Source organism: Pseudomonas sp. P65(2024), assembly GCF_057480955.1.
In genome coordinates this window covers 455,577-562,507 of the sequence record NZ_JBLIYX010000002.1, presented here as the reverse complement: position 1 = coordinate 562,507, position 106,931 = coordinate 455,577, and the positions used below count along the sequence as shown (strand labels likewise).

Genomic DNA, 106,931 nt, shown 5'->3' with positions numbered 1-106,931 from the left:
GGGCCATCGCCGGTCAAAACCGTCTTGCCACTCTTGCCGTTACGCTGGTTGGTTTCATCCTCTGGGCGCTGCGCGCCCGGCGGATAACCCAGGTGGTGGCCAAGTTCGGCGTGCAGAGCGCGTTCGATCAAGGCCTTCTTGAACGCCGCAGAGGCATCCTCGATAGCCTCTGCGGTCATCAGGCCCTCACCGAACTGCTCCAGCAGCTCTTTGGGGATTTTGGGCAGGTCACGCAAGGGTTTCTTTTTGGTTGGCATACATGCACCTCTTACTCATGTTATGCCCGAACACAAAATTTCTGACACCCTCGTTGGGGCCGCTTTGCGGCCCTTTCGCGACGCAAGGCCGCTCCCACAGGAGGGCAGTTCCCTGCGCGACAGCGCAGTCCCAAAGGGCTGCACAGCAGCCCCTTACGGCTACAACTCGCTATCACAGGCAATCAACTGCCTCACCAAACCCTGCGCCAGCGCCGACAACCCATACCCCACCCGGCTCACCACCCCATAGCGGGTATAGAACGCCTCCTCCTGCTCCGGCGCCAGATCCACCAGCTTGAGGGCCACCAGGCCGTCATAGGGCCGCAGGTTCGCGCTGCAGGCGATACCGATGGTGTCCGAATGCAGCACGACATTGAGCAGCGCATAACCATGCTCGCATTCCACGCTGGGCAGAAAGTCCTGCCGCCCGCTCAAGTCACTGAGGATCTTGCGGATGTTCGGCGGGCGAAAGGTGGTGGCCAGCGGGTAATCGAACAGGTCCCGCGCCCGCACTTCGGCCAGCTCGGTCAATGGATGTTCCCGGCGACAGCAGAAGTGCCAGCGCTGTGGCCTGAGCTTGTGCACCTGGTAGTCCGGGTCGGCCTCGAACTGGCGGGTGTCGGCGACGAAGAACTCGATCTCCTCGGCGATCAGCCGCCGGTTCAGCGCCTGCCAGTTGTCCACCTGGAAGCAGGTGCGGGCCGCTGGGTACTCGGCGACGAACCGCGCCACCGCCCTTGGCACCAGCCCGCCGGCGGGGGCCGGCCCCGAGCCGAAGCGCACCACGCCGGTGGTGGCGCCGTTGAACTGGTTGATCTCGTTGACCAGGTTGTGCGCCCCGTGCACCAGCCGCCGTGAATGCTCCAGCACCAGCAGGCCCTGGCGGGTCGGCGCCAGTTCCTTGCTGGCGCGATCGACCAGGCGGCAGCCGACGTTGTGTTCCAGCGTCTGGATGCTGCGGCTGAAGGCCGATTGCGAGAGGTTCACCGCCGCCGCCGCGGCGACAAAGCTGCGGTGCTCGACAAGGGCGATGAAGTGGCGGAGCTGGCGCAGGTCGATATGCATTTTCTACATGGAAACTTTCGGTGGAATGCAATTGCTGGGAAGGGTTGGGAACCTTATAAAGGGAGTCACTTATTCCACAAAATATGAAATACAAATATTTATATCTCTTAAAAGAATAAAGCCCGTCTGATCGCGATTCGGTTCCGCCAACGGAAATGCTCGCCAGGGCCTGTGCCTCCAAGGAGCATCTGCATGTCCCGACTTTCCCGTTGGCCGGCGCGCGCGTCGGTATTCGCCCTGCAACCCTTGGCCGCTGGCGTGCTGCTGGCCGCCGCCGGCAACAGCTTCGCCGAAGAGCCGCGCTCGGCTGCGCCAGCTGTCGAGCAGGAGGCCAAGCTCGGCACCGTCACTGTCAATGCCCGGCGCCGTGAGGAGACCGCCCAGAGCGTGCCCACGCCGATCAGCGTGCTGGGCAGCGAAACCCTGGAGACCCAGCGCATCTATCGCGTGCAGGATCTGCAACAGCTGGTGCCGAGCACCAACGTCGCCTATGTGCACGCCCGCCAGTCGAGCATTTCCATTCGCGGCCTGGGCAACAACCCGGCCAGTGATGGCCTGGAAGGCAGCGTCGGCGTGTATCTGGACAACGTCTACCTGGGGCGCCCGGGCATGGCGGTGTTCGACCTGCTCGATGTCGAGCAGCTGGAGGTGCTGCGGGGGCCGCAAGGCACGCTGTTCGGCAAGAACACCACTGCCGGGGTGCTCAACATCACCACCCGCAAGCCGACCTTCCACCAGGAAGGCAGCGTGCAGTCGTCGTTGGGCGAGGATGGCTACTGGCAGACCCAGGGCAGCTTCTCCGGCCCCCTGACCGACACCCTCGCCGGGCGCATCAGCGCCTACCACACCGAGGACGACGGCTATGTGAAGAACATCTACAACGGCCACGACCTCAATGGCGGCAAGCGCCAGGGCTTTCGTACCCAGTTGCTGTTCAAGCCCAGCGAAACCTTCAACCTGCGCTGGATCGGCGAGTACAACGAAGAAGACTCCGACAACGGCATCCTCAGCCTCTACAGCACCGGCCCGACCATCAATGGCGTGAACCGCTACGAAAGCCTGGCCGCCCAGGCTGGCGCCACCCTGGTGTCGGGCAAGGACCGCAAGGTCAACTTCGATGCCGACCAGATGGTCAAGGTGTTCCAGGGCGGCACTTCGGTAGAGGCCAACTGGACCCTGCCCAACGACTTCACCCTCACCTCGATCAGCGCCTACCGCTGGTGGGACTTCACCCCGCGCAACGACGACGGCCTCAACGTGCCGGTGTTCTACAGTGCCGGGGTTTCGGTGCGGGACAAGCAGTACTCGCAGGAGCTTCGGCTGGCCTCACCCACCGGCGGCTTCTTCGACTACGTACTGGGCGCGTACTACTTCAAGCAGGACCTGGACAATAAATCGTTCACTTACTACGGGCCGCAGGCCGATATCTGGAACCTGACCCCCGCCGGCGCCCTGGCCAACGTGAACACCATCGGCAATGGCCACATCGACACCGACAGCTACGCCCTGTTCGCCCAGGGCACCTGGCACCTGACCGAGCGCCTGGACTTCACCGCCGGGGTACGCGGCACCTACGAGGAGAAAAGCGCCTGGGTGACCCGCGATGCGCCGTCCGGCGGCGCGGCCGTCACCGGTGCGGCCGCGGCCGCCCGCCAGGGCCGGGTGGGCGCGTACGACTCAGGTGACCTTAACCAATACAGCTTCGCCCCCTCCGGGCTGCTCAGCCTGAGCTACCGATTCACCGATGACCTGTTGGGTTATGCCAGCCTGTCCCACGGCGAGAAGTCCGGGGGTGTCAACCTGACTGTCGGTGCCGCCCCACGCTTGGGCACCGATTCGCTGTTGGTGGGTACCGAGCGGGCCAACAACGCCGAACTCGGGCTCAAGAGCACCCTGTTCGACAACCGCCTGCAGCTGAACACCAACCTGTTCTGGACTGAAGTGCACGGCTACCAGGCCAACGTCTACGACGAAGCCAACCGTGTGCAGTACCTGGCCAACGCCGGCAGCGTGCGTTCTCGCGGCCTGGAGTTCGAAGCCACGGCCCTGCCGATCCGAGGCCTGACGCTGAACTTCAACGGCTCATGGAACGACGTGCGCTACACCGACTACAAGGACGCGCCGTGCCCGCCCGAGGTAAGCCTGGCCAACCCCGCCGCCACCTGCGACCTGTCCGGCCACCAGGTGGTCGGCGCCTCCAAGTACATCGCCAACCTCAACGGCCAGTACAAGTGGCAGCTCAGCGAACGCATCGAGCCCTACGTCACCGCCAGCTACGCGTTCCGCTCCAAGGCCGTCGGCACCATCGACGATTCCGACTACGGCCAGATCCCCAGCTACGCCATCGTCAACCTGTCCACCGGCGTGCGCCTGGACCAGGGCGACGGCGTGCTCGACCTGTCGCTGTGGGTGAAGAACGCCGGCGACAAGACCTACTTCACCAGCCTGTGGAACTCCGCCAACGGCGGCTATGCCGGCGTGCTGGGCACCCCGCGCACCGTGGGCGCCACCGCCCGTTACGACTTCTGAGCACAAGGAGCTTTGCCATGAATGCCAAGACCCAACCGCATGACCTGCCCGAAGGCGCCTGCCTCACCGCCAAGGTGCCCGACCGCGACCAAGCCCTGCTCGGCGACGTGGTGGTCAACCCGTACCGGCTGGCGCCGCTGACCGCGATCATCCGTGATGGCGGGCGTACCCTGAGTGCCGCCCATGTGCGGGTGCTGGGCCGCGGCGAGCGCGGTGTCGATATCGTCTACGACGTGTCCGACCGCTCGCTGTGGACCTACGGCGGCATCCCGGTGTTCGGCCTGTACCCCGACCACGTCAACCAGGTCGAGGTGAGTTACAAGCTTGATGGCGAACGCATCCGCGAACGTTACGAAATCTACGCCCCGGCGGTGCGCCTGCCGGTGGTGGCCAAGCAGACTGCCGCGCTGCCCGAGGTAGAGCCGGTCAAGGTCGCCCCCGGTTTCGAAAAGCGCCTGTACCTGTTCAATCACCTGCTGGCCGAGATCCCGGGTGGGCGCGCCTTCAAGTGGAACGGCCTGGGCGGCGCCGCCGAGTGGGACTCGGTGGGCAACAACTGGATCGCCGACAGCAACGGTGACGTGCGCTGGTACCTGGATATCGAGCAGATCCATGATTCCAACCATCGCGACGGCCTGGGCGGCACCATGGGCTTCCACCAGACCCGCGACGGCAAGCTGATCTGGGGCCAGGGCCAGACCTACTCCAAGTACGACCTGCTGGGGCGCAAGGTGTGGCAGCGCAACCTGCCGGACAAGTTCGCCGACTTCTCCCACGAGATCCGCGAGACGGTGAACGGCAGCTACCTGCTGCGGGTCGGCACCAGCGACTACCGTCGCCCGGACGGCAAGCGCGTGCGCTCGATCCGCGACCATATCATCGAGGTCAACGAGGCTGGCGACGTGCTGGATTTCTGGGACCTGAACCAGATCCTCGATCCGTACCGCGGCGAGCTGCTGGAAACCCTGGGCAAGGCCGCGATCCAGCTGCCGGACGGTGTGCAGAAACAGGATGAGCGGCTGGCCAACGAATTGGCTGAAGGCGACCTGCCGTTCGGCGACGTTCCCGGTGTCGGTACCGGGCGCAACTGGGCCCATGTCAATGCCATCGACTACGACGCCGATGACGACAGTATCATCGTTTCAGCACGGCACCAGGGCGTGGTGAAGATCGGCCGCGACAAGCAGGTGAAGTGGATCCTCGCCGCGCCGCAAGGTTGGCCGGCACGTTTGCAGGACAAAGTGCTCAAACCGGTGGGCGAGGGCTTCGAGTGGTCCTGGACCCAGCACACCGCCTGGCTGACCGGGCACGGCACGCTGACTGTGTTCGACAACGGCTGGGGCCGCGACTTCGGCCCGACTAGGCTGACTGGCAACTACAGCCGGGCGGTGGAGTACCGCATCGACGAGGCCAAGGGCACGGTCGAGCAGGTGTGGCAGTACGGCAAGGAGCGCGGTGACGAGTGGTACAGCCCGATCACCTCGGTGGTGGCGTACCAGGCGCAGACCGATACCCAGTTCATCTACTCGGCTTCGGTGAGTTTCCTGACGCCGGAGAAGCTGACGACCAGCGTGCTCAATGAAGTGCGTCGCGGCACCCAGGAGGTGGTGGTGGAGCTGAAAGTGCACAGTCGCCAGCCGGGCAGCGTGGGCTACCGGGCGCTGGTGATCGATCTCGACAAGGCGTTCTGACCCTTCCTTCTGACCGATGGTCTAACCTCTTACGGCCCAATCGCGGGGCAAGCCCGCTCCCACAGGAACCCTGCGCTCCTTGTGGGAGCGGGCTTGCCCCGCGATTGGGCCGTTTGCCAGGGGGGTGTTCAACCATTCGTTCTTTTTTTCGAACAGCCTATTGTCCAACACCCCAACCCCCGCTTAGCATTCCGTTTGAGATTTCAAACGCTCGGCACCCAGGCGTCGAACACCCTGGTGCACGAATTTGTGACGGCCGCCCCCTTCTCGGGGGCGCCTTTTCAACAATCAATAATTCGCAGTAAAGGGAAGCCGACATGCAGCTCAAAGACGCTCAGTTGTTCCGCCAGCAAGCCTTCATCAACGGTGAATGGCTGGATGCGGACAGCGGTCAGACCATCAAGGTGACCAACCCGGCCACCGGTGAGGTGATCGGTACCGTGCCGAAGATGGGCGCCGCCGAGACCCGCCGCGCCATCGAGGCCGCCGACAAGGCCCTGCCGGCCTGGCGCGCACTGACTGCCAAAGAGCGTGCCGGCAAGCTGCGTCGCTGGTTCGAGCTGATGATCGAGCACCAGGACGACCTGGCCCGCCTGATGACCACCGAGCAGGGCAAGCCACTGGCCGAGGCCAAGGGCGAGATCGCCTATGCCGCCTCGTTCATCGAGTGGTTCGCCGAGGAAGCCAAGCGCGTGTACGGCGACGTCATCCCAGGCCACCAGCCGGACAAACGCCTGATCGTCATCAAGCAGCCGATCGGTGTCACCGCCGCCATCACTCCGTGGAACTTCCCGGCCGCGATGATCACCCGCAAAGCCGGCCCGGCCCTGGCCGCCGGTTGCACCATGGTGCTCAAGCCCGCTTCGCAGACCCCGTACTCCGCCCTGGCCCTGGTCGAGCTGGCCACCCGTGCCGGCATCCCGGCTGGCGTGCTGAGCGTGATCACCGGCAGCGCCGGCGAGGTTGGCTCCGAGCTGACCGGCAACTCGCTGGTGCGCAAGCTGTCCTTCACCGGCTCGACCGAGATCGGTCGCCAGCTGATGGAAGAATGCGCCAAGGACATCAAGAAGGTTTCCCTGGAACTGGGCGGCAACGCGCCTTTCATCGTGTTCGACGACGCCGACCTGGACAAGGCGGTCGAGGGCGCGATCATCTCCAAGTACCGTAACAATGGCCAAACCTGCGTCTGTGCCAACCGTATCTACGTGCAGGACGGCGTCTACGACGCCTTCGCCGAGAAGCTCAAAGCCGCCGTGGCCAAGCTGAAGATCGGCAACGGCCTGGAAGAAGGCACCACCACTGGCCCGCTGATCGACGGCAAGGCTGTCGCCAAGGTCCAGGAGCACATCGAGGACGCCGTCGCCAAGGGCGCCAAGGTACTGTCCGGCGGCAAGATCATCGAAGGCAACTTCTTCGAGCCGACCATCCTGGTCGACGTACCGAAGACCGCTGCCGTCGCCAAGGAAGAGACATTCGGCCCGCTGGCGCCGCTGTTCCGCTTCAAGGACGAGGCCGAAGTCATCGCCATGTCCAACGACACCGAGTTCGGCCTGGCCTCGTACTTCTACGCCCGCGACATGAGCCGCGTGTTCCGCGTCGCCGAGGCCCTGGAATACGGCATGGTGGGTATCAACACCGGCCTGATCTCCAACGAAGTGGCGCCGTTCGGCGGCATCAAGGCTTCGGGCCTGGGCCGTGAAGGTTCCAAGTACGGTATCGAGGACTACCTCGAGATCAAATACCTGTGCATCAGCGTCTGATCGCCAGGTAAACGCTTTTACCTCTGCCAGCGGGGCGCGAGAGCGACGTCTCGCTGGCCTTTTTGACATAGCGGTACCTGGTGGCCAGGGCATGTGTGGCAGTCGATCAACGAATACTGTGCACGCCTGCATCCAGCCACCCCCGAATAAAAGCGCCGCAGAACCGGCGCAATTGAGGGCACTATGAGCAAGACCAACGAATCCCTGATGCAACGCCGTGTCGCCGCCGTCCCACGTGGCGTTGGCCAGATTCACCCGATCTTCGTCGATACCGCGAAGAACTCGACGGTGATCGACGTCGAAGGCCGCGAACTGATCGACTTCGCCGGCGGCATCGCGGTATTGAACACCGGCCACCTGCATCCGAAAGTGGTCGCGGCCGTGCAAGAGCAGCTGACCAAGGTCAGCCACACCTGCTTCCAGGTGCTGGCCTACGAGCCCTACGTCGAGCTGTGCGAGAAGATCAACAAGCTGGTCCCAGGCAACTTCGACAAGAAGACCCTGCTGGTCACCACCGGCTCCGAAGCCGTTGAAAACGCCGTGAAGATCGCCCGTGCCGCCACCGGCCGTGCCGGCGTGATCGCCTTCACCGGCGGCTACCACGGCCGCACCATGATGACCCTGGGCCTGACCGGCAAGGTCGTGCCGTACTCCGCTGGCATGGGCCTGATGCCAGGCGGCATCTTCCGCGCCCTGTTCCCGAGCGAACTGCACGGCATCAGCGTCGATGACGCCATTGCCTCGGTCGAGCGCATCTTCAAGAACGACGCCGAGCCACGCGATATCGCCGCGATCATCCTCGAGCCGGTACAAGGCGAAGGCGGTTTCCTGCCGGCGCCGAAAGAGCTGATGAAGCGCCTGCGCGCCCTGTGCGACCAGCACGGCATCCTGCTGATCGCCGACGAAGTACAGACCGGCGCTGGCCGCACCGGCACTTTCTTCGCCATGGAGCAGATGGGCGTCGCGCCTGACCTGACCACCTTCGCCAAGTCGATCGCCGGCGGCTTCCCGCTGGCCGGTGTGTGCGGCAAGGCCGAGTACATGGACGCCATCGCCCCGGGCGGCCTGGGCGGCACCTATGCCGGCTCGCCGATCGCCTGCGCCGCGGCCCTGGCCGTAATCGAAGTGTTCGAGGAAGAGAAACTGCTGGATCGCAGCAAGGCTGTCGGCGAGCGCCTGACCGCCGGCCTGCGTGAAATCCAGAAGAAGCACCCGATCATCGGCGATATCCGTGGTCTGGGCTCGATGATCGCGGTGGAAGTCTTTGAGAAAGGCACCCACACCCCGAACGCCGCCGCTGTTGCCCAGGTGGTCGCCAAGGCGCGCGACAAAGGCCTGATCCTGCTGTCCTGCGGCACTTACGGCAACGTCCTGCGGATTCTGGTTCCGCTGACCGCCGAAGACGCGCTGCTGGACAAAGGCCTGGCCATCATCGAAGAGTGCTTCGCCGAACTGGCCTGAAGAATGTGACATGCTTTAGAAAAAAACCCGCCTCGGCGGGTTTTTTTTGTGCCGTTCGCCGGTATCAGGCGCTAAGGTTGTACGAGGATTCCGTGGAAGCTGCGATGGATCGCGCGTCATAGCCTGGAGAATAGCCCATGAGCGCTGTCGACCCCGTCCCCCCCTGCGTGCTGATTGCCGAAGGCGATCCCTGGGTGCGCGACATGCTCAGCGAAATGCTGCTTAGCGTGCGCTGCGATGCCCGCCTGCAGGTTTGTGCCGATGGTTCCGAGGCGCTGAGTGCGCTGGCGGCCAAACCCGACCTGATCATCGCTGCCCGTGAACTCTCAGGGTTCGACGGCCTCGATCTGCTGCGCAAGGTGCGCGCCAAGGGCGACAAGCCCGGTTTGCCGTTCATCCTCATGAGTGACCGCACCGACAGCGCCAGTGTGCGCGAGGCGCTGCCGTTGCACCCGACCGCCTACCTGAGCAAGCCGCTTGACCTGGACAACCTGCGCAAGCGCCTGGAGAACCTGCTGCTGGCAGTAGGTGAGCAGATCGCCTGCCCGGTACCGCCGTTGCAGCCCGGCGCGCGACTGCCGGCCTACCTGGAACAGCGCCGGGCCACCGCCGACGGCGGCCCGCTGTTTGCCGATGTGCAGGTGGCGGTCAAGCGAGCCCTCAACCCCCATGGCCTCAACCTCAAGGTGCTCGAGGAAGAGGTGCGCAACGACCCACAGATCACCGGCGTGCTCATCGCCGCCGCCAACAGTGCCGCCCTGCACCGTGAAGCGCCGGTACAGACCCTGCTGCAGGCGCTGAACAAGCTCGGCAGCACCCAGAGCATGAACCTCATCCTCGGCCTCACGCTCAAGCGCAGCGCCCGTTTGACCGATCCGCTGCTGGAGCGGCACGCCACCCATTACTGGAACCTGTCGCTGCACACCGCCGAGTACGGCCGCACATTGGCGCGCATGCTCGAGGTGGACGAAGCGCGTTGTTACTGCGCGGGGCTGCTGCACTGCCTGGGTGACCTGGCGGTGCTGCGCACCTTGCAGGAGTGGCGCCTGGCCGGTGGCGAGCTGGACGAGGACCAGGTGGAGCTGTCGCTCAACGAGTTCGGCGCGCCGTTCGGCTCGGCACTGCGCACCCGCTGGCGTCTGCCGTTGGACCTGCGCGAGCTGATCGCCGCGGTGTACCAGCTGGGCGGCGGCGTCTACTCCCGGGAGATCCTGGCGATGAACCTGGCCGGGCAGCTGTCGCGGCTCAAGCCCAGCGAAGGGCTGGAGAAGGTCGCCAGCAGCAAGACGGCGCGCCTGCTAAAACTTGGATTGCCGGAGCTGTCGCGGCTGCGCAAGGTGGACCCGGAGGCGCTGGCGCGGGAGGAGGCCGAGCGTCTGGCGGCGGAAGCGGCCGAGAGCAAGCTGCAGGTTGCTCCCATCGCTGCCCTGACTATTGATGCTGATCCCGCGGGGGGTGAGGAGCAGGCCTGAGACGTAGCGGGCTGATCGATTACGAGTGGAGTGCCGCAGCCGCGAAGTGATCCGCTTCAGCCTTTAACGATCTGGTTCTTGCCCTGGCGCTTGGCACGGTACATGGCGGCGTCCGCCCGGGCGAACAGGCTGTCGAGCGTTTCATCCTCATCCTGCAACCCGGTCAGCCCTTGGCTTACGGTAACACCGTAGGTGTGCTCGCCATGGCTGAAGCTCAACCGCTGGATCTCCCGCTGCAGACGCTCGGCAATCTGCTCGGCCACTTGTGCGGTGCAGCCGGGGAACACGGCCGCAAACTCCTCGCCACCGATTCGTCCGAACTGATCGCCACGGCGCAGCACGGCCTTGCCGCTGTCGGCGATGCGCTGTAGCACCTGGTCGCCTTCCTGGTGGCCGTAGGTGTCGTTGATATGCTTGAAATCGTCGATGTCCAGCAGCAGGAAGGCCATCGGCGCGCCGTCCTCGCGTGCGCTGTCGAAGGCCTGCTGGGCGCACTCGAAGAAGTGCCGGCGGTTGCTGCTCTGGGTCAGCACATCGGTGGTGGCCAGGCGTTGCAGCTCGCCTTCGAGCTGTTTTTTTTCGGTGATGTCCTCGGCGATGCCGACGATGATCACCCGCTGGTCGCCCTCGCGCTGCTGGTTGATGTAGCACTTGTCGCTGAGCCAGCGCACCTCGCCGGCGGCATTGAGGATGCGGTATTCGCGGTCCTCGACGGTGCCCTTGACCAGCACCTGGGCAAGGCTGCGTTCGGCGTACTCCAGGTCGTCCGGGTAGATGGCGTCGCGCCATTCGTTGTAGTCGGCCAGTACCAGGCTGGCCGGGCGGCCAAAGATGCGCTCGTAGGCGGGGCTGACGTAGAGCACCTGACGGGTTTCCCAGTCGAAGGCCCAGAGCACGGCGTTGACGCTGTCGAGCAGCGAGCTGTACAGCTGCTCGCGTTCGCTTAGGCGAGCCACTTCGCCTTGGGCATGGAGCAGGGCCAGCAGGGTCTGGGCGGCTTCTGGGCGGGGAGTGCCGGCAGGTGTGGGTGGGAGGTCTTTGGCCATGAGCACGGAACGTTTCTCGACGATGGGCGTGCGGCCACGGTCCGGCCCGCCACGCGGGCGATATGCCGGATTTGAGTCGATTTGCGGGGGGGAAGTTCCGGTCGGCACGCCCCGTTGCGGGGCATGCCGATCAACGGTGCTCAGGCGCCATTGGGGCGCAGCGAGTAGGTCTTGAGCTGGGCGGCGAAGTCACGCAGCGAGTGGATGCCACTGGCCTCGGCCTCGTGTACCCAATCCTTCATCGCGGCGAGCATATCGTGGCCGTTGGCGCTGGTGCGCGCCCAGATCTGCTGCAGCGCCAGGCGCTTTTCGTAGATGGTCTTGAGAGCCTGGCTGTGGGCCAGCATCGACTCGATGCGCACGTGGTGGCGGTCCTGCAGCAGGCTGGTTTCCCGCGAGAGCAGGCGCTTGGCACGGCGGAAACGGTGGCGCAGCGAGGCGTCGACCTTGTCCAGCTCTTGCTTGACCAGCGGGCCGATCACCAGCTTGCGGTACTGGGCCATGATCTGGAAGCGGTTGTTGAGGATGGCCATGGCGGTGTCCATGTCCAGCGACGCCTTGCCCTCCACGCGATGGGCGATGGGCGCGACACGCTGGACCTTGGCCAGGCGCAGCAGGCTCAGCAGACGGATCCACATCCAGCCCATGTCGAATTCCCAGCGCCGCACCGACAGCTTCGCCGAGTTGGGGTAGGTGTGGTGGTTGTTGTGCAGCTCCTCCCCACCAATGATGATGCCCCACGGCACCAGGTTGGTGGCGGCGTCGCGGCACTCGAAGTTGCGGTAGCCCACGGCATGGCCCAGGCCGTTGACCACGCCGGCGGCCCAGAACGGGATCCACATCATCTGGATCGCCCAGATGGTGATGCCGATGGTGCCGAACAGCAGCAGGTCGATGACCGCCATCAGGGCGATGCCGCCGAGCTTGAAGCGGGTGTAGAGGTTGCGCTCGATCCAGTCGTCCGGGCAGTTCTTGCCGTAGATGCGCAGCGTTTCCTCGTTACGCGCCTCTTCACGGTACAGCTCGGCACCCTTGCGCAGCACGGTGCCCAGGCCCTTGTGCACGGGGCTGTGCGGGTCGTCCGGGGTTTCGCACTTGGCGTGGTGCTTGCGGTGGATGGCGGTCCATTCGCGGGTGTTCTGCGCGGTGGTGAGCCACAGCCAGAAACGGAAGAAATGCTTGAGCCCCGCGTTCAGCTCCAGGGCGCGGTGCGCCGAGTAGCGGTGCAGGTAGATGGTGACGCTGACGATGGTCAGGTGGGTCATCAGCAGGGTGACGGCGACCAGTTGCCAGGCCGACAAGTCGAGTAGACCGTAGTACCACATAACGGGAAAGACCCTCGAAAACTCAGGGGAACAGCGCTCGCATTATCCCTGGGCGGGGAAATAAAACCAGTCACCCTTTTAGATAGGAGGTCACAGGGTGTTTCAGCCCTTATAATGCCCCTTCCTTTTTCATGGGCTCATCCACCCGACATGTCTGTTTCCGTTCGCGACGCCTTGCGCATGGCCGGGCTCTACGTGGTGCTTTCGATCCTCTGGCTGGTGCTGTCCGAGCTGGTCCTGCAGGGCATGACCGACGACCCGCTGGCGCTGACCGTGGGCCGGCAGATCAACGTGGTGGTCTGGGTGCTGCTCAGTGCCTTGCTGATCTTTGTCTCCCGTGCCCGCCTGCTGAACTTCATCGGCATCGGCGCCCGCTTGCGCAGTGAAGACCGCGAGCGCCTGCGCATGGCCGCGGCGGTGTTCGACAGCACCCTGGAGGGTGTGCTGGTGACCGACCGCAATGGCCTGATCGTGCACGTCAACCGGGCCTTCATGCGCATCACCGGCTACCAGCAGGACGAAGTCATCGGCCAGCGCCCGAGCAAGTTCAAGTCCGGTCGGCATGGCGCGCCGTTCTACCAACAGATCTACGCCGCCCTGGCGGAGCAGGGCGAGTGGAGCGGGGAGATCTGGAACCGCCGTAAAAGCGGGGAGATCTACCCGCAATGGCAGACGATCTGCGCCATTCGCGATGACAGTGGCGCGCTCAGCCATTACGTCGCGGTCTTCAGCGACATCAGCGCGATCAAGCACACCGAGGAAGAACTGGCCTATCTCGTCCATCACGACCCGCTGACCGGCCTGCCCAACCGTCTGCTATTCAACGACCGCGCCATGCAGGCCATGGCCGCGGCCCAGGCCAACAAGCGCGGCTGTGCCCTGCTGCTGCTCGACCTCGACCATTTCCAGAGCATCAACGACGGCCTCGGCCACACCATCGGCGACCAGCTGCTCAAGCTGGTCGGCGAGCGCCTGCGCGAGGTGCTGGGCAGCGGCGTGACCCTGGCCCGGCTGGGCGGCGACGAGTTCGGCGTGCTGGCCGAGAACTGCCAGCAGGTCGGCCAGGCCGGCAAGCTGGCGCAATCGATCATCGAGCGATTGAAGGAACCGTTCTGCTTCGAAGGCAATCGCCTGTTCATCAGTGTCAGCATCGGCATCAGCCTGTTCCCCAGCGACGCGCTGAGTGCCGAGCAGTTGTTGCGCAACGCCGACTCGGCGCTGTTCAAGGCCAAGAGCAACGGCCGAGCCTGCTATGCGCTGTACACCGAGGAGCTCACCGCCCATGCCCAGCAGCGGGTCGAAACCGCCGGCGAGTTGCGCCGAGCGCTGGAGCAGCAGGAGCTGCGGGTGTTCTTCCAACCGGTGCATGACCTGTTCACCGCGCGGATGATAGGCGTCGAGGCACTGGTGCGCTGGCAGCATCCGCAGCGTGGTCTGGTCCCACCCGGTGAGTTCATCCCTATCGCCGAACGCACCGGGCTGATCGCCGAGATCGACGCCTGGATGTTGCACCAGGCCTGCCGGCAGATGGTGCAGTGGCAGACCGAGGGACGGCAGTTGGCATTCGTTGCGGTGAACATTTCCAGCCGCCTGTTCAGCCAACGCGACCTGTACCGGCAGGTGGCCGATGCATTGCACGACACCGGGCTGGACCCAGCGCTGCTCGAGCTCGAAGTGACCGAGAGCGCGGTGATGGAAGACCCCGAGGTTGCCCTGGAGCAGCTTTACCGCCTGCGCGAGCTGGGCGTGACACTGGCCATCGACGACTTCGGCACGGGGTACTCGTCATTGCTGCGGCTCAAGCGAATGCCCGTGCAGAAGCTCAAGATCGACCAGGGCTTCGTCGCGGGCCTGCCCCATGACGAGGACGACATCGCCATCGTGCGGGTGATCATCGCCCTGGCGCGGAGCATGGGCATGCAGGTGCACGCCGAGGGGGTAGAGCAGGCGGAGCAGGCGCGGTTCCTGCTGGAGCAGCAATGCCAGCTGGGGCAGGGGTACTGGTTCGGGCGGCCGGTGCCGGCGGCGGAGCTGCACTGGGGCTGAGCCATGTGCATACCGTTGTAGGAGCGGCCTTGTGTCGCGAAAGGGCCGCAATGCGGCCCCGGCGATCTTTGCATCAACGCTGAAATCCTGGGGCCGCTTCGCGGCCCTTTCGCGACACAAGGCCGCTCCTACACCAATAATATTTCAACGTTTGTTCAACCCTTTGGACAGACGGTCCCCGCCCAGCTGGATCAGCGCCACCAATGCCACAAGCATCACGATCACGGTCAGCATGATCTGGCTGTCGAAGCGTTGGTATCCATACCTGTAGGCAATATCCCCCAGGCCACCGGCGCCGATCGCTCCGGCCATGGCCGACGAGTTGATCAGCGTCACCAGGGTGATGGTGAAGCCGCCGACGATGCCCGGCAGGGCCTCGGGCAACAGCACGTGCCAGACGATGTGCCAGCGCCGGCAGCCCATGGCCTGGGCGGCTTCGATCAGGCCGTGGTCGACCTCGCGCAGGCTGACCTCGGCGATCCGCGCGAAGAACGGCGTGGCGGCGATGGTCAGCGGCACCACGGCCGCCCACACGCCATAGGTGGTGCCGACCACCAGGCGGGTGAAGGGGATCAGCGCGACCATCAGGATCAGGAACGGAATCGAGCGGAACAGGTTGACGATGGCGCCCAGCACCCGGTTCAGCGCCGGGGCCTCGAAGATCCCGCCCTTGTCGCTGGTGACCAGCAGCACCGCCATCGGCACCCCGACCAGCAGCGCGACCAGCGAGGACACGCCGACCATCAGCAGGGTGTCGAACAGGCCTTGCAGCAGGCGATCAATCCACATGGCCGAGTACCTCCACATTCGCGGCCCAGCGGCGGGCGCGTTCGAGCAATTGATGGGTGTCCAGCGGCGAGCCGCGCACGGACAGGATCAACTGCCCCAGGGCCTGCTCGCCGATGGTCTCGACGCCGCCCTGGAGCAGCCGCACGCGTCCGCCCAGGTCGTTGAACAGGGCGCTCAGTTCCGGCTCGCCGAGCAGGTCGAGCTTGAGCACCACGGCCGCGTCGCGGCTGACCGGCTGGGCGCGCAGGCTGGCCTGCAAGGCTGCCGGCAGCTTGGTCTGCAGCGGTGCGAGCAGGGTGCGGGTGACGTCGTGGCGTGGCGCGCCGAACACCTGCCAGACCTCGCCCTGCTCGACGATCTCACCCCGTTCGAGCACCACCACGTGCTGGCAGATGTCGCGGATCACCGCCATCTCGTGGGTGATCAGCACCACGGTCAGGCCCAGGCGCCGGTTGATGTCGCGCAGCAGTTGGAGGATCGAGGCGGTGGTTTCCGGGTCCAGCGCCGAGGTGGCCTCGTCGCACAGCAGGATCTCGGGGTCATGCACCAGCGCCCGGGCGATGCCGACGCGCTGCTTCTGCCCGCCGGACAATTGCGCCGGATAGACATGATGCTTTTCCTCCAGGCCGACCAGTGCCAGCAGCTCGCGCACCTTGCGCTGGCGCTCGGCCTTGTCCACCCCGGCCACCTTCAGCGGCAGCTCGACGTTCTGCCATACGGTCTTGGCCGACATCAGGTTGAAGTGCTGGAAGATCATGCCGATGCGCCGGCGCAGCGCCACCAGACGGTCCTCGTCGAACGGCGCGATATCCACCTGGTCGATCAGCACCCGGCCCTGGCTGGGCTGTTCAAGGCGATTGATGGTGCGCAGCAGCGAGGACTTGCCGGCGCCACTGCGGCCGATGATGCCGAAGATCTCGCCCCGGCGAATGTTCAGGTCGATGCCTTGCAGCGCCGGCTGGCCCTGGCCCGGATAGGTCTTGCCCAGGCCGATGAAGCGGATGTGCGCCTGGTTCACCTCCGGGCGCAGGGCGGTTTCCTCGGCCTTGAACGGTTCGGCGGGCGGGACGGGCGCCCTGAGGGCGCTGGCCTGGGCCATGTCAGCCTTCCCAGCCGGCCTGGTAGAGCTTGCCATGGGCCTTGTCCAGGGCGGCGCGCACGACCGGCGAGTGTTGGTAGATATCGACGAACTTGGCCAGGCGCGGGTCGTTCTTCTCCTGCGGGCGGATGACGAACTGGATCACGTACTCCTTGTTCTCCAGGCCGTCGAACAGCAGCGCCGAGGTGGCGTCGAAGCTGTTGGCCAGGCGGATGTAGGCCGGGTAGCCCTGGACCAGGTCGGCGTCGTCATAGGCGCGTACCAGTTGCACGGCTTCGACCTGGAGAATCCGGATCTTCTTCGGGTTGGCGACGATGTCGTCCTCGGTGGCCTTGTAGCCCACGCCCGGCTTGAGGGTGATCAGCCCGGCCTTGGCCAGCAATTGCAGGCCACGGCCACTGTTGATCGGGTCGTTGGCGATGGCCACGCTGGCGCCTTCGGGCAGCTCGGTGAAGCTTTTGTACTTTTTCGAGTACAGGCCAACGTTGTTGATGATCCCCGGCGCGTACGGGACCAGGTCGAAGCCGGCGGCGGCCTTGGCGTTTTCCAGGAACGGGATGTGCTGGAAGTAGTTCACGTCGATATCGCCGCTGTTGAGGCTGACATTGGGCGCGATCCAGTCGCTGAACTCGATCAGCTTCACTTCCAGGCCCTGTTTCTGGGCCTCTTCCACCGCTGCCTCCAGGGGGATGGCGAAGGCGGCGGTGGTGCCGATCTTCAGCGGTTCGGCGGCCAAGGCGGCGGCGGACAGGCCGAGGCCCAGGGCAATGGCCGCGATGGGCCGGAACAGTTTCTCAAGCATGGTGCAGGGCTCCAGTCGGGGCAGGGTCGGGGGTGTTGCGGTAGCGGGCGCCGGGGTGTCCGGCGGGCAGATGCGGCTCGCTGCTGGCGAACAGCTTCTCGCGCAGGGTGCCCTCGGCGTAGGCGGTCTTGTAGCGACCGCGGTGTTGCAGGGCGGGGACCACCAGTTCGATGAAGTCCTCGTAGCTTTCCGGGGTGACGGTGCGGGTCAGGTTGAAACCGTCCAGGCCGGTCTCGTCGATCCAGGCGATCAGTTGCTCGGCCACCTGCTCGGCGTCGCCGACCAGGGTCACGTAGCGACCGCCCAGGGCGTGCTGCTCGAGCAGGCGGCGGCGGGTCCAGGCGCTTTCCTGCAACTGGCGGGTGGCGGACTGGATGGCGTTGCCCTTGGCGAAGCCGATGGGCTCGTCCAGTTCGTAGCGCGAGAAGTCGATACCGGTGGAACTGGCAAAGTGCGCGACCCCGGCCTCGGCGCTGGCGTAGCGCAGGTACTCGGCGTGCTTGGCCTGCGCCTGCGCCTCGGTCGGCGCGACGATCACGGTGATGCCCATGAACACCTTGACCGCCTGCGGATCGCGCCCGGCCGCCTTGGCCGCGGCGCGCATCTTGTCGACCTGGGCGCGGGTGGCGGCCTTGTCCTGGCCGCTGATGAACACGCACTCGGCATGGTTGCCGGCGAAGGCCAGCCCGCGCGGCGAGCTGCCGGCCTGGAACAGCACCGGCGTGCGCTGCGGCGAGGGTTCGCACAGGTGGTAGCCCTCGACCTTGTAGAACTCGCCGTGGTGCTCGACCTTGCGCACCCTGTCAGGGCGGGCATAGACCCGCTGCTCGCGGTCGGCGACCACGGCATCGTCGGCCCAGCTGCCTTCGAGCAGCTTGTACAGCACCTGCAGGTACTCGTCGGCCTGATCGTAGCGGCGGTCGTGCTCGGGTTGCTGCTCCAGGCCCATGGCCCGGGCGGCGCTGTCGAGGTAGCCGGTGACGATGTTCCAGCCGACCCGGCCATTGCTCAGGTGGTCGAGGGTGGAAAGGCGTCGGGCGAACAGGTAGGGCGCCTCGTAGGTCAGGTTGGCGGTGAGGCCGAAGCCCAGGTGCCTGGTCACCGCCGCCATGGCCGAGACCAGCAGCAGCGGGTCGTTGACCGGCAGCTGGATCGACTCCTTGAGCGTCACGTCCAGCGACTGGCCATAGACATCGTAGGTGCCGACGATATCGGCAATGAACAGCCCGTCGAACAGTCCCCGCTCCAGCAGGCGAGCCAGGTCGGTCCAGTAGTCGAGGGTCTTGTACTGGGTCGAAGTGTCCCGTGGGTGGGTCCACAAACCGTGGTTGATGTGCCCGATGCAGTTCATGTTGAAGGCATTGAGCAGGATCTGCTTCGCCATCAGATGGTCCCCCGGCGCGGCGGCTTCTCGTCGTTGAGGTAGTAGTTGCCGATGGCGTGGTACTTCCAGCGCACCGGGTCATGCAGGGTGTGCACCCGGGCGTTGCGCCAGTGGCGGTCGAGGTTGTGCTCGGCCAGGGTGGCCTGGCTGCCGGCCAGCTCGAACAGCGTGGTGCCGGCGGCCAGGGAGATCTCGGTGCTGATCGCCCGGGCCTCGGCCACGGCGATGGAGGCGGCGGCCAGGGTCTCGGCGTTGCTGTCGGCCTGGGCGATGTCGAGGATTTCGCCGGCGCGCTCGAGCAGCGCCTCGGTGGCGTGAAGGCGGATCGCCAGGTGGCCGAAGCTCTTCAGGGTCAGCGGGTCGTCGCTGGCCTTGTCGAGGCCGGAGTCGATCCATGGTCGGCTGCGGGTGCGCACGAAGTGCAGGGCATCCTCGTAGGCGGCGCGGGCGATGCCGGTGTCGATGGCGGCATGGAGGATCTGCGCCAGCGGGCCGACCGTGGTCGGGCGTTCGAAGGCGCTCTGGAACGGCACCACGTCCTCGGCGCGGACCGCCACGTGGTTGAACACCACCGAGCCGCTGCCGGTGGTGCGCTGGCCGAAGCCGCTCCAGTCGTCGATCACCTCGATGCCCTGGCTGTCGGCGGGCACGAAGGCCAGGTGCGACACATCCTGGTCGTCGATCACCAGGGTCGGGATGCGCTGGGCGTAGATCGCGCCGGTGCAGTAGAACTTGCGGCCGTCGATACGGAAATGGTCGCCATCGCGGCTCAGGCGGGTGGTGCGCTCGTGGGCGTTCTTGGTGCCGAGCTCGGCCAGGGCGTTGCCGAAACGGCGGCCGGCGAGCACTTCGGCGTAGAGACGTCGCTGTTGTTCGGGGCTGCCATTCACCCGCAGCACTTCCAGGGCGTAGAAGTGGTTCTGCGGGATCTGCCCGAGCGAGGCGTCGGCCTGGGCGATGCGGGCGATGACCTTGGCCAGGGTGACATTGGACACCCCGGCGCCGCCGAAGGCCTTGGGCACGCTGATGCCCCAAAGGCCGGACTGCACGAAACGTTCGAGTTCGGCATGGGGCAAGCGGCGCTCGCGGTCGCGCAGGGCGCTGTCCTGGTGCAGGTGTTGGGCGAGTTCGTCGGCGACGGCCAGGGCCTGGGCGTCGGTGGTGATGATGGATGCAGTCATTTTGCTCTCCGGGCACTTGGAGCCGCCGTGCGGCTCTTTCGCCGGCAAGCCGGCTCCCACAGTGAGCGTTCACTGACGTCCTTGTGGGAGCCGGCTTGCCGGCGAAAGGGCTGCACCGCAGCCCCTGGGCCTTGAATCAGATCCAGGAATGGCGGGCAGGCAGGGTGCCGTTGAGGTGGTAGGCGCCGACGGCGTGGTACTTCCAGCGCACCGGGTCGTGCAGGGTGTGGACCCGGGCGTTGCGCCAATGCCGGTCGAGGTTGAACTCGGCCAGGCTGGCGCGGCTGCCGGCCAGCTCGAACAGCTTCTCGCTGGCCTGCAGCGAGATCTCGGTGGTGAGCACCTTTGCTTCGGCCACGGCAATCGAGGCACGGGCCGCGGCGGCGGCATCGATCACGCCGGCGTTCACTTCGTCGAGCACCTTGGCGGCCTTGCGCAGCAGGGCCTCGGCGGCGTGCAGCTCGAGCTTCAGGCGACCGATGTCGGCGATCACATAGGGGTCGTCGCTGTTGCGTTCGACCTTGGCTTCGATCCACGGCCGGGACTTCTCCCGAACGAACTGGATCGTGTCCTCGATGGCCGCTTCGGCGATGCCGGCGTCGATGGCTGCCTGGATCAGCTGCGAGGCGGCGCCCTGGATGCTGGGCTCCTCACGCAGGCGCCAGTTGTCCACCACCAGGTCGGCGTCCACCGGTACCTGGTCGAGCAGCACGGTACCGCTGGCTGTGGTGCGCTGGCCGAAGCCGGACCAGTCGTCGACGATACGCAGCCCCGGACTGCCGCGACGGACGAACGCCAGGCGCTGGCGACCATCGTCGTCCAGCGCCTTGACCGCCACCCAATGGGCGTACAAGGCACCGGTGGAATAGAACTTCTCGCCGCTGATGCGATAGCCGTCGCCGTCACGGGTGAGGCGCGCCTTGAGCGTCAGGGTGTCCTTGGTCCCGCGCTCGGGGCCGGCATTGCCGATACGCCAGCCGTCGAGCACCGAGCGGAAGATCACTGCCTGCTGGGCCTGGGTGGCGGTCAGGCGGACCAGTTGCAGGATGCCGAACTGGTTCTGCGGAATCTGCCCCAGCGCCGGGTCGGCGGCACTGATCAGGCGGAACACTTCGGCGATGGTGGCGAAGGACACCTCGGGGCCGCCGAAGGCCTTGGGCACGCTGATGCTGCCCAGGCCGCTGCGGGTGAACTGTTCGATCTCGGCCCAAGGCAGCTTGCGCTGCTGGTCACGCTTGGCGGCCTGCTGGCGGGCCTCCTCGGCCAGCTCACGGGCAGCCTGCAGGGCCTCTTCGTCGTTGCGCAACACCGTGGCCGGCAGCAGCAGCGGCGAGCTGTCGAGATCGCTGTGGAATCGGGTAGTTGGTTGGCTGGACATCAGTACCGCTCCTTGGCTGCACTCAATGCCCTGGCGTTATGCACTGGGGTGATTGTGATCCTGACCATTCCTAACCTCACAAAGTTGAAAGCGTCGCCTCAGCTGTTGGCGACAGACGTTTGCTGGTCCGGTGGTCCGGTCGATATACCCTATTCGTTTAGAAAAAGTTTATGAACTACCGTTTAGGAATATGAATAGAAGAACTGCAGGGTCGGCCCTGTCGCCGGCAAGCCGGCTCCCATGACCGCGGCGTAAAACTGTGGGAGCCGGCTTGCAGGCGATGAGACCTGAGCGGTCAGCGCGGGATCATCACCACCAGCTTGCCCACCGCCTGGCGCTGCGCCAGGCGTTCGATCGCCGCGCCACCCTCGGCCAGTGCAAAGGTCTGCGACACCAGCGGCTTCAACTTGCCTTCGGCGTGCCAGGCGAACAGCTGGCGGAAGTTGGCCGCGTTGTCTTCCGGCTGGCGCTGGGCGAAGGCGCCCCAGAACACACCGAGCACCGCCGCGCCCTTGAGCAGGGCCAGGTTTACCGGCAGTTGCGGGATCGTGCCGCTGGCAAAGCCCACCACCAGCAATCGCCCGTTCCACGCCAGCCCGCGTACGGCCTGGTCGAACAGCGCGCCGCCGACCGGGTCGTAGATCACATCCACGCCCTGGCCGCCGGTCAGGCGCTTGATCTCGTCCTTGAGGCTGGCCTGGCTGTAGTCGATCAGTTCGTCGGCCCCGGCGGCCTGGGCGATCGCCAGTTTCTCGGCGCTGCTGGCCGCGGCGATCACCCGCGCGCCCAGGGCCTTGCCGATCTCCACCGCCGCCAGCCCCACGCCGCCCGAGGCGCCGAGCACCAGCAGGGTTTCGCCGGCCTTGAGCTGGCCGCGTTGGGTCAGCGCGTGCATCGAGGTACCGTAGGTCATGCCGAACGCGGCGGCGGTGGTGAAGTCCATGCCCGCCGGGATCGGCAGCACGTTGTAGAACGGCACCGCCACCTGCTCGGCGAAGGCGCCCCAGCCGGTCAGGGCCATGACCCGGTCGCCGACCTTGAACGCGCCGGCCTTCTCGCCGACCGCGGCCACCACGCCGGCCGCCTCGCCACCCGGGGCGAACGGCAGCGGCGGCTGGAACTGGTACTTGCCCTCGATGATCAGGGTGTCGGGGAAGTTGACCCCTGCGGCGTGCACGTCGAGGAGGATCTCGTTCTTCTTGGGCGTGGGGCTGGCGACCTCTTCCAGGACCAGGTCCCGCGCCGGGCCCAGGGCTTTGCACAACAAGGCTTTCATCAGGGCTATTCCTTTGCGTGTGGTGGCCGATAAGTGTAGGAGGGCCGTCCCGAGGGTCAACGAGCATGGCCGGCCCTGATGAGCCGGCATAAGCCCGGGCTTGGGTTTGGCCGGCGCGCTGGGTAAGCTGGCGCCAACTGTATTGAGGAGCGAATTCGTGAAAGCGTGGATCTTGATGGTGCTGGCCTTGATGCTGCCAGTGGCGGCGATGGCCGAGGAAAAGGAAGGCGAGCCCAAGGTCGCCTACATCAGCCTCAGCCCGCCCTTCGTCGGCAACTACGCCCTCGACGGCGGCCCCAAGCTGCGCGTGTACAAGGCCGATGTCGCCCTGCGCGTGACCGGCGATGCCGCCGCCGCTGCGGTCAAGCACCACGAGCCACTGATCCGCAACCAGCTGGTGGCGCTGTTCACCCAGCAGGGCGTGGACAACATGAGCAACGTCGAGGCCAAGGAAAAACTGCGCCAGGAAGCCCTGAAGCAGGTGCAGCAGGTGATGGAATCCGAAGAGGGCAAGCCGATCGTCGAGGACCTGCTGTTCAACAACCTGATCGTGCAGTGATCAAGCGGCGAGGCTGCGGCGAAAGCGCGCCAAAGCCACGCCAAAGAATACCAGGCCGATCGCGGCCAGGGCCGCCACATCCGGCCACACCACGCTCAGCCCGGCGTCGCGGAACAGGATCGCCGCGCCGAGGCTGACGAAGTGGGTCGAGGGCGAGCCCTGCATGACCCACTGCAGCCACTGCGGCATGCTGTCCAGCGGCGTGCTGCCCCCCGACAGCAGCAGCATCGGGATGATCACCGGAATCGCCAGCAGGCCGAACTGCGGCGTCGAGCGCGCCAGGGTGGCGAGGAAGATGCCCAGTGCCGTGCTGGCGAACAGGTACAGCGCGGTCACCCCCAAAAACAGCCCCATCGAGCCCGCCAGCGGCACGCCCAGGGCGCCCTTGACCACCACTTCCAGCGAAATCCAGGTACAGGCCACCACCACCAGGGCGTTGCTGGCGATCTTCGCCAGCATGATTTCCAGCGCCGTCAGCGGCAGCACCAGCAGGTGGTCGAGGGTGCCGTGCTCGCGTTCGCGCAGCAACGCGGTGCCGGTGAGGATGATGGCCAGGATGGTAATGTTGTTGACGATCTGGATCACCGCCAGGAACCAGCCGCCTTCGAGGTTGGGGTTGAACAGTGCCTTCGGGTTGAGCAGGGCCGGGCTGCTGGTGCTGCGCCCTGCGTATTCAAGCAGCTCGCGTTCGAAGATCCGGCCGATGTAGCCGGCCCCCATGAAGGCCTGGCTCATGGCCGTGGCATCGACGTTGACCTGCAGCTCTGGTGAGCGCCCGGCCAGCAGGTCGGCCTGGAAGTTCACCGGCACATTGATCACGAAGGTGTATTGCCCGCTGTCCATGGCCTGGTCCAGCCGATTTGCCGGTAGTGCTACGGCGGGCTGGAATTCGGGCGGCTGCAGCGACTCGGCGAGCTTGCGCGAGACGGCGCTGTGATCTTCATCGACCACCGCGACACTGGCGTTGTGCACGCCGATCACGGAGCCGGCGGCGGGCATGTAGATCGCCACGCTGAAGGCGTACAGCAGGAACAGCAGCAACACGCTGTCGTGGCGCAGGCTGGTGAGTTCCTTCAGGCCCAGGCGCAGGGTGTGGGAGAGGCGGCTCATCTCAGGCCTCCTGTTTTTTCAGCATGGCCAGGCTCAGCCCGGTGAAGGCGGCGAAGAAGCCCAGCAGTGCCAGGCACTGCGGCCACAGCTCGCGCAGGCCCAAGGCCTTGGTGAAGGTGCCGACGGCGATGTCGAGGAAGTAGCCGGCCGGGAACAACTGGCCCATCAGCGCCGCCGCGCCGTCCAGCGACGAGCGTGGCACGATCAGGCCGGAGAACTGGATGGTAGGCAGGCTGGTGATGATCATGGTGCCGAGGATCGCCGCGATCTGCGTGCGGGTGAATGCCGAGATCAGCAGGCCCAGGCTGGTGGTCGCCAGCAGGTAGGCCAGGCCGCCGCAGGCCAGGGCCAGCGGGCTGCCCTTGAGCGGCACGCCGAACAGCCAGCGGTTCATCGCCACCAGCAGCGCCAGGTTGACCAGGCTCACCGCAAGGTAGGGCGCCTGCTTGCCGAGCAGGAACTCCAGGCGGGTCAGCGGGGTGGCGTAGAAGTTGGTGATCGAGCCCAGTTCCTTTTCCCGCACGATGCCCAGCGCGGTGAGCATGGCCGGGATGAAGGCCAGGATCAGCGCCATGACGCCGGGGCCGATGGCGTTCACGCTGACCACGTCCTGGTTGTAGCGAAAGCGTGTCTCCAGGCGTACCGGCTGCTGGCGCGCCACCGGGTGCGGGCCGAGGGCGGCCAGCTGCTCCAGGTTGGCCTGGTGCACGGCCTCGACGTAGTTGCGGCTGGTCTCGGCGCGGAACGGCATGCCGCCATCGAGCCACGCGGCCACCACCGGCTGGCGCCCGGCATGCAGGTCGCGACCAAAGCCCGGCGGGATCTCCAGGGCCAGCTTGATCTCCGAGCGTTGCAGGCGCTGGTGCAACTGGCGGGCATCGCGGATCGGCGCCTGTTCGGCGAAATAGCGCGAGCCCCGGAAGGCCTCGAGGTAGGCGCGGCTCTGCGGGCTCTGGTCCTGGTCGTACACGGCGAAGGCGAGGTTCTCCACATCCAGCGAAATGCCATAGCCGAAGATCACCATCATGAACAACGCCCCTGCCAGGGCGAAGGCCAGACGCACCTTGTCGCGCAGCAGCTCTTTGCCTTCGCGGCTAGCTACGGCCAGCAGGCGACGCAGACTGAAGGCCTGGCGCAGGGCGGGCGCTGGGGCAGCGGCCTGATCCATCGTGGTGTCGGCTTGTGTCTGGGGGGGCGCCTCCTGGGCCTGTTCGAGACAACGCACGAACGCGTCTTCCAGGGTGTCGCCACCGAACCTGACTTGCAGGGCCCGCGGGGTGTCGCAGGCCAGCACCCGGCCGGCGTGCATCAGCGAGATGCGGTCGCAGCGCAGGGCTTCGTTCATGAAATGGGTGGACAGGAAGATGGTCACGCCCTGCTCGCGGGACAACTCCACCAGCAGGCGCCAGAAGTCGTCGCGGGCCGCCGGGTCGACACCCGAGGTCGGCTCGTCGAGGATCAGCACTTCCGGGCGGTGCAATACCGCCACGGCCAGCGACAGGCGCTGGCGCAGGCCCAGGGGCAGGGCGCCGGACGGCTGGTCGGCGATGGCGCCTAAGTCGAAGCGTTCGATGAGCTCGGCGATGCGCGGCGCGCTGTCGGCCTTGGCCAGGTCGAACAGGCGAGCGTGCAGTTCGAGGTTCTGCCGGGCGCTCAACTCGCCATACAGCGAATAGCTCTGGGACATGAAGCCGACCCGCTTGCGCGTGGCCAGGTCGCCAGCATCCACCGGGCGGCCAAGCAGACTGGCGCTGCCCTCGCTGGCCGGCACCAGGCCGGTGAGCACCTTCATGGTGGTGGTCTTGCCGCAGCCGTTGGAGCCGAGGAAACCGAAGATCTCGCCGCGGCCGATGGCGAAGCTGACCTTGTTCACCGCGGTGAAGTCGCCGAAACGCAGGGTCAGGTCGTGGGCCTCGATGGCAATCGGCCCGCCGTCGGCCTGGCGTGGCGGGATGCGCAAGGGCTCGGGCTGTGGTCGTCCGGCGCCCTGGAAGTGGGTGAAGGCGTCGTCCAGCTTGCCGCTGGGCGTAATCGCCGCCAGTTCGCGGCTGAGGCCGGCGGCCAGCAGGCGGCCAGCGTCGAGCATCAGGCAATGCTCGAACTGCTCGGCCTCCTCCATGTAGGCGGTGGCCACCAGCAGGGTCAGTTGCGGGCGTTGGGCGCGCACCTGCTCGACCAGCTCCCAGAAGCGCCGCCGTGACAGTGGATCGACGCCGGTGGTCGGCTCGTCGAGGATAAGCAGGTCCGGTTCGTGGATCAGCGCGCAGCACAACCCCAGTTTCTGCTTCATGCCGCCCGAGAGCTTGCCGGCCGGGCGTTCGGCGAAGCGCTCCAGGTCGGTGGCGCGCAGCAGGCTGGTCATGCGCTGCTCGCATTCGGCGCGGCCCAGGCCGAACAGAGTGGCGAAGAAACGGATGTTTTCGCGGATCGACAACTCCGGGTACAGGTTGTTGCCCAGGCCCTGGGGCATGAAGGCGACCTTGGGATACAGCGCGGTGCGGTGGCGGCGTTGGCGGATCGAGCCGCCGAGTACCTGCAACTCGCCCTGTTGCAGGCGCTTGACCCCGGCGATCAGCCCGAGCAGGGTCGACTTGCCGGCGCCATCCGGGCCGATCAGGCCGCAGCGGGTCCCGGCCGGCAGGCTGAACGCGAGGCTGTGCAGGGCCTGCAGGTCGCCATAGCGGTGGCTGACCCCTTCGGCCCGCAGGGCGATCGCCGCGTTCATTGCAGGTTGGCCGGCCAGCCCACGTCGGCGGTGCGCACGTACCCGGCGCCGGGCATGCCCGGCTTGGCCTGGGGCACGGCGCTCGGTTCGGTCAGGCGCAGCTTGACCCGGAACACCAGTTTTTGCCGCTCATCGCGGGTCTCGACCTGCTTCGGGGTGAACTGCGCCTTGGCCGCGACGAACGCCACCTTGGCCGGCAGGGCCTTGTCCGGCAGGGCGTCGAGCACGATCCGCGCCTGGTCGCCGACGGTCAACCGGCCGGTGGTGGCGGCGGGCAGGTAGAGGTTCATGTACTGGTCGCTGGGGTCGATCAGCATCAGCACCCGGCCGCCTGCGCCGAGTACTTCGCCGGGCTCTGCCAGGCGCAGTTGGATGATGCCGTCGATGGGCGCGCGCAGGCTGCTGTCGTCGATTTCGCTGGTGAGCTGGGCGACCTGGGCCTCGGCGGCGCCGATGGCGGCCTTGATCGCCGCCAGCTGGGCCCGGGCCGCGACCAAGGCCGCGGTGGCGGTGTCGTAGCGGGCCTGCTGCTGGTCGAGCAACTGCTGGCTGGCGAACTTGCGCTGGTAGATCTCGCGAATCCGCTTAAGCTCCTGGCTGGCCAGCAACAGCTCGCTCTGGCGCAACTGCACGCTGGCTTGTGCAGCGGCGTAGTTCTCCCGGGCGCGCAGCACTTCGGCCTCGGCCTGGCTGCGCTGGGCTTCCATCGTGCGGGTGTCGATGCGCGCCAGCAACTGGCCGCGGGTGACCTTGTCGCCTTCGTCGACCAGCACCTCGGCCAGGCGTCCGGGGATCTTGCTGGCGATCTGCACCTCGGTGGACTCGAGGCGCCCGTTGCCCATGCTCAGGCCTTCGGGCAGGCGGTCGTGAAGGGACTTCCAGTAGCCCAGCCCGCCTGCCGCCAGCAACAGCAATACCAAGGCGGAGGCGAAGATTCTGGGGGCTTTTCGATTCATCGGTCTGCATCCTGCGGCTGGCACGCCTTATCCTGGCGCGACGCGCTTCCTTGCGCGTTGATATTGGTCAAACCCCTGACAATAGCCGCACAATCAGCTCAGCGCGAGAATCGCGGCCCATTGCTCGGCGCTCACCGGCATCACCGACAGGCGGCTGCCTTTGTGCACCAGGGGCAGTTCCTCGAGCGCCGCCTGCTGCTTGAGCAGGCCCAGGCCGAGTACCTGGCGGAACGTCCGCACATGCTCGACATCCACTGCGCTCCATGGGTTTTTCTCGGCGCTGGCCTTGGCGTCGTGGTAGTGGCTGCGCGGATCCAGGGCGGTCGGGTCCGGGTAGGCGGCGGTGCTGATTCGGGCGATACCGGCGATACCCGGTTGCGGGCAACTGGAGTGGTAGAAGAAGAACTCGTCGCCTACGCTCATGGCCCGCAGGAAGTTGCGCGCCTGGTAGTTGCGCACCCCGTCCCAGCGGGCGCTGCCCAGGCGTGCCAGGGCTTCGATGGAAAGCTCGTCGGGCTCGGATTTCATCAGCCAGTAGGCCATGGAGGCTGCTCCTGAAAAAGTTTGAAATAACTCGTTGCATGAAACCGACAGTCGGTTGGCGTCAACGTTTGCCTGGCGGCTCATGTTGTCGGAAAATGCGCCGATTTTAAGCTATACGCTCCGGCAGCCATCAAGAAAGCCGCCGAGCCTGGACAGTTGTTCTTGGGGGGCAATCAATGAAACAACGTAAACCGGACCTGCTCTGGATCCTGGCGTTCATCTTCGGGCTGGGCGTGGTCACCACCGGTTACGCGCAAGGTTTGTGGGAACGCAAGCTGGATGCCGCCTATCAGCAGGCGCCTGTCGATCCGGCGCAGCAACAGCACCGCTGATTCCCCTTCGCGCGCCTCACTTGGGCGCCAGGTACCAGCCACGGTCCGAGACCGTGCCTTGCAACGGTACATCCCAGCTCGCCTGGTTGAGTCGCTCCACTTTCTGGCATTCGTGCGCCAGCCCCAGCAGCAGTGGTTTTTTCCACGCCTTGCGCCGGCCCTGGTAGGCCAGGCTGCGGTCATAGAAGCCTCCGCCCATGCCCAGGCGTCCCCCCACCTCGTCGAAACCGACCAGCGGCAGCAGGATCAGGTCCAGCGCCCAGATCGGCCGTTGCCGCTTGCGTTCGATCACCGGCTCCAGGATGCGAAACCGGTTCGGGCGCAGTGCCTCGCCGGCCTCGAAGCGCTGGAACACCATGCGCGTGCGCGGCCAGGCGTGCAGCACCGGCAGGTAGACGCGCTTGCCGCGCTTGTGCGCCTCGCGCAGCAGCAGGCGCGGGTCGATCTCGCCGTCGTTGGGCAGGTACAGGGCGATATGCCGGGCGCGGCGGAACAGCGGATCCTGCGCCAGTTGGCGATACAGGCCTTCGGCGGCCTGGCGTTGCTGGGCGGGTGTGAGGGCGCGGCGAGCGTTGCGCAGGAGACGGCGAAGCTGGGGGCGGGTAAGCGGCGCGGTGTCGGTCATGGCACGGGCGATCCCAGAAGAAACGAAAAGCCCGCCGTTGGAGGCGGGCAGTTCTGAATGCAGGCTCCCCGACAAGACCGCTATCGGTGTAGCCCTTGAACCCGAAAGTTCAAGGTGGAGATTGCAGGGGGCGTTAAGGCTTTCCGTCGGGCGGACATGCACACCTGCCCCAGCGTGCAACCCCCGTGGTTGTGCGTATCGGCTCAGGGACATAACCGACTGGCGCATCCCCCAGGGAGTGGCGCCAGTATACCAATCTCAGTCGTTTTTGCTAACCGGATCGTCGGACAGGGCCTGGTCGACCCGCTCCAGCAGGTCGCGCACCTGCTCGCGGGTGGTGCCACCGCTGGTCACTTCGGGGCGTTCCTGGCGGTGCAGCAGCTCGTGGGTGATATTCAGCGCGGCCATCACGGCGATGCGGTCGGCACCGATCACCTTGCCGCTGCTGCGGATCTCGCGCATCTTGCCGTCCAGGTAACGGGCGGCGCCGACCAGGTTGTTGCGCTCCTCGGGCGGGCAGATGATCGAGTATTCCTTGTCGAGGATCTGGACGGTGACGCTATTGCTTGAACTCATGAGTCTTGCTCCAGGGCCTTGAGGCGCAGGATCATCGATTCGATCTTGCGTTTGGCGATCTCGTTCTTTTCGATCAGGTGGGCGCGCTCCTCGCGCCAGGTTCGTTCCTGAGCTACTAAGAGTGCATTTTGCCGCTTTAGTTGCTCGACCCGTTCGATCAGCAACTCGAACCGGCCCATCAGCGCTTGCAGGTCGTTCTCTTGCATGTATTGCACTCGATTCCTTGACTCGCCTGACGATCATGCCTGCCCCAAGGGCGCGACGGCCAGTGCCGATGGTCTTGGCGCGCCTGCCGGTGCTAGGATACAAGGTCTCCATTCTAGTCATTGCGCCGTCTGGCGCCTAGCTGCCCATGCCCAATACCCAATCGCCCTACATCGCCTTCGCCATGTTGCTTTCGAGCAATGGCCACCCTGTCACTCCCGCCGAGCTGCATGGCCTGCTGATCGGCCGCAGCTGCGCCGGCGCCGGCTTCGATGCCGATGCCTGGCTGGCCGACGCCGCCCAGCTGCTCGAGACCGAGCCCGGTGACTCGGTGCGCAACGCCCTGGTCGGCCTGCAAGAGATGGTCAAGGCCGAGCTGACCGGCGAGGACGTCGCCATCGTCCTGCTGCTGCCTTCCGACGACGCCGCGCTGGCCGACCGTGCCACCGCGCTGGGGCAGTGGTGCCAGGGCTTCATCACCGGTTTCGGCCTGAACGCCGGCGGCAAGGACCTGTCCACCGATGCCAAGGAAGTGCTCCAGGACCTGGTGGCCATTTCCCAGGTCCAGGAAGCGCTGGAAGAGTCCGAGGACGGCGAGAGCGACTACATGGAAGTCATGGAGTACCTGCGCGTCGCCCCGCTGCTGCTGTACACGGAGCTGGCCAAGCCGCAAGCGCCCGCGCCAAAGCCATCGCTGCACTGATCTGAACGGGGTCGTTTGCCCATGAGCCACATACCCAAGGCGGAGTACGCCCGTCGGCGCAAGGCGCTGATGGCGCAGATGGTCCCCAACAGTATCGCCATCCTGCCGGCGGCCGCGGTTGCCATCCGCAACCGCGATGTCGAGCATGTCTACCGCCAGGACAGCGATTTCCAGTACCTGAGCGGCTTTCCTGAACCCGAGGCGGTGATCGCCCTGATTCCGGGACGCGAGCATGGCGAGTACGTATTGTTCTGCCGCGAGCGCAATCCCGAACGCGAGCAATGGGACGGCCTGCGCGCCGGCCAGGAAGGCGCGGTGCGCGATTTCGGCGCCGACGACGCCTTCCCCATCATCGATATCGACGAGATCCTGCCGGGCCTGATCGAAGGGCGCGAGCGGGTCTACAGCAACATGGGCAGCAACCCCGAGTTCGACCGCCGGCTGATGGAGTGGATCAACGTGATCCGTTCCAAGGCCCGCCTCGGCGCCCAGCCGCCGAACGAGTTCGTTGCCCTGGATCATCTGCTGCACGACATGCGCCTGTATAAATCGGCGGCGGAAGTGAAGGTCATGCGCGAGGCCGCGGCGATTTCCGCCCGGGCCCACGTACGCGCCATGCAGGCCTGCCGCCCCGGACTGCACGAGTACAGCCTGGAAGCCGAACTGGACTACGAGTTCCGCAAGGGCGGGGCGAAGATGCCGGCCTACGGCTCGATCGTCGCCGCCGGGCGCAATGGCTGCATCCTGCACTACCAGCAGAACGACGCGCCGCTCAAGGACGGCGACCTGGTCCTGATCGACGCCGGTTGCGAGATCGATTGCTACGCCAGCGACATCACCCGCACCTTCCCGGTCAGCGGGCGGTTCTCGCCGGAACAGAAAGCCATCTATGAGCTGGTGCTCGCGGCCCAGGCCGCGGCGTTCGCCGAGATCGCCCCGGGCAAGCACTGGAACCACGCCCACGAGGCGACCGTGCGGGTGATTACCGAAGGGTTGGTGGCGCTGGGGCTGCTCAAGGGCGAGGTGCAGGCATTGATCGACAGCGAGGCCTACCGCGCCTTCTACATGCACCGCGCCGGACACTGGCTGGGCATGGATGTGCACGACGTGGGCGAATACAAGGTCGGTGGCCAGTGGCGCGTGCTCGAGCCGGGCATGGCGCTGACCGTCGAGCCTGGCATTTACATCGCTGCCGACAACCAGGCGGTGGCGAAGAAATGGCGCGGCATCGGGGTAAGGATCGAGGACGACGTGGTGGTGACCAGACAAGGCTGTGAAATCCTGACTTCAGGCGTGCCACGCACGGTCGCCGAGATCGAGGCGCTGATGCGAGACGCCCGCAAGGACGCCGCATGAACCGAGTCAACCTGGCGATCATCGGTGGCGGCCTGGTCGGCGCGAGCCTGGCCCTGACGCTGCAGGGCGCGGCCAAGGCCCGTGGCTGGAAGATCCTGCTGATCGAGCCGTTCGCGCCCGGCGACAGTTTCCAGCCCAGCTATGACGCACGTTCCTCGGCGCTGTCCTACGGCACCCGGCAGATCTACGAGCGCCTGGGGTTGTGGCAGACCATCAGCCGCCGCGCCGAGCCGATCCGACAGATCCAGGTGTCCGACCGCGGCCGCTTCGGCGCCACCCGCCTGGACGCCCTGGAAGAAGGCGTGCCGGCTCTCGGCTACGTGGTGGAGAACGCCTGGCTTGGCCAGTGCCTGTGGCAGGCCATCGACGACGAAGTGATCAGCTGGCGTTGCCCGGCGCAGGTGCAGGCGATGCAGGCTATTGCCGGCGGCTATCGCTTGCAGCTGGATGACGACACGTCGCTGGAATGCGACCTGGCAGTGCTGGCCGACGGTGGTCGTTCGGGCCTGCGCGAGCAACTGGGCATCCATGTGCGCAACACGCCCTATGACCAGAGCGCGCTGATCGCCAACATCACCCCGGGCGAAGCCCACGCCGGCCAGGCGTTCGAGCGCTTCACCGAACAAGGGCCGATGGCCTTGCTGCCGCTGGCGGACAACCGCTGCGCGCTGGTCTGGACCCGCCAGGGGATGGACGCCAGGCGGTTGGCCGAGCTCGACGAGCGCAGCTTCCTGCGCGAGCTGCAGGAGGCCTTCGGTTACCGCCTCGGCGCCTTGCGCCAGGTCGGTGCCCGCCATCTCTATCCGCTGTCGCTGGTCGAGGCCGAGGAGCAGGTACGCCCGCACCTGGTGGTGCTGGGCAACGCCGCCCACAGCCTGCACCCGATCGCCGGCCAGGGCTTCAACCTGTCGCTGCGCGACGTGCAGTCGCTGGCGGACGCCCTGCTGGCCGGCCCGGCGTTGCCGGGCGACCTGGCCACGCTGCAGGCATACCACCAGCGCCAGCGCCTCGACCAGGCCCTGACCATCGGCTTCTCCGACCAGGTCACCCGCCTGTTCGGCAGCAGCCAGCCATTGCTGGCTGCCGGGCGCAACCTCGGCCTGCTCGGCCTGGACCTGCTGCCGCCGGCGAAAAGCTGGTTCGCCCGCCAGGCCATGGGCCTGGGCACGCGCCCCGACCCGCGAGGTCGCCCATGAGCGCGGCGCGCAGGCTCGCACGGCGGGCGCGGATGCTGCGCTGGCTGCTGAACTTCTACCCGCCCTACCTGGGCGCCGGCATCCATATCCAGCAAATCAGCCCGGACATGCGCAGCGTCAAGGTGCGCATGAAGCTGACGCGGTGGAATCGCAACTACGTCGGCACCCAGTTCGGCGGCAGCCTGTACGCGATGGTCGACCCGTTCTACATGCTGCTGCTGATCGAGCAGCTGGGGCGTGACTACATCGTCTGGGACAAGGCCGCCAGCATCGATTTCATCTCGCCGGGCAAGGGCCCGGTGTATGCCGAGTTCCACGTCGACGACGCGCTGCTGGACGAGATCCGCCAGCAGACCGCCAGCGGCAAGAAGTACCTGCCCCGGCTGCAGGTGGAGATCCGTGACGGTGCCGGCGAGCTGGTGGCGCGGGTCGACAAAACCCTATACGTGCGGCTCAAGCCGCAAGCGAGGCAGGCGTAAGGCATGGAAATGCGCGCAGATCTGTTGATTGTCGGTGCCGGTATGGTCGGCAGTGCCCTGGCCTTGGCCTTGCGCCACAGTGGCCTGGAGGTGCTCCTGCTCGACGGCGGGCCGATGACGGTCAAGCCGTTTGACGGCGAGGCACCTTTCGAGCCGCGGGTCAGCGCCCTGTCGGCGGCCAGCCAGCGCATTCTCGAGCGCCTCGGGGCCTGGGACGGCATCGCCCGTCGCCGTGTCTCGCCGTATTCGGACATGCACGTCTGGGACGGTAGCGGCACTGGCGAGATCCATTTCTCCGCGGCCAGCGTGCATGCCGAGGTGCTGGGTCACATCGTCGAGAACCGCGTGGTCCAGGACGGCCTGCTGGAGCGCCTGCACGACAGCGATGTCGGGCTGCTGGCCAACGCCCGCCTGGAGCAGCTGCGCCGCTCCGGCGATGAGTGGCTGCTGACCCTGGCCGATGGCCGCAAGCTGCGCGCGCCGCTGGTGATCGCAGCCGATGGCGCCAACTCGGCGGTACGCCGCCTGGCCGGCTGCGCGACCCGTGAATGGGATTACCTGCACCACGCCATCGTCACCAGCGTGCGCTGCAGCGAGGCGCACCGGGCCACGGCCTGGCAGCGTTTCACCGACGAAGGCCCGCTGGCATTCCTGCCGCTCAGCCGCGATGGTCGCCAGGACTGGTGCTCGATCGTCTGGTCGACCACCCCGGAGCAGGCCGAGCAGGCCATGGCGATGGACGACGCGAGCTTCCGCCAGGCACTGGAACGGGCGTTCGAGGGGCGTCTGGGCGATGTGCTGGAGGCGGATCCGCGGGTCTGCGTGCCGCTGCGCCAGCGCCATGCCAAGCGCTACGTGGAGGAGGGGCTGGCGCTGATCGGCGATGCCGCCCACACCATTCACCCGTTGGCCGGGCAGGGGGTCAACCTGGGCTTTCTCGATGCCGCGGTGCTGGCCGAGGAACTGGTCCGCGCCTGCGAGCGTGGCGAGCGCCTGGCCGATGTGAAGGTGCTGAGCCGTTTCGAGCGGCGACGCATGCCGCACAACCTGGCGTTGATGGCGGCGATGGAAGGCTTCGAGCGGTTGTTCCAGGCCAATCCGCTGCCCTTGCGCTGGCTGCGCAACAGCGGCTTGAAGCTGGTTGAGCAGATGCCCGAGGCCAAGGCGCTGTTCGTGCGCCAGGCGCTGGGGTTGTCCGGAGATCTCCCGGCGCTGGCCAGGGCCTGATATCGCTGGGCCGCTGACATTGTGGGAGCCGGCTTGCCGGCGAAAGGACTGCGCAGCGGCCCTTTGCAACATCCGGTAACGGCTAAGCAGATGAGCAGGAAAATGGGATTCACTACCATTTACACCTCTCAACCCAGCGAGGAGTCCCCCGATGTTGCCCCGCAAGCCCCTAATGGCCGCCCTGGCCCTCACTCTCTTCGGCGGCACCGCCCAGGCGGCCGATGAAGTGGTGGTGTACTCCTCGCGCATCGACGAGCTGATCAAACCGGTGTTCGACGCCTATACCGCCAAGACCGGCGTCAAGATCAAGTTCATCACCGACAAGGAAGCTCCGTTGATGCAGCGCATCAAGGCCGAGGGCGAGAACGGCGTGGCCGACCTGCTGCTCACCGTCGATGCCGGCAACCTCTGGCAGGCCGAACAGATGGGCATCCTGCAGCCGATCAAGTCGGCGGTCATCGACCAGAATATCCCGCCGCAGTACCGTGCCTCGTCCCATGACTGGACTGGCCTGAGCCTGCGCGCGCGGACCATCGCCTACTCCACCGACCGGGTCAAACCGGCGGAGCTGACCACCTACGAGGCTCTGGCCGACAAGCACTGGGAGGGCCGCCTGTGCCTGCGCACGGCGAAGAAGGTCTACAACCAGTCGCTGACCGCCACGCTGATCGAAAACCACGGCGAGGCCGAGACCGAGAAGCTGATCAAGGGCTGGGTCAACAACCTGTCCACCGATGTGTTCTCCGACGACACCGCGGTGCTCCAGGCCATTGCCGCCGGCCAGTGCGACGTGGGCATCGTCAACACCTACTACTACGGGCGCCTGCACAAGGAGAAGCCCGACCTGCCGGTGAAGCTGTTCTGGCCCAACCAGGCTGATCGCGGCGTGCACGTCAACCTGTCGGGCATCGGCCTGACCAAGCACGCACCGCATCCGGAAGCGGCGAAGAAACTGGTGGAGTGGATGACCGGCGAAGAGGCGCAGAAGCTGTTCGCCGACATCAACCAGGAGTTCCCGGCCAATTCGAAGGTCAAGCCTTCTGCGGAAGTCGCGGCCTGGGGCAGCTTCAAGGCCGACAGCATTCCGGTGGAAGTCGCCGGCAAGCGCCAGGCCGAAGCCATTCGTTTGATGGACCGGGCTGGCTGGAACTGAGCCTGTCGCCTTATCCTTGAGAACCAATCGCGGGGCAAGCCCGCTCCCACGAACCATGCAGACGTGGGGGCGGGCTTGCCCCGCGATGCTATCGCCCAGTCATCGAGACCTTCGATTTGCCTCACACCCCCCAACGCCGCTGGTACCTGCCGGTCTCCCTGACCGCCGCCCTGGTCCTGCTCCCGCTGAGTGTCCTGCTGCTGTCCTGGCAATCGGTCGATATGCAGATCTGGTCGCACCTGCTCGACACCCAGATGGGCCGCCTGCTGGGTAACACCTTCACGCTGGTGGTCGGCGTTGGCGCTGGCGTGACCGTGCTGGGGGTGAGCCTGGCCTGGCTGACCAGCCTCTGTGAATTCCCCGGTCGGCGCTGGCTGGACTGGGCGTTAATGCTGCCGTTCGCGATTCCGGCCTATGTCCTGGCGTTTGTCTTCGTCGGTCTGCTGGACTTCGCAGGCCCCGTGCAGACGGCGCTGCGCGAGGTGTTCGGGCCCATGCGCCTGCCGCGGGTACGTTCCACCGGCGGGGTGATCACAGTATTGGTGCTGGTGTTCTATCCCTACGTTTACCTGCTGGCGCGCACCGCGTTCCTGGCCCAGGGCAAGGGCCTGATGGAGGCCGCGCGGGTGCTCGGGCTGTCGCCGTTGCAGGCGTTCTGGCGGGTGGCCCTGCCCATGGCGCGCCCGGCCATCGGCGCCGGCATCGCCCTGGCACTGATGGAGACCCTGGCCGACTTCGGCGCGGTGGCGGTGTTCAACTTCGACACCTTCACCACCGCCATCTACAAGACCTGGTACGGCTTCTTCAGCCTGTCCAGCGCGGCGCAGCTGGCCAGCCTGCTGCTGCTGGCGGTGATGCTGGTGCTGTATGGCGAGCGCCGTGCCCGGGGCGCCAGCCGCAGTGGCAACGAGCGACCACGGGGTCAGGCGCTGTATCACTTGCGGGGCATCAAGGCCCTGGCCGCCAGCGGCTGGTGCCTGTTGGTGTTCGCCTGCGCCTTCGTCATCCCGATGCTGCAGTTGCTGGCGTGGTTCTGGCAGCGGGGCCGGCATGATCTGGACGAGCGCTACCTCGGCCTGGTCATGCACACCCTGTATCTCGGCGCCATGGCGGCGCTGATCACGGTCAGCGTGGCCATGCTGATGGCCTTCGCCCGGCGCCAGGCACCGACCACGGCCATCCGCGCCGGGGTCGGCCTGGCCAATCTCGGCTATGCCTTGCCGGGTTCGGTGCTGGCGGTGTCGATCATGCTGGCGTTCAGCTACCTGGACAACCAGCTGGTGGTGCCGCTGTCGCAATGGTTGGGCGGGGCGGGCAAGCCATTGTTGCTGGGCAGCCTGTCGGCCCTGCTGCTGGCCTACCTGGTGCGGTTTATCGCCGTGGCCTATGGCCCGCTGGAGAGCAGCCTGGAGCGGATCCGCCCGTCGTTGCCGGAGGCGTCACGCAGCCTCGGGGTCGCCGGGCCGGGATTGTTTTTCAAGGTGTATCTGCCGCTGCTGGTGCCCGGTGCGCTCAGCGCCGCCCTGCTGGTGTTCGTCGACGTGTTGAAGGAGATGCCGGCGACCTTGCTGATGCGCCCGTTCGGCTGGGACACCCTGGCCGTGCGGGTGTTCGAGATGACCAGCGAGGGCGAATGGGCACGGGCCTCGCTGCCGGCCCTGACTCTGGTGCTGGTCGGTCTGCTGCCGGTGATCGGCCTGATCCGTCGCTCGGCCCATCGTCCGGGACACCCGCGCTGAGGGTGTCACGCCGCTTCCTTGCGGCTACAATGCGCGGCATTCGCAGCGACGGGTCCTACAAGAACAGGTGATGCCTGAACATCGCCGACCGCCGCCGCCTCGCCACGCCCGGAAGGAGAAACCCATGGGACAGCGTACGCCTCTGTATGACCTGCACCTGGCGCTCGGCGCCAAGACGGTCGATTTCGGCGGATGGGACATGCCCCTGCATTACGGCTCGCAAGTCGAGGAGCACCACCAGGTGCGCAGCGACTGCGGGGTCTTCGATGTCTCCCATATGACCGTCATCGATATCGAAGGTTGCGCCGCCACGCCCTGGCTGCAACACCTGCTGGCCAATGACGTGACGCGTCTGGAAAGCCCCGGCAAGGCCCTCTACAGCCCTTTGCTCAACGCCGATGGCGGGGTGATCGACGACCTGATCGCCTACCGCACCGAGGACGGCTATCGCCTGGTGGCCAACGCCGCCACCCGCGACAAGGTACTGGCCTGGCTGCAAGCGCAGAGCGAAGGATTCAAGGTTGGCTTCAAAGTTCGCCCCGAACTGGCCATCCTCGCTATCCAGGGCCCCCATGCCCGGGAAAAGGTCGCCGCCCTGCTCAGCGCCTCGCGTGCCGCGCTGATTCGCGAACTGCGCCCCTTCGAAGGCCTCGCCGACGGTGACTGGTTCATCGCCCGCACCGGTTACACCGGCGAGGACGGCCTGGAGATCATCCTTCCCGGCGAGCAGGCCCCGGCGTTCTTTAACGACCTGGTCGGCGCCGGTATCGCCCCGAGCGGCCTGGGCGCGCGTGACACCCTGCGCCTGGAGGCCGGCATGAACCTGTACGGCCAGGACATCGACGAAGCCCATACCCCGCTGACCTCCAACCTGGGCTGGAGCGTCGCCTGGGAGCCGGCAAGCCGCGAGTTCATCGGCCGTGCCGGCCTGCTGGCGGAAATCGAGCAGGGCGTGAAGGAAAAACTGGTCGGCCTGGTGCTCGAGGAGCGCGGAGTACTGCGTGCCCACCAGGTGGTCCGTGTATCCGGGATTGGCGAAGGAGAGATCACCAGTGGTAGTTTCTCGCCTACGCTGAGCAAATCCATTGCCTTGGCCCGCGTGCCCATGGCCACCGGCGACCGTGCCGAAGTGGAGATCCGCGGCAAGTGGTACCCGGTGCGGGTGGTCAAGCCGACCTTCGTGCGCCATGGCAAGATCCTGATCTGAACACTCAAATGGCGGGCCGACCGCTGACCCAATCGAGGAAGACAAGACATGAGCAATATCCCCGCCGACCTGCGTTTTGCCGAAAGCCATGAATGGGCCCGCCTGGAAGCCGATGGCACAGTGACCGTGGGTATCAGCGACCACGCCCAGGAAGCCCTGGGTGACGTGGTGTTCGTCGAGCTGGCCGAAGTCGGCAAGGTGTTCGCTGCTGGCGACGCCGCTGGCGTGGTCGAGTCGGTCAAGGCTGCGTCGGACATCTACGCACCGGTAAGCGGCGAGGTGATCGCGGTCAACGAAGAACTGGCCGATAGCCCGGAGCTGCTCAACGAAGAACCCTACGAGTCGTGGATCTTCAAGCTCAAGCCAAGCAACCCGGCTGAGCTGGGCAAGCTGCTGGATGCCGCTGGTTACGCAGCCCTGATCGGCGAGTGACAGGACTGGCCTCATCGTGGGGGAGGGCTTGCCCCGCGATGAGGCCTGCACGGCCAATGCAATAATCCCCGCACATCCGGCAATCCTTCCTAGACTTGTAAGTCTCCCATGAGAACTGGTCCAGGAAGAGATCGTCGCCATGTCCCAGTCGCCATCCCTGCATCAACTGCAAGAGCCCAACCCCTTCCTGCGCCGCCACCTGGGGCCCGATGCCCAGGAGCAGCAGGCCATGCTCGATGCCCTCGGCGTCGCCAGCCGCAGCGAGCTGATCGAGCAGACGGTGCCGCCGGGCATCCGCTTCAACCGCCCGCTGGACCTGCCGCCGGCTCTCGATGAGCAGGCCGCGCTGGCCAGGCTGGCGGGCCATGCCGCGCAGAACCAGCTGTGGACAAGCCTGATCGGCATGGGCTATCACGCGACCATCACCCCCACCGTCATCCTGCGCAACGTGCTGGAGAATCCCGGCTGGTACACCGCCTACACGCCCTATCAGCCGGAGATCGCCCAGGGGCGCCTGGAGGCGCTGCTGAACTACCAGCAGATGGTCATCGACCTCACCGGCCTGGCCCTGGCCAATGCCTCGTTGCTCGACGAGGCCACCGCCGCCGCCGAGGCCATGGCCATGGCCAGGCGCGTGGCGCGCAGCAAGAGCAACGCCTTCTTCGCCGACGAGCACTGCCACCCGCAGACCCTGTCGGTGCTCAAGACCCGGGCCGAGGGCTTCGGTTTCGAGTTGATCATCGATTCTGTGGATAACCTGGCCAAGCACAAGGTGTTCGGGGCGTTGCTGCAGTACCCGGACACCCATGGCGAGGTGCGCGACCTGCGCCCGCTGATCGACCAGTTGCACGCCCAGCAGGCCCTGGCCTGCGTCGCCGCCGATATCCTCAGCCTGGTGGTGCTCACGCCGCCGGGCGAACTGGGAGCCGACGTGGTGCTCGGCTCGACCCAGCGCTTTGGCGTGCCGATGGGCTACGGTGGGCCGCACGCGGCCTATTTTGCCTGCCGCGACGACTACAAGCGGGCCATGCCCGGGCGCATCATCGGGGTGTCCCGCGATGCCCGCGGCAATACCGCGCTGCGCATGGCCCTGCAGACTCGCGAGCAGCACATTCGCCGGGAGAAGGCCAATTCCAATATCTGCACAGCCCAGGTGCTGCTGGCCAACATCGCCGGCTTCTACGCCGTCTACCACGGCCCCGAGGGCCTGCAGCGCATCGCCCAGCGGGTACACCGGCTGACCTTCATCCTTGCCGCCGGTCTCGAGGCCAAGGGCATCAAGCGCCTCAACCAGCACTTTTTCGACACCCTGACCCTGGATGTCGGCGGTGCCCAGGCGGCGATCATCGAGAGCGCCGAGGCCGCCCGCATCAACCTGCGCATCCTCGGACGCGGGCACCTGGGCGTGAGCCTGGACGAAACCTGTAACGAAGCCACGGTGCTCAAGCTGCTGGATATCTTCCTCGGCGTCGACCATGGCCTGGACATCGCCACGCTCGACCAGCAGGCGCTGCTCGAAGGCATCCCTGGGGCGCTGATGCGCCGTACGCCAATCCTCGGGCATCCGGTGTTCAACCTGCACCACAGCGAAACCGAGATGCTGCGCTACCTCAAGCAGCTGGAGAACAAGGACCTGGCGCTGAACCAGTCGATGATTCCGCTGGGCTCGTGCACCATGAAGCTCAATGCCAGCAGCGAGATGATCCCCATCACCTGGCCGGAGTTCGCCCTGCCGCATCCCTTCGCCCCGGCCGCCCAGGTGCAAGGATACAAGGCGATGATCGACGAGCTGGAAAGCTGGTTGTGCGCGATCACCGGCTTTGACGCCATCTGCATGCAGCCCAACTCCGGTGCCCAGGGCGAATATGCCGGGCTCATGGCCATCACCCGTTACCACCGCAGCCGCCACCAGCCCGGGCGCACCTTGTGCCTGATTCCGTCCTCGGCCCATGGCACCAACCCGGCATCGGCGCAGATGGCCGGCATGGAGGTGGTGATCGTGGAGTGCGACGAAGACGGCAACGTCGATCTCGACGACCTCAAGGCCAAGGCCCGGGCCGCCGGCGAGCGGCTGTCATGCCTGATGGTGACCTACCCCTCCACCCACGGCGTGTACGAGGAGGGGATCCGCGAGATCTGCGAGGTGGTGCACCAGCATGGCGGGCAGGTGTACATGGACGGCGCCAACCTCAATGCCCAGGTCGGGCTGGCGCGACCGGCGGACATCGGTGCCGACGTCTCGCACATGAACCTGCACAAGACCTTCTGCATCCCCCATGGCGGTGGTGGCCCGGGCATGGGGCCGATCGGCATTCGCGCCCACCTCAAGCCGTTCGTCGCCAGCCACCCGGTGGTGCCGGTGCCGGGGTTGGAGCCGACCAACAGCGCGGTGAGCGCGGCGCCCTGGGGCAGTGCCAGCATCCTGCCGATCAGCTGGATGTACATCGCCATGATGGGGCCGCAACTGGCCGATGCCAGCGAGGTGGCGATCCTGTCCGCCAACTACCTGGCCAGCCAACTGCGCGATGCCTTCCCGGTGCTCTACCGTGGGCGCAACCAGCGGGTGGCCCATGAGTGCATCTTCGACCTGCGGCCACTCAAGGCGCTGACCGGCATCACCGAGGAAGATGTGGCCAAGCGCCTGATGGACTACGGCTTCCATGCGCCGACCATGTCGTTCCCAGTGCCGGGCACGCTGATGGTCGAGCCCACCGAGAGCGAGTCGAAAGCCGAACTGGACCGTTTCGTCGAGGCGATGCTGGCGATCAGGGCCGAAATTGCCCAAGTGCAGGAGGGCAACTGGCCGGCCGAGGACAATCCGCTCAAGCATGCGCCGCACACCCTGGCCGACGTGCTCGCGCCCTGGGACCGGCCGTACAGCATCGAGCAGGGCATCGCCCCCAGCGCTCACGCGCGCCAGCACAAGTACTGGCCGGCGGTGAACCGGGTCGACAACGTGTATGGAGACAGGAACCTGTTCTGTGCGTGCGTGCCGGTGGAGGCGTATCGCTAGCGTCTGGCGTGGGAGGGGAAACTGTCTTGCATTGGGGCCGCTGTGCGGCCCATCGCCGGCTTGCCTGCGATGGGCTGCAAAGCAGCCCGGGACTTACTCGGCCACGGCGTTCTTGGCCAGGATCGCGTTGGCCAGTTCCATGTCGCTGGCCTGCACGCCCGGGTTGTCCGCGCGTACCTGGCGAATCGCGGCTTCCAGGAACGGACCGCGGATGGCGCCCTCACTGGCGACGAAGCTGCCGGCGTCGTCCTGGGCGGCGACGATCAGTTTGTGGTCCTTGAAGGTCAGGTAGGTCGAGGCAGTGGTGGCACCGGAGGAGATGATGTTGCGCCAGAACGTGTCGGCCATGGCCGAGCCGAGGGGCAGCGAACAGAGGACGGTGGCTGCGATGGCTGTTTTGAAACGCATGATGAATCACCTCGGTCGATGAGGGCTGTCGGAATGCCGGTTTGATCCGTTTTACCGCGGCCAAGTTCCCGACCACACGGGAGATTTCTTACTTATCCACAGACCCGTAGCACCTCCTCGATGGAGGTCAGCCGTTGCTCGGCCAGGCGGCTTCCGCTGCGGCGCAGGTCGTGCAGGCCATCAGCGATCGCCTGCTGGCGCAGCACTTCCAGGTCGGCGCCTGGGGTGATGCGCTGGCGTAGCGCGCTGTCGACCCGTAGCAGCTCGAACAGCCCGGTGCGGCCATGAAAGCCGCTGCCCCGACAGGTCTGGCAGGCGGGGCGATCGGTGTGTTCCATGCCTTGGCAGGCAGGACACAAGGTGCGCACCAGCCGTTGGGCCATGACCCCCAGCAACGTGGCCCTGATCAGGTAGTCGGCCACCTTCAGCTCTTGCAGGCGGGTGATTGCCGCGCAGGCATCGTCGGTGTGCAAGGTGGACAGTACCAGGTGGCCGGTCAGCGCCGCCTGTACCGCCACTTGGGCGGTTTCCTGGTCGCGGATCTCGCCGATCATGATGATGTCCGGATCCTGCCGCAGCAGAGCGCGCACGCCATCGGCGAAGCCCAGGCCCAGGCCGGGTTGCACCTGTAGCTGGTTGATCGCCGGCTCCAGGCGCTCGATGGGGTCCTCGATGCTGCACAGGTTGACCTGGGGCGTGGCCAGGTGGCGCAGGCTGGCGTAGAGGGTGCTGGTCTTGCCCGAGCCAGTGGGGCCGGTTACCAGCAGGATGCCCTGGCGCCGTTGCAGCAGGGTTTTCCACTGGGCCAGCAAGGGCGCCTCCAGGCCGAGGTGCTCGAGGGTTTCATGGCGTAGCTGCGGATCGAACAGACGCAGCACCAGCTTCTCGCCGAATGGCGTGGGCAGCGTGGACAGGCGCAGCTCGATCTGCGCGCCATCCGGCAGGCGGCTTTTCAGGCGACCGTCCTGGGGCCGACGCTTCTCCGCCACGTTCATCCGACCCAGGTGCTTCAGGCGGCTGACCATGGCCAGTGCGACGCCCGCCGGGAAGGCGTAGACAGGGTACAGCAGGCCATCGATGCGCAGGCGCAGGTGGCCCAGTTCGCGGCGCGGTTCCAGGTGGATATCACTGGCACGCTGCTCGATGGCGTACTGCAGCACCCAGTCGACAATGCGCACCACATGCTGATCCTCGGCGCCCGCTTGGGCCTGGCTGGCACCCAGCTCCAGCAGCTGCTCCAGTTCGCCGAGCCCGGGCGCCGGGGGCTGCTGGGCATTGCGCAGTGAACGCGCCAGGCCGAAGAAGGTGGGCGTCAGTTGGCGGATCTGCCGGGGGCTGGCCAGCACACGTTGCACGCGCTTGCCCAGGCCGTGGCACAGGTCGGCCTCCCAGTCACGTCGATAGGGTTGGGCGCTGGCCACGGTCACGCTGCTGTCGTCCAGCGCCACGGCGAGGATGCCGTGACGTTCGGCGAAGGCCGCTGACATCAGGCTGGCAACCTGTGCCAGGTCGACCTGCAGCGGGTCGATGTGCAGGAATGGCTGGCCCACCTGATCGGCCAACCAGTGGCAGAGCGCATGCAGGTCCAGGTGCTGGCTAGGGTGTAACGGATCTGCCAGGGCCAGCGCGGCGATCAGCTCCAGGGGATGCTCGTCAGGGTGTTGCCTGGCCCGCTCGAGCGCCTTGAGCGCATCGCAGGCGGCGATCCGCTGTTCGGCGAGCAAGGCGTCGAGCAGCCGGTTCAGGTCCAGGTCTTGGCTAGCGTTGGCAAACATGGCGAGATCCCTGCCAGGTGATCCATGACGCTGGCAAGGCTAGTCAGAGGACGCAATGGTGGGGTGAATAAAGGGTTTCGGAATCTTGCCAGGGGGCGTTCAGGCCGAGGCGGCCTGCGCCAGGCGTGGCCGGCACTCCAGGCTGACATCGGCCACGCAGACCAGGTTGCGCAGCTTCTGCGCGATGACTTCGGCGCGGTGCCAGCTCAGGCCGCCGATGCCGATTTCCATGTCCAGCAGGTCATCGCACTGGTTGACCTGGACGCTATGTGGTGTGAGGAACTGCAGGGCGAACAGGTTGAGCACCCGGCACAGGCTGTCCGGTTCCGCCTCGGCCTGCAGGCGATAGTGGACGGTGCTGTGGGCGGTGTTGGCGGCCCAGGCATCGATCCTGGGCTGTTCGGCTGAGTGCATGGCGTTTCTCCACGAAAGTGAAGAAATTCTTGCACGTTGGTGGTGGTATTTTTTCGCTATGATTTGAGCGTTTTCTATCTATTGAGAATAGTTTAATTCGCAAAGTTGAATTTTGGAGAATTGATAATGCATGGTGGGTTGGATGCCTATGATCGGCGCATCCTCGAGCTGCTGCAGGAGGACGCGTCGCTGTCCAGCGCGCAGATCGCCGAGCGCGTGGGCTTGTCGCAGTCGCCATGCTGGCGGCGCATCCAGCGCTTGAGGGAGGAGGGCGTGATCCGCGCGCAGGTGACCCTGCTGGATCGCAAGAAGGTGGGGCTGAACACGCAGATCTTTGCCGAGGTGAAACTCAATGCGCATGGGCGCTCGAACTTCGCCGAGTTCACCGAGGCGATCCGCGGGTTTCCCGAAGTGCTGGAATGCTACGTGCTGATGGGGGCGGTGGACTTCCTGCTGCGCATCGTTACCTCGGATATCGAGGCTTATGAGCGGTTCTTCTTCGAGAAGCTGTCGAACGTGCCGGGTATCCAGGAAGTGAACTCGATCGTGGCGTTGTCGGAGATCAAGTCGACCACGAGCTTGCCATTGAGACCCTGACGAGTCGATTGCGGGGCAAGTCGCAACGGCGCACCGCCGCTCCCACGAAGTGCAGGAGCGGGCAGCGCGGACTCAGGCCTTGAGCAGGTGTTTCCAGGCGCGGTTCTGCTCAATGGCGCGGGCCTGCTCGATACGGGCTTCGAGCAGTTCTTCCTTGCCTTCTTCCACCAGGGGTTGCTCGGCCAGTTCGTGCAGCTTGTTCAGCTCGCCGTAGAGGCGGTCCTGTTGCGGCAGGTCCAGCACCTGGCGGGCGTGGTGCAGCCAGCTCTGCACGCATTCGATGCGTGGCAGCTGTTCGGCCAGGTCTTCCGGGCGCTGCACGTACAGCGGCAGCTTCAGGGCGCGAGACTCCTCACCCAGCAGGTGCTGCAGCCAGCTGGCCAGCTGCGCCTTGCCCTGGCGCTCGCCACGGCCCTTGCGCTCGGCGGTCCAGGCGCGGGCGCTCAGCCAACGTGCGGTCTCCAGGGAGAACTGGCCCCAGCGCGGGTCTTCCAGTTCTTCGGCGAACTGCTCGGGGGCGGCGCGGCGAATGTCCTCGTCATCGTTGCCGGCCAGCACCAGCGGGCGCCAGTCTTCCAGCAGCGCGTCGAGGCTGGCGCGCAGGGCACGGGTGGTCGGGCGCGGCGCGGCCTGGCCGAGGCTTGCGGTGAGGGCGCGCAGTTCGGCCAGGCAGCGAACCCAGTCCTGCAGCAGGCGCCAGTGGCCATTGTGGCGATACTGCTCGGCCAGGCGCTGGCTGCTGCCCAGCAGTTGCCAGGCGAGGGCGGCGTAGGCGTCGTCCAGCGGCATCTCGGCCTGCAGTTCGGTCACCGGCAGGCCCAACTCGTAGCTGTCCGGATCGAGCAGGCGGTAGCCGCGCTCGGCCTTGCTGATGTCGCAGGGCATCAGTGGCAGGCTGGCGGCCAGCTCGGCGGCCAGCTCCAACAGCGCCTCAGGGGGACCTTCACGCAGTTCCAGCTCCAGCTCGCAGATTTCTTCCTTGCGCTTGCCGGCGATCACGAAACCTTGGTCCAGCGCGGCCTCGATCACCACCTTCGCCTTGCCACGGCCCCAGGCGATCTCGGCGTACTCGCGGGTGAAGTCGGTGGTGAACAGCGGCTTGATGGTCTTCTTGTCCAGCTCGGCCAGTTGCTCGGGCCAGCAGGTGGCGTCGAGCTTCTTCAGGTCGAGCTTGACCTTGTCCAGGTGCCACTCGTGCTCGTTGCGCTCGGACAGGCCGGCGACGCTCTGACCACGGCACTTGAGGGTCTGGATGATGACCTCGCCATCACGGCGAAGGCGCAGGGCGACACGGGCGGCGGACAGGTCGCGCTCGGGGGTGTCGAAGTACTGGTTGAGCAATTCGCGGGTCTGCCAGCCGGACTTGTTGCGCTTCTTCAGCAGGGGGTGCTCGCGCAGGGCGGCAAGGGTCTCGCGGCTGGCGCGGAGTTTGAGTTCGGTTTCTTTGTGCATCGCGGGCTCGGAAGGAGGGGCATCGTTGCTGGGCAGTCTACAGTACTTGCTCCACGAGGATGCTGTGGATTGCCAGGTGACGGGTCGCCATTGTTATGATGCCTTTCACGCCGTCGAGGAGTCCGCGCATGCCGTTGCCGTCGCTGAAAGACCAGTTCGCCGCCCTGATCGCCGCGCCCTCGGTCAGTTGCACCCAGCCTGCGCTGGACCAGTCCAACCGCGCGGTCATCGACCTGCTGGCCGGCTGGCTGGGCGACCTGGGCTTCACCTGCGAGATCCAGCAGGTCAGCCCCGGCAAGTTCAACCTCCTGGCCAGCCGCGGCACCGGCCCGGGCGGCCTGGTGCTGGCCGGACACAGCGATACCGTGCCCTACGACCCGCAGCTGTGGCGCAGCGATCCGCTCAAGCTGACCGAGGTCGATGGTCGCTGGGTCGGGCTGGGCAGCTGCGACATGAAAGGCTTCTTCGCCCTGGTCATCGACGCGGTCATCCCGCTGCTTGAGCACGATTTTAAGCAACCGCTGCTGATCCTCGCCACCTGCGACGAGGAAAGCTCGATGTCCGGCGCCCGCGCTCTGGCCGAGGCCGGCCAGCCGCTCGGACGGGCGGCGGTGATCGGCGAGCCCACCGGGCTCAAGCCGATCAGGATGCACAAGGGCATCCTCATGGACCGTATCGACATCCTCGGGCGCAGTGGCCATTCGTCGGATCCGAGCTTGGGCCGCAGCGCCATGGAAGCCATGCACGCGGTGATGGGCGAGCTGATGGGCCTGCGTCGTACCTGGCAGGAGCAGTACCGCAACCCGCAGTTCACGGTGCCGACGCCGACTCTGAACTTCGGCTGCATCCATGGTGGCGACAACCCCAACCGCATCTGTGGCCAGTGCGCCCTGGAGTTCGACCTGCGCCCGCTGCCGGGCATGGATGTCGAGCAGCTGCGCGCGGCGATTCGCGGCAAGATCGCGCCTTTGGCCGAACGCCACGACGTGCGTATCGACTATGCGCCGCTGTTCCCCGAAGTACCGCCATTCGAGCAGGACGCCGACAGTGAACTGGTGCGCCTGGCCGAACGCCTGACCGGTCACCGCGCCGAAGCGGTGGCCTTTGGCACCGAAGCGCCTTATCTTCAGCAGCTCGGTTGCCAGACCATCGTGCTCGGCCCGGGTGACATCGCCTGCGCCCACCAGCCCGGCGAATACCTGGAAATGTCACGAATCGAGCCTACTGTGCGTCTACTCCGTGACCTGATCCGGCACTATTGCCTGAGCCATTGATCTTTCCCTGACCAGAGGAGACCGCGCGTGACCGCAAGCCTGTTCCGACGATGACTTTCGAACGTTGTGCGCCTTTTCGTTCTCCGTTCACTTATCCACAGGCCCTGTCATGCCCGATTACGTCAACTGGCTGCGTCATGCGTCTCCCTACATCAACGCCCACCGCGACTGCACCTTCGTGGTCATGCTTCCCGGTGATGGCGTCGAACACCCGAACTTCGGCAACATTGTCCACGACCTGGTGCTGCTGCACAGCCTTGGTGTGCGGCTGGTGCTGGTCCACGGCTCGCGCCCGCAAATCGAAAGCCGCCTGGCCGCCCGCGGCTTGACCCCGCACTATCATCACGGCATGCGTATCACCGATGCGGCAACGCTCGACTGCGTGATCGATGCGGTGGGCGCCTTGCGCCTGGCCATCGAGGCGCGCCTGTCGATGGATATGGCGGCCTCTCCGATGCAGGGCTCGCGCCTGCGGGTGGCCTCCGGCAACCTGGTCACGGCGCGGCCGATCGGCGTGCTCGAAGGGGTCGACTACCACCACACCGGCGAAGTGCGCCGGGTTGACCGCAAAGGCATCAACCGCCTGCTCGATGAGCGCTCCATCGTGCTGCTGTCGCCGCTGGGCTATTCGCCGACCGGCGAGATCTTCAACCTCGCCTGCGAGGACGTGGCCACCCGTGCCGCAATCGAACTGGGCGCCGACAAACTGCTGCTGTTCGGCGCTGAACCTGGCCTGCTGGATGCGCATGGCCAACTGGTGCGTGAGCTGCGGCCACAGCAGATCGCGCCGCACCTGCAACGCCTGGGCAGCGACTACCAGGCCGAGTTGCTGGATGCCGCCGCCGAGGCCTGCAAGGGGGGCGTGGCGCGCAGCCATATCGTCAGCTATGCCGAGGACGGTGCGTTGCTGACCGAGCTGTTCACCCGTGGCGGTGGCGGGACGCTGGTGTCTCAGGAGCAGTTCGAAGTGGTGCGCGAGGCGACCATCGAGGATGTCGGCGGCCTGCTGGAGCTGATCAGCCCGCTGGAAGAGCAGGGCATCCTGGTGCGTCGCTCGCGCGAGGTGCTGGAGCGGGAGATCGAGCAGTTCAGCGTGGTCGAGCGCGAGGGCATGATCATCGCCTGCGCGGCGTTGTACCCGATTGCCGATTCCGAAGCCGGGGAGCTGGCGTGCCTGGCGGTGAACCCGGAGTACCGGCATGGCGGGCGTGGCGACGAACTGCTCGAGCGCATTGAGGAGCGGGCGCGGGCGCTGGGGCTGAACACCCTGTTCGTGCTGACGACCCGCACCGCGCACTGGTTCCGTGAGCGTGGCTTTGCACCCAGTGGCGTGGAACGGCTGCCGGCGGCGCGGGCTTCGCTGTACAACTACCAGCGCAATTCGAAGATCTTCGAGAAGCCGCTCTGATGCCATCGCGGGTCAAGCCCGCTCCCACGGTGTACACGGGCTGGCACACGTGGGAGCGGGCTTGACCCGCGATGCGATGGCAAAGAAAAACGCCGCCCTTGTGGGCGGCGTTTTCGTTTACACGGTATGCAGGTACCAGTTGTACTCGAGGTCGGAGATCGAATGCTCGAACTCCTCCAGCTCGCTCTCCTTGCACGCGACGAAGATGTCGATGTACTTCGGATCGATGTACTTGTTGAGGATCTCGCTGTCGTCCAGCTCGCGCAGGGCATCGCGCAGGTTGTTCGGCAGGCTCTGCTCCAGCTGCTCGTACGAGTTGCCTTCGATCGGCTCGCCCGGTTCGATCTTGTTGGTCAGACCGTGGTGCACGCCGGCCAACACGGCCGCCATCATCAGGTACGGGTTGGCGTCGGCGCCGGCCACCCGGTGCTCGATGCGCACGGCGTCCGGCGAGCCGGTCGGCACGCGCAGGGCCACGGTGCGGTTGTCCAGGCCCCAGCTCGGCGCGTTCGGCACGTAGAACTGCGCGCCGAAACGGCGGTACGAGTTGACGTTCGGGCAGAGGAACGCCATCGAGGCAGGCAGGGTCTCGAGCACACCGCCGACAGCGTGACGTAGCGCGGCGTTCTGCTCGGGATCCTCGCTGGTGAAGATGTTGTTGCCATCCTTGTCCAGCACGGAGATGTGTACATGCAGGCCGTTGCCTGCCTGGCCCGGGTAGGGCTTGGCCATGAACGTGGTGTCCATTTCATGGTCGTAGGCGATGTTCTTGATCAGGCGCTTGAGCAGCACCGCGTAGTCACAGGCCTTGAGCGGGTCGGGGACGTGGTGCAGGTTGACTTCGAACTGCGCCGGGGCGCTTTCCTTGACGATGGCGTCGGCCGGGATGCCTTGCTCCTTCGCGCCTTCGAGGATGTCCTGCAGGCAGTCGGCGTATTCGTCGAGGTCGTCGATCAGGTAGACCTGGGTCGACTGCGGGCGCTTGCCCGAGATCGGCGAGCGCGGCGGCTGCGGACGGCCGTTCACGTTCTCCTGGTCGATCAGGTAGAACTCCAGCTCGAACGCGGCGCAGATGGTCAGGCCCATCTCGGTGAACTTGCTCACCACCTGGCGCAGTACTTCGCGCGGGTCGGCGAAGAAGGGCTCGCCTTCGAGCTCGTGCATGGTCATCAGCAGTTGCGCGGTCGGGCGCTTCTGCCAGGGTTCGTTGGAGAGGGTGCCGGGGATGGGGTAGCAGATACGGTCGGCGTCGCCGATGTCCAGGCCAAGGCCTGTGCTTTCGACGGTTGAACCGTTGATATCCAGGGCGAAGAGGGAGGCAGGCAGGTTGATGCCTTTCTCGTAAACCTTGTGGAGGCTGGTGCGCTCGATGCGCTTGCCACGCACCACACCATTCATATCTGCAATCAGAAGGTCAACGTAGAGAACCTCAGGATGTTCCTTAAGGAACGCGTTCGCTTCGTTAAGCTGAACGGCACGCGGGGGTACCGACATGATGCAACACCTTTGTTGTTAAAAATATCAATCAAGGGGGGCTTGCAACCTCAGTCAATCGGAAAGACCAGGTGAAGTCAAGCCAACCCCATGATGCCCTTAAATGGCACATCTACGGCAGATTTGCTGCATATCGGGGCGTGCCATTATCCGCTATTTTTGCCCTGAAGGGTTATCCCGAGCGGGGCGTGTTTTATTTTTTACGGAGAGGTTGTGTAAAAAAATGAACGAGGATAAGCTCGGTCACAACCCAGAACACAATAATACGAGGGTCACATGGTCCGCTTGCCGAGACCTGTCAGCGCCGCATGCACGGTGCGTTCAGGTACATCTCCCGGTTGCCGTCCGGTCATCGCACGCCTGTATCAAAGGGGCGCCGCGCTGGCCGCAATAATTGACGGTTCGCGAAAAAAAACCATACCTCGTAACGCTTTACCGCAACACCTCCTTTCCTTCTGCCCTTCGCTTTCTGTCCGGACGCGCCGTCATGGCGTGCCTCCACTGTCGTCCTGCGCGAGGGTTTTTGCTTTAGCCATGCACAGCATCCAGAATCAAGGCGCGGGCCTTTCCAGGCCCCTCGGCGCCCTGCGCGCCGACTTTGCCCGACGCCTGGCGTCAGTGGCCGCCGGTTGCCTTCAATCGCGCCACATTACCTCCTGAGGTATTTATGAGTCACAACCTCGACCAGCTCACCGATTGGTTGAAAGAGCACAAGATCACCGAAGTGGAATGCCTGATCAGCGACCTGACCGGCATCACCCGCGGCAAGATCTCGCCCACCAACAAGTTCATCGCCGAGAAAGGCATGCGCCTGCCTGAAAGCGTGCTGCTGCAGACCGTGACCGGCGACTACGTCGACGACGACATCTATTACGAACTGCTCGACCCGGCCGACATCGACATGATCTGCCGCCCCGACGAGAACGCGGTGTTTCTCGTACCGTGGGCCATCGAGCCGACCGCCCAGGTGATCCACGACACCTACGACAAGAAGGGCAACCCGGTCGAACTGTCGCCGCGCAACGTATTGAAGAAGGTCCTGAAACTCTACGCCGACAAGGGCTGGCAGCCGATCGTCGCGCCCGAGATGGAGTTCTACCTCACCAAGCGTAGCGAAGACCCGGACTTTCCGCTGCAGCCGCCGGTGGGTCGTTCCGGCCGTCCGGAAACTGGGAGGCAGTCGTTCTCCATCGAGGCGGCCAACGAATTCGACCCACTGTTCGAGGACGTCTATGACTGGTGCGAACTGCAGCAGCTGGACCTCGACACGCTGATCCACGAGGACGGCACCGCGCAGATGGAAATCAACTTCCGTCACGGCGATGCCCTGCACCTGGCCGACCAGATCCTGGTGTTCAAGCGCACCATGCGCGAGGCCGCGCTCAAGCACAACGTGGCCGCCACCTTCATGGCCAAGCCCATGACCGGCGAGCCGGGCAGCGCGATGCACCTGCACCAGAGCGTGGTCGACGTGGCCACCGGCAAGAACATCTTCTCCAACGCCGACGGCAGCATGAGCAAGCTGTTCCTGCACCATATCGGCGGCTTGCAGAAGTTCATCCCCGAGGCGCTGCCGCTGTTCGCCCCCAACGTCAACTCGTTCCGCCGCTTCCTGCCGGACACCTCGGCACCGGTGAACGTCGAGTGGGGCGAAGAGAACCGTACCGTTGGCCTGCGCGTACCCGATGCCGGCCCGCAGAATCGCCGGGTCGAGAATCGCCTGCCGGGCGCCGACGCCAATCCCTACCTGGCCATCGCCGCGAGCCTGCTGTGCGGCTACATCGGCATGGTCGAAGGCATCGAGGCCAGCGCGCCGGTGCAGGGCCGTGGTTACGAGCGGCGCAACCTGCGCCTGCCGCTGACCATCGAGGACGCCCTCGAGCGCATGGAGAACAGCCGCGCGCTGGTGCAGTACCTGGGCAAGAAATTCATCACCGGCTACGTCGCCACCAAGCGCGCCGAGCATGAGAACTTCAAGCGCGTCATCAGCTCCTGGGAGCGTGAGTTCCTGCTGTTTGCTGTGTGATCAACCCTGAGGCCGCCTGCGGGCGGCCACCGGAAAATGGAGAGGCACATGAGCGTCAACAACCCGCAAACCCGTGAATGGCAAACCCTGAGCGGCGAGCACCACCTTGCACCTTTCAGTGACTACAAGCAGCTGAAGGAGAAGGGGCCGCGCATCATCACCAAGGCGCAGGGCGTGCATTTGTGGGACAGCGAGGGGCACAAGATCCTCGACGGCATGGCCGGCCTGTGGTGCGTGGCGGTCGGCTATGGTCGTGAAGAGCTGGTGCAGGCGGCAGAAAAGCAGATGCGTGAGCTGCCGTACTACAACCTGTTCTTCCAGACCGCTCACCCGCCGGCGCTGGAGTTGGCCAAGGCGATCACCGACGTGGCGCCCAAGGGCATGACCCATGTGTTCTTCACCGGCTCCGGCTCCGAGGGCAACGACACCGTGCTGCGCATGGTCCGTCACTACTGGGCGCTGAAGGGCAAGCCGCACAAGCAGACCATCATCGGCCGCATCAACGGCTACCACGGTTCCACCTTTGCGGGTGCGTGCCTGGGCGGCATGAGCGGCATGCACGAGCAGGGTGGCCTGCCGATTCCGGGCATCGTGCATATCCCGCAGCCGTACTGGTTCGGCGAGGGTGGCGACATGACGCCGGATGAGTTCGGCGTGTGGGCGGCCGAACAGCTGGAGAAGAAGATTCTCGAAGTCGGCGAGGACAATGTCGCCGCCTTCATCGCCGAGCCGATCCAGGGCGCCGGTGGGGTGATCATTCCGCCTGAGACCTACTGGCCGAAGATCAAGGAGATCCTCGCCAAGTACGACATCCTGTTCGTTGCCGACGAAGTGATCTGCGGTTTTGGTCGCACCGGCGAGTGGTTCGGCTCCGACTACTACGACCTTGCGCCTGACCTGATGACCATCGCCAAGGGCCTGACCTCCGGTTACATCCCCATGGGCGGTGTGATCGTGCGTGACAAAGTGGCCAAGGTGATCAGCGAAGGTGGCGATTTCAACCACGGCTTCACCTACTCCGGCCACCCGGTGGCGGCGGCGGTGGGTCTGGAAAACCTGCGCATCCTGCGTGACGAGAAGATTGTCGAGCGTGCCCGCAACGAAACGGCACCGTATTTGCAAAAACGACTGCGTGAGCTGCAGGACCATCCGCTGGTGGGCGAGGTACGCGGCCTGGGCCTGCTCGGCGCGATCGAGCTGGTCAAGGACAAGGCCACCCGCAGCCGTTACGAGGGCAAGGGCGTTGGCATGATCTGCCGCACCCACTGCTTCGAGAACGGCCTGGTGATGCGCGCGGTGGGCGACACCATGATCATCGCGCCGCCGCTGGTGATCAGTCGCGAAGAGATCGACGAACTGGTGGAAAAGGCGCGCAAGTGCCTGGACCTGACCTACGAAGCGGTCAAATGACAGTCTGCTAGGCTGGCGAGGTGACATTAAGTCGTTACAAGGCCCTGCTTCTGTTGAAACAGCGCCTTGTAACTTGCCAGACTAACGGCTGTTTAGTCGCCCAGCGCGCGTCCCGTGGTACCTGGCTGCTGAACAGATGGCTTGATAATAAATTCTGGAGCATTACGCATGAAGAAATTGGGCAAGACGCTGCTGGCCGCGGCCCTGATGGGTGCCATGGCGACCGCTGTTCAGGCTGACGACAAGGTGCTGCACGTCTACAACTGGTCGGACTACATCGCCCCGGACACCGTGGCCAACTTCGAGAAGCAGACCGGCATCAAGGTGGTCTACGACGTCTTCGACAGCAACGAGACCCTTGAAGCCAAGCTGCTGGCGGGCAAGTCGGGCTATGACATCGTCGTACCGTCCAACAACTTCCTGGCCAAGCAGATCAAGGCGGGCGTCTACCAGGAACTGGACCGCTCCAAGCTGCCCAACTGGAAGAACCTCGACCCGGCGCTGCTCAAGGCCGTGGGCGATGCCAGCGACCCAGGCAACAAGTTCGCCTTCCCTTACATGTGGGGTTCGATCGGCATCGGCTACAACCCGGAGAAGGTCAAGGCCGCGCTGGGCGTGGACAAGATCGACTCGTGGGACGCCGTGTTCAAGCCTGAGAACATCGCCAAGCTCAAGAGCTGCGGCGTGAGCTTCCTCGATGCCCCGACCGAGATGATCCCGGCCGCGCTGCACTACCTGGGCCTGCCCAGCGACAGCACCAAGAAGGAAGACCTGAAGGCCGCGGAAGACCTGTTCCTGAAGATCCGTCCTTCGATCACCTACTTCCACTCTTCCAAGTACATCTCGGACCTGGCCAACGGCAACATCTGCGTGGCCGTGGGTTACTCGGGTGACCTGGAGCAGTCCAAGGCCCGTGCCCACGAGGCCGGCGACAAGGTCAAGCTGAGCTACACCATTCCGAAGGAAGGTGCCGGCACCTTCTATGACATGGTCGCCATTCCGAAAGACGCCGAGAACGTCGAGGCCGCCTACAAGTTCATGGACTTCCTGCTGCAACCGGAAGTGATGGCCGGCATCACCAATGCCGTGCGCTTCCCGAACGGCAACAAGGCAGCCACCCCGCTGGTGGACAAAGAGATCACCAGCGATCCGGCGATCTACCCGTCCGATGAAGTGAAGGCCAAGCTGTACGCCATCAAGGCGCCGGAAAAGACCGCCCAGCGCGAGATCACCCGCAGCTGGACCAAGATCAAGTCGGGCAAGTAAGCCCGATGCAAGGCCCTCTGGGCCGGGGTTTCCCGGCCTGGAGGCAGGTTAAGGCAAATAAGTTTGCGGCATCCACGCCGTGAAGGTAAGTTGCGCGCCGGTTTTGCGTGTGCGGCCGAGGTTTACTGCCCGCAAAGGCACTGATTGTGAGGACCACCCACTTGTCTATTTCTGTTTTTCGCAAGGCCTTGATGGCCGGAGCGGGTCTGACGCTGGCTTGCAGCGTCCAAGCGGCGCCCACGGTGCACATCTACAACTGGTCCGACTACGTTGGCCCCAATACCCTCGCCGATTTCCAGAAGGAAACCGGCATCACCCCGAAATACGACGTCTTCGACAGCAACGAGACGCTGGAAGGCAAACTGCTGGCCGGGCGCACCGGCTATGACGTGGTCGTGCCGTCCAACCATTTCCTCGGCAAGCAGATCAAGGCGGGCGCTTTCCAGAAGCTCGACCGTGACCTGCTGCCCAACTACGTGAACCTCGACCCGGCGCTGATGAAGCGTCTGGAGAAGAACGACCCGGGCAACCAGTACGCCGTCCCTTACCTGTGGGGCACCAATGGCATCGGCTACAACGTCGAGAAGGTCAAGGCGGTACTGGGCACCGACAAGATCGACTCCTGGGCGGTGCTGTTCGAACCCGAGAACATGAAGAAGCTCAGCCAGTGCGGCGTGGCCTTCCTCGACTCGGCCGACGAGATGCTCCCGGCGGTGCTCAACTACATGGGCCTGGACCCGAACAGCAGCAACCCCAAGGACTACCAGAAGGCGGAAGAGAAACTGCTGGCCGTGCGCCCGTACGTGACCTACTTCCACTCATCGAAGTACATCACCGATCTCGCCAACGGCGACATCTGCGTGGCCGCCGGCTTCTCCGGCGACATTTTCCAGGCCAAGGCCCGCGCTGAAGAAGCGAAGAAGGGCGTGAAACTGGCCTACGCCATTCCCAAGGAAGGCGGCAACCTCTGGTTCGATGTGCTGGCGATTCCCAAGGACGCCAGCAACGTCAAGGAGGCCCACGCCTTCATCAACTATTTGCTGAAACCTGAGGTGATCGCCCAGGTCAGTGATTACGTCGGTTACGCCAACCCGAACCCCAAGGCTGGCGACCTGATGGACCAGGCCGTGAGGACTGACGCCGCGGTTTACCCACCGCAGGAAGTGCTGGACAAGATGTTCGTCAACGCTGAGTTGCCACCCAAGGTGCAACGTTTGATGACCCGCAGCTGGACCAAGGTCAAGTCGGGCAAGTAACAATCCAGGCCCGCCAGCGCAGCGGCGGGCACATAAATCTTGTTGGGAGTTTCACTCATGGCAGTTGCCTCCGGTGCCTATAAGAAAGCCCTCGAGGGTGGCCAGCAACCCAAGCAGGTGCTGGTCAAGATCGACCGGGTCACAAAAAAATTCGACGAAACGGTAGCCGTGGACGATGTGTCCCTGGAAATCCGCAAGGGTGAGATCTTCGCCCTGCTGGGCGGCTCCGGGTCCGGCAAATCGACCTTGCTGCGCATGCTGGCCGGCTTCGAGCGTCCGACCGAAGGGCGGATCTTCCTCGATGGCGTCGACATCACCGACATGCCGCCCTACGAGCGGCCGATCAACATGATGTTCCAGTCCTACGCGCTGTTCCCGCACATGACCGTGGCGCAGAACATCGCCTTCGGCCTGCAGCAGGACAAGATGCCCAAGGCCGAGATCGAAGCCCGCGTGGCCGAGATGCTCAAGCTGGTGCACATGACCCAGTACGCCAAGCGCAAGCCGCACCAGCTGTCCGGTGGCCAGCGTCAGCGCGTGGCCCTGGCCCGCTCGCTGGCCAAGCGCCCGAAACTGTTGCTGCTCGACGAGCCGATGGGCGCGCTGGACAAGAAACTGCGTTCGCAGATGCAGCTGGAACTGGTGGAGATCATCGAGCGCGTGGGCGTGACCTGCGTGATGGTGACCCACGACCAGGAAGAGGCCATGACCATGGCCCAGCGCATCGCCATCATGCACCTGGGCTGGATCGCCCAGATCGGCAGCCCGATCGACGTCTATGAAACCCCGACCAGCCGCCTGGTTTGCGAGTTCATCGGCAACGTCAATCTGTTCGAGGGCGAGGTGGTCGACGACGCCGAAGGCCACGCGATCATTGCCAGCCCGGAACTGGAGCGCAAGATCTACGTCGGCCACGGTGTCACCACCTCGGTCGAGGACAAGCACATCACCTACGCCCTGCGTCCGGAGAAGCTGCTGGTCACCACCGAGCAGCCGACCTGCGAGCATAACTGGTCGCGCGGCAAGGTCCACGACATCGCCTACCTCGGCGGCCACTCGGTGTTCTACGTCGAGCTGCCTGGCGGCAAGATCGTCCAGTCGTTCGTCGCCAACGCCGAGCGCCAGGGCACCCGCCCGACCTGGGATGACGAAGTCTACGTGTGGTGGGAAGACGACAGCGGCGTGGTACTGCGCTCATGAAACCACGAAAGCTCAAACGAGCCCTCCAGCGCTTGATCCCCGAAGGACGGCACATGGTGATCGGCGTGCCGTTCATCTGGCTGTTCCTGTTCTTCATGCTGCCGTTCTTCATCGTATTGAAGATCAGCTTTGCCGAAGCCGACGTGGCGATTCCGCCGTACACCGAGATCTATACCTATCTGGAAGGCAAGGTCCAGCTGGTGCTGAACCTGGCCAACTACGGCCTGCTGACCGAGGATGAACTGTACATCGCGGCCTACCTCGGCTCGTTGAAAGTGGCCTTCTTCAGCACCTTGCTGTGCCTGCTGATCGGCTACCCGATGGCCTATGCCATCTCCAAGGCGAACAAGGAATCGCAGACGGTCCTGCTGCTGCTGATCATGATGCCGACCTGGACCGCGATCCTGATCCGCGTCTATGCCTGGATGGGCATCCTCAGCAACAACGGGTTGCTCAACAGCTTCCTGTTGTGGCTGGGCCTGATCGACCAGCCGCTGCAGATTCTCAACACCAACCTGGCGGTATATATCGGCGTTGTCTATTCGTACCTGCCGTTTATGATCCTGCCGTTGTACGCCAACCTGGTAAAGCATGACCAGAGCCTGCTCGAAGCCGCATCGGACCTGGGTTCGAGCACCTTCAACAGCTTCTGGAAAATCACCGTGCCGCTGTCGAAGAACGGCATCATCGCCGGCTGCATGCTGGTGTTCATCCCTGTGGTCGGTGAGTTCGTCATCCCGGAACTGCTGGGCGGTCCGGAAACCCTGATGATCGGTAAAGTGCTGTGGCAGGAGTTCTTCAACAACCGCGACTGGCCGGTGGCATCCGCCCTGGCGGTGGTGATGCTGGCGATCCTGATCGTGCCGATCCTGCTGTTCAACCGTAGCCAGGCCAAAGAGATGGAGGGCCGCGCATGAAACGCTTCAGTTTCTCCAAGCTGATGCTGGTGCTCGGCTTGCTGTTCATCTACCTGCCGATGCTGATCCTGGTGATCTACTCGTTCAACGCCTCGAAACTGGTAACGGTGTGGGGCGGCTGGTCGGTGAAGTGGTACGTCGGCCTGCTCGACAACACCCAGCTGATGGGTTCGGTGATGCGCTCGCTGGAGATCGCCTGCTACACGGCGGTCGCCGCCGTGGCGCTGGGCACCCTGGCGGCCTTCGTGCTGACCCGGGTCACCCGCTTCAAGGGCCGCACCCTGTTCGGTGGCCTGGTCACCGCGCCGCTGGTGATGCCCGAGGTGATCACCGGTCTGTCGCTGCTGCTGCTGTTCGTGGCCATGGCGCAGATGATCGGCTGGCCCCAGGAGCGGGGCATCGTCACCATCTGGATCGCCCACACCACGTTCTGCGCCGCCTATGTGGCGGTGGTGGTGTCGGCGCGCCTGCGCGAGCTGGACCTGTCCATCGAAGAGGCGGCCATGGACCTGGGCGCCAAGCCGTGGAAGGTGTTCTTCCTGATCACCATCCCGATGATCGCGCCGTCGCTGGCGGCGGGCGGCATGATGTCGTTCGCCCTGTCGCTGGATGACCTGGTGCTGGCCAGCTTCGTCTCCGGCCCGGGCTCGACCACCCTGCCGATGGAAGTGTTCTCGGCCGTGCGCCTGGGCGTGAAGCCGGAGATCAACGCCGTGGCCAGCCTGATCCTGCTGTCGGTGTCGCTGGTGACCTTCCTGGTCTGGTACTTCAGCCGCCAGGCCGAAGAGCGTCGCCGCCGGGCGATCCAGCAGGCCATCGAAGAGGGCGCCGCGGCGAACGTCTCGCAGCCGCAGGTGCGTCGTCCGGCCCAGGCCACCGCGCAGGCCTGAGCCAACGCATCGCGGGGCAAGTCGCATCGGCGCACCGATGCGACTTGCCCCGCGATCGTTTCAGCCCTGGTCCGGCCAGTTCCAGGCCGGTTCATCCAGCATGCCTTGTCCGACGATACCGGTCTGCCCCAAGTTTTTCTCCAGGTGGATCGAATTGCAGTCGGCATCCTCCTCCAGCGCCGCCACCAGCCGGGGCGCGTGCGATACCACCCATACCTGACATTGCTGGGCCGCGCGGCGGATCAGGCGTGCCAGTGCCGGCAGCAGGTCCGGGTGCAGGCTGGTCTCCGGCTCGTTGAGCACCATCATGCTCGGCGGGCGCGGCGTGAGCAGGGCCGCCACCAGCAACAGGTAGCGCAGGGTCCCGTCGGACAGCTCCGCGGCGCTCAGCGGCCGCAGCAGTCCGGCCTGGTGCAAGCGCAGGCCGAACAGACCGCCGGGCTGGGCATCGACCGCGAGCCGGGCGCCGGGAAAGGCGTCGCCCACGGCGTCCTGCAGGGCTTGCAGGTCGCCGATCTCGTCGATGGTCTGCAGGGCGGCGGCGAGGTCACGGCCGTCGTGATGCAGCACCGGCGTGCGCGTGCCCAGCCGTGATTGCCGGGCAGGGGCCTCGGCATCGGTACGGAAATGGTCATAGAAGCGCCAGCTGCGGATCTGCTCGCGCAGATGCGGCACCTCGGGGGAGCCCTGGAGGCTGCCGACCTGGTCGAACAGGCTGTCGAACTCGGTCATGTGCTGGTGCAGCACCTGCCATTGGCGCCCATCGCGGGCCTTGACCATCCCTGCATTGCGCTGCACCAGCAGGCTGGCGGGGCGGCACAGGGGGCCTGCCCAGATCGTCTCCTGCTTGATCTGCGGGTCCAGGGCGAACTTTGACCGGCTGGGTTCGGGCAGGCCGAGGCTGATCGCGTAGCCGAAGTCTTCGCCAGCGAAGCCCATCTTCAGGCGCCTGGCCTGCTGGCGTGGCCCGCCTTGCACCGGCACCTCGCCGTTGAGCATGCGCCGGGAGAGTTTCTCGGGGCCGGCCCAGAAGGTCGACTCCAGCCCGCCCTCGGCTGCCAGCGCGTTGACCACGCCGCCGCGGGCGGTCTCGGCCAGCAGGCGCAAGGCTTTGTACAGGTTGGACTTGCCGCTGCCGTTGGCACCGGTGATCACGTTGAGCTGCCCGAGCGGCATCACCAGCTGGTTGATCGAGCGGTAGTTGGCAATGGCCAGGGTGGTCAGCATCAGCATTGTCCTTGAGCGTCTGGCCCACAGTATCGCCGATAGCGCTGTGCTTTGTTGAACCGACATCGGTGTCGTTTGTCCATCCCTGATCTACGCTTTTAAACGCATCCCTCACTCCCTTTGTCGAAGCAAGGAGCCTGCATGACGGTAACGCGTCCGCTGATGGTCGTTTGCCTGGGGCTGCTGTTCATGCTGACGGGCTGTGGTAAAGAGGAGGCCGCGCCGGTGTTGCCCCGGGTCGCGGTGCAACAGGTGCAGCCCACCGACTTCGCCGCCCGGGTCACCTTGACCGGGGACGTGCAGGCGCGGGTGCAGACCGACCTGTCGTTCCGCGTGGGTGGCAAGATCATCGCCCGCGGCGTCGATGTCGGCGACCACGTCAAGGCCAACCAGGTGCTGGCGCGCCTGGATCCGAAGGACCTGCAGAACAACGTCGACTCGGCCAAGGCCGAGGTGTTCGCCGAGCAGGCGCGGGTTACCCAGGCCAGCGCCGCGTTCGTGCGCCAGCAGAAGCTCCTGCCCAAGGGCTACACCAGCCAGAGCGAGTACGATTCCGCCGAGGCCGCGCTGCGCAGCAGCCAGAGCGCGCTCAAGGCCGCCCAGGCGCAGTTGGCCAACGCCAACGAACAGTTGAGCTATACGGCGCTGGTGTCCGAAGCCGACGGGGTGATCACCGCGCGCCAGGCCGAAGTCGGCCAGGTGGTGCAGGCGACCATGCCGATCTTCAGCCTGGCGGTCGATGGCGACCGTGACGCGGTGTTCAATGTCTACGAATCGTTGCTGGTGAAGTCCCCCAGTGACGAGGGCGTTGTCGTCAGCCTCTTGGACAACCCGGCGATCAAGGCCGAGGGCCGGGTCCGCGAGATCACCCCGACGGTGTCCGCAGAGAGCGGCACGGTGCAGGTCAAGGTCGCGCTGCGCAACGTGCCGGCGGGCATGCAACTGGGTTCGCCGGTCACGGCCACTGGCAACACCCAGGGGCGGCCCAGCATCGAGCTGCCGTGGTCGGCCCTGACCAAGGCGCTGAAGGAGCCGGCGGTGTGGGTGGTGGGCGAGGGCGACAAGGTTGAATTGCGCAAGGTCCAAGTCGCGCGCTACCTCACCGGCAAGGTGGTGATCGCTGACGGTATCAAGGGCGGCGAGACCGTGGTGGTGGGCGGTGGGCAGCTGCTGCATCCGGACATGCAGGTCGAGAAGGTCAGCGCCAAGGACGGAGGGGCCGCGCCATGAAACGTCAGTTGCTGATACTGTCGGCCAGCCTGATGCTGGGCGCCTGCGGTGGCGATGAGGCGCCGCCTGAGGCGATCCGTCCGGTGCTCTCGACACTGGTCGAGCCGCAGGTACAGTCGCAGCTGGGCCGCTTTGCCGGCGCCATCCAGGCCCGCTATGAAAGCACTTTGGGTTTTCGGGTGTCCGGACGCATCGCCCGGCGCTGGCTGGATGTCGGCGCCCGGGTAAGCCCAGGCGACACCCTGGCGACCCTCGATCCGACCGACCAGCAAAACCAGCTGCGCGCCGCCGAAGGCGACCTGGCCAAGGTCCAGGCGCAATGGATCAACGCCCAGGCCAATGCCCGCCGCCAGCAGCAGCTGTACGACCGTGGCGTCGGCGCCCAGGCCCAGCTGGATATCGCCCAGACCGACCTGAAAACCACCGGCGCCGCGCTGGAGCAGGCACGCTCGGCGGTCAGCCAGGCCCGCGACCAGCTCGGCTACAGCACCCTGCGCAGTGATCATGCGGCGGTGGTCACCGCCTGGCAGGCCGAGGCGGGGCAGACCGTCAGCGCCGGTCAGGCGGTCGTCACCCTGGCCCGCCCGGACGTCAAGGAGGCGGTGATCGACCTGCCGATTCCGCTCGCCGAACAGCTGGACAAGGACCTCACCTTTACCGTCGCTTCGCAGCTCGACCCAGGCATCAACACCACCGCCACGCTGCGCGAGCTCGAGCCACAGGCTGACGCCACCACCCGTACCCGTCGCGCCCGATTGACCCTGACCAGCACGCCCGATGCCTTTCACCTGGGCACCGCGGTCAGCGTCACCCTGACCTCGGCGGTGAGCCCGCGCAGCGAGCTGCCGTTGACCGCGCTGCTCGAGCGGGACGGCAAGACCCAGGTGTGGGTGGTCGATCCGCAGCAGAAAACCGTGGCTACCCGCGATGTCGCGTTGATCGAACGTACCGCCGACAGCATCGTCCTTGCCTCCGGGGTGCAGCCCGGCGAGCGCGTGGTGACCGCTGGCGTGAACAGCCTCAAGCCCGGCCAGAAGGTCACCTTCGACGAGGACGCGCAATGAAAGGAAGCTTCAACCTCTCGGAATGGGCGCTGAAGCACCAGTCCTTCGTCTGGTACCTGATGTTCGTTGGCCTGCTGATGGGGATCTTCTCCTACTTCAATCTCGGCCGTGAGGAAGATCCATCCTTCACCATCAAGACCATGGTCATCCAGACCCGCTGGCCCGGCGCCACCCAGGACGAGACCCTCTACCAGGTCACCGACCGCATCGAGAAGAAGCTCGAGGAACTGGACTCCCTCGACTACGTGAAAAGCTACACCCGTCCAGGGGAATCCACCGTCTACGTCTACCTGCGTGACACCACCAAGGCCAAGGACATTCCCCAGATCTGGTACCAGGTGCGCAAGAAGATCCAGGACATCCGCGGGCAGTTCCCCGCAGGCATCCAGGGCCCGGGCTTCAATGACGAGTTCGGCGACGTGTTCGGCTCGATCTACGCGTTTACCGCCGACGGCCTCACGCTGCGGCAACTGCGCGATTATGTGGAAGTGGCGCGGGCCGAAGTGCGCGAGGTGCCCAACATCGGCAAGGTCGAGCTGATCGGGACCCAGGACGAAGTGCTCTACCTGAACTTCTCCACCCGCAAGCTGGCCGCGCTTGGCATCGACCAGCGCCAGGCCATGCAGGCCCTGCAGCAGCAAAACGCGGTGACCCCGGCCGGGGTGATCGAGGCCGGGCCCGAGCGCATCTCGGTGCGCACCACCGGGCAGTTCGCCTCGGAGAAGGACCTGCAGACGGTGAACCTGCGTATCAACGATCGCTTCTTCCGCCTGGCCGACATCGCCGATATCGAGCGCGGCTATGTCGACCCGCCGTCGCCGATGTTCCGTTTCAATGGCCAGACGGCCATTGGCCTGGCGATCGGCATGAAGGCCGGCGCGAACATCGAGGTGTTCGGCGCCGCCCTGAAAGCGCGGATGGACAGCATCGTCCGCGACCTGCCGGTGGGGGTTGGCGTGCACAACGTGTCTGACCAGGCAGTGGTGGTCAAGCAGGCGGTCGGCGGCTTCACCAGCGCGCTGTTCGAAGCCGTGGTGATCGTGCTGGCGGTGAGCTTCGTCAGCCTGGGCATTCGCGCGGGGCTGGTGGTGGCCTGCTCGATTCCGCTGGTGCTGGCGATGGTGTTCGTGTTCATGGAGTACAGCGACATCACCATGCAGCGGATCTCGCTCGGTGCGCTGATTATCGCCCTGGGGTTGTTGGTGGACGACGCGATGATCACTGTCGAGGTGATGGTCACGCGCCTGGAGATGGGCGAGACCAAGGAGCAGGCGGCCACCTTCGCCTATACCTCCACGGCGTTCCCCATGCTCACCGGCACCCTGGTGACGGTGGCCGGCTTCGTGCCTATCGGCCTCAACGCCAGTTCCGCGGGCGAGTACACCTACACCCTGTTCGCGGTGATTGCCGTGGCCTTGCTGGTGTCCTGGGTGGTGGCGGTATTTTTTGCGCCGGTACTGGGCGTGCACATTCTCAGCAGCAGCAAGCTCAAGCCCCATGAGGCCGAGCCCGGGCGTGTCGGCCGGGCGTTCGAAGGCGGGCTGCTGTGGTGCATGCGCCACCGCTGGCTGACCATCATCGGCACGGTGCTGCTGTTCGCCCTGTCGATCTTCAGCATGCGTTTCGTGCAGAACCAGTTCTTCCCGTCGTCGGACCGGCCGGAGATCCTGGTCGACCTGAACCTGCCGCAGAATGCCTCGATCGAGGAAACGCGCAAAGTCGTCGACCGCCTGGAGGCGCGGATCAAGGACGACCCGGACCTGGTGCACTGGAGCACCTACATCGGCCAGGGCGCGATCCGTTTCTACCTGCCCCTCGACCAGCAGTTGCAGAACCCGTACTACGCCCAGCTGGTGATCGTCAGCAAGGGTTTCGAGGAGCGCGAGGGCATGATGCAGCGCCTGCAGAAGCTGCTGCGTGAGGAGTTCGTCGGCATCGGTACCAACGTTCAGTCGCTGGAGATGGGGCCCCCGGTGGGCCGGCCGATCCAGTACCGGGTCAGCGGCAAGGATATCGACCAGGTGCGCAAGCACGCCATCGAACTGGCGACCCTGCTCGACAGCAACGAACACATCGGCGAGATGATCTACGACTGGAACGAGCCCGGTAAGGTGCTGCGCATCGAGATCGCTCAGGACAAGGCGCGCCAGCTGGGCCTGTCGTCCGAGGATGTGGCCAATGTGATGAACAGCATCGTCAGCGGCGTGCCGGTCACCCAGATCAACGACAACATCTACCTGGTCAATGTGGTGGCCCGCGCCGAAGACAGCGAACGCGGCTCGCCGGATACCTTGCAGAACCTGCAGATCGTCACGCCCAGCGGCGCCTCGATTCCTCTGTTGGCCTTCGCCACGGTGCGCTATGAGCAGGAGCAACCGCTGGTATGGCGTCGCGACCGCAAGCCGACCATCACCATCAAGGCCTCGGTGGTCGGTGATATCCAGCCCACCGACCTGGTAGCCGAACTCAAGCCCAGTATCGAAGGTTTTGCCAGCCAGCTGCCGGTGGGTTATGAGGTGGCCACCGGCGGTACGGTGGAGGAGAGCAGCAAGGCCCAGGGACCGATCGCCGACGTCATCCCGTTGATGCTGTTCCTGATGGCGACCTTCCTGATGATCCAGCTGCACAGCGTGCAGAAGCTGTTCTTGGTGGTCAGCGTCGCGCCCCTGGGGCTGATCGGCGTGGTGCTGGCGCTGGTGCCCACGGGTACGCCGATGGGCTTCGTGGCGATCCTCGGGATCCTCGCGCTGGCAGGGATCATCATTCGCAACTCGGTGATCCTGGTGACCCAGATCGACGAATTCGAAGAGCAGGGCTATACGCCGTGGGATGCGGTGGTGGAGGCGACCAACCACCGCCGCCGGCCGATCCTGCTGACGGCGGCGGCGGCGAGCCTGGGCATGATCCCGATCGCCCGGGAAGTATTCTGGGGGCCGATGGCCTACGCCATGATCGGCGGCATCATCAGTGCAACGCTGCTGACGCTGCTGTTCCTGCCGGCGCTGTATGTGGCCTGGTACAAGATTCGCGAGCCCGAGGACAAAACCCCGCGACCGCATTGACCCCTGTAGGAGCGGCCTTGTGTCGCGATGGGCCGCATGGCGGCCCCAGGATCTGGGCATCTTGCAGAATTGTCGGGGCTGCTGCGCAGCCCATCGCGACACAAGGCCGCTCCTACAGGTCATCCTTTTAAAGTTGGTTATATAAACATTCTTAAACAGTATTTTTAAGAATATCCGCGCCTCACTAGTATTGCCCTCAAGCCAGGCGCAATCCCCTTCAAAACCTCTGCCCGGCACCCTTACTCACAGGAGAACGAGCATGAGTGCATCCCTGCGCAGCATCGACGGTCAGGACGAAGCCACCATTCTGCGTGAAATCCAGAGCGCGCTGCGCGACCTGCGCTTCGGCGCGGTGGAGATCACCGTGCACAACGCCCAGGTGGTGCAGATCGAACGCAAGGAGAAGTTCCGCCTGCAGCAGCCCGGCAACAAGTCCGGCTGACACCGCATCACTTCAAAAACTAGAAAAATGCCAATCGGGAGCTTCACCATGTCCATCCGCCGTTATGCGCTTGCCGCCCTGGCCAGTGCCGTTTTTGCCGGTTCCGCGATCGCCAAGGACTACGAACTGCTGAACGTGTCCTATGACCCGACCCGCGAGCTGTACCAGCAGTACAACGCCGAGTTCATCAAGCACTGGCAAGCCGCCCACCCGGGCGACAAGGTGAAGATCCAGCAGTCCCACGGTGGTTCGGGCAAGCAAGGGCGTGCGGTGATCGACGGCTTGCGCGCCGACGTGGTAACCCTGGCCCTGGCCGGTGACATCGACGAGATCGCCAAGCTCGGCAAGACCCTGCCGGAGGACTGGCAGAAGCGCCTGCCGGACGCCAGCACGCCGTACACCTCGACCATCGTGTTCCTGGTGCGCAAGGGCAACCCGAAAGGCATCAAGGACTGGGGCGACCTGATCAAGAAGGATGTCTCGGTCATCACCCCCAACCCGAAAACCTCCGGCGGCGCCCGCTGGAATTTCCTCGCCGCCTGGGCCTACGGCCTGAAGACCGGCGGCAGCGAAGACAAGGCCAAGGCTTACGTGCAGGAGCTGTTCAAGCACGTGCCGGTGCTCGATACCGGCGCCCGTGGCTCGACCATCACCTTCGTCAACAACGGCCAGGGCGATGTGCTGCTGGCCTGGGAAAACGAGGCCTTCCTGGCGTTGAAGGAAGACGGCGGCGCCGACAAGTTCGAGATCGTCGTGCCTTCGCTGTCGATCCTGGCCGAGCCACCGGTGGCAGTGGTCGACAAGAACGCCGAGAAGAAGGGCAACGAGAAGATCGCCGAGGAGTACCTCAAGCACCTGTACAGCCCGGCTGGCCAGAAGATCGCCGCGCAGAACTTCTACCGTCCGCGTGACGCGAAGGTCGCCGCCGAATTCGGCCAGCAGTTCCCGAAACTGGACCTGGTGACCATCGACAAGGACTTCGGTGGCTGGAAGACTGCGCAGCCGAAGTTCTTCAATGATGGTGGGGTGTTCGACCAGATCTATCAGGCACAGTAAGCGGTATGGAGAAGCGGGGCCGCTGTGCGGCCCTTTCGCGACACAAGGCCGCTCCTACAAGAATCCGCGATCCCCTGTAGGAGCGGCCTTGTGTCGCGAAAGGGCTGCGCAGTAGCCCCAGGATTCAGAAGCCTGCACCGGCCCGGGAGCGCTCCCGGGCTTCGTGCGTTCAACCAGGGACCTTTATGTCACGTCGCATTTCCCCCGTCATACCCGGCTTCGGGCTGACGCTGGGCTACACCTTGGTGTACCTCAGCCTGATCGTGCTGATACCGCTGGCCGCCATGTTCGTGCATGCCGCGCAGCTCACTTGGGAGCAGTTCTGGAACATCATCAGCGCACCACGGGTGCTGGCCGCGCTGAAGCTGAGTTTCGGCACCGCCCTGTTCGCCGCCATCATCAACGGCGTGATCGGCACCCTGCTGGCCTGGGTGCTGGTGCGCTACACCTTCCCCGGGCGCAAGATCATCGACGCGATGATCGACCTGCCGTTCGCCCTGCCCACCGCCGTCGCCGGTATCGCCCTGACTGCCCTGTACGCCCCGGCGGGCTGGGTCGGCCAGTTCGCCACCGACCTCGGTTTCAAGATCGCCTACACGCCGCTGGGCATCACCCTGGCGCTGACCTTCGTCACCCTGCCGTTCGTGGTGCGCACGGTGCAGCCGGTGCTGGCCGACATTCCGCGTGAAGTGGAAGAAGCCGCCGCCTGCCTGGGCGCGAAACCGCTGCAGGTGTTCCGCCACGTGCTGGCGCCCGCCTTGCTGCCGGCCTGGCTGACCGGCTTCGCCCTGGCCTTCGCCCGGGGCGTGGGTGAGTACGGCTCGGTGATCTTCATCGCCGGCAACATGCCGATGAAGACCGAGATCCTGCCGCTGCTGATCATGGTCAAGCTCGACCAGTACGACTACACCGGCGCCACCGCCATCGGCGTGCTGATGCTGGTGGTTTCCTTCATCCTGCTGCTGCTGATCAACCTGCTGCAGCGGCGCATCGAAACCCCTTGAAGGAGGCCGGCAATGTCTAGTCAAACCCTCGGCGCAACCGCCGCCGCCAACGCCGCCCGGCGTGGCAGCGCCACTTCGCGCCGCGTGCTGATCACCCTGGCCTGGATCGTCTTCGCGCTGTTCCTGGCGCTGCCGCTGGTGATCGTGGTGTCGCAGGCGCTGAAGAACGGCTTCGGCACGTTCTTCGAAGCGATCTTCGAGCCCGACGCGCTGTCCGCCCTCAAGCTCACGCTGCTGGCGGTGGCCATCTCGGTACCACTGAACCTGGTGTTCGGGGTGTCCGCTGCCTGGTGCGTGAGCAAGTACACCTTCCGTGGCAAGAGCGTGCTGGTCACCTTGATCGACCTGCCGTTCTCGGTGTCGCCGGTGATCGCCGGCCTGGTCTACGTGCTGATGTTCGGCGCCCAAGGCCTGTTCGGGCCGTGGCTGCAGGACCACGATATCCAGATCGTCTTCGCCCTGCCGGGCATCGTCCTGGCGACCATCTTCGTCACCGTACCATTCGTGGCCCGCGAGCTGATCCCGCTGATGCAGGAGCAGGGCACCCAGGAAGAGGAGGCCGCGCGCCTGCTCGGTGCCAACGGCTGGCAGATGTTCTGGCATGTCACGCTGCCGAACATCAAGTGGGGCCTGATCTACGGCGTGGTGCTGTGCACCGCCCGGGCCATGGGCGAGTTCGGCGCAGTGTCGGTGGTGTCCGGCCATATCCGCGGCGTCACCAACACCTTGCCGCTGCACGTGGAGATCCTCTACAACGAGTACAACCATGTCGCGGCCTTCAGCGTGGCCAGCCTGCTGCTGATCCTGGCGCTCTTCATCCTGCTGCTCAAGCAGTGGAGCGAGAACCGTATTAACCGCCTGCGCCACAGCGCCGCGGAGGAATGATTCATGTCGATCGAAGTTCGTAACGTCAGCAAGCGCTTCAACAGCTTCCAGGCCCTGGACAACATCAACCTGGATATCCACAGCGGCGAGCTGGTGGCGCTGCTGGGCCCGTCCGGCTGCGGCAAGACCACCCTGCTGCGCATCATCGCCGGCCTCGAGACGCCGGATAACGGCAGCATCGTGTTCCATGGCGAGGACGTGTCCGGCCACGACGTGCGTGATCGCAACGTCGGTTTCGTGTTCCAGCACTACGCACTGTTCCGCCACATGAGCGTGTTCGACAACGTCGCCTTCGGCCTGCGCATGAAGCCCAAGGGCGAGCGCCCGAGCGAGAGCAAGATTGCCGAGAAGGTCCATGAGTTGCTGAACATGGTCCAGCTCGACTGGCTGTCCGACCGCTACCCCGAGCAGCTGTCCGGTGGTCAGCGCCAGCGTATCGCCCTGGCCCGCGCCTTGGCGGTGGAGCCCAAGGTGCTGCTGCTCGACGAGCCGTTCGGGGCGCTGGATGCCAAGGTGCGCAAGGAGCTGCGCCGTTGGCTGGCGCGCCTGCACGAGGACATCAACCTGACCTCGGTGTTCGTTACCCACGACCAGGAAGAAGCGATGGAAGTCGCCGACCGCATCGTGGTGATGAACAAGGGCGTGATCGAACAGATCGGCTCGCCCGGCGAGGTGTACGAGAAGCCGGCCAACGACTTCGTCTACCACTTCCTTGGCGACTCCAACCGTCTGGCATTGAGCGAGGGCCATCATGTGCTGTTCCGGCCGCACGAAGTGTCGCTGTCTCGGCATGAGACCGAGGGGCACCATGCCGCCGAGGTGCGCGATATCCGGCCGCTGGGTGCAACCACGCGAGTGACGCTGAAGGTGGAAGGGCAGAGCGAGCTGATCGAAGCCGAGGTGGTCAAGGATCACGACAGCCTGGCCGGGCTGGCGCGGGGGGAAACGTTGTTCTTCCGGCCGAAGGTGTGGCAGAAGGTGACGGATATCTGAGCTGGCGCTTGCGATGAAAAACCCGGGCATGGTCCCGGGTTTTTTATTGCCTGAGCGTGATCGAGGGCGAAGCCCTCGCAGCGAACCGATGCCTTGAACGAATATTTTGAATGCCGATAAAGCATCGTTCGCGAGCTGTTTTGCTGCAGGCCAAGAACGACGCGGGCTGTGGGCAATCCATCAAAATAAATATTCCATAAATATCTAACTTTACGTTTAAACATTACTTTATGAACTAAGCATCTGGCACTGATGATTCAGCCACACACCTGAATCAACACCCCAGGAGCCTCAAGCAATGGGTAATGTCCAGACCTCCGCCCGGGCCTACGACCAGCCTTGGCGCCCCGCGCCAGGGGAGCTCGTCGAGCTTGGCCGCACCCTGCGCTTGCCGCTCGCGCAACTGCGCCTGCAACGCACGCCGGTCAGCGGCTTGAAGCGTCGCGACAAGCTGGCGTTGGGCCTGCTGGTGCTGGTGCTGCATGGCGTGGTGGCGTACTGGGTCAGCCACCAGCCGACCCCCGAGCTGCCGGTCATCCCGCCGAAGATTCCGCCCATGACCATCGAGTTCGCCGCGCCAGCGCCACCGGTGGCCGAGCCGCCGCCGCCGGCCCCTGTGGTCCAGCCGCCGCCACCGCCACCGGTGGTCGACGAACTGGCCGCCAAGCCCGTGCCCAAGCCGGTCCCCAAACCCAAGCCGGTGCCCAAGCCCGTGGCCAAGCCGCAGCCCAAGCCAGTCGAGGCGCCACCGCCGACACCGGTCGCCGCGCCAGCACCCCCGGCGCCGGCCCCTGCTCCACCCGCGCCGGCTCCGGTGACCCCTGCCTCGGCCAACGCCGCGTACCTGAAGAACCCGGCGCCGGAGTATCCGCAGATGGCCCAGCGCCGTGGCTGGGAAGGCACGGTGCTGCTGCGCGTGGAGGTGCTGCCCAGTGGCAAGCCGGGGCAGATCCAGATCCAGAAGAGCAGTGGCCGCGACGCCCTGGACGCCGCCGCGCTGGCCGCGGTGAAGCGCTGGAGCTTCGTCCCGGCCAAGCAGGGCGACGTGACCCAGGTGGGCTGGGTCAGCGTACCGATCGATTTCAAGCTTCGTTAACTTGCGACCGCATACAGGAAGGACTTCATCATGAGCTTGTTGGCATCTCCCCTCGAATCCGTTGAAAGCGCGGTCATCTGGCTGCTGGTCGGCTTCTCCGTCGCCACCTGGGCGCTGGCCCTGGTCAAGGTCGTGCAGTTCGTGCGCCTGAAAAACCAGGACAAACGCTTCCACCAGCAGTTCTGGGCCGCGTCCAGCCTCGACTCCGCCGCCGAGCCCGCCCACGACCTGCCAGGTCCGGCCGCCCGTGTCGCCCAGGCGGGCTTTGCAGCGATCGCGGTTGGCGAGCCTGGCCAGGCCAGTGACCTCAGCCAGGCGATCAACCACCAGGATCGCCTGGAGCGCGCCCTGCGCCAGCAGATCGTCCGCGAGCGCCGTTCGCTGGAGACCGGCCTGGCGGTGGTCGCCAGTATCGGCAGCACCTCGCCGTTCATCGGCCTGTTCGGCACCGTGTGGGGCATCATGGAAGCCCTCAAGGGCATCAGCGCGGCGGGCTCGGCGAGCCTGGAAACCGTGGCCGGCCCGATCGGCGCGGCGCTGGTCGCCACCGGCGTGGGTATCGCCGTCGCGGTGCCGGCGGTGCTGGTCTACAACTACTTCCTCCGTCGCCTGAAGCTGACCGCGGCCGACCTCGACGACTTCGCCCACGACTTCTACAGCCTGGCGCAGAAGAGTGCCTTCCGCGTGCTGGTGCACCCCGCGGTGCAGCGCCAGCACACCGGCTTCACCCAACCTGTGAAGGAGGCCTCCTGACATGGCCTTCTCGACCCAGGACAGCGATGAAGTGTTGAGTGAAATCAACGTCACGCCGCTGGTGGACGTCATGCTGGTGCTGCTGGTGGTGTTCATCGTCACCGCGCCGTTGCTGACCAATGCCATCCCGATCAACCTGCCCAAGACCGAGGCCGTCGCCCCGGTGGAGCAGAAGGACCCGCTGGTGGTGAGCATCGACGGCAGCGGCAAGCTGTTCATCAACAAGGACGAGATCCAGCCGGACTTGCTGGAGACCAACCTAAAGGCTGCCAAGGACAAGGACGCCGAGCTGCGTGTGCAGTTGCAGGCCGACGATGGTGTGAACTACGGCGAGGTCGCCCGCGCGATGGCGGCGATCGAGCGTGCCGGGATCAGCAAGCTGGCGGTGATCACCGCGCGCTGACCGACGATACCCTCTTCAGGCAAGTGCTTCGGGGCCATTTTCCTTGGCAGGGGATGGCCCTTTTTTTATTGGAAACGCGGATTTGAAGCCTTTCGCGATCCCTGTAGGCGCAGGGCTTAACACTGTGCAAGACAGTTGCTTTAAAAGAATTTTGGTTATTAATAAATAGCTTCTTATTCCTTTACGAACATAGCCCCCTCCCTATACTTGCACCCAAGCACGCAAACTTCCGGAGGCGTCCCCATGCGCAATGAGTCGATTCGTTACCTGATTGTGCCGGGCTGGCAAGGATCGCCAGACAACCATTGGCAAAGTCACTGGCAGCGCAGCCTGCCCAACAGCGCCCGGGTCGAGCAGCACGACTGGCTGACCCCGCAGCGGCGCGATTGGGTGCAGGCCCTGGAGCAGGCGATTGCCGCCGAACGCTCGCCGGTGATTCTCATCGCCCACAGCCTGGGCTGCATCACGGTCGCCCATTGGGCAGCCCAGGCCAGCCCCGAGCTGCTGTGCCGAGTACGTGGCGCACTGCTGGTGGCGCCGGCGGATGTCGAGCGGCCGACCTGCGCGCCGGCCCTGCGCAATTTCGCGCCGATTCCACTGCAGGCCCTGCCGTTCCCCAGCCAGGTGGTCAGCTCCGACAACGACCCGGCGGTGAGTGTGCCGCGCGCGTTGTACCTGGCCCAGGCCTGGAGTGCCGAGGCTGGGCTGCTGGCTGATGCCGGGCACATCAACGTCAAGTCCGGCCATGAACGCTGGGAACAGGGCTTCGCCTACCTCTACCGCCTGCAGGCCCGTGTCGATCAGCGCGCGCTGCGCCGCGCCTGATCCGCCGGTTTTTTCGAACGAGTCGAATCCCCGGTCGCGTGCGACCGGGGCGGGAGTATTCCATGACGTTTCACACTGCTTTCGGTCAGCCGTTGCTGACCTTCCCCGAATTGGACAAGAGCCCGTTGAGCATTCGCGCCAAGGCGCTGGTGTTCGTCGATCCTCGCTCCCAGGCGTTGCGCCAGGCCCTGGAGCGGCTGGCGCCACAACCCTTGCCCGTGCTGATCCGTGGCGAGACCGGCACCGGCAAGGAATTGCTGGCCCGGCAAATCCACCGCGCCAGTGACCGCAGCGGGTTGTTCGTGTCGGTCAACTGCGCGGCCATCAGCCCGACCTACGCCGATGCCGAGCTGTTCGGCTACAGTGCCGCGACCCAGGGCGGCACCGCCAGCAGTCGAGCCGGCTGGTTCGGCTCGGCCAATGGCGGAACGCTGTACCTGGACGAGATTGCCGACCTGCCCCTGGCGATCCAGGGCAAGCTGCTGGCGGCCCTGGAGAACCGCGAGGTGACCCGGGTCGGCGCCACCCAGCCGCAGGCGGTCGATGTGCGGCTGGTGGCCGCTTCCAGCATCGACCTGGCCCAGGCCGTGCGCGCCGGGCGCTTCAACGAACGGCTTTACCATTACCTGCATGAGGGTGAACTCGAGCTGCCGGCATTGCGCGATCGGGTCGGCGACATCCTGCCGCTGGCCGAGTATTTCGTCGGTATCTACAGCGTGCGCCTGGATCGGCCGCTGCCCCTGATCAGCGAGGCGGCCCAGCAGGCGCTGGAGGCCCATGCCTGGCCGGGCAATACCCGTGAGCTGGAGAACATCATCCACTTTGCCTTGCTGGTCAGCGACGGCGAGGAAATCCTCCCGGCGCACCTCGACCTTCCGGATACCGCACCCTTGGCCAGTCTGGCCCGTCAGCTCGCGCAACTGGGTGCCAGTCGGGAGCCGCAAACCGTGGCCGAACTGCGCGGGTTGCTGAACAACGCCTTGGCGCAATTGAGCGAAGCCGCGCCGTAGAGCAGTGCGTGGCCGCTCATAAGCAAAGGCGGTGATGGTGATTTGTTTTTGGAATAAGCAGCTAATCAAAAGATATTGTTACGGAATAAAAAATCTCGGTATTGTCCGTTGCACGCCCACCCGAACGGATGGGCACCCGACTCGCCATCTGCGATGGCCCAGCTTTAGAACAAGGATCACCATGAAAAAGACCCTGCTGACCACCGCCCTGGCCGCCGCCCTTTCGTTTGCTGGCCTGGCCAATGCCGCCGAGAAACTGGTGGTCGCCGCCACGCCTGTGCCGCATGCCGAAATCCTCGAACTGATCAAGCCGACCCTGGCCAAAGAGGGCGTGGACCTGGAAATCAAGGTCTTCACCGACTACGTCCAGCCCAACGTGCAGGTCGACCAGAAGCGCCTGGACGCCAACTACTTCCAGACCCTGCCGTACCTGAAGAACTTCAACGAAGGCAAGGGCACCCACTTGGAAACCGTGATCGGCGTGCACGTCGAGCCGTTCGGTGGCTATTCGAAGAAGGTCAAGAGCCTGAGTGAGCTGAAGGACGGCGCCACCGTCGCCATTCCCAACGAAGGCAGCAACAGCGGCCGCGCCCTGCTGCTGCTGCAGAAAGCTGGCCTGATCACCCTGAAGGATCCGAAGAACGCCTTGGCCACCCCGAAAGACATCGCCGAGAACCCGAAGAAGCTGAAGTTCAAGGAGCTCGAGTCGGCCATGCTGCCGCGTGTGCTCGACCAGGTCGACCTGGACATGATCAACACCAACTACGCGCTGGAAGCCGGCCTGAATCCGGCCAAGGATGCGCTGGTGATCGAAGGCAGCGACTCGCCTTACGTTAACTTCCTGGTCGCCCGTCCGGACAACAAGGACAGCGAGGCCATCCAGAAGCTGGCCAAGGCGCTGACCAGCCCGGAAGTAAAGGCGTTCATCGAGAAGAAATACAGCGGTGCCGTACTGCCGGCGTTCTGATACGCGACCTGGTACGAAAAACGCCGACGCATTTTGCGTCGGCGTTTTTGTTTGGGCTGGCTTGGAGAGGGGCCAGCTCGCCGTGGCGTTTCAGCGCTGACTGGCCAGCGCCCGGCGCAGGGCCAGGAGCCACAGCAATTGTTCATTCGAAGCAGGCAAGCAGGGGCTGTTCATCGTTGTCTTCCTTGTTGAATGTGATGGGCCGTGCAAGTCACAGTTTGAAACCCCTTGGAGGGGAAAATGCTCGGAAAGATCCGTGTGGGATGAAGGAAATTTCTGAGCGCCATGGGGCGGTGATATAGATATGCAATAAAGGTATTTATAAAAATATTTTTATACCTTTAGAGTCTAGGGATCGTGCTTACCGGCACAGCGCCACCATTCGTGAAACGACGCCGAGCCACCCTCGTGCCGACCCTGGACCTGCCCCATGCCGTACCTTCGTGACCCCGTGTCGAGGCCCTTTCCATGAGCTTCGACACCGCTTTCATGCTTAGCACACTGCCGGCCTTCTTCAAGGCCGTTGGCGTGACCCTGCAAGTCGGGGCGATCGCCATCGTCACCTCGATGCTGGTGGCGCTGCTCAACGCGACGCTCCTGGTGTTGCGCACGCCGTACCTGTGGCGCCTGGTCAAGGGCTACGTGGAACTGGCCCGCAACACACCGCTGCTGATCCAGCTGTTCTTCGTCTACTTCGCCTTGCCGAGCCTGGGGCTGAAGGTGTCCGGCTTCGCCGCCGCGATCATCACCCTGACGTTCATGGGCGGCGCCTATCTCACCGAGGTGCTGCGCGCCGGGGTAGAAGCCGTGCCGCGGGCGCAACTGGAGTCCGGGCGCTCCATCGGGCTCTCCGAGGGCCAGCTGCTGCGCCATGTGATCCTGCCCCAGGCTGGCATCCTCAGCCTGCCGGCACTGTTCGCCAACTTCGTGTTCCTGCTCAAGGAGACCACCGTGGTGTCGGCGGTGGCGGTGCCGGAGATCCTCTACACCACCAAGAACTACATCGCCCTGTACTACAAGACCTACGAAATGCTCGCCGTGCTGACCCTGCTCTGCGTGCTGATCTTCCTGCCGCTGTCGCTGCTGCTGCGCTACCTGGAACGGAGGCTGCAACATGGCCAGTTCGGGCATTGAGCTGCTGCTGGTTTCGCTGCCGCAACTGGCCACGGGCGCCGGGCAGACCCTGGCGATCTCGGCCCTGGGCATTCTGTTCGCCACCCTCGGCGGTGTGCTCTACGGCGTACTGGCGACCCTCGGCAAGCGCTGGCTGAACATCCTGCTGCAGGTGTACCTGGAACTGTTCAGGGCGATTCCAGTGCTGGTCTGGCTGTACCTGGTGTTCTTCGGCTTGCCGATCTTCTTCGGCCTGAGCATTCCCAGTTTCTGGTGCGCGGTGCTGGTGCTGGGCCTGTGGGGCGCCAGCGAGGTCGGCGAGGTGGTGCGCGGCGCCTTGCAGTCGCTGCCACGCGGGCAGCGCGAGGCGGGGTTGTCGATCGGCCTGAGCGGCTGGCAGCTGTATGGCTACGTGCTGCTGCCCCAGGCGCTCAAGCGCATGACCCCGCCGATCATCAACCTCTACACGCGGATCATCAAGACCAGCTCGCTGGCGGTGCTGATCGGCGTGGTCGAAGTGATCAAGGCGGGGCAGCAGATCATCGAACGCACCTACGAGTCGGTGCTGATCTACGGCGCGCTGTTCCTGTTCTTCTTTCTTGTCTGCTACCCGCTGTCGGCCGCCTCCCGCGTGCTGGAGCGGCGCTGGGCCCATGCATGAATCCATTGATCGAATTCCAAGGCTTCAACAAGTTCTTCGGCGAGCACCAGGTGCTCGCGGACATCGACCTCAAGGTCCCGGCCGGCGAGGTGGTGGTGATCCTTGGCCCCAGCGGCTGCGGCAAGAGCACCCTGCTGCGTTGCCTCAACGGGCTGGAGGAGGCCCAGGGCGGCAGCCTGCGGCTAGACGGCCAAGAGCTGCTCGGCCCCGACACCGACTGGCGCCAGGTACGCCAGCGGGTCGGCATGGTGTTCCAGAGCTACCACCTGTTCGGTCACATGAGCGTGCTCGACAACCTGCTGCTGGGCCCGCTGAAGGTGCAGAAGCGCGAACGCCGCGAGGCCCAGGCCCAGGCCGAGGCGCTGCTGGCCCGGGTCGGGCTGCTGGACAAGCGCGACGCCTTCCCCCGCCAGCTCTCCGGTGGCCAGCAGCAACGCATCGCCATCGTCCGTTCGCTGTGCATGAACCCCCAGGTGATGCTGTTCGACGAGGTCACCGCCGCCCTCGACCCGGAGATGGTCAAGGAGGTGCTGCAGGTGATCCAGGGCCTGGCCCGCGAAGGCATGACCCTGCTCATCGTCACCCACGAAATGGCCTTCGCTCGCGCGGTGGCCGACCGCATCGTGTTCATGGAGGCCGGCAGGATCCTTGAACAGAACCACCCCGAGCGCTTCTTCACCCAACCGCAGACCGCACGCGCGCAGCAGTTCCTGGAGAAATTCTCGTTCGTCGAAAGCCTGCCCAAGACACTGCACAAGGAACTGTCATGAAGACTGCCCCGTTCGCCAAACTGCTCGCTCCACTGCTTGGCCTGGCCCTGCTGGCCGGCTGCAACAAGTCCGAAGACCCGGCCAAGCCTGCTGCTGCCTCGCCGGCCTCCAGCTACCTGGAAACCATCAAGGCCCGCGACAAGCTGATCGTCGGCGTGTTCACCGACAAGCCACCGTTCGGCTTCGTCGATGAAAGCGGCCGATACGTGGGCTTCGACACCGACATCGGCCGTCGCTTCGCCAAGGACCTGCTGGGCGATGAAAGCAAGGTCGAGTTCGTCGCCGTCGAGCCCGCCAGCCGCATTCCGTTCCTGCAGAGCGACAAGGTCGACCTGATCCTCGCCAACATGACCGTCACCCCCGAGCGCAAGGAAGCGGTGGACTTCACCAACCCCAACCTGCGCGTGGCGGTGCAGGCCATCGTCGCCGATGGCAGCCCGGTGCAGAAACTCGACGACCTGGCCGACAAGACCATCATCGTCACCACCGGCACCACCGCCGATATCTGGCTGACCAAGAATCACCCGGACTGGAAGCTGCTGAAGTTCGAGAAGAACACCGAGTCGCTGGCTGCCCTGGCCAATGGCCGTGGCGATGCCTATGCCCAGGACAACCTGATCCTGTTCAGCTGGGCCAAGCAGAACCCGGGCTATCGCGTGCTGCCGCAGCTGCTGGGCGACGAGGCGCCGATTGCGCCGGCGGTGAAGAAGGGCAACACCGAGTTGCGTGACTGGGTGAACAGCGAGCTGGCCAAGCTGGGCGAGGAGAAGTTCCTGCTCAAGCTGTACGACCAGTACGTGCGCAAGGAACTGAGCGATGACACCAAGCCTGAGAGCGTGATCGTCGAGGGCGGCAAGTGGCAGGGTTGATTACCTGAACGGGGCCGCACAGCGGCCCCCTCCGGTCTCAGCGATTTCGCGGCAACCAGTTCAACAGGAAATCATTCACCACCTGCGGATTCTCCAGGCTGGAAATATGCCCGGCGAATGGAATCTGTGCCGCCAAGCATCCAATCAGCTGCGCCATCTCGGCGGACTCCGTTGGTGGCCTTGGAATGTCCTGGTCGCCACAGAGCACGATGGTTCGCTCTCCTGGCAGCTCACCCAGTCGCGCCAGCAGGTCTGGCCGGCCGAAGATCACCCGGCCCATCGGATCGAGGCTGTCCCGGATGGTTTCGGCGCTGCTTGCCTTGAGGTCCGCACGGAAGCATTCGCGCACCTCGGGCACCGTCTGGCCACCGGCATGGAAGAAGATCGGCACCACAACGTCCAGCAACGGGTCTATGAAGGCTCCCGCTTTGCTTGCCGCATCCAGCAAACCGAAATACTTCAGCCGCGTCGGCTCGGGCTCGGCGCCCAGGTAGGTGTCCATCAGCACCAGGCGGTCGACGCGTTCAGGGTGGTCAACGGCCAGCTGCGCGCCCCACATGCCGCCAACCGACAGCCCGACCAGGTGGCACTTCTGGATATCCAGGGCATCGAGCAATGCCAGGTGCTGTCGAGCCAGGGCAGCCATGTCGACGGTACTGGCGGGCGGAGCGGCGGAATCGCCGTGCCCCCACAGCTCAGGCACGATGACCCGGAAGTGCCGTGACAGGGCGTCGATCTGCGGTTGCCACATGGCGGACGACCACAGGTAGCTGTGTCCCAGCAGCACTGGGAAGCCCTGGCCCTGGTCGACATAGCTCATGCGTGCTCCGTCTATCTCGATGAAGCGTTTGTGCATTGCGTGACCTCATGGATTGCGAGAGGGCCGCTGTGTGGCCCCGGTTTCTATCTGGGCACCAGCCGCAACGTGCTCTGCGCCGGAATCACTCCCATCCGCGCCTTGTGATAGCGCCCCTCGATATAGTCCTCGGCCTGATCGCCGTAATGCCAGTCGAACGGCACGCCACTCTGCCCGACGGGGTTGATGGTCAGCGCGGCGCCTGCGTCGGCGAAGTCGATCAACCGGCGGGTTGAAGGACCATAGGTCACCGGCCAGGGCGCCGGGCCGATCTTCGCCGACAGGTTGTTCGGCACCTCGTGGGTGCCGGGCGCGGCGAACGGGCCGACATTGAACAGCAGGTTGAGCGGCTTCTTCACCCCCAGTGGATGGTTGTGGGTGAGGGTGTGGGCCTTGCCCCATTGCCAGCTGGCCGGATCCTTGCCGAATGTCTCGCGCAGGTGCTTGAGGCTGCGTTGCCAGGCCAGGCGCACGATGGCGCCACGGTCGGTGCGTTCGCTGGCGCCGCGCAGGTTCCACCAGGGCGATGCCGGGTCCGCGGCCAGGCGGGGCAGGGCGGCGTCGATGGCGCGGGTGCTGATCAGCACCGGGAACCAGGTGTCGCCCAGCTCGTCGTGCAGGGCGGCGAACGCCAGTTCGTAGAGGAACTGGTTGAACAGCGTGGCAGTGGTGGAGTCCAGCGGATAATCGCCGCGCCAGGCGGCCAGTTGCTCGACCAGCTCCTTCTCCTCGTCGCCCTGGGCGACGTTGCGCAAGGTGCCGAGCAGCGGCGCCAGGGTACGCGGGCCGTAGTCGGTGCTGGTGTCCAGTTGCAGGGCCTGGCTGTTCTGGGTGTCCCACTTGATGTCCGGGTCGCTCAACTGGCGATCGAGCTGACGACCGCGGTCAGCCAGGTTGTAGTAGCCGGGCACGGGGATTGCGCCGGGCGGCTGGTAGTTGGCCGAGACGATGTAGCCGCTCGCCGGGTTCTCCTGCTGCGGATTGGCGCTGAACGGGTAGAAGCCCGGCTTGGCAGCCTGCCCGCTGGCACCATCGAGAATGAACGCCGGGTTGACGCCGTCCGGGCGGATCGGCAGGCGCGCCGCCGCCCACCAGCCGATATCGCCCTGGGCATTGGCCCATAACAGGTTCAGCCCCGGCGCCTGAACCTTGGCGGCCGCCTCGCGCATCTTGCCCAGGGTGTCGGCGCGGTTGATCTGGTAGAAGCCCTCGAGTATCGGGTTCTCTGTTTCCAGGAACGCCCACCACATGGCGATGGGCGTCGGGCCTGCGGTATCGCCGAGCACGCTGTTGACGATCGGGCCATGGGGCGAGCGGCGCAGGGTGATGCTGGCAGGTTCCGCGCCCTTGACCGCGATCTTCTGTTCGATCTTTTCCAGTGGCTGCCAGCGGCCATCGACCATCACCTGCTCGGGGTCCTGCGGATTGGTCCGCTCCGCGATCAGGTCAACGTCGTCGTTCTGGAACATGGTCAGGCTCCAGCCGAAGTCGCGGTTGTGGCCGAGCAGGGCGAACGGGTTGAGCGCCTGGAAGTAGCCATACAGGTTGAACCCCGGCGCCGACAGCTCCGCCTCGTACCAGATTGCCGGCACGGCGAAGCTGATGTGCGGGTCGCCCGCCAGCAGCGGCCGGCCACTGCGGGTGCGGCTGCCAGCCACGGCCCAGGCGTTGCTGCCTTCGAACTGCGGGATGCCGGCATCGCCCAGGGCATCGTGACTCAGCCGCGCCAGCTGCTCCAGGCTGCGCCAGTCGGCGGCGGCCAGAGGGGTGGCCACGGCGCCGTCGGGCTGCCAGTCGAGGTCGAAAATCTTCAGGTATTCGGGGCCGAGCTGGTCGCGGATGTAGGTCAGCGCGGGGTCGGTACGGAATGCCGCGGCGAAGCTGTAGGCGAGGTAACCGGCGATGCTCAGGGTGTCCTCGGCGGTGAAGGGGCGTGGCGGGATGCCGAGCAGGTCGAACTCCATGGGTTTGGGATGGCCGGCCTGCCACTGGTTGATGCCGTCCAGGTAAGCCTGCAGCGCCTGCCAGGCCGGCGACTGGCGGTCCTGGCGCTGCGCCATCAAGGCCGCCTGGTCGCGGATGCGCAGGCTGCGGAACAGGGTGTCGGTGGGCAGCAGCTTGTCGCCCAGCACCTCGGCCAGCTCGCCACGGGCCAGGCGGCGCATGATCTCCATCTGGAACAGACGGTCCTGGGCGTGCACGTAGCCCAGGGCACGGTACAGGTCCTGCTCGTTCTGCGCCTGCAGGTGCGGCACGCCGCGGGCATCGAAGCGCACGCTGACCGGCCCCTGCAATCCGCCGACGGCTACTTCGCCGTCACGTTGCGGCTGCTTGCCGCGCACGTACCAGTAACCGGTGCCTGCGGCGGCCACTGCGATCACCACCGCCAGCAAGGTCAGGCTGCGCTTCATCGAGACTCCTTGTGCACTCGAACGAGAAAATATGGTCCGGTCATCGGCGGATTCGCGAACTGAGCATAGTCCCCTGGAAGGAGTTTCCATGTCCCTCAGCGAAAAACAGAAAATGCTGGCAGGCCAGCTCTACCATGCCGGCTGTCCCGAGCTACAAGCCGAACAGGCGGCCAACCGCCACTGGATGCACCGCTACAACAACAGTGTCGATCAGCCCAACGAGGCGCGTCATGGCCTGTTGGAGGAGCATTTCGGCAGTGTGGGCAGCGGCGTGGTGATCCGCCCGCCATTCCATTGCGACTACGGCTACAACATCAGTGTGGGCACCAACACCTTCATGAACTTCAACTGCGTGATTCTCGACGTGCTTCCTGTGCGGATCGGTGCCGATTGCCAGATCGCCCCGGCGGTACAGATCTACACCGCCGACCACCCGCTGGACCCGGCGCTGCGCCGCAGTGGCCTGGAAAGCGGGCGGCCGGTGATCATTGGCGACAATGTCTGGATCGGCGGCGGGGCGATCATCCTGCCGGGGGTGACCATCGGCGACAACGTCGTGGTCGGTGCGGGCAGTGTGGTCACCCGGGATGTGCCGGCGGGCGCGGTGGTGGTGGGTAATCCAGCGCGGGTGCGTGGCTGAAGTGCGAAGCCCTGCGGGGTTGGCCGCAGGGCTTTTGGTCAGGCGGGCTTGAAGCCGGGTTTGCCGTTGGCCGCGCGCCATTCTTTGACGCGGTCGACGACGCCCTGTGGGCTGTCATCTGCGCCTTCGCCGGGGTAGTAGATCAGGTCAGAGCCAAATGGGTTTTCGATGATTTCTTCGAATTTGCATACCAAATCATCTTGATACTGACCAAACGCCTTTCCCTTGAGGCCAGACCGGTTTTCGAAGAACTCTCCAATGAACCCTAGAAACTCGGCTTCCGTAAAATCTTCAAGTCGACTCTTGTTGATCATTCCTTACTCCTTTTGCTGTGGTGAGCGATATGTTGATGTGGGGTCATGACGACAATGTTATCCAAGCTATAGACCGCGCCACCTCTGGCTACCTCCTCGATATGATGGAGCTCAAATGTACCTCGCTTCCCCACACGTTCTTTTGCGGGAGCATGAGGAGCGCTGCCTTCTTCCACTCTCTTATGATTACTCAAGGTGAAGTGCTGTTTGAACTCTGGATCGGCCCCTACTTCCATCCAAAACGCCTCCCGCAGCCTATCGAAACTACTGAACCTGCGCCCCCTCAACTTATCCGCAATCCGTGAAGGAATCGGCGCGCCCTCTGGTGTGACTGCGGCCTCAAGAAAGCGATCCGGCGTCATCTGCCCGTAACCGCTGGCCACCCCGGCGATCTGCCGGGGATCGCGGAACATCACATAGATCGGCGACAGCCCCGAGTCGGCGGGGAAGACAATGACGTAATCGTCGATATGTGGGTCCGGCAGGGCAGGGAATGCGTTGATGTCCGGCTCGCGCTTCGAACTGATCGTGCCCGGGTAATGCTTAGTCAGATCCTCGACGATCGGCAGCGCGGGCGTGGTGCTGCCGGTCAGCGGGTCACGGGTGCCCAGGCTGCTCGGTGGCGTGGCCGGATGCCAGAGCAGCGTCGCACCGCCTGGGCCATCGGCGGTGAAGCTGTAACTCTCCAGGGCAGGGTCCCAATTGGCTTGGCGTACGCGGACATCGCGCAGAAGGCTGCTGCCATCGGTGCTAGCCAGGTATACCTCGGTCTGTTCACCCACTGGAACGGCGTTCATCCGTAGCGCCAGCTCAAGCGTCTGCCCGGCCCTGCGGTTGGCTTCAGCGGTCAGATCCGCGCCGGGAGTCATGTAGGCCAGCGGCACACTGACGCCCATGCGCTCTCCATTGCCGAGTCGGGCCGAGTAGAGCATCAGGGACGCATACCGAACGGCGCCGGTCGCGGCGTGTGCCAGCAAGCGTGGTGCGGCTGACTGCAGCGCCTTTCCCAGCAGTTCCCAGAACGCCTCGAAGTACGCGATGGCACCGCTTGAACTCGCCAGAACCACTACGTGGCGAGTGCTGGCGACCCAGGCGTGGAAGGTGACAGGGGTATTGCTCGGCGTCTGTCCGCTGAGCATGGAGAGGTGTGTCTGCTCATCGAATGCGGCGTGGATGGCGTCATGGGCCCTCAGGTGCAGAGGGTTGTCGGCAGCCCGTCCCCATTGCGCATCGATGCCATAGCCTGTGCGCTCGAGCTCGACCCTGTCCCGCAATTGCTGCAGCTCCGGATTGCGCTGGGCGTGTGGCTTGCGGTTCTGCTCGGTGATCACGGTGTCGAGCTGACTGCTGTCGAACTCGAGTGAAAGATTATCCTTTCGAGCGGCCGCAGAATGTTTATGGAGTGCATACTAGGCGCGGATCAGGTCGGAGGTTTCCCGCTCCAGCTCACGAGCATGCTCGGCTGCGGCCTGGGCTGCGATGTCGTCATGCTGGTGGCGCTGGAATGTGCTCAATGCGCCCTCGAGCGAGGCGCGCGCGAGCTCATGCTCAAGCTTACTGACGGAGAAGCGAGCGAGTTTCGTTTCCAGCCGATGGACCAGTTGAACCACCCGATCGCGTTGCGCTGCCTTGTACCTGGTATCGGTCAGCGCCCATTGCAGGCGAGCCTGGCGGCGACGAAGTTCATTGAGCTGGCGCGCCAGGCGCTTGGCCTCGAAGGCCGCGCGGTAGGCTTTCAGCCAGGCTTGACGAGGCGCGTGGGGGGCGTTCGGCTGCCGGACGACAGCAAGAAAATCTTTGAGTGGGCGATGCTCCGGGTCTGTGCCAAAGAAGCTGTTGGCTTGCTGGCGAGCCTGTTGCAACTGAGTCTGGTAGGTTGCGGTGAGCTGCCTGACGGCAGCGATCTGGCGCTCCAGACGCGCGGATTCGCTGAGGCTTGTCAGTGGGCCGGCGCTGGTCGCGATGGCCTGGTCGAGTCGTTCGTCCTGGGTAGCCTGCAGGCGCGCGTGGTCGGTGTGAACCTGTTGCTTGTCCGATTCGACCTGGCGGACCAGGTCAATTACCAGGTGGCCAGGGCGGAATGTCGATACCAGTTGCAGCGGATGGACCCGTTGATGTCCCCAGAAGATCGGTGGGGTTGAACGGAACTGTTCTTCGTAGCGGTCTCTGACGTTGATAGGGGTAAGCTTGGTGTAGCCTTCGCGTGACATACAGTTCTCCTTGTTCTGTATGTCGCTACCCTAGGGAGTCTCTGGGATGAGGCTGCGGTAGTGGGCTATTGGCCTGGCCCACTGCTCCACGGGCAATAGCAGCCGACCGCCAAGGTGTTGGAGGCCTGCACCCGACGCCCTTCTTCCAGCGCCTTGAGGATCGGCTCGATGAAACTATTGCTCGAGTTGCACACCGCACCTTCGCTGTAGGGGCCGAAGTAGGCGAGGTTGCCGTCGTGGTCCCAGATCGCCACGGCGGGACTTGCGGGCAGGTGCTCGCTGCCGGGCAGCCTGGCCAGGGGCTTCAGCGCTCCCAGGTTGGCCGGCAGTCGGCCGTGGCTGCCAGGTTTTTGCACGACATGGAAGCTGACCCCGAGCGGCGCGAAGCGCTCGAACAGCTCGCCCAGGTGCTGCTGGTTGCCGACGTTGCAGGGGCAGGCCGGGTCCCAGAAGTGCACCACGCGGATCGGGCCCGGACCTGCCAGTTCGGGGGGCAGGCGCAGCTGGCTGCCGTCGAAGAAGGTGGTCTGGTTGTCGAAGGTGCGCAGGTAGCGGGACTGGAAGCTGTCGTAGGCCCACCAGAGGGTGGTGGCGCAGAGCAGCAGTGCAAGTAATGTGATAAATCGCTTCGCCATGGGGGCCTTGGCACGAGGTCGCATTGTTCATCGGAGGAGGGGCCAAGCTTGCCATGGCGCGGCGCAGAGCTGAATATCGCAGATCAATACTTGCTTCACACTGGATGTACCGATGCCCGCCAGCTTCAATCCCGACCAGCTGCGTACCAGCCTGTCGCCCCTTGCTGATCGCCAGCCGTTGTCCGCCCAGGGCCAGGCCTACCAGCGCTTCTACGGCCTGGATCTGCCCGCGCGCAGTTGGCTGGGTGGCTTCCAGGTGGCGGGCTTCGATCTGGTCGGACAGCTCTGGCTGCCGGAGCAACCGGTGGCGACGGTGTTCCTGCTGCACGGCTATTACGACCACATGGGCCTGTACCGGCATGTGATCGCGTGGGCATTGGGCCAGGGCTACGCAGTGATCGGCTGCGACCTGCCCGGTCATGGCCTGTCCAGCGGCGAGCGGGCCAGCATCGATGACTTCGGCATCTACCAGCAGGTGCTCGATGCACTGTTCGAACAGGCCCGCCTGCTGGAACTGCCGCGACCCTGGCATCTATGCGGACAGAGCACCGGCGGGGCAATCGTGGTCGATCACCTGCTGCACCAGGGTGAACGCAGCCCGGCCGACGGCCAGGTGATCCTGCTGGCGCCCCTGGTGCGCCCACGTGCCTGGCACTGGTCGAAACTGAGCTATCGGGTGCTGCGCCACTTCGTCAGCGGCATCGAGCGGCGCTTCAGTGAGAACACCAACGACCCGGCCTTCCTGCCCTTCCTCGAGGCCGACCCGCTGCAGCCACGGCGCCTGCCGACTGCCTGGGTGGGGGCGTTGATGAAGTGGGTCCGGCGTATCGAAGCCGCGCCGCGCAGCACGCGCCAGCCCCTGATCGTGCAGGGCGAGGCGGACGGCACGGTGGACTGGCCCTACAACCTCAAGGTGCTCAAGGCCAAGTTCGCCGAACCGCAGATCCTCATGCTGCCCGAGGCGCGGCATCACCTGGCCAACGAGCTGCCCGGCATTCGCCAGCGCTACTTCGACTTCATCGGCCAGCGCCTGGGCTGATCACTTCAGCTCGGCGGCATTCTGGCCCACGGCCAGGGCGGCGCGTACCGCTGCCACCGCCGCCTTGTAGTAGGCCTGGCCGTCGGCGGATTCGGCGAAGGTGGCGAATTCCTCCAGCTCGGCGTCCGACAGGTCGCGATAGACGTACAGCAGGGTATTGTTGAGGTCTTCGCCGACCTGATTCATCAAGCGTTGGCGCTGGCCATCGAGCAGGTTCTGCGCCTGGCCGCCACCGAACAGGCCGGGCAGCATCGAGCTCAGGCTGTCGGCCGCCACGCCGGCGATCGCCAGGCTGACCTCGGCGCCGGCTTCGCGGGCCGGCAGGGCCTGGGCCAGGTGGCCGACGATCAGCAGGCGGTTGTCGCTGGCCTGGACCTTGGGCAGGCCCTTGGCATTCTTGGCCAGCTGGTCCTTGCGCGTGGCCAGCAGCTCGGCGGCCACCACCTTGCGCCCCAGCGGTGACTGGAAGAACGCCAGGGCCGGCGAGGGATTCGCCAGGTTGGCGCGCAGCTGCGCCTGGGCCCGGCGGTCCATGGCCTGGGCCTGGAAGCGCTGGTTGCTGTTGTTGACCAGCGCCTGGTAGACGGCAGGCGGCAGGCTGTTGCGGTAGCGCTGCTGGGCAGCGCTCACGGCATCGTTGAAATGGACGCGCTGGTCGGGCCAGCCGGCGGCCTTGTACAACTGTTCGAGGCTGTCCGCCCAGACAGGCATGGTGCAGATCATCAGCAGAAGCAGGGAAAACAGACGGCGCATTCAGGACTCCTGTCGGCAGGCCGCTATTGTCCTAGGCGTGGCGGGGCTTTGTCGAGTCGCCAGCGGCGCTTCCTGACCAAGTGGCGCTGTGCGAGCGATTGGCGAATGGCTATGATGCGCCATGCACACGCCTTTCGAACATCCGCTGCTGTCGACGATCGTCGACGACCTGGCCACCCGTGGCTGGTCGCAGCAACCTCTCTTCCTGCCCGACGCGCTGTCGCGCGCGCTGGCGGCCGAATGCCGTCGCCGTCACGCCGAGGGCGAACTCAACCCGGCCAGCGTCGGTCGCGGCGCCGCGCAGGAGATCCGCGAGGCGATCCGTGGCGACCAGATCCAGTGGCTCGACCCCGGCGAGTCGGAGGTCTGCGACCGCTACCTGGGCGCGATGGACAGCCTGCGCCAGGCCATCAACCAGGGTTTGTTCCTGGGGCTTGAGGACTTCGAGTGCCATTTTGCGCTGTATCCCCCGGGGGCTTTCTACAAGCGCCATCTCGACCGCTTCCGTGACGACGACCGGCGCATGGTATCGGCCGTGTTCTACCTCAATGAAGGTTGGCAACCGGAGGATGGCGGGCAGTTGCGGATGTTCCTGCAGGACGGTGTCGAGCACGACGTACAGCCGGTGGCGGGCAGCCTGGTGGTGTTCCTGTCGGGTGAAGTGCCGCACGAAGTGCTCCCGGCCGGGCGTGAACGCCTGTCGTTGACCGGCTGGTTCCGGCGCCGTGGCAATGACCCGTTCTGAGCGGCCGAAAGTACTGGTCAGTGCCTGCCTGCTGGGCCAGCCAGTGCGCTATGACGGGCGTGCCAGTGGTCATCCCGACGTCGTGCAGCGCTGGCAGGCCGAAGGCCGGGTGGTGCCGCTGTGCCCGGAGGTGGCCGGTGGCCTGCCGACGCCGCGACCGCCTGCGGAAATTCCGGGCGGGCAGGGCGTTCAGGTCCTGGATGGGCAGGCGCGGGTAGTGACGGTGTCCGGCGACGATGTCAGCGAGGCGTTTCTGGCCGGGGCCAGACGGGCGCTGGAGTTGGTGCGTCGGCATGGCATCCGTGTGGCGGTGCTTAAGTCCGGCAGCCCGTCGTGTGGCAACCTGCAGACCTATGACGGCAGCTTCAGCGGAGTGAAGGTGGCTGGGGAAGGGGTGACCGCGGCCTTGCTGCGTCGCGAAGGGGTGCTCGTGTTCAGCGAGCTGGAGCTGGAAGACGCGCAGCGAGCGTTGGCCAAGGTCTGATCGCCGGGCAAGCCCGCTCCCACGCAATGGTGACCATGACGGCAGCGTGGGAGCGGGCTTGCCCCGCGATGCGGTGTTACTGTCCGGTGGTCGCCTGCTTGGTGCCCTTGAACCATTTGCTTTCCAGGTCGGCCAGACGGCCATCATCCTCGATCCGCTGCAGGGCATTGTTCACAGCCGTCTCGAAAGCTGGATTGCCCTTCTGGTACGGGATCACCAATTTCTGGCCGGCCAGGGCCCGAATGGCGTCGAGCTTGTCGCTCAGTTCGGCATCTTGCTGGTTGAAGGTCATGTCGAATTTGCCGCTCTCCACCCCAGGCAGCACCTCTTCGGCGGGCGTCTCGACGAACTCGGCCCGCACATCCAGCTCCTTGGCCAGGGCCTGCCCCAACTCGATCTCGAAGCCGGTCAGGTGTTCGTTCTCCTTGAACGCATAGGGCGGCGCGTCGCCAAGCACGGCGATGCGCAGTTCGCCACGGTCGTTGATTTCGTCGATCAGTTCGGCCTGGGCCAATGGGCTGAACAGTGCCGCCAGCAGAATGCCAATGGTCAAACGCATGAGTGCCCCTTTCTTGTTCGGCAGATGAAGTGCATTCGCCGTGGCTTTCTCGTCTACCCCGGTCGAACGCAGCCTAAGACCTCCAGGTCGCGGCAAGGTTTTCTTCGGCCCTGAAATATTTCTGTCCCTGTTTTTGAACCTCTCCCGGTCGCGTTGGACTATGGTGAAGTACCGCCACACTGCCTTTAAGTGATAGCGGTCAATTGAAGTGAATCACAGGAGAAGTGAATGAAAAGCCTATTTTCGCGTGCTGCCGTCGCCGGTCTGCTGATGGGGGCGTCGGTGTTCGCCAGTGCCGCGGATGCCCTGAAGAGCGAGCAGCCACCGGAAGGCGCCAAGGTCTTCATCGTTTCCCCCGCTGATGGGGCCACGGTCGACAAGACCTTCACCGTCAAGTTCGGCATCGAAGGCATGGACCTCAAGCCCGCGGGCGACCAGACCCCGCACTCTGGCCATCACCACCTGCTGGTGGATGTGGACAAGGCGCCCCTGGCCGACCAGCCGCTGCCCACGAGCCTGATGCCCGAGAACAACGCGCCGCTGCCGGCAGGCCCGCAGGTGCTGCACTTCGGCAAGGCGCAGACCGAGGCGACCATCACCCTCACGCCGGGCAAGCACACCCTGCAGCTGGTGCTGGGCGACAAGTACCACGTGCCGTTCAAGCCAAGCGTCGAGTCGCAGAAGATCACCGTCAACGTGAAGTGACCCGCCGCGCCATCGCCGGCCGGCCAGCTTGCCGGCGATGAGCGCAATGCAGACGGGCAAGCGTTTCAGAATTGCGAGCCAACCACTTCCTGCGCCACGCCCAGAAAAGCCGCCGGCAATCGCGCCTGACGCCGCTCCTTCAGGCAGTACAGGTACTCGTGCATCACCGGCGCCTCCTCCAGCGCCAGCACCCGAAGCTCCGGGTTATGCGGCACCTCGTGGCGGGCAATGATGCTGATGCCGATGTTGCGCAGCACCGCCTCGCGAATCGACTCGCGGCTGCCGATCTCCAGCAAGGCCCCGGCCTTCACATTGGCTTCTTGCATCATCTGCTCGGTCAGTTTGCGGGTGGTCGAGCCTTGCTCGCGCATCAGCAGGCAATGCCCGGCCACCACGTCGATGGACACCGCCTGACGCTGGGCCAGCGGATGATTGCGGTGTACCGCCAGCACCAGCGGATCGGTGCCCAGCACCCGGCGCACCAGGCGCGCATCTTCCAGCAGTTGCGAGGACGCGGCGATATCCACCCGGTAATCCTCGAGCATCTCCAGCACCAGCTGCGAGTTGCCGATTTCCACCGCCACTTCCACTTGGGGCAGGCGCTCGCGGAAGATCTTCACCAGGTCGAGAATGTAGTAGGGCGCCGTGGCGGCGATGCGCAGGCTGCCCTGGGCCTGGCCACTGTTGCGCAGCTCGAACTCGATGTCGGCCTCCTGCTGCAGCAGTGCCTTGACCATCGGCAGCAGGCGCACGCCTTCCTCGCTCAGCACCAGGCGCCGGCCACCGCGGTAGAACAGCTCGACGTTGTACTGGCCTTCGAGATTGCGGATCTGCGTGGTCACCGTAGGCTGGCTGAGCCCGAGCTTCTTTGCCGCCAGGGTGATACTGCCCAGGCGGGCCACCATGTAGAAGGCTTTGAGCTCGGCGCTCAGCATTGTGGATAACCTCTGTTCTGCGCTGCGGGCGCCTATTTGCGCAGCAGGCGCAAGCCGTTAAACACCACCAGCAGGCTCACGCCCATGTCGGCGAACACCGCCATCCACATGGTGGCCATGCCGGCAAAGGTGATTGCCAGGAAGATCGCCTTGATTGCCAGGGCCAGCACGATGTTCTGGGTGAGGATCGCCGCGCTTTGGCGCGACAGCCTGACGAACGCCGGGATTTTGCGCAAGTCGTCGTCCATCAGCGCCACGTCGGCGGTCTCGATGGCCGTGTCGGTGCCGGCGGCGGCCATGGCGAAGCCGATTTCGGCACGGGCCAGTGCCGGTGCGTCGTTGATGCCGTCACCGACCATGCCGACCCGATGGCCCTCGCCGTACAGGCGCTCGATGCTGGCCAGCTTGTCCGCCGGCAGCAGGTTGCCCTCGGCGCGATCAATCCCCACCTGGGCGGCGATGGCCTGGGCAGTGTGGGGATTGTCGCCGGTCAACATGACAGTCTTGATGCCCAGCTCGTGCAGTTCGGCGATGGCCTGGCGGCTGCTGTCCTTGACCGTGTCGGCCACGGCGAACAGCGCCAGCGGGCCGGAGCGGTCGAGCAGCAGCACCACGGTCTTGCCCTGGCGCTCCAGCACATCGAGCTGCGCTTCAAGCTCCGGGGAGCACAGGCCGAGCTCTTCGACCAGGCGATGGTTGCCCAGGTGGTAGGTCTGGCCCCCGATATCACCGCGCACACCGCGACCGGCCAGGGCGGCGAAATCGGTGACTTCGCTCAAGGCCAGGTCCTGTTCCTCGGCGAACAGGGCGATGGCACCGGACACCGGGTGGTCGGAGCGGGCGGCCAGACTGGCGGCCAGGGCTTGGGCCCGGCCTTCGAACAGCGGGTCGAGGACCTTGCTGTCGGTCTGCACCGGCTTGCCGTGGGTGATGGTGCCGGTCTTGTCCAGGGCGAGGAAGTCCAGTTTGCGACCGCCTTCGAGGTACACGCCGCCTTTGATCAGGATGCCCTTGCGCGCCGCCGCGGCCAGGCCGCTGACGATGGTCACCGGGGTCGAGATCACCAGCGCGCACGGGCAGGCCACCACCAGCAGCACAAGGGCGCGGTAAATCCAGTCGAACCAGGCGCCGGCCATGAACAGCGGTGGGATCACCGCCACGGCCAGGGCCACGGCGAACACCACCGGGGTGTAGATGCGCGAGAACTGGTCGACGAAGCGCTGGGTCGGCGCGCGGGCGCCCTGGGCCTCCTCGACGGCCTTGATGATCCGCGCCAGGGTCGACTGGCCGGCGGCGGCGGTGACGCGGTACTCCAGGGCACCGGCCTGGTTGATGGTGCCGGCGAACAGCTTGTCGCCCACGGCTTTCTCGACCGGCAGGCTCTCGCCGGTGATCGGCGCCTGGTCGACGCTGGACTGGCCACTGACCACCTCGCCATCCAGGCCGATACGTTCGCCCGGCCGTACCCGCACCAGGGCGCCGATCGGCACCTCGCGCACGTCGAGCTCGCGCCACTGGCCGTCAGCCTGCTGCACGGTGGCCAGGTCTGGCGCCAGTTGCATCAGGCCGCCAATGGCATTGCGCGCGCGATCCAGCGAGCGTGCCTCGATCAGCTCGGCGATGGTGAACAGCACCATGACCATGGCCGCCTCCGGCCATTGGCCGATCAGCACGGCGCCGGTCACGGCGATGCTCATCAGGGCATTGATGTTGAGGTTACGGTTCTTCAGGGCGATCCAGCCCTTCTTGTAGGTGCCCAGGCCACAGCCGAGGATCGCCGCCAGGGCCAGCACGGCGACCACCCAATCCGGCGCCTTGCCGGAGAAGTGCACGACTTCGGCGGCAATCGCGGCAACACCCGACAAGGCCAGCGGCCACCAGCGGGTCTTGCTCGCCTGGGGCGCATTGGCGCTGCCGTCGTCCTCGGCGGCCAGCGGTTCGGCCTTCATGCCCAGGCTGTCGATGGCCCGCTCGATCTCGGCGGTGCCGGTCAGTGTATGGCGCACGCCAAGCACACGGTTGATCAGGTTGAACTCCAGCTGCTCGATGCCGGCCAGCCTGCCCAGCTTGTCCTGGATCAGGGTCTGTTCGGTGGGGCAGTCCATGGCCTTGATGCGAAAACGACTGAGCTGCGCCTGGGCGCTGGCCTTTTCGGTCAGCTGCACCAAGGCCGGTGCAGCCTTGCTGGCACAGCAGCTGTGGGCGTGGGGCTCATGGTCATGCGCATGGTCATGCTTGTGGTCGGGGCTGACAGGCTGGTTCATGGAATCATCCTTAACTGAGCACTGGCCTCTGCGCAAATCCGCAGAGTGGGTTGTTGCCAAGTGAACACCCTGTAGCCACTATAGGGTCAAGCCCTCTGCTGGAGATTTGCCATGAAGATCGGAGAATTGGCCAAGGCCACCGACTGCGCCGTGGAGACCATCCGCTACTACGAGCGTGAGCAGCTGCTGCCCGAGCCCGCCCGCAGCGACGGCAACTATCGGCTCTACACCCAGGCCCATGTCGAGCGGCTGACTTTCATCCGCAACTGCCGCACCCTGGACATGACCCTCGATGAGATCCGCAGCCTGTTGAACCTGCGCGACAGCCCCGACGGCTCATGCGGCAGCGTCAACGCGCTGATCGACGAACATATCGAGCATGTGCAGGCGAGGATCGACGGGCTGGTGGCGCTGCAGGCGCAGCTGGTGGAGTTGAGGCAGCGGTGCAATGCGCAGGGGGCGGAGTGCGCGATTCTCCAGCAACTGGAGACCAATGGGGCGGTGACGGTGCCGGAAACCGAGCATTCCCATGTAGGCAGAAGCCACGGGCATTGAAAGTACTGGGGGCGCTGCGCCCCCCTTTCGCGACACAAGGCCGCTCCCACAGGTACAGCGCAGTTTCAGGTTCTGCACCGTACCTGTGGGAGCGGCCTTGTGTCGCGATGGGCTGCAAGGCAGCCCCGGCAATCTGAAAAGCTACACCGCCATCGGCGCGGTCATCGGCGCATGGTGCTCGTAGCCTTCCAGCCAGAAGTCGCTTGGCTCGATCTTCTCCAGCCACTCCGGCTCGTACTTGCCGGTCTCGGCGAATGCCGGCACGCGGTCGCTGATCACCAGCTTCGGTGCCGCCAACGGCTCACGCTTCATCTGCTCATTGAGCATGTCCAGGTGGTTCTCGTACACATGGGCATCGCCGATGAAGTAGGTGAACCAGCGCGGGGTGTAGCCGGTCAGGCGGCCGAACAGCGACAGCAGCGCCGCGCCCTCGGTGAGGTTGAACGGCGTGCCCAGGCCCAGGTCGTTGGAGCGGATGTAGAGGGTCAGGGAGATTTCCTTCGTCTCGACATTCGGGTGGAACTGGTACAGCAGGTGGCACGGCGGCAGGGCCATTTCATCCAGCTGGGCGCAGTTCCAGCCGTGGAACAGGATGCGTCGGCTGCCCGGGTCGTTGGCGATGGTGTCCAGGCACTGGCGTACCTGGTCGATGGCCTTGTACAGGATGACGAACGCCTGGCCGTCTTCCTCGTCCTGGGCGATACGGCGGAAACCGGCCTTTTCAGCCATCTCGATGGCTGCCGGGTTGCTCAGCGGGACGCGCTTGTAGCCCGGCCACTGGCGCCATTGCACGCCGTAGATCTCGCCGAGGTCGTCATGGCCCTGGCGGAACGGGTTGGCCAGCCACTGGGCGTTCTCGTTGGCGTTCTGGTCCCAGACCTTGCAGCCCAGTTCGCGGAACTCGCCGGCGTTCTTCACGCCGCGCAAAAAGCCCACCATCTCGCCGATCGCCGACTTGAACGCCAGCTTGCGCGTGGTGATGGCCGGGAAGCCTTTCTGCAGGTCGAACTTGAGCATGGCGCCCGGCAGGCTGATGGTGCGGATGCCGGTGCGGTTTTCCTGCAGCGTGCCATTTTCGATGACGTCACGGACCAGATCTAGATACTGTTTCATGGCTTACCTGTAGCAAGAACGGCAGGGGGATCGCCCCTGCCGTGAAAATCAGACGGTGGCCTTGGCCGACGGCTTACGGTTGTAGGCCCACCAGATCAGGAAGATGCCGCCGACGATCATCGGCACGCAGAGCAACTGACCCATGGTCAACCAGCCGAAGGCGATGTAGCCCAGCTGGGCGTCGGGTACCCGCACGAACTCCACGATGAAGCGGAAGATGCCGTAGAACAGTGCGAACATGCCGGAAACGGCCATGGTCGGGCGCGGCTTGCGCGAGTACAGCCAAAGGATGACGAATAATGCCACACCTTCGAGGGCGAACTGGTACAGCTGCGACGGGTGACGCGGCAGCTGGGCCGGGTCGCTGAATGGTGGGAACACCATCGCCCACGGCACGTCGGTGGCCTTGCCCCACAGCTCGGCGTTGATGAAGTTGCCGATACGCCCGGCGCCCAGGCCGATCGGCACCAGCGGCGCGACGAAGTCCATCAGCTCGAAGAACGACTTGTTGTTGCGCTTGCCGAACCACAGCGCGGCCAGCATCACGCCGATGAAACCGCCGTGGAACGACATGCCGCCTTTCCACACCTCGAAGATCAAGGTCGGGTTGGCCAGGTACTGGTGCAGGTCGTAGAACAGCACGTAGCCCAGGCGCCCGCCGACGATCACCCCCATCGACAGCCAGAACACCAGGTCGGAGAGTTTCTCGCGGCTCCAGGTCGGGTCGAAGCGGTTCAACCGGCGCGAGGCCAGCAGCCAGGCGCCGCCGATGCCGATCAGGTACATCAGGCCGTACCAGTGGATTTTCAGTGGACCGAGGGCCACGGCCACCGGGTCGATCTGCGGGTAAGGCAGCATTGTCTTTCCTCTAGGTTCAGATAAGGAAGCTCAGTCCGACGCAGAACAGCAGCGCGGCGAACAGACGCTTGAGCACGCGCGGCGACAGCTTGTGCGCCAGACGCGCGCCGTAGCGGGCGAAGAACATGCTGGTGGCAGCGATGCCGACCAGCGCCGGAAGGTAGACGTAGCCCAGGCTGTGGGCCGGCAGGTGTTCCTCGTGCCAGCCCAGCCACATGAAGCCCAGGGCACTGGCCAGGGCGATCGGCAGGCCACAGGCCGACGAAGTCGCCACCGCCTGCTGCATGGGCAGGCTGCGCCAGGTGAGGAACGGCACGGTCAGCGAACCGCCACCGATGCCGAAGATGGCCGAGGCCCAGCCGATCACCCCGCCGGCGGCGGTCAACCCGGGCTTGCCGGGGATGCCGCGGCTGGCCTTGGGCTTGAGGTCCAGGGCCATCTGCGCGGCGATCACCAGGGCGAACACGCCGATGATCTTCTGCAGCATCGGGCCCTGGATGAGCGAGGCGGTCTTGGCCCCGACCAGCGCGCCGAGCAGGATGCCCACGGTCATCCAGGCGAAGATCGGCCACTGCACCGCCCCCTTGCGCTGGTGCTCGCGCACGGCATTGATCGAGGTGAAGACGATGGTCGCCAGCGATGTGCCGACCGCCAGGTGGGTCAGCACCGAAGGGTCGAAGCCCTGGAGGGTGAAGCTGAACACCAGCACCGGCACGATGATGATGCCGCCACCAACGCCGAACAGCCCGGCCAGCACGCCGGCGCAGGCGCCCAACAGCAGATAGAGAGCGAATTCCATTCGTGGCCCCAGTGGAAAACAATCCGGCATGGTAACGGAAGCCAAGCCCGGCGCTCTAGTGAACTCTGTGTCAGATGATGGATAGCGGTCGGCGGCGCGGGTAGAGTGGCCAAAAACACAGGGGACAACCTATGTGCCTGATCGTATTCGCCTGGCGGCCGGGGACGACCCGGCCGCTGATCGTCGCGGCCAACCGCGACGAGTTCTATGCCCGGCCGACACAGGCCCTGGCGGCCTGGGAGGATGCGCCGGGGGTGCATGCCGGGCGCGACCTGGAGGCCGGCGGCACCTGGCTTGGCGTGGGGCCGAACGGGCGCTTCGCCGCGCTGACCAACATCCGCGATCCGCGCCAGCCGCTGGGGCCGCGCTCACGGGGCGAGCTGGTGGCGGCGTACCTGCAGGGCGAGCTGGATGTCGAGGCCTACCTGGACCAGGTGGCCAGCCGCAGTGGGCAGTACTCGGGGTTCAACCTGCTGGTGGGCGATGGCGAGCGGCTGGGCTACCTGCATGCCCGTGAGGCCGCGCCGCGTCTGTTGGCGCCTGGGGTCTACGGGCTTTCGAACGCCGGGCTGGATACGCCGTGGCCCAAGCTGGTGAAGGCGCGTAGCGGGCTTGAGAGTTTGCTTGAGGCCGCCGATCCGCAACGGCTGTTGACCCTGCTGGGCGATGCGCAGCCCGCGTCGGATGGTGAGCTGCCGGAGACTGGCGTGGGGTTGACCACCGAAAGGTTGCTGTCGAGTGTGTTCATCGCCAGCCAGAACTATGGGACGCGGGCGAGCACGGTGCTGATCGTCGATGACCAGGGGCGGCGGCGGATGGTCGAGCGCAGCTACGGGCCGTTTGGCGGGCACCTGGGCGAGGTCAGCCTGGAGGTGTGAGTCCGACCTCATCGCGGGGCAAGCCCGCTCCCACGAGGCTCTTGCAGCAACTTTGTGGGAGCGGGCTTGCCCCGCGATGAGGCCGGTACCGACGATCAGAGGGTCTTGTTAGGCCCGATCATCCGCGCCAGGCCAAGGTTCTTCAGCGCCAGTTGCAGCGAGCTGTGGATAACCTGCGGGTTGTCATGGCTCATGGCGTCGGCCAGCAGTTCCTTGGCTTTGCCCAGGTTGATCTGGCGCAGCATCCACTTCACCTTCGGCAGGTTGGTGGCGTTCATCGACAGGCTGTCGAAGCCCATGGCCATCAGCAAAATCGCCGCGGCCGGGTCACCGGCCATCTCGCCGCAGATGCTCACCGGCTTGCCTTCCTCGTGGGCGACGCTGACCACGGTCTGCAGGGCCTGCAGCACCGCCGGGTGCAGGTAGTCGTAAAGGTCGGCGACCCGCGGATTGTTGCGGTCGACCGCCAGCAGGTACTGGGTCAGGTCGTTGGAACCGACCGAGAGGAAGTCGACCTGGCGCGCCAGTTCACGGGTCTGGTACACGGCGGCGGGAATCTCCACCATCACCCCCACCGGCGGCATCGGCACGTCGGTGCCTTCGTCGCGCACCTCGCCCCAGGCACGGTGGATCAGGTGCTGGGCTTCTTCCAGCTCGTGGATGCCGGAGATCATCGGCAGCAGGATGCGCAGGTTGTTCAGGCCCTCGCTGGCCTTGAGCATGGCGCGGGTCTGCACCAGGAAGATTTCCGGATGATCGAGGGTGACGCGGATGCCGCGCCAGCCGAGGAACGGGTTTTCTTCCTTGATCGGGAAGTACGACAGCGACTTGTCGCCACCGATGTCGAGGCTGCGCATGGTCACCGGCAGCGGGTGGAACGCCTGCAACTGCTCGCGGTAGATCGCCAGCTGTTCCTTCTCGCTGGGGAAGCGCTGGTTGATCATGAACGGCACTTCGGTGCGATACAGGCCGACGCCCTCGGCGCCGCGCTGCTGGGCGCGGGCCACATCGGCGAGCAGGCCGGTGTTGACCCACAGCGGCATGCGATGGCCGTCCGGGGTGATGCACGGCAGCTCGCGCAGGGCGTCGAGGCCACGGGCCAGCTGGCGCTCCTCCTCGACCACATCGCTGTACTGCTTGCGCAGCACCTCGCCGGGGTTGGTGAACACCTCGCCCTTGTAGCCGTCGATGATCATCTCGATGCCGTCGGCCTTCGAATAGGGCAGGTCGACCACGCCCATGACGGTCGGGATGCCCATGGCACGGGCAAGAATCGCCACATGGGAGTTGCCCGAGCCCAGTACCGAGACCAGGCCCACCAGCTTGCCTTCCGGCACCTCGCCGAGCATGGCCGGGGTCAGCTCTTCGCTGACCAGGATGGTGTTGTCCTGGTAGACCAGCGACTGCGAACGGGCTTCCTGCAGGTAGGCCAGCAGGCGCCGGCCCAGGTCCTTGACGTCCGAGGCGCGCTCGCGCAGGTAGTCATCGTCCATCAGCTCGAAGCGGTTGACGTGCTCGCCGACCACCTGGCGCAGGGCGCCCTGGGCCCACTGGCCGGTCTTGATGACCTCGACCACCTCGCCACCGAGGGCGGCGTCCTCGAGCATCATCAGGTACACGTCGAACAACGCGCGCTCTTCGGGCCGCAGCTGGGTGGCGAGCTTGGCCGACAGCTTACGCATGTCCTCGCGCACGCCTTCAAGGGCGTTGTTGAACAGCTTGAGTTCGTTGTCGATGTCCTCGACGGTGCGGTCCGGCACCACCTCGAGGTCGGCAGGCGGCAGCATCACCACCGAGCGGCCGACGGCGGCGCCTGGAGAGCCCGGCACACCGACGAAGCGGGCTTCCTGGATACCCTTGCCCTGGCGCCCCAGGCCGCGGATCGAACCGGTCGCCTCGGCATGGGCGATAACCCCGGCGAGCTGGGCGCTCATGGTGACCAGGAAGGCCTCTTCGCCTTCGTCGAACTGGCGGCGCTCCTTCTGCTGGATGACCAGTACCCCCACCACGCGGCGGTGGTGGATGATCGGCGCACCGAGGAAGGAGGCGAATTTCTCTTCGCCGGTCTCGGCGAAGTAGCGATAGCGGGGGTGGTCGGCGGCGTTCTCGAGGTTCAGTGGCTCCTCGCGGGTGCCGACCAGGCCGACCAGGCCTTCATTGGGGGCCATGCTGACCTTGCCGATGGAGCGCTTGTTCAGGCCCTCGGTCGCCATCAGCACGAAGCGGTTGCTGTCCGGGTCGAGCAGGTAGACTGAGCAGACCTGGCTGCCCATCGCCTCCTTGACGCGCAAGACAATGATACCCAACGCCGTCTTGAGATCTTTGGCGGAGTTCACTTCCTGGACGATCTTGCGCAGCGTATTGAGCATGGCTCGGGGTCGGACTCCGTCGTCAGTCGCGCGTCAGCAGGCGCGGGGCTAGCTCTTTCAGGGCGCGGCGGTATACCTCGCGCTTGAATGTCACCACCTGGCCCAGCGGATACCAGTAGCTGACCCAGCGCCAGCCATCGAATTCCGGTTTGCCGGTGAGGTCCATGCGCACCCGTTGCTCATTGCTCACCAGGCGCAGCAGGAACCACTTTTGTTTCTGGCCAATGCACAGGGGCTGGCTGTGGGTGCGCACCAGGCGCTGGGGTAAACGATAACGCAACCAGCCACGGGTGCAGGCAAGAATTTCCACATCCTGGCGCTCCAGGCCCACTTCTTCGTTCAGCTCGCGGTACAGGGCATCTTCCGGCGTCTCGTCAGGGTTGATACCACCCTGGGGAAACTGCCAGGCATCCTGGTTGATCCGCCGAGCCCATAGCACCTGCCCGGCATCATTCGTGAGAATGATCCCGACATTGGGGCGAAAACCATCCGGGTCGATCACGGCAGCAACCTCGCAAACGCATGTCAACGCATTGTTCCACAAAGCCCGAGCGCGCAGCAACGCGCCCGCCAAGCTTATGTGCAGCGAGGTGAAAACTCCGTATTCTGCGGGACTCTCCCGTGGCTGATGCGAGTGACCGCGATGCGCCTGGCTTTATTCGACCTGGACAATACCCTCCTCGGTGGCGACAGCGACCACGCCTGGGGTGACTACCTATGCGAGCGGGGCATTCTCGATCCGATCGCCTATAAGCAACGCAACGACGCTTTCTACCAGGACTACCTCAACGGCTCCCTGGATATGCAGGCCTACCTGGCCTTTTCCATGGAAATCCTCGCGGCCAGCGAGCCCGCGCAGTTGGAGCAGTGGCACCGCGAGTTCATGCGCGACTGCATCGAACCGATCATCCTGCCCAAGGCCCTGGCGTTGCTGCAGCAGCACCGCGAGGCGGGCGACCAACTGGTGATCATTACCGCCACCAACCGCTTTGTCACCGCGCCGATCGCCCACCGCCTGGGCGTGCGCGTACTGCTGGCGACCGAATGCGAAACGCAGGACGGGCGCTATACCGGGCGCAGTACCGATATACCCTGTTTCCGTGAAGGCAAGGTGACGCGGCTTGCGCGCTGGATGCTGGAGAACGGGTTCGACCTGGAAGACAGCTACTTCTACAGCGACTCGCTGAACGACGTGCCGTTGCTGGAGGTGGTGGCGAACCCGGTGGCGGTGGATCCGGATCCGAAGCTGCGGGCCGAGGCCGAGCGGCGGGGGTGGCCGGTGATTTCTCTTCGGCGTTGAGATCGGCGGGGCTGCAAAGCAGCCCACGGAGCCTAGATCGGCTTGGCGCCCATCAGGCCAGCAATGGACAGGAAGCAGACGCCACTGAACAGCGCCAATGCCAAGGTGAACTTCAAACCCACGGTTTCAGCCTTGCGCAGCCGGTTGAGCCGCACTACCAGCCACCACACGGCAAACGCGCCCAGCGTATAGATGATGCTGGACGCCAGCACCCAGGTCTGCCCCAGTGGCCAGCCGACCAGGTGCACCAGCCACCAGCCGGTGAACGGCATGCTCACCAGGCACAATCCCATCAGCAGCCAGATGAACACCAGTGGTCGGCGCAACAGCTTGCCGTAGGCCTCGGCATCGCCCTGGCGGCGGGCGCGGACAGTCCAGATCGCCAGGCCCAGGCCACCCAGCAGCAACAGGGCGGTGGCGAGGATGTGCAGGGTCTTGAGGGTGGTCAGGTGTTCCATTTCGTGATCGTCCTTCTGGCTGGTGGCTTCATCGCGGGGCTAGCCCGCTCCCACGAGGTCCGTTTGGCGTGTTCAGCCCAAGAATAGCTGGTAGGCCGGATTCTCGGTCTCGTCCCAGTACGGATAGCCGATCTTGGCCAGCGCCGCTGGCACCAGGTGGCGCTCCTCCTCCGGCACCTGCAGGCCCGCGACCACCCGGCCATCGGCGGCGCCGTGGTTGCGGTAGTGGAACATCGAGATATTCCAGCGCCCACCTAGCTTGTTGAGGAAGTTGAACAGCGCGCCCGGCCGCTCGGGGAACTCGAAGCGCAGCACCATCTCGTCGCTGGCCCCGGCCGAGTGGCCACCGACCATGTGGCGGATGTGCAGCTTGGCCAGCTCGTTGTCGGTCAGGTCGGTAACCGGGAAGCCTTGTTCGGTCAACTGCTGGACCAACGCCGCGCGCGGGTCGGTTTCGGGGTGGGTCTGCACACCGACGAAGATATGCGCCTCGTCCGAGGTGTGCTTGCGGTAGTTGAACTCGGTGATCTGGCGCTTGCCGATGGCTTCGCAGAAGGCCTTGAAGCTCCCCGGGCGCTCGGGAATGGTCACGGCGATGATCGCCTCGCGCTTCTCGCCAAGTTCGGCGCGCTCGGCCACATGGCGCAGGCGGTCGAAATTGACGTTGGCACCCGAGTCGATGGCCACCAGGGTCTGCCCGGCAACGCCCTTGAGCTCGACGTATTTCTTGATACCGGCCACGCCCAGTGCGCCTGCAGGTTCTGTGATCGAGCGGGTATCGTCGTAGATATCCTTGATCGCCGCGCAGATCTCGTCGGTGCTGACGTTGATCACCTCGTCCACATGGTGACGGCAGATGTCGAAGGTGTGCTGGCCGATCTGCGCCACCGCCACGCCGTCGGCGAACAGGCCGACCTGCGGCAGCACCACGCGCTCGCCTGCGGCCATGGCCGCCTGCAGGCAGTTTGAGTCGTCCGGCTCGACGCCGATCACCTTGATCTCGGGGCGCAGGTACTTCACGTACGCCGCGATGCCGGCGATAAGCCCGCCGCCGCCGACCGGCACGAAGATCGCGTCCAGCTGGCCCGGGTGCTGGCGCAGGATTTCCATGGCCACGGTGCCTTGCCCGGCGATGGTGTGCGGATCGTCGTAGGGGTGGATGTAGACGAAGCCCTTCTCCTCCACCAGCTTCAGCGAGTAGGCCAGTGCCTCGGGGAAGGTGTCGCCGTGCAGCACCACCTTGCCGCCCCGCGAGCGCACGCCTTCGATCTTGATCTCCGGGGTGGTCTTGGGCATGACGATGGTCGCCTTGATCCCCAGCTCCCGCGCCGCCAGGGCCAGGCCTTGGGCGTGGTTGCCGGCGGAAGCGGTGACCACGCCGCGGGCCAGTTCCTCGGCGCTCAGTTGCGCGAGTTTGTTGTAGGCCCCGCGGATCTTGAACGAGAACACCGGCTGCAGGTCCTCGCGCTTGAGCAGCACGGTGTTGCCCAGGCGCTTGCTCAACTGCCCGGCGCTGTGCAGCGGGGTTTCGACGGCAACGTCGTAGACGCGCGAGGTGAGGATCTTCTTGACGTACTGTTCGAGCATCGGAAAGCATCACTGGGCCGCGGGACAAGGGCTGGGAGTCTACCGCAGCGTCACGTCGGGCGACCACAGCAAAGCCGCCGGAGCCGTTATACTAGGCAACTTTGAAATCCGCCCAGCCCCTCCCGGAGCCCGCATGACCCAGGACCAACTCAAACAGGCCGTCGCCCAGGCCGCCGTCAATCTCATCCTGCCGAAACTGGATGAGAAAAGCGTCGTCGGCGTCGGTACCGGTTCGACCGCCAACTTCTTCATCGACGCCCTGGCCCAGCACAAGACCGCCTTCGATGGCGCCGTCGCCAGCTCCGAAGCCACCGCTCAGCGCCTGAAGGGCCATGGCATCCCGGTCTACGAGCTGAACAGCGTCAGCGAGCTGGAGTTCTACGTCGACGGCGCCGACGAGAGCGACGCCCACCTCAACCTGATCAAGGGCGGCGGTGCGGCCCTGACCCGGGAGAAGATCGTCGCGGCGGTGGCCAAGACCTTCATTTGCATCGCCGACGCCAGCAAGCTCGTACCGGTGCTCGGCGCCTTCCCGCTGCCGGTCGAGGTGATTCCGATGGCCCGCAGCCATGTGGCGCGCCAGCTGGTCAAGCTGGGCGGTGACCCGGTCTACCGTGAAGGCGTGGTGACCGACAACGGCAACGTCATTCTGGATGTGCACAACCTGCAGATCATCAACCCGGTGGAGCTGGAAAGCCAGATCAACGCCATTGTCGGCGTGGTCACCAATGGCCTGTTCGCGGCGCGTCCTGCGGATGTGCTGTTGCTGGGGACCGCAGAAGGCGTGAAGACCCTCAAGGCCGAGTAAGCCTCATCGCGGGGCAAGCCCGCTCCCACGGTGGGAGCGGGCTTGCCCCGCGACAGCGCCAGCCCAGGCAATCAATCAGCCGGCTGCTTGAACACGTAGAACAGGTTCGGCTCGCTGACCAGGTAAATGGTCCCAGCGTCATCCATCGCAATCCCCTCCGCCTGCGGCACGGTCTGCTTCAAACCCTGAGACCCCTTGCGCAGCGACAGCGTGCTCAGCGGCCTGCCCTCCACATCCAGCTCCAGCACCAACCGCGACTCGTCCGACAGCGCCAGCAGGTGCCCGCTGCGTTCGTCGAACTGCAGGCTCGACAGGTCCCTCACGAACAGCCGCCGGTCACGCTTGCGGTCCTGCACCACATGCACGGCATAGGGTTTGTCGGGGTTGTCATGGGGAAAACCATGCACCTCGTAGATCATCATCGGATCCCGCTCCTTGGCCACGAACAGGCGCTTGCCCGCCGAGTCGTAGGCCAGTCCCTCGAAGCCCTTGTTGCCATTGAGACCGATGCCAAGGGACAGCTGCTCGGCATCGCTGGCGTCGAGGAACAGGGTGTCGTCGTCCAGGCGCACGCGAATCAGCCGCTGCTGGCGCTCGTCGGTGATCACGTAGCTGTTGGGTCCCACATACTCTACCGCCTCGGGGTCACCGAAGCCGGTCAGCGGCACGCGGCGCAGGATACGGCCGTCCAGCGACAGCTCGATCAGCTCCGAGCGGGCATTGGTGACGGTGAACAGGCTCTTGCGGTCGGGATCGTAGGTCAGCGCCGAGATGTCGTCGTCCAGCCCGACGATGGGCTGCGCTTCGATCGCCACCCGGTAGCGATCCAGGCCGATGCTTTGTTCGGCCGGTTGCCACCAGGTCTTGAGGTTGAACCAGCCGCGCTCGAACAGGCGGAACTCATGCCCGGCAGCAGCCAGGACGAGCAGGACAACAAGCACGATGAAGGCGAAGATCAGGCGAAGGTGGCGGCGCATGCGGACGGACTCGGCGAAAGGAGCGCGTAGCTAACCACTATCAACTGAAGCAAAGCTTAATGCCATCATCAGGAAAGTCTGGCAGTTCAGGGCTTCCTGAAACGATAGAACAGGTTGGGCTCACTGATGATGTACAGGTTGCCCCTGTCATCCATCGCCACACCTTCAGCCCGCGGAATGGTGTCACCCAGGCCGTTGAAGCCACCGAGCAAGGTCATGAAGCTGACCTGCTCGCCCTTCTCGTCCAGTTCGAGCAGCATGTTGGAGTCCGCCGACAGTGCCAGCAGGTGACCGGTGCGCGGGTCGATGCCCAGTGCCGACAGGTTGCGCAGGTCCAATTCGTCGCTGGGCAGCGGTTGCTTGTCGCCCTTGAGCGGGCCTTGGCCGTCAGTGCTCCAGATGAACAGTTTCGGTGGCCGCTCGGCGCCGATGATCAGCCGCTGCCGGATCTGGTCCCAGGCAATGGCTTCGAAGCCCTTGTTGCCATCCTCGGTATTGCCCAGGTCATAGGACGGATAGTCGGCGCGGTTCAGCGATGTCGTGGTGGCATCCACCTTGACCAGCGTCAGGTCATGGTTGCGCTCGTCGACAATGGCGACCTGGCCATTTTCGAGTACCGCCACGCCTTCCGGGTTCGACCAGCCCACCAGGGGAATCTTGCGCAATACATCACCGTCAAGGGTGAGCTCGACCAGGAATGGGTGCTTGCCCATGACCGAGAACAAGGTGCGGGTGTGCGGATTGAACGCGAGGTCCGATGCTTCGT

General features: G+C 65.2%; 98 protein-coding genes and 1 other RNA gene (1 of these 99 only partly in view). 55 read left to right on the top strand and 44 right to left on the bottom strand.

What is annotated here, in order from left to right; all coding sequences use genetic code 11:
- Positions 1-257, bottom strand: a 257-nt coding sequence (locus AC25MA_RS05295) for a transposase (protein WP_486971834.1), incomplete at its 3' end; no start/stop codon positions are given.
- Positions 258-416: 159 nt separating this feature from the next.
- Entirely contained in the window at positions 417-1,322 is a 906-nt protein-coding gene (locus AC25MA_RS05290; RefSeq protein WP_028688583.1) for a LysR family transcriptional regulator, read from the bottom strand.
- A 192-nt stretch (positions 1,323-1,514) separates the two neighbouring features.
- On the opposite strand from AC25MA_RS05290, the gene AC25MA_RS05285 reads away from it, so the two are divergent.
- The 5 genes from AC25MA_RS05285 to AC25MA_RS05265 all read left to right on the top strand — a co-directional run bounded on the left by AC25MA_RS05285 (position 1,515) and on the right by AC25MA_RS05265 (position 10,235).
- Complete coding sequence (locus tag AC25MA_RS05285; protein ID WP_028688582.1) at positions 1,515-3,851, top strand: TonB-dependent receptor; 2,337 nt, start codon at positions 1,515-1,517, stop codon at positions 3,849-3,851.
- 17 nt (positions 3,852-3,868) lie between these two features.
- The gene (locus AC25MA_RS05280; protein ID WP_069015916.1) at positions 3,869-5,542 is read left to right on the top strand and encodes an aryl-sulfate sulfotransferase; all 1,674 of its coding nucleotides are present in this window, start codon (positions 3,869-3,871) and stop codon (positions 5,540-5,542) included.
- A gap of 317 nt (positions 5,543-5,859) precedes the next feature.
- Positions 5,860-7,302, top strand: coding sequence for an NADP-dependent succinate-semialdehyde dehydrogenase (gene gabD, locus AC25MA_RS05275; RefSeq protein ID WP_028688580.1), 1,443 nt, complete (start codon positions 5,860-5,862; stop codon positions 7,300-7,302).
- Positions 7,303-7,485: 183 nt separating this feature from the next.
- Entirely contained in the window at positions 7,486-8,763 is a 1,278-nt protein-coding gene (gene gabT, locus AC25MA_RS05270) for a 4-aminobutyrate--2-oxoglutarate transaminase (RefSeq protein ID WP_028688579.1), read from the top strand.
- Between the two features lie 137 nt (positions 8,764-8,900).
- Positions 8,901-10,235 carry a response regulator gene (locus AC25MA_RS05265; protein ID WP_069015915.1) on the top strand — a complete coding sequence of 445 codons (1,335 nt, stop codon included), beginning with the start codon at positions 8,901-8,903 and terminating at the stop codon, positions 10,233-10,235.
- Positions 10,236-10,291: 56 nt separating this feature from the next.
- Here AC25MA_RS05265 and AC25MA_RS05260 read toward each other — a convergent pair whose 3' ends face one another.
- Together AC25MA_RS05260 and desA are read right to left on the bottom strand one after the other, a co-directional pair.
- Positions 10,292-11,281: a GGDEF domain-containing protein gene (locus tag AC25MA_RS05260; RefSeq protein ID WP_051555600.1), complete on the bottom strand. Its 990-nt coding sequence runs from the start codon at positions 11,279-11,281 to the stop codon at positions 10,292-10,294.
- 140 nt (positions 11,282-11,421) lie between these two features.
- A complete protein-coding gene (gene desA / locus AC25MA_RS05255) occupies positions 11,422-12,606 on the bottom strand; it encodes a delta-9 fatty acid desaturase DesA (RefSeq protein WP_028688577.1) in 1,185 nt (394 codons plus the stop codon).
- Between the two features lie 150 nt (positions 12,607-12,756).
- Between desA and dibA the strand changes: the two genes are divergently transcribed.
- Complete coding sequence (dibA, locus tag AC25MA_RS05250) at positions 12,757-14,652, top strand: phosphodiesterase DibA (RefSeq protein ID WP_486971833.1); 1,896 nt, start codon at positions 12,757-12,759, stop codon at positions 14,650-14,652.
- A 144-nt stretch (positions 14,653-14,796) separates the two neighbouring features.
- Here the strand turns inward: dibA and AC25MA_RS05245 are convergent, their stop codons facing one another.
- From AC25MA_RS05245 to AC25MA_RS05215, 7 genes are all read right to left on the bottom strand, one after another.
- On the bottom strand, positions 14,797-15,441 hold the full coding sequence (locus AC25MA_RS05245; protein WP_486971832.1) for a methionine ABC transporter permease: 645 nt from the start codon (positions 15,439-15,441) through the stop codon (positions 14,797-14,799).
- A complete protein-coding gene (locus AC25MA_RS05240) occupies positions 15,431-16,540 on the bottom strand; it encodes a methionine ABC transporter ATP-binding protein (RefSeq protein WP_486971831.1) in 1,110 nt (369 codons plus the stop codon). The genes AC25MA_RS05245 and AC25MA_RS05240 overlap by 11 nt, the downstream gene beginning before the upstream one ends.
- A gap of 1 nt (position 16,541) precedes the next feature.
- On the bottom strand, positions 16,542-17,342 hold the full coding sequence (locus AC25MA_RS05235) for a MetQ/NlpA family ABC transporter substrate-binding protein (RefSeq protein WP_028688573.1): 801 nt from the start codon (positions 17,340-17,342) through the stop codon (positions 16,542-16,544).
- Entirely contained in the window at positions 17,335-18,726 is a 1,392-nt protein-coding gene (locus AC25MA_RS05230; RefSeq protein ID WP_486970659.1) for an LLM class flavin-dependent oxidoreductase, read from the bottom strand. The genes AC25MA_RS05235 and AC25MA_RS05230 overlap by 8 nt, the downstream gene beginning before the upstream one ends.
- On the bottom strand, positions 18,726-19,907 hold the full coding sequence (locus AC25MA_RS05225; protein WP_486971830.1) for an SfnB family sulfur acquisition oxidoreductase: 1,182 nt from the start codon (positions 19,905-19,907) through the stop codon (positions 18,726-18,728). Before AC25MA_RS05225 ends, AC25MA_RS05230 begins: the two co-directional genes overlap by 1 nt.
- A gap of 136 nt (positions 19,908-20,043) precedes the next feature.
- On the bottom strand, positions 20,044-21,285 hold the full coding sequence (locus tag AC25MA_RS05220; RefSeq protein ID WP_028688570.1) for an SfnB family sulfur acquisition oxidoreductase: 1,242 nt from the start codon (positions 21,283-21,285) through the stop codon (positions 20,044-20,046).
- Between the two features lie 295 nt (positions 21,286-21,580).
- Positions 21,581-22,561 carry an NADPH:quinone oxidoreductase family protein gene (locus AC25MA_RS05215; RefSeq protein ID WP_069015909.1) on the bottom strand — a complete coding sequence of 327 codons (981 nt, stop codon included), beginning with the start codon at positions 22,559-22,561 and terminating at the stop codon, positions 21,581-21,583.
- 157 nt (positions 22,562-22,718) lie between these two features.
- Between AC25MA_RS05215 and AC25MA_RS05210 the strand changes: the two genes are divergently transcribed.
- Positions 22,719-23,120: a flagellar basal body-associated protein FliL gene (locus AC25MA_RS05210; protein WP_028688568.1), complete on the top strand. Its 402-nt coding sequence runs from the start codon at positions 22,719-22,721 to the stop codon at positions 23,118-23,120.
- On the opposite strand, the gene AC25MA_RS05205 is transcribed toward AC25MA_RS05210, so the two are convergent.
- From AC25MA_RS05205 to AC25MA_RS05190, 4 genes are all read right to left on the bottom strand, one after another.
- Entirely contained in the window at positions 23,121-24,230 is a 1,110-nt protein-coding gene (locus tag AC25MA_RS05205) for an ABC transporter permease (RefSeq protein WP_062359883.1), read from the bottom strand. It abuts the gene before it with no gap.
- A 1-nt stretch (position 24,231) separates the two neighbouring features.
- Positions 24,232-26,955, bottom strand: coding sequence for a ribosome-associated ATPase/putative transporter RbbA (gene rbbA / locus AC25MA_RS05200; RefSeq protein WP_486971829.1), 2,724 nt, complete (start codon positions 26,953-26,955; stop codon positions 24,232-24,234).
- Positions 26,952-27,911 carry an HlyD family secretion protein gene (locus AC25MA_RS05195; RefSeq protein ID WP_028688565.1) on the bottom strand — a complete coding sequence of 320 codons (960 nt, stop codon included), beginning with the start codon at positions 27,909-27,911 and terminating at the stop codon, positions 26,952-26,954. Before AC25MA_RS05195 ends, rbbA begins: the two co-directional genes overlap by 4 nt.
- Before the next feature lie 93 nt (positions 27,912-28,004).
- Positions 28,005-28,454, bottom strand: a complete 450-nt coding sequence (locus tag AC25MA_RS05190; protein WP_028688564.1) for an EVE domain-containing protein — start codon at positions 28,452-28,454, stop codon at positions 28,005-28,007.
- 176 nt (positions 28,455-28,630) lie between these two features.
- Here AC25MA_RS05190 and AC25MA_RS05185 point away from each other — a divergent pair, with 176 nt between their 5' ends.
- Complete coding sequence (locus AC25MA_RS05185) at positions 28,631-28,786, top strand: hypothetical protein (RefSeq protein WP_011536298.1); 156 nt, start codon at positions 28,631-28,633, stop codon at positions 28,784-28,786.
- A 16-nt stretch (positions 28,787-28,802) separates the two neighbouring features.
- Here AC25MA_RS05185 and AC25MA_RS05180 read toward each other — a convergent pair whose 3' ends face one another.
- The 4 genes from AC25MA_RS05180 to AC25MA_RS05165 form a co-directional block, all read right to left on the bottom strand.
- The gene (locus AC25MA_RS05180; RefSeq protein WP_028688563.1) at positions 28,803-29,411 is read right to left on the bottom strand and encodes a 5-formyltetrahydrofolate cyclo-ligase; all 609 of its coding nucleotides are present in this window, start codon (positions 29,409-29,411) and stop codon (positions 28,803-28,805) included.
- Between the two features lie 61 nt (positions 29,412-29,472).
- Positions 29,473-29,652, bottom strand: a non-coding RNA gene (ssrS, locus tag AC25MA_RS05175) — 6S RNA.
- A 17-nt stretch (positions 29,653-29,669) separates the two neighbouring features.
- Positions 29,670-29,987, bottom strand: a complete 318-nt coding sequence (locus AC25MA_RS05170) for a cell division protein ZapA (RefSeq protein ID WP_028688562.1) — start codon at positions 29,985-29,987, stop codon at positions 29,670-29,672.
- Positions 29,984-30,193 (bottom strand): TIGR02449 family protein, encoded by a 210-nt coding sequence (locus tag AC25MA_RS05165; RefSeq protein ID WP_028688561.1) that lies wholly within the window; start codon positions 30,191-30,193, stop codon positions 29,984-29,986. Before AC25MA_RS05165 ends, AC25MA_RS05170 begins: the two co-directional genes overlap by 4 nt.
- Positions 30,194-30,339: 146 nt before the next feature.
- Between AC25MA_RS05165 and AC25MA_RS05160 the strand changes: the two genes are divergently transcribed.
- The 10 genes from AC25MA_RS05160 (at position 30,340) to gcvP (ending at position 42,696) form a co-directional block, all read left to right on the top strand.
- A complete protein-coding gene (locus AC25MA_RS05160; RefSeq protein WP_028688560.1) occupies positions 30,340-30,894 on the top strand; it encodes a YecA/YgfB family protein in 555 nt (184 codons plus the stop codon).
- Between the two features lie 21 nt (positions 30,895-30,915).
- Entirely contained in the window at positions 30,916-32,250 is a 1,335-nt protein-coding gene (gene pepP / locus AC25MA_RS05155; RefSeq protein ID WP_088852191.1) for a Xaa-Pro aminopeptidase, read from the top strand.
- A complete protein-coding gene (gene ubiH, locus AC25MA_RS05150) occupies positions 32,247-33,446 on the top strand; it encodes a 2-octaprenyl-6-methoxyphenyl hydroxylase (protein ID WP_028688558.1) in 1,200 nt (399 codons plus the stop codon). Before pepP ends, ubiH begins: the two co-directional genes overlap by 4 nt.
- Positions 33,443-33,925, top strand: a complete 483-nt coding sequence (locus AC25MA_RS05145) for a DUF4442 domain-containing protein (RefSeq protein ID WP_088852192.1) — start codon at positions 33,443-33,445, stop codon at positions 33,923-33,925. Before ubiH ends, AC25MA_RS05145 begins: the two co-directional genes overlap by 4 nt.
- Positions 33,926-33,934: 9 nt before the next feature.
- Positions 33,935-35,152: a 2-octaprenyl-3-methyl-6-methoxy-1,4-benzoquinol hydroxylase gene (locus AC25MA_RS05140; RefSeq protein ID WP_175406149.1), complete on the top strand. Its 1,218-nt coding sequence runs from the start codon at positions 33,935-33,937 to the stop codon at positions 35,150-35,152.
- A 151-nt stretch (positions 35,153-35,303) separates the two neighbouring features.
- On the top strand, positions 35,304-36,305 hold the full coding sequence (locus AC25MA_RS05135; RefSeq protein WP_028688555.1) for an extracellular solute-binding protein: 1,002 nt from the start codon (positions 35,304-35,306) through the stop codon (positions 36,303-36,305).
- Between the two features lie 116 nt (positions 36,306-36,421).
- Positions 36,422-38,044: an ABC transporter permease gene (locus AC25MA_RS05130; RefSeq protein ID WP_028688554.1), complete on the top strand. Its 1,623-nt coding sequence runs from the start codon at positions 36,422-36,424 to the stop codon at positions 38,042-38,044.
- 124 nt (positions 38,045-38,168) lie between these two features.
- A complete protein-coding gene (gcvT, locus tag AC25MA_RS05125) occupies positions 38,169-39,251 on the top strand; it encodes a glycine cleavage system aminomethyltransferase GcvT (protein WP_028688553.1) in 1,083 nt (360 codons plus the stop codon).
- A 48-nt stretch (positions 39,252-39,299) separates the two neighbouring features.
- Positions 39,300-39,683 carry a glycine cleavage system protein GcvH gene (gene gcvH, locus AC25MA_RS05120; protein WP_028688552.1) on the top strand — a complete coding sequence of 128 codons (384 nt, stop codon included), beginning with the start codon at positions 39,300-39,302 and terminating at the stop codon, positions 39,681-39,683.
- Positions 39,684-39,822: 139 nt separating this feature from the next.
- Complete coding sequence (gcvP, locus tag AC25MA_RS05115) at positions 39,823-42,696, top strand: aminomethyl-transferring glycine dehydrogenase (protein ID WP_213883633.1); 2,874 nt, start codon at positions 39,823-39,825, stop codon at positions 42,694-42,696.
- A 93-nt stretch (positions 42,697-42,789) separates the two neighbouring features.
- On the opposite strand, the gene AC25MA_RS05110 is transcribed toward gcvP, so the two are convergent.
- The 3 genes from AC25MA_RS05110 to AC25MA_RS05100 form a co-directional block, all read right to left on the bottom strand.
- The gene (locus tag AC25MA_RS05110; protein ID WP_028688550.1) at positions 42,790-43,104 is read right to left on the bottom strand and encodes a DUF2388 domain-containing protein; all 315 of its coding nucleotides are present in this window, start codon (positions 43,102-43,104) and stop codon (positions 42,790-42,792) included.
- Positions 43,105-43,196: 92 nt separating this feature from the next.
- On the bottom strand, positions 43,197-44,879 hold the full coding sequence (locus AC25MA_RS05105) for a GspE/PulE family protein (protein WP_213883631.1): 1,683 nt from the start codon (positions 44,877-44,879) through the stop codon (positions 43,197-43,199).
- Positions 44,880-44,978: 99 nt separating this feature from the next.
- Positions 44,979-45,293, bottom strand: coding sequence for a hypothetical protein (locus tag AC25MA_RS05100; RefSeq protein WP_028688548.1), 315 nt, complete (start codon positions 45,291-45,293; stop codon positions 44,979-44,981).
- 126 nt (positions 45,294-45,419) lie between these two features.
- Here AC25MA_RS05100 and AC25MA_RS05095 point away from each other — a divergent pair, with 126 nt between their 5' ends.
- Positions 45,420-45,890, top strand: a complete 471-nt coding sequence (locus AC25MA_RS05095) for an Lrp/AsnC family transcriptional regulator (RefSeq protein ID WP_028688547.1) — start codon at positions 45,420-45,422, stop codon at positions 45,888-45,890.
- Between the two features lie 72 nt (positions 45,891-45,962).
- Here AC25MA_RS05095 and AC25MA_RS05090 read toward each other — a convergent pair whose 3' ends face one another.
- Positions 45,963-47,342 (bottom strand): CYTH domain-containing protein, encoded by a 1,380-nt coding sequence (locus AC25MA_RS05090; RefSeq protein WP_028688546.1) that lies wholly within the window; start codon positions 47,340-47,342, stop codon positions 45,963-45,965.
- A 128-nt stretch (positions 47,343-47,470) separates the two neighbouring features.
- Here AC25MA_RS05090 and argE point away from each other — a divergent pair, with 128 nt between their 5' ends.
- On the top strand, positions 47,471-48,616 hold the full coding sequence (argE, locus tag AC25MA_RS05085; RefSeq protein WP_069015903.1) for an acetylornithine deacetylase: 1,146 nt from the start codon (positions 47,471-47,473) through the stop codon (positions 48,614-48,616).
- 109 nt (positions 48,617-48,725) lie between these two features.
- Entirely contained in the window at positions 48,726-50,024 is a 1,299-nt protein-coding gene (argA, locus tag AC25MA_RS05080) for an amino-acid N-acetyltransferase (RefSeq protein ID WP_028688544.1), read from the top strand.
- 117 nt (positions 50,025-50,141) lie between these two features.
- On the opposite strand, the gene AC25MA_RS05075 is transcribed toward argA, so the two are convergent.
- On the bottom strand, positions 50,142-51,518 hold the full coding sequence (locus tag AC25MA_RS05075; protein ID WP_028688543.1) for a glutamine synthetase family protein: 1,377 nt from the start codon (positions 51,516-51,518) through the stop codon (positions 50,142-50,144).
- 667 nt (positions 51,519-52,185) lie between these two features.
- Between AC25MA_RS05075 and AC25MA_RS05070 the strand changes: the two genes are divergently transcribed.
- The 7 genes from AC25MA_RS05070 (at position 52,186) to AC25MA_RS05040 (ending at position 60,483) form a co-directional block, all read left to right on the top strand.
- Positions 52,186-53,544 (top strand): glutamine synthetase family protein, encoded by a 1,359-nt coding sequence (locus AC25MA_RS05070; protein WP_062359862.1) that lies wholly within the window; start codon positions 52,186-52,188, stop codon positions 53,542-53,544.
- 48 nt (positions 53,545-53,592) lie between these two features.
- On the top strand, positions 53,593-54,954 hold the full coding sequence (locus tag AC25MA_RS05065) for an aspartate aminotransferase family protein (RefSeq protein WP_028688541.1): 1,362 nt from the start codon (positions 53,593-53,595) through the stop codon (positions 54,952-54,954).
- 168 nt (positions 54,955-55,122) lie between these two features.
- Positions 55,123-56,220 (top strand): polyamine ABC transporter substrate-binding protein, encoded by a 1,098-nt coding sequence (locus AC25MA_RS05060; RefSeq protein ID WP_011536274.1) that lies wholly within the window; start codon positions 55,123-55,125, stop codon positions 56,218-56,220.
- A gap of 161 nt (positions 56,221-56,381) precedes the next feature.
- Positions 56,382-57,476, top strand: a complete 1,095-nt coding sequence (locus AC25MA_RS05055) for a polyamine ABC transporter substrate-binding protein (RefSeq protein WP_062359858.1) — start codon at positions 56,382-56,384, stop codon at positions 57,474-57,476.
- A 57-nt stretch (positions 57,477-57,533) separates the two neighbouring features.
- Positions 57,534-58,676, top strand: a complete 1,143-nt coding sequence (potA, locus tag AC25MA_RS05050) for a polyamine ABC transporter ATP-binding protein (protein ID WP_062359856.1) — start codon at positions 57,534-57,536, stop codon at positions 58,674-58,676.
- Positions 58,677-58,711: 35 nt separating this feature from the next.
- Positions 58,712-59,593, top strand: coding sequence for an ABC transporter permease subunit (locus AC25MA_RS05045; protein WP_175406148.1), 882 nt, complete (start codon positions 58,712-58,714; stop codon positions 59,591-59,593).
- The gene (locus AC25MA_RS05040; protein ID WP_028688537.1) at positions 59,590-60,483 is read left to right on the top strand and encodes an ABC transporter permease subunit; all 894 of its coding nucleotides are present in this window, start codon (positions 59,590-59,592) and stop codon (positions 60,481-60,483) included. The genes AC25MA_RS05045 and AC25MA_RS05040 overlap by 4 nt, the downstream gene beginning before the upstream one ends.
- A 60-nt stretch (positions 60,484-60,543) precedes the next feature.
- Here AC25MA_RS05040 and AC25MA_RS05035 read toward each other — a convergent pair whose 3' ends face one another.
- Entirely contained in the window at positions 60,544-61,710 is a 1,167-nt protein-coding gene (locus tag AC25MA_RS05035; RefSeq protein ID WP_062359854.1) for an AAA family ATPase, read from the bottom strand.
- A 141-nt stretch (positions 61,711-61,851) separates the two neighbouring features.
- Between AC25MA_RS05035 and AC25MA_RS05030 the strand changes: the two genes are divergently transcribed.
- From AC25MA_RS05030 to AC25MA_RS04945, 18 genes are all read left to right on the top strand, one after another.
- Positions 61,852-62,940: an efflux RND transporter periplasmic adaptor subunit gene (locus AC25MA_RS05030; protein WP_062359852.1), complete on the top strand. Its 1,089-nt coding sequence runs from the start codon at positions 61,852-61,854 to the stop codon at positions 62,938-62,940.
- Positions 62,937-64,004: an efflux RND transporter periplasmic adaptor subunit gene (locus tag AC25MA_RS05025; protein ID WP_028688534.1), complete on the top strand. Its 1,068-nt coding sequence runs from the start codon at positions 62,937-62,939 to the stop codon at positions 64,002-64,004. Before AC25MA_RS05030 ends, AC25MA_RS05025 begins: the two co-directional genes overlap by 4 nt.
- The gene (locus AC25MA_RS05020) at positions 64,001-67,066 is read left to right on the top strand and encodes an efflux RND transporter permease subunit (protein ID WP_028688533.1); all 3,066 of its coding nucleotides are present in this window, start codon (positions 64,001-64,003) and stop codon (positions 67,064-67,066) included. Before AC25MA_RS05025 ends, AC25MA_RS05020 begins: the two co-directional genes overlap by 4 nt.
- Before the next feature lie 259 nt (positions 67,067-67,325).
- Positions 67,326-67,508, top strand: coding sequence for a sulfur starvation response protein OscA (gene oscA / locus AC25MA_RS05015; protein ID WP_016489716.1), 183 nt, complete (start codon positions 67,326-67,328; stop codon positions 67,506-67,508).
- Positions 67,509-67,556: 48 nt separating this feature from the next.
- A complete protein-coding gene (locus tag AC25MA_RS05010; protein ID WP_069015899.1) occupies positions 67,557-68,564 on the top strand; it encodes a sulfate ABC transporter substrate-binding protein in 1,008 nt (335 codons plus the stop codon).
- A gap of 185 nt (positions 68,565-68,749) precedes the next feature.
- A complete protein-coding gene (gene cysT, locus AC25MA_RS05005) occupies positions 68,750-69,568 on the top strand; it encodes a sulfate ABC transporter permease subunit CysT (protein WP_051098159.1) in 819 nt (272 codons plus the stop codon).
- 12 nt (positions 69,569-69,580) lie between these two features.
- Positions 69,581-70,453 carry a sulfate ABC transporter permease subunit CysW gene (gene cysW, locus AC25MA_RS05000; RefSeq protein ID WP_062359848.1) on the top strand — a complete coding sequence of 291 codons (873 nt, stop codon included), beginning with the start codon at positions 69,581-69,583 and terminating at the stop codon, positions 70,451-70,453.
- A gap of 3 nt (positions 70,454-70,456) precedes the next feature.
- Complete coding sequence (locus AC25MA_RS04995) at positions 70,457-71,446, top strand: sulfate/molybdate ABC transporter ATP-binding protein (protein WP_062359846.1); 990 nt, start codon at positions 70,457-70,459, stop codon at positions 71,444-71,446.
- A gap of 298 nt (positions 71,447-71,744) precedes the next feature.
- On the top strand, positions 71,745-72,542 hold the full coding sequence (locus AC25MA_RS04990) for an energy transducer TonB (RefSeq protein WP_088852197.1): 798 nt from the start codon (positions 71,745-71,747) through the stop codon (positions 72,540-72,542).
- A 30-nt stretch (positions 72,543-72,572) separates the two neighbouring features.
- On the top strand, positions 72,573-73,295 hold the full coding sequence (locus AC25MA_RS04985) for a MotA/TolQ/ExbB proton channel family protein (protein WP_028688527.1): 723 nt from the start codon (positions 72,573-72,575) through the stop codon (positions 73,293-73,295).
- Position 73,296: 1 nt separating this feature from the next.
- Positions 73,297-73,698 (top strand): ExbD/TolR family protein, encoded by a 402-nt coding sequence (locus AC25MA_RS04980; protein WP_028688526.1) that lies wholly within the window; start codon positions 73,297-73,299, stop codon positions 73,696-73,698.
- Between the two features lie 243 nt (positions 73,699-73,941).
- Positions 73,942-74,523 carry an alpha/beta hydrolase gene (locus tag AC25MA_RS04975; RefSeq protein ID WP_028688525.1) on the top strand — a complete coding sequence of 194 codons (582 nt, stop codon included), beginning with the start codon at positions 73,942-73,944 and terminating at the stop codon, positions 74,521-74,523.
- A gap of 62 nt (positions 74,524-74,585) precedes the next feature.
- Positions 74,586-75,533, top strand: a complete 948-nt coding sequence (locus AC25MA_RS04970; protein WP_197866803.1) for a sigma 54-interacting transcriptional regulator — start codon at positions 74,586-74,588, stop codon at positions 75,531-75,533.
- Between the two features lie 181 nt (positions 75,534-75,714).
- On the top strand, positions 75,715-76,500 hold the full coding sequence (locus AC25MA_RS04965) for a MetQ/NlpA family ABC transporter substrate-binding protein (RefSeq protein WP_028688523.1): 786 nt from the start codon (positions 75,715-75,717) through the stop codon (positions 76,498-76,500).
- Positions 76,501-76,968: 468 nt separating this feature from the next.
- The gene (locus AC25MA_RS04960) at positions 76,969-77,634 is read left to right on the top strand and encodes an amino acid ABC transporter permease (RefSeq protein ID WP_069015892.1); all 666 of its coding nucleotides are present in this window, start codon (positions 76,969-76,971) and stop codon (positions 77,632-77,634) included.
- Positions 77,615-78,274 (top strand): amino acid ABC transporter permease, encoded by a 660-nt coding sequence (locus AC25MA_RS04955; protein ID WP_028688521.1) that lies wholly within the window; start codon positions 77,615-77,617, stop codon positions 78,272-78,274. Before AC25MA_RS04960 ends, AC25MA_RS04955 begins: the two co-directional genes overlap by 20 nt.
- Entirely contained in the window at positions 78,271-79,044 is a 774-nt protein-coding gene (locus AC25MA_RS04950; protein ID WP_028688520.1) for an amino acid ABC transporter ATP-binding protein, read from the top strand. Before AC25MA_RS04955 ends, AC25MA_RS04950 begins: the two co-directional genes overlap by 4 nt.
- Positions 79,041-79,913 (top strand): transporter substrate-binding domain-containing protein, encoded by an 873-nt coding sequence (locus AC25MA_RS04945; RefSeq protein ID WP_028688519.1) that lies wholly within the window; start codon positions 79,041-79,043, stop codon positions 79,911-79,913. Before AC25MA_RS04950 ends, AC25MA_RS04945 begins: the two co-directional genes overlap by 4 nt.
- A gap of 37 nt (positions 79,914-79,950) precedes the next feature.
- On the opposite strand, the gene AC25MA_RS04940 is transcribed toward AC25MA_RS04945, so the two are convergent.
- Positions 79,951-80,769, bottom strand: coding sequence for an alpha/beta fold hydrolase (locus AC25MA_RS04940; protein ID WP_028688518.1), 819 nt, complete (start codon positions 80,767-80,769; stop codon positions 79,951-79,953).
- A gap of 47 nt (positions 80,770-80,816) precedes the next feature.
- A complete protein-coding gene (locus tag AC25MA_RS04935) occupies positions 80,817-83,180 on the bottom strand; it encodes a penicillin acylase family protein (protein WP_486971828.1) in 2,364 nt (787 codons plus the stop codon).
- An 88-nt stretch (positions 83,181-83,268) separates the two neighbouring features.
- Between AC25MA_RS04935 and AC25MA_RS04930 the strand changes: the two genes are divergently transcribed.
- Positions 83,269-83,820: a sugar O-acetyltransferase gene (locus AC25MA_RS04930; protein WP_028688516.1), complete on the top strand. Its 552-nt coding sequence runs from the start codon at positions 83,269-83,271 to the stop codon at positions 83,818-83,820.
- A gap of 38 nt (positions 83,821-83,858) precedes the next feature.
- Here the strand turns inward: AC25MA_RS04930 and AC25MA_RS04925 are convergent, their stop codons facing one another.
- The 4 genes from AC25MA_RS04925 to AC25MA_RS04910 form a co-directional block, all read right to left on the bottom strand.
- On the bottom strand, positions 83,859-84,134 hold the full coding sequence (locus tag AC25MA_RS04925; protein WP_028688515.1) for a bacteriocin immunity protein: 276 nt from the start codon (positions 84,132-84,134) through the stop codon (positions 83,859-83,861).
- Positions 84,131-85,465, bottom strand: a complete 1,335-nt coding sequence (locus tag AC25MA_RS04920) for an S-type pyocin domain-containing protein (RefSeq protein ID WP_486971827.1) — start codon at positions 85,463-85,465, stop codon at positions 84,131-84,133. Before AC25MA_RS04920 ends, AC25MA_RS04925 begins: the two co-directional genes overlap by 4 nt.
- A gap of 78 nt (positions 85,466-85,543) precedes the next feature.
- Entirely contained in the window at positions 85,544-86,344 is an 801-nt protein-coding gene (locus AC25MA_RS04915) for a hypothetical protein (RefSeq protein ID WP_486971826.1), read from the bottom strand.
- A gap of 65 nt (positions 86,345-86,409) precedes the next feature.
- Entirely contained in the window at positions 86,410-87,003 is a 594-nt protein-coding gene (locus AC25MA_RS04910; protein ID WP_486971825.1) for a DUF6436 domain-containing protein, read from the bottom strand.
- A gap of 88 nt (positions 87,004-87,091) precedes the next feature.
- Between AC25MA_RS04910 and bipL the strand changes: the two genes are divergently transcribed.
- The gene (gene bipL / locus AC25MA_RS04905; protein WP_088852204.1) at positions 87,092-88,018 is read left to right on the top strand and encodes a phospholipase BipL; all 927 of its coding nucleotides are present in this window, start codon (positions 87,092-87,094) and stop codon (positions 88,016-88,018) included.
- Here the strand turns inward: bipL and AC25MA_RS04900 are convergent, their stop codons facing one another.
- A complete protein-coding gene (locus tag AC25MA_RS04900; protein ID WP_028688511.1) occupies positions 88,019-88,771 on the bottom strand; it encodes a DUF2059 domain-containing protein in 753 nt (250 codons plus the stop codon).
- A 121-nt stretch (positions 88,772-88,892) separates the two neighbouring features.
- Between AC25MA_RS04900 and AC25MA_RS04895 the strand changes: the two genes are divergently transcribed.
- Positions 88,893-89,516, top strand: coding sequence for a 2OG-Fe(II) oxygenase (locus AC25MA_RS04895; protein WP_028688510.1), 624 nt, complete (start codon positions 88,893-88,895; stop codon positions 89,514-89,516).
- A complete protein-coding gene (locus AC25MA_RS04890) occupies positions 89,503-90,000 on the top strand; it encodes a 2-thiouracil desulfurase family protein (RefSeq protein WP_028688509.1) in 498 nt (165 codons plus the stop codon). The genes AC25MA_RS04895 and AC25MA_RS04890 overlap by 14 nt, the downstream gene beginning before the upstream one ends.
- A gap of 76 nt (positions 90,001-90,076) precedes the next feature.
- On the opposite strand, the gene AC25MA_RS04885 is transcribed toward AC25MA_RS04890, so the two are convergent.
- Positions 90,077-90,559 (bottom strand): transporter substrate-binding domain-containing protein, encoded by a 483-nt coding sequence (locus AC25MA_RS04885; RefSeq protein WP_069015887.1) that lies wholly within the window; start codon positions 90,557-90,559, stop codon positions 90,077-90,079.
- A 228-nt stretch (positions 90,560-90,787) separates the two neighbouring features.
- On the opposite strand from AC25MA_RS04885, the gene AC25MA_RS04880 reads away from it, so the two are divergent.
- On the top strand, positions 90,788-91,264 hold the full coding sequence (locus tag AC25MA_RS04880; protein ID WP_062359824.1) for a DUF4399 domain-containing protein: 477 nt from the start codon (positions 90,788-90,790) through the stop codon (positions 91,262-91,264).
- 65 nt (positions 91,265-91,329) lie between these two features.
- On the opposite strand, the gene AC25MA_RS04875 is transcribed toward AC25MA_RS04880, so the two are convergent.
- Positions 91,330-92,199 (bottom strand): LysR family transcriptional regulator, encoded by an 870-nt coding sequence (locus AC25MA_RS04875; protein WP_028688506.1) that lies wholly within the window; start codon positions 92,197-92,199, stop codon positions 91,330-91,332.
- Positions 92,200-92,231: 32 nt separating this feature from the next.
- Positions 92,232-94,463 (bottom strand): heavy metal translocating P-type ATPase, encoded by a 2,232-nt coding sequence (locus AC25MA_RS04870; protein WP_486971824.1) that lies wholly within the window; start codon positions 94,461-94,463, stop codon positions 92,232-92,234.
- A gap of 111 nt (positions 94,464-94,574) precedes the next feature.
- On the opposite strand from AC25MA_RS04870, the gene cadR reads away from it, so the two are divergent.
- On the top strand, positions 94,575-95,018 hold the full coding sequence (gene cadR, locus AC25MA_RS04865; protein WP_028688504.1) for a cadmium resistance transcriptional regulator CadR: 444 nt from the start codon (positions 94,575-94,577) through the stop codon (positions 95,016-95,018).
- Between the two features lie 141 nt (positions 95,019-95,159).
- Here the strand turns inward: cadR and AC25MA_RS04860 are convergent, their stop codons facing one another.
- Genes AC25MA_RS04860 through AC25MA_RS04850 form a run of 3 tightly spaced genes read right to left on the bottom strand, consistent with a single transcriptional unit; the run spans position 95,160 to position 97,788 of the window.
- The gene (locus AC25MA_RS04860; protein WP_028688503.1) at positions 95,160-96,131 is read right to left on the bottom strand and encodes a thymidylate synthase; all 972 of its coding nucleotides are present in this window, start codon (positions 96,129-96,131) and stop codon (positions 95,160-95,162) included.
- A 48-nt stretch (positions 96,132-96,179) separates the two neighbouring features.
- The gene (lgt, locus tag AC25MA_RS04855; RefSeq protein WP_050707398.1) at positions 96,180-96,989 is read right to left on the bottom strand and encodes a prolipoprotein diacylglyceryl transferase; all 810 of its coding nucleotides are present in this window, start codon (positions 96,987-96,989) and stop codon (positions 96,180-96,182) included.
- A 16-nt stretch (positions 96,990-97,005) separates the two neighbouring features.
- A complete protein-coding gene (locus AC25MA_RS04850; protein WP_028688501.1) occupies positions 97,006-97,788 on the bottom strand; it encodes a sulfite exporter TauE/SafE family protein in 783 nt (260 codons plus the stop codon).
- Between the two features lie 131 nt (positions 97,789-97,919).
- On the opposite strand from AC25MA_RS04850, the gene AC25MA_RS04845 reads away from it, so the two are divergent.
- Entirely contained in the window at positions 97,920-98,666 is a 747-nt protein-coding gene (locus AC25MA_RS04845; RefSeq protein ID WP_182321925.1) for an NRDE family protein, read from the top strand.
- Positions 98,667-98,761: 95 nt separating this feature from the next.
- Here AC25MA_RS04845 and ptsP read toward each other — a convergent pair whose 3' ends face one another.
- Positions 98,762-101,035: a phosphoenolpyruvate--protein phosphotransferase gene (ptsP, locus tag AC25MA_RS04840; RefSeq protein ID WP_028688499.1), complete on the bottom strand. Its 2,274-nt coding sequence runs from the start codon at positions 101,033-101,035 to the stop codon at positions 98,762-98,764.
- A gap of 22 nt (positions 101,036-101,057) precedes the next feature.
- Positions 101,058-101,537: an RNA pyrophosphohydrolase gene (locus tag AC25MA_RS04835; RefSeq protein WP_028688498.1), complete on the bottom strand. Its 480-nt coding sequence runs from the start codon at positions 101,535-101,537 to the stop codon at positions 101,058-101,060.
- 141 nt (positions 101,538-101,678) lie between these two features.
- On the opposite strand from AC25MA_RS04835, the gene AC25MA_RS04830 reads away from it, so the two are divergent.
- The gene (locus AC25MA_RS04830) at positions 101,679-102,335 is read left to right on the top strand and encodes a histidinol-phosphatase (protein WP_028688497.1); all 657 of its coding nucleotides are present in this window, start codon (positions 101,679-101,681) and stop codon (positions 102,333-102,335) included.
- 32 nt (positions 102,336-102,367) lie between these two features.
- Here the strand turns inward: AC25MA_RS04830 and AC25MA_RS04825 are convergent, their stop codons facing one another.
- Together AC25MA_RS04825 and ilvA are read right to left on the bottom strand one after the other, a co-directional pair.
- Positions 102,368-102,793, bottom strand: a complete 426-nt coding sequence (locus tag AC25MA_RS04825; RefSeq protein ID WP_028688496.1) for a DUF2269 family protein — start codon at positions 102,791-102,793, stop codon at positions 102,368-102,370.
- Between the two features lie 72 nt (positions 102,794-102,865).
- The gene (ilvA, locus tag AC25MA_RS04820) at positions 102,866-104,380 is read right to left on the bottom strand and encodes a threonine ammonia-lyase, biosynthetic (protein WP_486971823.1); all 1,515 of its coding nucleotides are present in this window, start codon (positions 104,378-104,380) and stop codon (positions 102,866-102,868) included.
- Between the two features lie 133 nt (positions 104,381-104,513).
- On the opposite strand from ilvA, the gene rpiA reads away from it, so the two are divergent.
- Positions 104,514-105,188 (top strand): ribose-5-phosphate isomerase RpiA, encoded by a 675-nt coding sequence (gene rpiA, locus AC25MA_RS04815; RefSeq protein ID WP_486971822.1) that lies wholly within the window; start codon positions 104,514-104,516, stop codon positions 105,186-105,188.
- 71 nt (positions 105,189-105,259) lie between these two features.
- Here rpiA and AC25MA_RS04810 read toward each other — a convergent pair whose 3' ends face one another.
- Both AC25MA_RS04810 and AC25MA_RS04805 read right to left on the bottom strand, forming a co-directional pair.
- Positions 105,260-106,165: an SdiA-regulated domain-containing protein gene (locus AC25MA_RS04810; protein WP_028688494.1), complete on the bottom strand. Its 906-nt coding sequence runs from the start codon at positions 106,163-106,165 to the stop codon at positions 105,260-105,262.
- Between the two features lie 86 nt (positions 106,166-106,251).
- On the bottom strand, positions 106,252-106,931 hold the 3' portion of the coding sequence (locus tag AC25MA_RS04805) for an SdiA-regulated domain-containing protein (RefSeq protein ID WP_280063509.1). The gene runs 241 nt beyond the window's last position; only the last 680 of its 921 coding nucleotides appear in the window; the start codon falls outside the window, past its right edge; its stop codon occupies positions 106,252-106,254.

Coding starts and splice junctions, on each gene's coding strand:
- AC25MA_RS05040 (WP_028688537.1), top strand. CDS start 59,590: ATGAAACGCTTCAGTTTCTCCAAGCTGATGCTGGTGCTCGGCTTGCTG.
- ptsP (WP_028688499.1), bottom strand. CDS start 101,035: ATGCTCAATACGCTGCGCAAGATCGTCCAGGAAGTGAACTCCGCCAAA.
- AC25MA_RS04955 (WP_028688521.1), top strand. CDS start 77,615: ATGGCCAGTTCGGGCATTGAGCTGCTGCTGGTTTCGCTGCCGCAACTG.
- AC25MA_RS05035 (WP_062359854.1), bottom strand. CDS start 61,710: ATGCTGACCACCCTGGCCATTGCCAACTACCGCTCGATCAACCAGCTG.
- AC25MA_RS05110 (WP_028688550.1), bottom strand. CDS start 43,104: ATGCGTTTCAAAACAGCCATCGCAGCCACCGTCCTCTGTTCGCTGCCC.
- AC25MA_RS05195 (WP_028688565.1), bottom strand. CDS start 27,911: ATGAATCGAAAAGCCCCCAGAATCTTCGCCTCCGCCTTGGTATTGCTG.
- AC25MA_RS04830 (WP_028688497.1), top strand. CDS start 101,679: ATGCGCCTGGCTTTATTCGACCTGGACAATACCCTCCTCGGTGGCGAC.
- AC25MA_RS04990 (WP_088852197.1), top strand. CDS start 71,745: ATGGGTAATGTCCAGACCTCCGCCCGGGCCTACGACCAGCCTTGGCGC.
- AC25MA_RS05215 (WP_069015909.1), bottom strand. CDS start 22,561: ATGAAAGCCTTGTTGTGCAAAGCCCTGGGCCCGGCGCGGGACCTGGTC.
- AC25MA_RS05140 (WP_175406149.1), top strand. CDS start 33,935: ATGCGCGCAGATCTGTTGATTGTCGGTGCCGGTATGGTCGGCAGTGCC.
- AC25MA_RS04845 (WP_182321925.1), top strand. CDS start 97,920: ATGTGCCTGATCGTATTCGCCTGGCGGCCGGGGACGACCCGGCCGCTG.
- ubiH (WP_028688558.1), top strand. CDS start 32,247: ATGAACCGAGTCAACCTGGCGATCATCGGTGGCGGCCTGGTCGGCGCG.
- AC25MA_RS05025 (WP_028688534.1), top strand. CDS start 62,937: ATGAAACGTCAGTTGCTGATACTGTCGGCCAGCCTGATGCTGGGCGCC.
- AC25MA_RS05145 (WP_088852192.1), top strand. CDS start 33,443: ATGAGCGCGGCGCGCAGGCTCGCACGGCGGGCGCGGATGCTGCGCTGG.
- AC25MA_RS05165 (WP_028688561.1), bottom strand. CDS start 30,193: ATGCAAGAGAACGACCTGCAAGCGCTGATGGGCCGGTTCGAGTTGCTG.
- AC25MA_RS05020 (WP_028688533.1), top strand. CDS start 64,001: ATGAAAGGAAGCTTCAACCTCTCGGAATGGGCGCTGAAGCACCAGTCC.
- AC25MA_RS04875 (WP_028688506.1), bottom strand. CDS start 92,199: ATGCTGAGCGCCGAGCTCAAAGCCTTCTACATGGTGGCCCGCCTGGGC.
- AC25MA_RS04900 (WP_028688511.1), bottom strand. CDS start 88,771: ATGCGCCGTCTGTTTTCCCTGCTTCTGCTGATGATCTGCACCATGCCT.
- AC25MA_RS04870 (WP_486971824.1), bottom strand. CDS start 94,463: ATGAACCAGCCTGTCAGCCCCGACCACAAGCATGACCATGCGCATGAC.
- AC25MA_RS04910 (WP_486971825.1), bottom strand. CDS start 87,003: ATGCGACCTCGTGCCAAGGCCCCCATGGCGAAGCGATTTATCACATTA.
- AC25MA_RS04885 (WP_069015887.1), bottom strand. CDS start 90,559: ATGCGTTTGACCATTGGCATTCTGCTGGCGGCACTGTTCAGCCCATTG.
- AC25MA_RS04915 (WP_486971826.1), bottom strand. CDS start 86,344: ATGTCACGCGAAGGCTACACCAAGCTTACCCCTATCAACGTCAGAGAC.
- gabT (WP_028688579.1), top strand. CDS start 7,486: ATGAGCAAGACCAACGAATCCCTGATGCAACGCCGTGTCGCCGCCGTC.
- AC25MA_RS04860 (WP_028688503.1), bottom strand. CDS start 96,131: ATGAAACAGTATCTAGATCTGGTCCGTGACGTCATCGAAAATGGCACG.
- AC25MA_RS05185 (WP_011536298.1), top strand. CDS start 28,631: ATGAAACAACGTAAACCGGACCTGCTCTGGATCCTGGCGTTCATCTTC.
- rbbA (WP_486971829.1), bottom strand. CDS start 26,955: ATGAACGCGGCGATCGCCCTGCGGGCCGAAGGGGTCAGCCACCGCTAT.
- ilvA (WP_486971823.1), bottom strand. CDS start 104,380: ATGCTCGAACAGTACGTCAAGAAGATCCTCACCTCGCGCGTCTACGAC.
- AC25MA_RS05245 (WP_486971832.1), bottom strand. CDS start 15,441: ATGTGGATTGATCGCCTGCTGCAAGGCCTGTTCGACACCCTGCTGATG.
- bipL (WP_088852204.1), top strand. CDS start 87,092: ATGCCCGCCAGCTTCAATCCCGACCAGCTGCGTACCAGCCTGTCGCCC.
- AC25MA_RS04945 (WP_028688519.1), top strand. CDS start 79,041: ATGAAGACTGCCCCGTTCGCCAAACTGCTCGCTCCACTGCTTGGCCTG.
- dibA (WP_486971833.1), top strand. CDS start 12,757: ATGTCTGTTTCCGTTCGCGACGCCTTGCGCATGGCCGGGCTCTACGTG.
- gcvH (WP_028688552.1), top strand. CDS start 39,300: ATGAGCAATATCCCCGCCGACCTGCGTTTTGCCGAAAGCCATGAATGG.
- AC25MA_RS04890 (WP_028688509.1), top strand. CDS start 89,503: ATGACCCGTTCTGAGCGGCCGAAAGTACTGGTCAGTGCCTGCCTGCTG.
- AC25MA_RS05010 (WP_069015899.1), top strand. CDS start 67,557: ATGTCCATCCGCCGTTATGCGCTTGCCGCCCTGGCCAGTGCCGTTTTT.
- pepP (WP_088852191.1), top strand. CDS start 30,916: ATGAGCCACATACCCAAGGCGGAGTACGCCCGTCGGCGCAAGGCGCTG.
- AC25MA_RS05030 (WP_062359852.1), top strand. CDS start 61,852: ATGACGGTAACGCGTCCGCTGATGGTCGTTTGCCTGGGGCTGCTGTTC.
- AC25MA_RS05090 (WP_028688546.1), bottom strand. CDS start 47,342: ATGCACAAAGAAACCGAACTCAAACTCCGCGCCAGCCGCGAGACCCTT.
- AC25MA_RS05205 (WP_062359883.1), bottom strand. CDS start 24,230: ATGAGCCGCCTCTCCCACACCCTGCGCCTGGGCCTGAAGGAACTCACC.
- AC25MA_RS05240 (WP_486971831.1), bottom strand. CDS start 16,540: ATGGCCCAGGCCAGCGCCCTCAGGGCGCCCGTCCCGCCCGCCGAACCG.
- argA (WP_028688544.1), top strand. CDS start 48,726: ATGCCCGATTACGTCAACTGGCTGCGTCATGCGTCTCCCTACATCAAC.
- gcvP (WP_213883633.1), top strand. CDS start 39,823: ATGTCCCAGTCGCCATCCCTGCATCAACTGCAAGAGCCCAACCCCTTC.
- cysT (WP_051098159.1), top strand. CDS start 68,750: ATGTCACGTCGCATTTCCCCCGTCATACCCGGCTTCGGGCTGACGCTG.
- AC25MA_RS05280 (WP_069015916.1), top strand. CDS start 3,869: ATGAATGCCAAGACCCAACCGCATGACCTGCCCGAAGGCGCCTGCCTC.
- AC25MA_RS04965 (WP_028688523.1), top strand. CDS start 75,715: ATGAAAAAGACCCTGCTGACCACCGCCCTGGCCGCCGCCCTTTCGTTT.
- AC25MA_RS05220 (WP_028688570.1), bottom strand. CDS start 21,285: ATGTCCAGCCAACCAACTACCCGATTCCACAGCGATCTCGACAGCTCG.
- AC25MA_RS04985 (WP_028688527.1), top strand. CDS start 72,573: ATGAGCTTGTTGGCATCTCCCCTCGAATCCGTTGAAAGCGCGGTCATC.
- gabD (WP_028688580.1), top strand. CDS start 5,860: ATGCAGCTCAAAGACGCTCAGTTGTTCCGCCAGCAAGCCTTCATCAAC.
- AC25MA_RS05075 (WP_028688543.1), bottom strand. CDS start 51,518: ATGTCGGTACCCCCGCGTGCCGTTCAGCTTAACGAAGCGAACGCGTTC.
- AC25MA_RS05105 (WP_213883631.1), bottom strand. CDS start 44,879: ATGTTTGCCAACGCTAGCCAAGACCTGGACCTGAACCGGCTGCTCGAC.
- AC25MA_RS04895 (WP_028688510.1), top strand. CDS start 88,893: ATGCACACGCCTTTCGAACATCCGCTGCTGTCGACGATCGTCGACGAC.
- AC25MA_RS04825 (WP_028688496.1), bottom strand. CDS start 102,793: ATGGAACACCTGACCACCCTCAAGACCCTGCACATCCTCGCCACCGCC.
- AC25MA_RS05070 (WP_062359862.1), top strand. CDS start 52,186: ATGAGTCACAACCTCGACCAGCTCACCGATTGGTTGAAAGAGCACAAG.
- AC25MA_RS04970 (WP_197866803.1), top strand. CDS start 74,586: ATGACGTTTCACACTGCTTTCGGTCAGCCGTTGCTGACCTTCCCCGAA.
- cysW (WP_062359848.1), top strand. CDS start 69,581: ATGTCTAGTCAAACCCTCGGCGCAACCGCCGCCGCCAACGCCGCCCGG.
- AC25MA_RS04925 (WP_028688515.1), bottom strand. CDS start 84,134: ATGATCAACAAGAGTCGACTTGAAGATTTTACGGAAGCCGAGTTTCTA.
- oscA (WP_016489716.1), top strand. CDS start 67,326: ATGAGTGCATCCCTGCGCAGCATCGACGGTCAGGACGAAGCCACCATT.
- cadR (WP_028688504.1), top strand. CDS start 94,575: ATGAAGATCGGAGAATTGGCCAAGGCCACCGACTGCGCCGTGGAGACC.
- AC25MA_RS04960 (WP_069015892.1), top strand. CDS start 76,969: ATGAGCTTCGACACCGCTTTCATGCTTAGCACACTGCCGGCCTTCTTC.
- gcvT (WP_028688553.1), top strand. CDS start 38,169: ATGGGACAGCGTACGCCTCTGTATGACCTGCACCTGGCGCTCGGCGCC.
- AC25MA_RS05260 (WP_051555600.1), bottom strand. CDS start 11,281: ATGGCCAAAGACCTCCCACCCACACCTGCCGGCACTCCCCGCCCAGAA.
- AC25MA_RS05225 (WP_486971830.1), bottom strand. CDS start 19,907: ATGACTGCATCCATCATCACCACCGACGCCCAGGCCCTGGCCGTCGCC.
- AC25MA_RS04935 (WP_486971828.1), bottom strand. CDS start 83,180: ATGAAGCGCAGCCTGACCTTGCTGGCGGTGGTGATCGCAGTGGCCGCC.
- AC25MA_RS05160 (WP_028688560.1), top strand. CDS start 30,340: ATGCCCAATACCCAATCGCCCTACATCGCCTTCGCCATGTTGCTTTCG.
- AC25MA_RS04880 (WP_062359824.1), top strand. CDS start 90,788: ATGAAAAGCCTATTTTCGCGTGCTGCCGTCGCCGGTCTGCTGATGGGG.
- AC25MA_RS05065 (WP_028688541.1), top strand. CDS start 53,593: ATGAGCGTCAACAACCCGCAAACCCGTGAATGGCAAACCCTGAGCGGC.
- AC25MA_RS04980 (WP_028688526.1), top strand. CDS start 73,297: ATGGCCTTCTCGACCCAGGACAGCGATGAAGTGTTGAGTGAAATCAAC.
- rpiA (WP_486971822.1), top strand. CDS start 104,514: ATGACCCAGGACCAACTCAAACAGGCCGTCGCCCAGGCCGCCGTCAAT.
- AC25MA_RS05170 (WP_028688562.1), bottom strand. CDS start 29,987: ATGAGTTCAAGCAATAGCGTCACCGTCCAGATCCTCGACAAGGAATAC.
- AC25MA_RS05180 (WP_028688563.1), bottom strand. CDS start 29,411: ATGACCGACACCGCGCCGCTTACCCGCCCCCAGCTTCGCCGTCTCCTG.
- AC25MA_RS04810 (WP_028688494.1), bottom strand. CDS start 106,165: ATGCGCCGCCACCTTCGCCTGATCTTCGCCTTCATCGTGCTTGTTGTC.
- AC25MA_RS04995 (WP_062359846.1), top strand. CDS start 70,457: ATGTCGATCGAAGTTCGTAACGTCAGCAAGCGCTTCAACAGCTTCCAG.
- AC25MA_RS04950 (WP_028688520.1), top strand. CDS start 78,271: ATGAATCCATTGATCGAATTCCAAGGCTTCAACAAGTTCTTCGGCGAG.
- lgt (WP_050707398.1), bottom strand. CDS start 96,989: ATGCTGCCTTACCCGCAGATCGACCCGGTGGCCGTGGCCCTCGGTCCA.
- potA (WP_062359856.1), top strand. CDS start 57,534: ATGGCAGTTGCCTCCGGTGCCTATAAGAAAGCCCTCGAGGGTGGCCAG.
- AC25MA_RS05235 (WP_028688573.1), bottom strand. CDS start 17,342: ATGCTTGAGAAACTGTTCCGGCCCATCGCGGCCATTGCCCTGGGCCTC.
- AC25MA_RS05190 (WP_028688564.1), bottom strand. CDS start 28,454: ATGGCCTACTGGCTGATGAAATCCGAGCCCGACGAGCTTTCCATCGAA.
- AC25MA_RS05060 (WP_011536274.1), top strand. CDS start 55,123: ATGAAGAAATTGGGCAAGACGCTGCTGGCCGCGGCCCTGATGGGTGCC.
- AC25MA_RS05265 (WP_069015915.1), top strand. CDS start 8,901: ATGAGCGCTGTCGACCCCGTCCCCCCCTGCGTGCTGATTGCCGAAGGC.
- AC25MA_RS05135 (WP_028688555.1), top strand. CDS start 35,304: ATGTTGCCCCGCAAGCCCCTAATGGCCGCCCTGGCCCTCACTCTCTTC.
- AC25MA_RS04975 (WP_028688525.1), top strand. CDS start 73,942: ATGCGCAATGAGTCGATTCGTTACCTGATTGTGCCGGGCTGGCAAGGA.
- AC25MA_RS05290 (WP_028688583.1), bottom strand. CDS start 1,322: ATGCATATCGACCTGCGCCAGCTCCGCCACTTCATCGCCCTTGTCGAG.
- argE (WP_069015903.1), top strand. CDS start 47,471: ATGCCGTTGCCGTCGCTGAAAGACCAGTTCGCCGCCCTGATCGCCGCG.
- AC25MA_RS05230 (WP_486970659.1), bottom strand. CDS start 18,726: ATGGCGAAGCAGATCCTGCTCAATGCCTTCAACATGAACTGCATCGGG.
- AC25MA_RS04930 (WP_028688516.1), top strand. CDS start 83,269: ATGTCCCTCAGCGAAAAACAGAAAATGCTGGCAGGCCAGCTCTACCAT.
- AC25MA_RS04850 (WP_028688501.1), bottom strand. CDS start 97,788: ATGGAATTCGCTCTCTATCTGCTGTTGGGCGCCTGCGCCGGCGTGCTG.
- AC25MA_RS05095 (WP_028688547.1), top strand. CDS start 45,420: ATGCATGGTGGGTTGGATGCCTATGATCGGCGCATCCTCGAGCTGCTG.
- AC25MA_RS04940 (WP_028688518.1), bottom strand. CDS start 80,769: ATGCACAAACGCTTCATCGAGATAGACGGAGCACGCATGAGCTATGTC.
- AC25MA_RS05285 (WP_028688582.1), top strand. CDS start 1,515: ATGTCCCGACTTTCCCGTTGGCCGGCGCGCGCGTCGGTATTCGCCCTG.
- AC25MA_RS05100 (WP_028688548.1), bottom strand. CDS start 45,293: ATGCACTCAGCCGAACAGCCCAGGATCGATGCCTGGGCCGCCAACACC.
- desA (WP_028688577.1), bottom strand. CDS start 12,606: ATGTGGTACTACGGTCTACTCGACTTGTCGGCCTGGCAACTGGTCGCC.